Origin of the sequence: Streptomyces sp. NPDC059499, assembly GCF_042749285.1 — a bacterium.
Classification (GTDB): domain Bacteria; phylum Actinomycetota; class Actinomycetes; order Streptomycetales; family Streptomycetaceae; genus Streptomyces.
Window position 1 is genome coordinate 167,223 of record NZ_JBHYTT010000002.1, and the last position, 102,285, is coordinate 269,507.

The following is a 102,285-nucleotide window of genomic DNA, read 5'->3' on the forward strand; positions in this document are numbered from 1 at the left end:
CCGAAAGAGCCGCACGGCGGCTCGGCAGCCACAACCGGACAGTGTCCGACTCACCCTTATTTGAACCTAAAAGTAAAGAAGTGCAGCCAGGGCTTCCGCTACTCCCGGTCCTGGAGTACAAAGGACTCAACGGCCCGCGAGACCAAGGACATCCGAGAGGATGACCTTCGAACGCAGAGTTTGGCCCCACGGACCGCGCATGAAAGCCGAGCACCCACGCGACGTCGACCCGTCGATTACGGGCCAGCCGCACCAGGTGACGGGCAAAGTACCCGACCTGATGGGCATATATCGAGGACGCTTGGTACCTGGGCGGACATGCCAGCGGCGGTACCGGAATCGGTACCGCCGCAACCCTTTTCCGACGCCGCACCAAGCGCGTCCGCCGACCACCGACGCCCTAAGCAGCGCCTCGCTGCAGCGCTTCGCACACCGCCGTCGACTCCCTGGTGCCCAGCTCCACCGAGCGCCCGCAGTGCGCGATCCAGGCCGCCATACCCTCCGGCTTCCCGGAGAGATAGCCCTCGAAGCCCGCGACGTACGCCGCCCGCCCCTGCTCCGCGTGGCCCACTTCGGCGGGGCAGATCGACTTCGGGTCGAGACCACTCCCGATCAGCACGATCCGTTCAGCGGTGCGGGCCACCAAGCCGTTGTGCGAGCCGAAGGGGCGCAGCGCCAGCAGTTCACCGTGCACGATCGACGCCGTCACCAGCGCAGGCGCCTCGCTCCCGGCAATGATCAGCTGGGACAGCCCCTCCAGACGCCCGGCGACTTCATCGGCGTCCGGAACAGGCGCTTCGATGAGCGGCTCGTCCACCGGCTCACCCGGCAGCCGAGGGCGCCCGACGGCATCGTCACGAGTCGCCCCGCCGGCCGCGACCAGGTGCAGCCGCGCCAGGACCCGCAGGGGGGACTGCCGCCAGATGGAGAGCAACTGGCCCGCCTCCGCGGTCAGCCTCAAGGCGGCCCCGATCGTGCGCGCCTCGTCCTCGCCGCTGAAGTCCGTACGCCGACGCACCTCCTCCAGGTTCCAGTCGGCACCCGAGAGCGCAGCCGAGCCACGCGCACCCCGCAGGGCCGCCTCCGCGGTGACCTCATTACTGCGGCGCCGCATGACACGGTGGCCGTACACCCTGTCGACGGACTTGCGTACGGAGTCCACAGCATCGGCGACGCCCGGCAGGGCGCCCAGGGCGGCGAGCGGGTCTGAGGCAGTCGTACTCATAAGTAGCGAGGCTACGCGCCCCCCGCACGGATCCCTCCCCGGAGTGGCCTTCTTCACGAACTTTGACTGCAGTGCGCAACAAGACCGCTACCCTAGGTGAACATGAAGATCGCTTTCGTGGGGAAGGGCGGCAGCGGCAAGACCACGCTGTCCTCGCTCTTCATCCGCCACCTCGCTGCCAATGAAGCTCACGTCGTCGCGGTGGACGCCGACATCAACCAGCATCTCGGGGCCGCGCTCGGCCTGGACGAGACGGAAGCCGCCGCCCTGCCCGCCATGGGGGCGCAGCTGCCTCTCATCAAGGACTATCTGCGCGGCAGCAACCCGCGCATCGCGTCTGCCGAGACGATGATCAAAACGACGCCGCCGGGCGAGGGATCACGGCTGCTGCGGGTCCGCGAGGACAACCCCGTCTACGAAGCCTGCGCACGGACGGTGAGGCTCGACGACGGGGACATCCGGCTGATGGCCACCGGCCCGTTCACCGAGTCCGACCTCGGGGTGGCTTGCTACCACTCCAAGGTCGGAGCGGTCGAGCTGTGCCTCAACCATCTGGTCGACGGTCCGGACGAATACGTAGTGGTCGACATGACGGCGGGGTCCGACTCGTTCGCGTCCGGGATGTTCACGCGCTTCGATATGACATTCCTGGTGGCCGAGCCGACCCGGAAGGGGGTCTCCGTGTATCGCCAGTACAAGGAGTACGCGCGGGACTTCGGCGTCGCCCTGAAGGTCGTCGGCAACAAGGTGCAGGGCGAGGACGATCTCGAGTTCCTGCGTGCGGAGGTCGGCGACGACCTGCTGGTCGGCATCGGCCAGTCCAACTGGGTACGGACCATGGAAAAGGGCCGGCCTGCACCGTTCGATCTGCTGGAGGCCGACAACCGGATGGCCCTGCAGGCCCTGCAGAACGCCGCGGAGGACTCGTACGAGCAGCGCGACTGGGAGCGCTACACCCGCCAGATGGTGCACTTCCACCTGAAGAACGCGGAGAGCTGGGGCAACGAGAAGACGGGTGCCGACCTGGCTGCCCAGGTCGACCCCGCCTTCGTACTGACCGAACGCTTCACGGACGTGGGCGCCGCCCAGCCGGCCTGACCTGGCCGGCCCACGAACCCCGGACCCGGTCGGCGGCCCGCGATCCGCCGACGGGTGGGTCGACCGGCAGGTCATGCTCCGGACGAGAGTCCCTACTCCGCGCTTCCGTCGGTGCCCTTGTCTGCCGACCGGTCAGCAGGCCCGGCCGGTACGGGGCTGCCGGCGTCCTTCCTCGGAGCGACCCCTCCGAGGAAGGACGCCCATCCCTGCTTGGGCTCCTCGCCGACCTTCAGCGTTCCGAGCCTGGACAACGTCGCCGGGTCCTGCGCGTCCAGCCAGTCGGCAAGCTGACGGAAGGAGACACACCGCACGTCCTGCTGGGTGCAGACGGTCTTGATCGTCTCCTCGATGGCACGCATATAGGTGCCACCGTTCCAGGACTCGAAGTGATTGCCGATGATCAGAGGCGCCCGGTTGCCGTTGTACGAGCGAGCGAAGGCCTGAAGCAGACCGTCTCGCATCTGGTTTCCCCAGTACGCGTGCTGGTTCGGGTCCCCCTGCGTCGTGCCGGACTGGTTGAACATGAAGTTGTAGTCCATCGAGAGGGTCTCGAAGGCGCGGCCGGGAACCGGCACGAGCTGGAGGGGGAGATCCCAGAGGCCGTCCTTCTTCGCGGGCCAGACCTGGTTGCCGACGCCGCTCGAGTCATAGCGGAATCCCATCGTGCGGGCCGCTGCGACCATGTTCTTCTGCCCTTCGAGGCAGGGTGTGCGCGCGCCGACAAGTTCCTTGTCGTAGTCGAAGGGCAACGGGGCTTCGGTCTTGAGCAGCGGGGCGTTGGTCTTCCAGTTCTTGACGAAGGACTTCGCCTGGCTGATCTCGCTCTTCCACTCCTCCACCGACCAGGTGCCCACACCACCGTCCGGGCCGCAGAAGTGCCCGTTGAAGTGGGTGCCGATCTCGTTGCCGTCGAGCCAGGCGGCACGCAGTTCGTCCAGCGTGGCGCGGATGCCCTCGGTGTCGTTGAAGCCGATGTCGGAGCGGCCGACCGAGTGTTGCGGAGGGTCGTAGAGGGCCTTCTTCTCCTCCGGCAGCAGATACACGCCGCTGAGGAAGTACGTCATCTTCGCGTCGTACTTCTTCGCGACGCTGCGGAAGTGCGAGAAGAGCTTCTGGCTGTCCTCCCCCGCGCCGTCCCAGGAGAACACCACGAACTGCGGAGGCTTCTGGCCTGCCTTCAGTGGCTTCGCCACGGGGAGTTTCGGCTGAGCTCCGGTATAGGCCGTCGAGCCGTCACCGATGACCTTGACCGCACCCTTGGGCGCTGCCGCCGGCGAGTGCTCCTCCGCGTCGGCGGCTGACTTCTTCCCGGTGCCGGAACCGGCACCACCGGCTCCGGTACCCGAGCAGCCCGCCAGGCCGGCGATCAATGCAGTGGCTACGGCGCCCAGGGCGATCCGCTTCGTGGCGGCCATCATTCCGTCCACCCTCTTCCTTGCAGAAGTTGTGCGTTGAAGTGCCACACGGCGCCGTCAACGTCGCACGCAGCTCTGCGGGAATCAGTACGACAAGCCGGATGAAAAGCTGCTTATTCACTTGATCGAGTGACTCAATGGGCTATGTGATCGAAAGCATGGACACAATTCTTTACTCTCCATTACGATCCGTTTACTGAGAGTTGAGAAATCCCGCCGCTGCACGCCGTGACCCACGGCCGCGTCATCACTTTCCGCGACCGCGCTGCCCCGGAGGAGACGGGAACATGTCTGCCTGCGTCCCCACCCGCAACGACCACCCATCCCGCAGTTCGCGCCCGCCCCGAGACTCGGGGATCAAGCGAACTCACAGCCCCCCACCACCGCCGCGAGGACGTCGTTTCCGCATCTCGGGCGCCAACCTGTCCGCCTCGATCACTGTCTTCCTGATCGCCGTCCCCATGTCGCTCGGCCTCGCCGTCGCCATGGACGCCCCCCTTGAGGCCGGACTGGTCTCCGCGGCCATCGGCGGCATCGTCGCCGGACTGCTCGGCGGCGCTCCCCTCCAGGTCAGCGGCCCGTCCGCCGGGCTGACCGTGGTCACAGCCGAGCTGATCCAGATCTACGGCTGGCGAACCACCTGCGCGATCACCATCGGCGCAGGACTCCTCCAAATCCTGCTGGGCTCCCTGAGAGCCGCCCGCAGCGCGCTGGCCGTCAGCCCCGCCATCGTCCACGGCACCCTCGCCGGCATCGGTGTGGCCATCGCGCTCGCCCAGCTGCACATCGTGCTCGGCAGCACACCGCAGAGCTCCGTCCTCGACAACGCCCTGGCGTTGCCTGCCCAGTTGACGCATCTCAGCCCGGCCGCACCCTTCATCGGCGGACTGACCATCGCTCTGCTCGTCCTGTGGCCGCGACTACCAGGTCGCGTCGGGCTCATGGTGGGCAGGATTCCGGCAGCACTCGCCGCCGTCGCGATCGCGACGGCCGTGGCCGCTGTGGCCACACCCGGAATCGCCCGGGTCGACCTGCCGTCCTGGAGCTCGCACGCACTGCCTGAACTGCCGCAGGGGTCTGCCGCCGCCCTGGCCACCGCAGTCCTCACGGTCATGCTGGTCGCCAGCCTGGAATCCCTGCTCTCCGCGGTCGCCGTGGACAAACTGGCGGCCGACCGGGCAGCCGCCCCGCCCAAGGACGGCACGACACCGGCCTCGCCCGTGAAGCGCTCCGATCTCGACCGCGAGCTGCGCGCCCAGGGCATCGCCAACACGCTGGCGGGAATGTTCGGCGGGCTCCCGGTGTCCGGGGGTGCAGTGCGCAGTTCGGCGAATGTACGGGCGGGGGCGACGGGGCGATCCGCCACGGTGCTGCACGGCTTCTGGGTGCTGCTCGCCGCCGTGCTGCTGGTCGCAGCTCTCGAATGGATCCCGCTGGCCGCCCTCGCCGCCCTGGTGATGGTGGTCGGCATCCAGATGGTCAGCTTCGCTCACATCCGCAACGTTCATAAGCACCGCGAATTCCCGGTGTACGGAGCCACGATCACCGGGGTGATCCTGGCCGGCGTCCTCAAGGGCGTGGCGATCGGAATCGCCGTGGCCGTGGTCATCGCCCTGCACCGGCTGGCCCGCACCAGGATCACGGTGTCGGAGCAGGAGGGCAGGTATCTGGTGACCGTCCGGGGGCAGCTGACCTTCCTGGCCGTTCCCAGGCTCAGCCGGACGCTCGGGCGGCTCCCTCAAGGGGCTGACGCGATCGTCGAGTTGGACGGCTTCTTCATGGACCATGCGGCCTACGAGACGATCCAGGAGTGGCGTACCAGTCAGATCGCGCTGGGCGGCCGGATCGTCTTCACCGGGCGGTCCGGGGGCAGGATCGGGGAGCCTGCGTCGGCGGCCCATTCCTGCTGCCGCCCGTGGACCCCGTGGCGCAACCATCACTGCCACGACCGGTCCGAGCACGCCATCGAGAGCGCGGCCTCCACAGCGTCGCCCTCCACGGCGACGGCTTCCACCTCGACCCCCGCCTCGACTGCCCACACGACCGACCGGCGCGGTGCCCATTGGCTGCTCAGGGGCCTCAGCTCCTTTCAGCGCACCACTGCCCCACTGGTTCGCGAAGAGCTGGCCCGGCTGGCCGCCGAGGGCCAACGGCCCTCCCAGCTGTTCATCACCTGCGCCGATTCCCGCCTGGTGACCAGCATGATCACATCAAGCGGTCCAGGGGACCTCTTCACCGTGAGGAACGTCGGAAATCTTGTCCCGCTGCCGGACACGGAGGGCGAGAGCAGCGACGACTCCGTGGCTGCCGCGATCGAGTACGCGGTGGATGTGCTGAAGGTCGAGTCGATCACCATCTGCGGTCACTCCGGGTGCGGCGCCATGCAGGCTCTCCTCGGGGGCGCGCCGGATGCTCCCAGGACACCCCTGTGGCGTTGGTTGCGGCACGGCCTGCCGAGCCTCGATCGCATGAAGTCCCGCCACCACACCTGGGCACGTATCTCCGGTCGGCTTCCCGCCGATGCGGTGGAGCAGCTCTGCCTGACCAATGTGGTCCAGCAGTTGGATCACCTGCGGGCCCATGATTCGGTGGCGCGCCGACTCGCCGCGGGCACCTTGCAGCTTCACGGCATGTATTTTCACGTCGGCGAGGCGCAGGCGTACTTGCTGACCGAGGGAGAAAGTTCCGGCACCGGCCCGGACGAGGTCTTCGCCCGCGTCGCACCCGGCCCGGAACACGGAACGGAGCCCAGCTGGGACCCCAGCCGGGGCTCCGGCCCTGAGCTCACCGCTGAACTCGCCCCTGAGTCCACCCCTCAACCCTGCGGTGCTCCTGTTCGAACTGCCCACGCAGTGCCCGGCACAGCGGTCGACGCCTGAACCGCACGTGTCCCAGGTCCGTGAGACCTTGTGGTCCCGCTTCCACAGTGCGTAAACCCACCTGTGGAAGCGGGGCGCGTGCCCCCATACACGAAACACAGGTCTAAACCAATTCCCGGCAGACACTTGTCACCCGGCCTGCGGCCTGATGAGCTGTCCCTCGGGACACAACGGACACCCTGGGAATGGGAGATGTCGTGAGCAACGAAAGCCTGGCCAATCTGCTCAAGGAGGAGCGGCGGTTCGAACCGCCTGCCGATCTGGCCGCGAACGCCAACGTGACAGTGGAGGCGTACGAGCAGGCCGATGCGGACCGGCTGGGCTTCTGGGCCGAGCAGGCCCGTCGCCTGACCTGGGCCACCGAGCCGACCGAAACGCTCGACTGGAGCAACCCGCCCTTCGCGAAGTGGTTCGCGGACGGCAAGCTCAACGTCGCGTACAACTGCGTGGACCGTCACGTCGAAGCAGGGAACGGCGACCGGGTCGCCATCCACTTCGAGGGCGAGCCCGGAGACACACGTGCGATCACCTACGCGGAGCTGAAGGACGAGGTCTCCCGCGCCGCCAACGCTCTCACCGAACTCGGTGTCGGCAAGGGCGACCGGGTCGCCGTCTATCTGCCGATGATCCCCGAGGCAGCCGTCGCGATGCTGGCCTGCGCCCGCATCGGCGCCGCCCACTCGGTCGTCTTCGGCGGCTTCTCCGCCGACGCCATCGCCGCCCGCATCCAGGACGCGGACGCCAAGGTCGTCATCACCGCCGACGGCGGCTACCGCCGCGGAAAGCCGACCGCGCTCAAGCCGGCCGTGGACGACGCCGTCTCCCGTTTCGACAGCGTCGAGCACGTCCTCGTGGTCCGCCGCACCGGGCAGGACACCGCCTGGACCGAGGGCCGGGACGTCTGGTGGCACGAGATCACCGGCCGGCAGTCCGTCGAGCACACCCCCGAGGCCTTCGAGGCGGAGCACCCGCTCTTCATCCTCTACACCTCGGGCACGACGGGTAAGCCGAAGGGCATCCTGCACACCTCGGGCGGGTACCTCACGCAGACGGCGTACACGCACCACGCGGTCTTCGACCTCAAGCCCGAGACGGATGTGTACTGGTGCACCGCCGACATCGGCTGGGTCACCGGACACTCGTACATCGTCTACGGCCCGCTGGCCAACGGCGCGACCCAGGTCATGTACGAGGGCACCCCCGACACCCCGCACCAGGGGCGCTTCTGGGAGATCGTCCAGAAGTACGGCGTCACGATCCTCTACACCGCGCCGACCGCGATCCGTACGTTCATGAAGTGGGGGGACGACATCCCCGCCAAGTTCGACCTGTCGTCGCTGCGTGTCCTCGGTTCGGTCGGTGAGCCGATCAACCCCGAGGCGTGGATGTGGTACCGCAAGCACATCGGTGCCGACGCCTGTCCGATCGTGGACACCTGGTGGCAGACGGAGACCGGCGCGATGATGGTCTCGCCGCTCCCCGGGGTCACGGCGACCAAGCCCGGCTCGGCACAGCGCGCGCTGCCCGGCATCTCGGCCACCGTCGTCGACGACGAGGCCCGCGAGGTACCGGACGGCGGGGGCGGCTACCTCGTCCTGACCGAGCCGTGGCCGTCGATGCTCCGCACCATCTGGGGCGACGACCAGCGCTTCATCGACACCTACTGGTCGCGCTTCGAGGGCAAGTACTTCGCGGGCGACGGTGCCAAGAAGGACGACGACGGCGACGTCTGGCTGCTCGGCCGCGTCGACGACGTGATGCTCGTGTCCGGGCACAACATCTCGACCACCGAGGTCGAGTCGGCACTCGTTTCGCACCCGTCGGTCGCCGAGGCGGCCGTGGTCGGTGCCAATGACGAGACGACCGGTCAGGCCATCGTCGCGTTCGTGATCCTGCGAGGTACGGCCACCGCTTCCGAGGAGCTCGTCGCCGAGCTGCGCAACCACGTCGGCACCACGCTCGGCCCGATCGCCAAGCCCAAGCGGGTCCTGCCGGTCGCCGAGCTGCCGAAGACCCGCTCCGGCAAGATCATGCGGCGTCTCCTGCGAGACGTCGCCGAGAACCGTGAGCTGGGCGATGTCACCACGCTCACCGACTCCTCGGTGATGGACCTCATCCAGACGCAGCTGCCGACGGCGTCCGCGGAGGACTGAGCCGGTCCAGTTCCTTTCGTACGGCTCCGAGGGGCATCCGGCAACGCGCCGGGTGCCCCTTCGCGGTCCAGGGCCGAAGTTGCGCTTCGATGGACGCCGATGGGCGACGAGCACCGGATACGTCCATCGGCGCCCCAGGTACAGTGACGACCGCGGCCTCCTCGTCGATGGAGCAGGTCGACAACCTCATATCAAATCTTCACAGGGGCGCCGGGAAGTCTGGTCGGCACGTGCATCTGCCATGCCATCGCTGCCGTACCCGACCCGGAGGTCTTCCCTCGTGGCCGCGCCTGTACCCCCGTCACCCCGCCGCACACTGCTCGGCCGCCTCTCCCTGCCCGAGAGGAACTACGTCGCCGAGGCCCTGAGGACCGAGACGGTCGGCGGCGTCATCCTGCTGGTCGCCGCCGTCAGCGCGCTGATCTGGGCGAACACCCTGGGTTCCAGCTACGCGGCCGTCAGCGACTTCCACTTCGGCCCCGAATCGCTGGGGCTCGATCTCTCCGTGTCCCACTGGGCGGCCGACGGACTCCTCGCCGTCTTCTTCTTCGTCGCAGGCGTGGAACTCAAGCGCGAACTGGTCGCGGGTGAACTGCGCGACCCCCGGGCAGCGGCTCTGCCCGTCGCCGCCGCGCTGTGCGGCATGGCCGTTCCCGCCGTCGTCTACACCTTGGCCGCGGTGTTCGGGAGAGGCTCCACGGCCGGCTGGGCGGTGCCCACCGCCACCGACATCGCGTTCGCACTGGCGGTGCTCGCGGTCATCGGCACCACCCTGCCGGCGGCTCTGCGCGCGTTCCTGCTCACGCTCGCCGTGGTCGACGACCTGTTCGCGATCCTGATCATCGCGATCTTCTTCACCGAGAACATCGACTTCCTCGCCCTCGCGGGAGCCTTCGCCGGTCTGGCCGTCTTCTACGTCCTCCAGCGCGTGGAGGTCCGGGGCTGGTACGTCTACCTGCCGCTCGCCCTGGTGATCTGGGGGCTGATGTACAACAGCGGCATCCACGCCACGATCGCCGGTGTCGCCATGGGCCTCATGCTCCGCTGCACCAAGCGCGAAGGCGAGTCTCAGTCCCCCGGCGAACACATCGAGCACTTGGTGCGCCCCCTTTCCGCCGGGTTCGCCGTGCCGGTGTTCGCACTGTTCTCGGCCGGTGTCACCCTCAAGGGCGATGCCCTGGCAGGTGTGTTCACCCGGCCCGAAACGCTCGGCGTGGTCCTCGGTCTCGTCGTCGGCAAGACGATCGGCATCTTCGGCGGCACCTGGATCGTCGCCCGCTTCACCAAGGCGGAGCTGAACAAGGACCTGGCCTGGGCGGATGTGCTCGCCCTCGCCGCGCTCGCCGGGATCGGCTTCACCGTCTCGCTGCTCATCGGGGAGCTCGCCTTCGCAGGCGACGAGGACATGATCAACGAGGTCAAGGCCGCGGTCCTCCTCGGTTCCCTCATTGCCGCCGTACTCTCCGGTGTACTGCTGAAAGTCCGGGTACGCAGATACAGGGCCCTGTACGAGGCTGAGGAGCTCGACGAGGACCAATCGGGAGTGCCCGACATCTACGAGCAGGAGAACCCCGAGTACCACCTGCGGATGGCGGCGATCCACGAGAGGAAGGCCGCCGAGCACCGCCGCCTTGCCGAACAGGCGGGGGCAACGAGCAGCAAGCCGGACAGTCCGGCATGATCTGACATCGGATGTACTGAAGAGGAGAGGGAGTCAGGGATGAGCGACCCCGGCAACTACGCGGGCAGTGCCGACCGTAGTCTCGGACAGCTGTTCGCTTCGGCGACGGCTGAGATGTCCGCGCTGGTGCACGACGAGATCGCCCTGGCCAAGGCCGAGGTACGCGAGGACGTCAAGCGCGGCGTGATCGGCAGCGTGGCATTCATTGTCACCGGCGTGCTGATCCTGTTCGCGATCCCCGTGCTCAGCTTCGCGGCGGCCTACGGGATCCACAATCTGGGGCTCGGGCTCGCCTGGTCGTTCCTGATCGTGGGCGGCGCGTTCATTCTGCTGGGGATCCTGCTCGCCCTCTTCGGCCTCGCCAAGTTCAAGAAGGTCAAGCCGCCGGAGAAGTCCATCGCCTCGGCCAAGCAGACCGCGGCGGTCCTGCAGGGCGTCAAGCCGCACCCCCGCCCCGGCGCACCCGTGGGTGCGATCGGCCGGGCGCAGGGCAGCACGCTCGCGGACAAGGCCATCGAGAACGTCCCGGTCCAGGACAAGGCGGCTTCTGTGGCACGCTCGTCGACATGACCGACCCCGATTTCAGCGCATCCGGCCCGTACGGCCCAGTGGGGCCGTTGGGACCGGCTGCCGGTTCCGGCGGTCCCGTACGTCTCGACGGTCCCTGGACCCACCGCGATGTCGCGGCCAACGGTGCACGCTTCCATATCGCCGAGCTCGGCGACGGGCCGCTCGTGCTGCTGCTGCACGGCTTCCCGCAGTTCTGGTGGACATGGCGCCATCAGTTGACAGCGCTCGCCGACGCCGGTTTCCGCGCGGTCGCGATGGACCTGCGCGGGGTGGGCGGCAGCGACCGTACGCCCCGGGGCTACGACCCGGCCAATCTGGCGCTCGACGTCACCGGTGTGATCCGCTCGCTCGGCGAGCCGGACGCGGCGCTGGTCGGACATGACATGGGCGGCTATCTCGCCTGGACGGCCGCGGTGATGCGGCCCAAGCTCGTACGACGTCTCGTGGTGTCGTCGATGCCGCATCCGCGCCGGTGGCGGTCCTCGATGCTCTCCGACTTCGCGCAGTCCAAGGCCGGCTCGCACATCTGGGGTTTCCAGCGGCCATGGGTGCCGGAGCGTCAGCTCGTCGCGGACGAGGCGGCGTTGGTCGCACGGCTGATCCGCGACTGGTCCGGGCCGCGGACCCCGGGCTTCCCCGACGACAAGACGGTGGACGTCTACCGCCGCGCCATGTGCATCCCTTCGACGGCTCACTGCGCGATCGAGCCCTACCGCTGGATGGTGCGTTCACTGGCTCGTCCCGACGGCGTCCAGTTCAACCGGCGGATGAAGCGCCCGGTGCGCGTACCGACGCTGCACCTGCACGGTTCACTCGATCCGGCGATCCGCACACGGAGCTCCGCGGGGTCCGGCGAGTACGTCGAAGCGCCGTACCGTTGGCGACTTTTCGACGGTCTGGGGCACTTCCCCCACGAGGAGGATCCGGTCGCGTTCTCGACCGAACTCATCAACTGGCTCAAGGATCCCGAGCCCGACCGGTAGCCGACGGGCACACGTGTCCGACGAACAGCCAATTGCCTGCCGCATAAGCCAATTGGCTGACTCCCACGCGATTACCGACCTTGGGTCACGGGCAGACGTCGGGGTATGGGCTGGACGCGCGACTTCAGTGACGCAGCACGCAACCGCCGCTCGACCGCTCCTGCTGGTCCGAGCACTCATGAGGGGGGCGGCTCTCCGAGCCGGGTGCATGATGTGAGTGATTTCCATGATCTCCGGCTGGGTATTCCGCGCATTCTGCACCGCCGGGCCCGTTGGGTCTCGGCGCGGCTGCGGCATCCCCGCGGATGACACAGCAGTCGTCCGACGCACCACGGCGTAGACGCCGGGCGGGCTGTGCCTGACGGCGTACCCGGCGCGCCTGCCTCGCGGACGCGCCGGGTGTCACGTCACTTCCTGGTCAGAGCGCGCAGCCCTGACTGTCGACCTGCTGATTGGCAGCCTTGCCGAGCTCGATGTCCTCGCGGATCTCGTCGGCCGTCAGCGCGTAGCCCGTGTCCGGGTCGTCGAGCGACTTGGCGAACACCACTCCGTAGACCTTGCCGTCCGGAGTGAGCAGCGGGCCGCCGGAGTTGCCCTGACGCACGGTCGCGAACAGGGAGTACACATCGCGCCGCACGGTGCCCCGGTGGTAGATGTCCGGACCGTCGGCGTCGATGCGGCCCCGGATACGGGCGGACCGTACGTCGTAGGCGCCGTTCTCCGGGAAGCCGGCGACGATGGCGTCGTCGCCGCTCTCCGCGTCGCTCCGGGTGTCGGTGAAGCGCAGCGGCTCCGCGGCGAGGTCCGGGACGTCCAGTACGGCGATGTCGCGCTGCCAGTCGTAGAGAACGACCTTCGCGTCGTACAGCCGGCCTTCGCCGCCGATCTGCACGGTCGGCTCGTCCACGCCTCCGACCACATGGGCGTTGGTCATCACGCGGCGGTTCGAGAAGACGAACCCGGTGCCCTCCAGGACCTTGCCGCAGCCCGGCGCCGTACCGACGACCTTGACGATGGACTTCTTGGCGCGGGCGGCGACGGGGCTGCCCGCAAGCGCCGGGTCCGGGGCCTTGACCTCGGTGATCGGTTCATTGGCGAAGGGACTGAAGACCTGCGGGAAGCCGTTCTGGGCCAGGACCGAGGAGAAGTCCGTGAACCAGTTGGAGGCCTCGTCGGGCATCACCCGGGAGACTCCGAGCAGGACCGAGGAACTGCGGACCTCCTTGCCCAGGGTCGGCAGTGACGTGCCCGCAAGTGCGGAGCCGATCAGCCAGGCGACCAGCAGCATGGCCACCACGTTGACCAGCGAGCCGCCCGTGGCGTCCAGGGCGCGCGCGGGCGACCACGTGATGTACCGGCGGAGTCTGTTGCCGAGGTGGGTGGTGAACGCCTGTCCGACGGAGGCACACACGATCACGATCACGACCGCGACGATGGCAGCTGTGGAGGAGACTTCCGATCCGTCGGTCACCTGGTCCCAGATGACCGGCAGCAGGTAGACGGCGACGAGACCGCCGCCCAGAAAGCCGATCACGGACAGAATGCCGACGACGAAACCCTGGCGGTATCCGATGACCGCGAACCACACGGCGCCGACCAGCAGCAGGATGTCCAGCACATTCACCGTCTATAGCCTCGCAGATTCGTCACCTGGCCCGTCCGGTTCGACGGGGTCCGGGCCAGGCCCGGAACAGCGCAGCACGGGAGTCAGCCTGTCATGCGCGCCAGTCGAGCGGCACCTGCTTGGCCCTGTCCCAGGGGCGTTCCCACCCCGCGTAGTGCAGAATCCGGTCGATCACACCGGCGGTGAACCCCCAGACCAGGGCGGATTCGACCAGAAATGCCGGACCCCGGTGGCCGCTCGGGTGGACGGCGGTGGCCCGGTTGGCCGGATCCGTGAGATCCGCCACGGGGACGGTGAAGACGCGGGCGGTCTCCGCCGGGTCGACCACGCCGACGGGGCTCGGCGTCCGCCACCAGCCGAGGACGGGCGTGACCACGAAGCTGCTCACCGGGATGTAGAGGCGGGGCAGGACACCGAAGATCTGGACACCGCTCGGATCGAGGCCCGTCTCCTCCTCGGCTTCCCTCAGCGCCGCCCTGAGCGGGCCGGTGGTCGCCTGGTCGCCGTCCTCCGGGTCGAGGGAGCCCCCGGGGAAGGACGGCTGGCCTGCATGGGAGCGCAAGGATCCGGAGCGCTCCATCAGGAGCAGCTCGGGGCCGCGCTCGCCCTCCCCGAAGAGGATCAGGACGGCCGACTGGCGGCCGGCTCCGCTCTCGGGCGGCAGGAACCGGCTGAGCTGCTGGGCCTGGACGCTCCGCGCCGCACCGGCAACGGGGTCCAGCCACCCGGGCAGCCCTTCAGTGGTGACAGTGACCGCGCTGTCGTGGGGCGCACCTGTCTGCGACGCGTCCGTCCGCGTCGTGGCCGCCTGTGTCGTGGCCGCGTTCCGTGCGGCCCGTGTGCTCTGTGCGTGCGTCATGGGCACCCCCGTCGTTGCAACGCCTGTCGTCGGCCATTTCGTTCCGCGTGCGGCCGGGGCACCCCCGCGGGGACGGTGGCCGTCACCCGGCTCCCAGAGGTGGCGCGGGCATGCCCGGGTAGTCCGGGGGCGGGCTGAGGCGCTGGCCGGGATATCCGCCCATCTCGTACTTGAGGAGCTTCCTGGCCTTCTCCGGGTCGGTCTCGCCCTCACCGTACGAGGGACAGAGCGGAGCGATCGGACAGGCGCCGCAGGCGGGCTTGCGGGAGTGGCAGATGCGGCGGCCGTGGAAGACCACGCGGTGCGAGAGCATCGTCCACTCGCTCTTCGGGAAGATCGCCGCGATCTCCGCCTCGACCTTCTCCGGGTCCTCCTGCTCCGTCCACTTCCAGCGGCGGACCAGTCGGCCGAAGTGGGTGTCGACCGTGATGCCCGGTACCCCGAAGGCGTTGCCGAGGACGACGTTGGCCGTCTTGCGGCCGACTCCGGGCAGTTTCACGAGATCGGCGAGGCGGCCGGGGACCTCACCGCCGAAGTCGTCCCTGAGGGCCGCCGACAGGCCGATCAGGGACCGCGTCTTGGCCCGGAAGAAGCCGGTCGGTCGGATGATCTCCTCGAGCTTCTCGGGTACGGCCGCAGCCATGTCCTCGGGCGTCGGGTAAGCGGCGAAGAGCGCGGGAGTCGTCTGGTTGACCCTCAGGTCGGTGGTCTGGGCGGAGAGCACCGTGGCCACCAGGAGCTCGAATGGGTTGCGGAAATCCAGCTCGGGATGGGCGTACGGATAGACCTCGGCCAGTTCGCGGTTGATCCTGCGGGCACGGCGGACCATCGCGAGGTGCGATTCCGGTTTCGCCGTCCTCTTCGCTGCCGACGACGCCCCGGTCGGGCGTTTTGCGGCATTGTTCCGACCCCGTACGGGCTGTTCGCCCACAGCGGAATTCTTGTCCTCCGACACCCCATCAGCCCCCTTGGCCTGCACTCTCACCGGCTTTCCGGACACCCGGCCAGCCTAGAGCCAGGCACCGACATCCGCCCCGGTCACCGGCCATCCACGCCCAATCGGCCCCCTGCCGTAGGGTCCGGCACGCCCGTGCGTCAAACTGGTTTGTGATTGATCGCACTGTTTTACCGTCCGGCATCATGGGGACCACGGTTCCCTGAACAGGCCGACAAGGAGAGAACTCGTGGACGACGTTCTGCGGCGCGCCCCGCTTTTCGCGGCGCTCGATGATGAGCAGGCCGCGGAGCTCCGCGCCTCGATGAGTGAGGTGACCCTCGCGCGCGGTGACGCGCTGTTCCACGAGGGCGACCCGGGCGACCGCCTGTACGTGGTCACCGAGGGCAAGGTGAAGCTCCACCGCACCTCCCCCGACGGACGCGAGAACATGCTGGCCGTCCTCGGTCCGGGCGAGCTGATCGGAGAGCTGTCGCTCTTCGACCCGGGCCCGCGCACCGCCACCGCGACCGCGCTCACCGAGGTCAAGCTCCTCGGCCTCGGCCACGGCGACCTGCAGCCCTGGCTGAACGCGCGCCCCGAGGTGGCCACCGCGCTGCTGCGCGCCGTCGCCCGCAGGCTGCGCAAGACCAACGACCAGATGTCCGACCTGGTCTTCTCCGATGTGCCGGGCCGTGTCGCCCGTGCGCTCCTCGACCTGTCGCGCCGCTTCGGCGTCCAGTCGGAGGAGGGCATTCACGTCGTGCACGACCTGACCCAGGAAGAGCTGGCCCAGCTGGTCGGTGCCTCCCGCGAGACGGTCAACAAGGCACTCGCGGACTTCGCGGGCCGTGGCTGGCTGCGCCTCGAGGCACGTGCCGTGATCCTGCTGGACGTGGAGCGGCTGGCGAAGCGTTCGCGCTGATCGCCGACGCCCACCGGGTACGAAACCGCCGAGAGGCCCCACCGTCCGGTGGGGCCTCTCGCGTGTCCGGGCAGGGCCCGATCACTCGATCAGTCCGTGTTCGCCCAGGTACTCCAGCTGGGCCCGTACCGACAGCTCCGCAGCGGGCCACAGGGAACGGTCCACGTCCGCGTACACCGCCGCCACCACCTCCGCCGGTGACCGGTGACCGGCTTCCACGGCCGTCTCCACCTGGGCCAGCCGGTGGGCGCGGTGGGCGAGGTAGAACTCGACCGCCCCCTGGGCGTCCTCCAGCACCGGACCATGCCCGGGGAGCACCGTGTGCACCCCGTCGTCGACCGTCAGCGAGCGCAGTCTCCGCAGCGTGTCGAGGTAGTCGCCGAGCCGGCCGTCCGGGTGCGCGACGACCGTCGTGCCGCGCCCGAGAATCGTGTCGCCCGTCAGCACCGCACGGTCGGCGGGCAGGTGGAAGGAGAGCGAGTCCGCGGTGTGCCCCGGGGTGGGCACGACCCGGAGTTCGAGCCCGCCGGTGGTGATCACGTCGCCCGCCGTCAGCCCCTCGTCGCCCAGGCGCAGCGCCGCGTCCAGGGCGCGCACCTTGGTACGGGTGAGCTCGGCGAAGCGTGCCGCACCCTCGGCGTGGTCGGGATGGCCGTGCGTGAGCAGCGTGAGGCCGACGCGCCGCCCGGACTTCTCCGCCGTGTCGATGACGGCCCGCAGATGTCGCTCGTCGAGGGGACCCGGGTCGATGACGACCGCGAGATCGGAATCCGGCTCCGCGACGATCCAGGTGTTGGTTCCGTCCAGAGTCATCGCCGACGCGTTGGGCGCGAGGACGTTGACCGTACGGGTGGTGGCGGGGCCGGAGAGGACACCTCCGCGGGGCTGTCCGGGCAGCGCTGCCGCGTCGCTCATGCGGAATCGCCTCCGGCGTCGCCGGTCGGGATGAGTTTGGTGAACTCCTCGTGCCCCGGCCAGCTCAGCACCAACGCGTCACCCTCCATACGGGCCTGTGCGAGCACAGGAGTCAGGTCCTGGGAATCCGCCGCCTTCAGCGCCTCCGCGGCCGTCCCGTACGGCCTCAGCGCCCGCAGCGTGGCCACGGTCGGCGGCATCATCAGCAGGTCACCCTTGTCGTAGCCGTCGGCGGCCTCGCCCGGACGGATCCACACCGTCCGGTCGGCCTCGGTGGACGCGTTCCGGGTGCGCTGGCCCTCCGGGAGCGCGGCCACGAAGAACCAGGTGTCGTACCGGCGCGGTTCGAACTCCGGAGTGATCCAGCGCGCCCACGCGCCCAACAGGTCGGAGCGAAGGACCAGGCCCCGCCGGTCGAGGAAGGCGGCGAACGACAGCTCACGGGCCACCAGTGCCTCGCGGTCGGCCTCCCAGTCGGCACCCGTGGTGTCGCTCACGACGGTGTCGGCGGTGGGTCCTGCCAGCAGGACGCCCGCCTCCTCGTACGTCTCGCGGACCGCCGCACAGACGACGGCCTGCGCCTCGGTGACCGTCTCCACGCCCAGCCGTTCGGCCCAGTGCTCCAGGGGCGGACCCGCCCATCCCACGAGGTGATCGTCGTCGCGCGGGTCGACCCCGCCACCCGGATAGGCGTACGCACCCCCGGCAAAGGCCATGGACGTGCGTCGGCGCAGCATGTGGACGTCCGGACCGGTGGTGTCCGCCCCGGGCGGGCCGTCCCGCAGCAGCATCACGGTGGCCGCACGCCTGGGGTCCACGGCCGTCAGGTCGCCGCTGGCGAGGGCCCTGATCCGTGCGGGCCATTCCGGTGGGTACCACTGACCATTGGGCATGGCCGGAGGCTATCCGGAACCGCGCCGATGTTCGAGGGCTCCCCGGCTCCGTGACTGCCCCTTACACGCAGCATCCCGCCCGGTCACAGGGACCGGGCGGGATGACAGGGACGTCGAGGGTGCGGCTCAGGCCTCGACGAGCTCGACCTGGACCTCGATCTCCACCGGTGCGTCCAGGGGCAGTACGGCGACGCCCACGGCGCTCCGCGCATGCACGCCCTTGTCGCCCAGGACCGCGCCCAACAGCTCACTCGCGCCGTTGACCACGCCAGGCTGCCCGGTGAAGTCGCTGGCCGAGGCGACGAAGCCCACGACCTTCACCACCCGGGCGATCCGGTCCAGGTCCCCGGCGACGGACTTCACGGCCGCGAGGGCGTTGAGCGCACAGGTCTTCGCCAGCTCCTTGGCCTCGTCCGGCGTCACCTCGGCGCCGACCTTGCCCGTCACCGCGAGCTTGCCGTCCACCATCGGCAGCTGTCCGGAGGTGTACACGTACACCCCGGACTGCACGGCCGGCTGGTACGAGGCCAGCGGCGGGACGACGCCCGGGAGCGTCAGGCCGAGCTCGGCGAGCTTCGCCTCGACGGCGCCCGCCACTACGGCTTCTCCCGCTTCAGGTACGCCACGAGCTGCTCGGGGTTGTTCGGGCCGGGAACGACCTGGACCAGCTCCCAGCCGTCCTCGCCCCAGGTGTCCAGAATCTGCTTGGTCGCGTGCACGAGAAGGGGCACGGTCGCGTATTCCCACTTGGTCATGAGCCGACTGTAATGCCTGGCACAGGCGGCCTCGTGCGTAGCCTGCCTGCCGACTGGTTAGGCTCGAAGACGTGAGCAGGTTCCAGGTCGTCAGCGGCAAGGGCGGGACCGGTAAGACCACGGTCGCCGCCGCACTCGCGCTCGCCCTCGCGACCGAGGGCAGGCGCACCCTCCTCGTCGAGGTCGAGGGCAGACAGGGCATCGCCCAGCTCTTCGAGTCCGAAGCCCTTCCGTACGAGGAACGCAAGATCGCCGTGGCGCCCGGCGGCGGGGAGGTCCATGCGCTGGCGATCGACGCCGAACGCGCCCTGCTGGACTACCTCCAGATGTTCTACAAGCTGGGCGGTGCCGGCCGGGCACTGAAGAAGCTCGGCGCGATCGACTTCGCCACCACCATCGCGCCCGGCGTCCGGGACGTCCTGCTGACCGGTAAGGCCTGTGAGGCCGTGCGCCGCAAGGACAAGCAGGGCCGGTACATCTACGACTACGTGATCATGGACGCGCCGCCCACGGGCCGCATCACCCGCTTCCTCAACGTGAACGACGAGGTGGCGGGGCTGGCGCGCATCGGTCCGATACACAATCAGGCGCAGGCCGTGATGCGGGTCCTGAAGTCTCCCGAGACCGCGGTCCACCTGGTGACGCTCCTGGAGGAGATGCCGGTCCAGGAGACCGCGGACGGCATCGCTGAGCTCCGGGCAGCCGAGCTGCCCGTGGGGCGGGTCGTGGTGAACATGGTGCGCCCCCATCTGCTGGACGAGGACGCGTTGCGTACGGCGTCGGGGGGCCGCCGCAAGGAGATCGCGAAGACGCTGACCAGGGCGGGCGTGACGGGTTCCGCCGGGCTCGTACGGCCACTGGTCGCACAGGCCGCCGAGCACGCCCAGCGGGTGGGCCTGGAGCGCGAACAGCGCGCGGTGCTTGCCGGGCTGGGGCTCCCCACCGCCGAACTGCCACTGATGGGCGAAGGGGTGAGCCTCTCCGCGCTGTACGAGCTGGCGGCGGAGTTCCGCAAACAGGGTGTGGGCGACGATTCGGTGGACGCTGCGGGGCAGGGGCCCGCAAGGGGCGCGCGGCGCCCCGGACAAGGGGTGGGTTCATGACGCTTGGCACGGACATCGCACCGGGGCTGGACACCGACGCGCTCCTGGACGACCCGGGGATCCGGATCGTCGTGTGCTGCGGCTCGGGCGGCGTCGGCAAGACGACGACCGCCGCGGCGCTCGGTGTACGGGCGGCCGAGCGCGGACGCAAGGTCGTCGTCCTCACCATCGACCCGGCCCGCCGGCTCGCCCAGTCCATGGGCATCGACCAGCTCGACAACATCCCGCGCCGGGTCGAGGACATCGGCGGCGACGGCGAACTGCACGCCATGATGCTCGACATGAAGCGCACCTTCGACGAGACCGTCGAGGCGCACACGGACGCCGAGCGAGCCCGCGCAATCCTGGAGAACCCCTTCTACCAGTCCCTGTCGGCCGGTTTCGCGGGCACGCAGGAGTACATGGCGATGGAGAAGCTCGGGCAGCTGAGGGCGCGCGACGAGTGGGACCTGATCGTCGTCGACACCCCGCCGTCCCGCTCCGCGCTGGACTTCCTGGACGCGCCGAAACGTCTCGGCTCGTTCCTGGACGGAAAGTTCATCCGGCTGCTGATCGCCCCCGCGAAGATCGGCGGACGGGCCGGGATGAAGTTCCTCAATGTCGGCATGTCGATGATGACGGGGACGCTCGGCAAGCTGCTCGGCGGACAGTTCCTCCGGGACGTACAGACCTTCGTCGCGGCGATGGACTCCATGTTCGGCGGATTCCGTACCCGAGCCGATGCCACGTACAAACTGCTCCAGGCTCCCGGCACGGCGTTCCTCGTCGTGGCGACGCCGGAGCGGGACGCGCTGCGCGAGGCCGCGTACTTCGTGGAACGGCTGGCCGCGGAGGAGATGCCACTGGCCGGTCTGGTGCTCAACCGGGTGCACGGCAGCGAGGCCGCGCGGCTCTCCGCGGAGCGGGCACTGGCCGCCGCGGAAAATCTTGATGGCGTCGGCATTGTGGATCAGACGGCCGGGAAGGCTGGCCTTTGTGACCCGGCGGACCCGGCGGCTGTCACCTCTCCCGAAGCCTCCGAGTCACCGCTCTCCCCCGGGCGGAACGAGCCCACGTCGCACGACCAGGAACCCCACGACCAAAAGCCGCAGGAGCCGCACGACCCGAAGCCGCACGCCCAGTCCGAGGAGCCCGAGCACACGGAGGAGGACGACGCCTCCCTCGCCGACACCGTTTCCGTCGAGCAGCTGACCGCAGGTCTGCTGCGGCTGCATGCTGAGCGGATGCAGGTCGTCGCGCGCGAACAGCACACACGCGACCACTTCACCGCGCTGCACCCCGAGGTCCCGATGGCCGAGGTGGCCGCGCTGCCTGGTGACGTGCACGACCTCTCAGGCCTTCGGACCATCGGGGAACGGCTCGCGGCCGGTTCCGTTCCCGCTCCGGCCGGAGCTGCGTAGGACCGCCGCCGGGCTCCCCTCACGGGGCCCCCGCGCACGGATCTACCCGACGGCTGCGTACGTCTCGTGCAGTTCGTCGTCCTCCAGGCCGACCGCCGCGGGCAGCAAGCCCGTGGACCGCTCGTACTCACTGCGTGCGGTCTCCAGCAGACGACGCCAGGACGTGACTGTGGGCCGTCGGCGCAGCAGTGCGCGGCGCTCCCGCTCCGTCATTCCGCCCCATACGCCGAATTCGACGCGATTATCCAGCGCATCAGCCAGGCACTCGGTCCGCACCGGGCAACCGGTGCACACCGCCTTGGCCCTGTTCTGCGCTGCCCCTTGTACGAACAGTTCATCCGGATCGGTAGTGCGGCAGGCTGCCTGCGCACTCCAGTCGGTTACCCAGCCCATGCCGGCGCCGTCCTCTCCCGAATCGAGGCTCCCCCACGGCGGTAGCGGCATATTCACCGCTGCCAGTTGAGGACGTTACGGAAGCAGGCGACAGCACAACACCCCCTTCGGGCCCAATCTTGAATGGCCCGAACGGACTATGCGTACGCGGCAGATCACCCAGGGGAGTGAGGTGAGGACATGCGGGACTATCACTGAAGAACTAGGACAGTAAGCCCAAATCGCAACGGACATTCGGTGACACACGAGGCGAATTCGGGAACGCCTCGGCATGTGGCTGGGTTGCGCTGGGCCGTGCAGGGGGGTTGCTGCAAAACCGGACTGCTGTGACAGTTGAGAGCAGCTTAGGCCAAGGCCTGTATGCGTGTCCGGCAAATGAGAACGTAGACAGCGCACGTTGCTGTGCCGTCAGGTCCGCGGGATGAGCCCTCCGAACACGGCGCGGCCGTGGAGCCGCTGGTGCCACTCATTGGCGTGGGGACGAAGGCCTTCGCTTCCTCTCCCGTAACCGGCCGGGCTGTCGAACGGAGCTGCCGGTCGCGTCTGCCGATCTCCTCCTCGCTCGCGTCCCGGCCGGGCAGCGGGCCGTCGGTGACGAACGCACGCACTTCGGGTCTCATGGGCGAAGGATCGGTTGCTCCCCTCGCGAAGGGCAAGGCGTCTTCGCTGGTCAGGCAGCTACCGTCACCTCACGCGACGCCGGGACCGGGCCGGCGTCGGACTTCCGTCCACAAGCCACGTGCCGGCCACCACCCCTGCCGCGCACCCGTCCACGTCGAAGCCCCGGCTTGCGGCCACGCACGGATGTCACGGTCTGGTACTCGAACGCTCCGAGGACCCCCCGCCCCTGCGGAACGCCGCCCACTTCGGATTAGGCTGCCCTCATGCCAAAGAAGCGCTCAGGCGGGGGTCTCACCACGACCCAGCAGGCCGCCAAGTTCCTCGGTGTCGCCGCGCTGTCCGGAGCTGTGCTGGCGGGCATCGCTCTGCCGGCCGCCGGAGCGCTGGGCCTCGCAGCCAAGGGGACGGTCGAGGGATTCGACGAGATCCCCTCCAACCTCAAGACTCCGCCGCTGAGCCAGCGGACCACGATCCTGGACAGCGAGGGCGGTCTCATCGCGACCGACTACTCCCGCGACCGGACCGTCGTCCCGCTCAAGGACATCTCCCCGTACATGCAGGACGCGATCATCGCGATCGAGGACTCGCGCTTCTACGAGCACGGGGCCGTCGACCTCAAGGGCATCCTGCGTGCGATGAACCGCAACGTGCAGTCCGGCGGTGCCGCGCAGGGCGCCTCGACCCTCACCCAGCAGTACGTGAAGAACGTCTTCGTCGAGGAGGCGGGCGACGACCCGGAGAAGGTCGCGCAGGCCACCCAGCAGACCCTGGGCCGCAAGGTCCGTGAGCTGAAGTACGCGATCCAGGTCGAGGAAGAGCTCGGCAAGAAGAAGATCCTGGAGAACTACCTCAACATCACCTTCTTCGGGCAGCAGGCCTACGGCGTCGAGGCCGCCTCCCAGCGGTACTTCTCCAAGCACGCGAAGGACCTGAAGGTGGAGGAGGCCGCGCTGCTCGCCGGCCTCGTCCAGTCACCGACCCGGTACGACCCGGTCAACGACACCGAGGAAGCGACCAAGCGTCGCAACATCGTGCTGCAGCGCATGGCGGCCGTCGGGGACATCTCGCAGGACGAAGCCGACAAGGCCATCGCCAACCCGATCAAGCTGAACGTCAGCGAGCCGAAGAACGGCTGCATCACAGCCGTCGCCGGTTCCGGCTTCTTCTGCAACTACGTGCGCCAGGTCGTCCTCAACGACCCGGCCTTCGGGAAGACCGACGAGGAGCGGGCCAAGCTCTGGAACCTCGGTGGCCTGACGGTCAAGACGACACTCGACCCGAAGGCGCAGCGGGCCGCCAACGAGGCGGCGACCTCGAAGGTGAACAAGGACGACAAGGTCGCCGCCTCGGTGGTGCAGGTCCAGCCCGGCAGCGGCAAGATCCTCTCGATGGCCCAGTCGCGCCCGTACGGCCTGGACCTGAAGAAGCACCAGACGATGCTCAACCTCGGCGTCAGCAACAAGATGGGCGGCAGCACCTACGGCTTCCAGGTCGGTTCGACCTTCAAGCCGATCACCGCCGCCGCGGCTCTGGAGAAGGGCATCAGCCCCGCTCAGAGCTTCTCCACCGGCTGGAAGCTCTCGCTGCCGCAGGACTCGTACCGCACCTGCTCGGGTGCCCCGGCCGGCGGCGGCAACTGGGACCTGCAGAACGAGATGGAGTCCGAGAAGGGCTCCTGGGACATGACAGGTGCGCTCGGCAAGTCCATCAACACCTACTTCGCCCTGCTGGAGCAGAAGGCCGGTCTGTGCGAGACCGTCGAGATGGCGAAGAAGGTCGGCTACGAGCGGGGCGACGGCAAGGAGATCGAGGAGCACGCCTCGATCACCCTCGGCGGCGAGGTGAGCACCCCGCTGTCGATGGCCTCCGTGTACGCCACGTTCGCCAACCGGGGCACGTACTGCTCACCGATCGCCATCGAGGCGATCATCGACCCCGACGGCAAGAAGATCGACGTACCGAAGTCCGAGTGCTCCCGGGCGATGAGTGAGCCGACGGCGGACACCATCAGCCAGATGCTCAAAGGCGTGGTCGAGGACGGCACCGGCACGCTGGCCGGTCTCACCGACCGCGACAACGCCGGCAAGACGGGTACGACCAACGACCGCCTGGACGCCTGGTTCGTCGGCTACACCCCGAACCTCTCGACCGCGGTGTGGGTCGGCGACGACATCGGCGAGAAGACCACCAAGATGTACAACATCACCATCGGTGGTCAGTACTACGACAAGGTCTGCGGCGGCTGTCTTCCCGGTCCCATCTGGAAGATCGCGATGACCGGCGCGCTGAGCGCGTCGGAGACCCCGTCCTTCAACCCGATCTCGGTGCCGCGTGCCAAGCCGAAGGAGGACAAGGACAAGGACAGGGACAAGGGCCGGGACCGCGAGGACGGCGACGACAGGCCGGGAACCGACGACCCGATCGGCGGCGTCACCTTCCCGCCGGGCATCATCGGCGGAAACGACGGTGGCCCGCGCGGCGGCGGCAACGGTCCCTGACCCTTCAGGGCGGGCACAGACATGAAGGAGGGCGCTCCCCGGTCCGGGGGCGCCCTCCTTCGTCACTCCGTACGCCTCGTCGGCTCTCAGCCGGCGAGGAGCTTCTTCACCGTGGCAGCGACCCGGCCGCCCTCGGCGAGCCCCGTCACCTTCGGGTTCACGATCTTCATGACGGCACCCATCGCGCGCGGCCCCTCGGCGCCGGCAGCCTTCGCCTCCTCGACCGCGGCGGCGACGATGCCCGTCAGCTCCTCGTCCGTGAGCTGCTTGGGGAGGTACGCGTCGAGCAGCTCGCCCTCCGCCTTCTCCCGCTCGGCCGACTCGGTCCGGCCGCCCTGCGCGAAGGCCTCGGCCGCCTCACGGCGCTTCTTCGCCTCCTTGGCGATCACCTTCTGCACCTCGTCGTCGGAGAGCTCGCGCGACGTCTTGCCGCTGACCTCTTCCTTGGTGATCGCGGTGAGGGTGAGCCGGAGGGTGGACGAGGTGAGCTCGTCACGCGCCTTCATGGCCGTGGTGAGGTCTTCCTTGAGCTTGGACTTGAGCGTGGTCATGCGGCGATTGTGACAGGTACGGGGCACCTGCCGCCCGCCGGTTTTCCTCTCGCCGCACCGTGTCTGCGACGATGGGCGCATGCGCGCACGCTACGGAGTACCCCTGAAAGTCACGGCAGTCGGCGCAGCGGTCGGTGCCGCCGGCCTCGTGTACGCCGCCGGATTCGAGGCCCGCTCGTTCCGCCTGCGACGGATCGCGATCCCCGTACTCCCGCAAGGGGCACGGCCGTTGCGCGTACTCCAGGTCTCCGACATCCACATGGTGAGCGGTCAGCGCAAGAAGCGCGCCTGGCTGCAGTCGCTGGCCGGCCTGCGCCCGGACTTCGTGGTGAACACCGGCGACAACCTCTCCGATCCCGAGGCGGTGCCCGAGCTGCTCGACGCACTCGGTCCGCTGATGGAGTTCCCCGGGGTGTACGTCTTCGGCTCGAACGACTACTACGGCCCCAAGCTCCGTAACCCCGCCCTCTATCTCCTGGAGAAGATGCAGGGCAAGCACGGCCTCAACGGAAACGCCCCGGCGGTGGGCGTTGTCCACAACCCGTGGGAGCCGATGCGGGACGCCTTCGACGCGGCGGGCTGGCTCAACCTGTCCAACACCCGCGGCCACCTCAAGCTGGACGGCCTCGAGCTCGGGTTCACCGGCCTGGACGACCCGCACATCAAGCGGGACCGCTACGCCGAGGTCTCCGGCGGCCCAGCAACGGGCGCCGACCTGTCGATCGGCGTGGTCCACGCCCCATACCTGCGCTCCCTGGACGCCTTCACCACGGACGGCTACCCCCTGATCCTGGCGGGCCACACCCATGGGGGCCAGCTCTGCATCCCCTTCTACGGCGCCCTCGTCACGAACTGCGACCTGGACACGGACCGGGTGAAGGGCCTCTCCAGCCACACGGTCGGCGACAGGCGCGCCTATCTCCACGTATCGGCCGGCTGCGGCACGAACCGCTACACCCCGGTCCGCTTCGCCTGCCCGCCGGAAGCGACCCTGCTGACACTGACGCCTCGCGACTGAGTGTGACCGGACGATCACGGCGCCCTCGCGCCGACCGAGACAAAACCGGATTTCGCCTCCGGGCACCGGTGGGCTAAAGTAATCGATGTCGCCGGGCAACCGGTGGGCATCGGGGTGTAGCGCAGCTTGGCAGCGCGCTTCGTTCGGGACGAAGAGGTCGTGGGTTCAAATCCCGCCACCCCGACAGCTGAAACACCAGGTGAGGCGCCTAGGAGCATTCCTAGGCGCCTCACCTGTTTCGCGTGCGTGACCATCCGCGTGGCTACGGTTACGGATCAGCCGACTGTCCGTGGCTACTGCTGCTCCGGTCCGGATCCGATTCCAGGGAACCTCCTCGGTGACACCGGTCCGGTGATCCATTCGCGGTCGACTTCGCACACGGCCTGAGGGACGACGACGTTCCTCAGCCGCCGCTCTATCCCACCGTCCAGAGGGCACGGGGGCACAGGCCTCGAACGCCGCAGGTCAGCGCACATCCGCGTACGGGGCCTCCGAAATGGAGCCCTCCGTTCGCGTGACCGCGCCCCAGAGATAGCCTGCTCGCCCGCTTGATGCCTCTGGAGGCCCTGTGCACGACGTCGTCTCTTTCGCGCTGGGCCCTCTGCACCTGTATTGCCTCTTGGTGTTCGTGTGGGAACTGGATCGTCAGACCCGTGGACGGAACCCGAGGAAGCCGTGGATCTTCTCCGCTGTCGTGGCGATCGCTCTTGCCGAACTGCTCGACAGCTGACTCCTCACCGCACGGCAACGGTCCCGCACTTGGGCGTGACAACGTGCCGGCTGCGACGAAAGTGGGCTGGTGCCGTCTCGCCGCAACTCGGTGGCGGACCGAGCGGTGCGTCCGGCAGGATCTCGCGCATGGTCTCGGTATTGCAGAACGTGGCGATCGACTGTGCGGATGCCTATGCGCTGGCGCGGTTCTGGAGTGAGGCGCTCGGTCGTCCGCTGCATCAGGATGACAAGCCGGGCTCCCGGGAGACCGAGGTGATGCTGCCCGAGGGCCCGCTGCTGCATTTCAACCAGGTGCCGGAACCGAAGACGATCAAGAACAGGTTCCACCTGTGCCTGCGTCCGGAGACCACGCGCGAGGAAGAGGTCGAGCGGCTGTTGAAGCTCGGGGCCACCCTCGTCGACGATCGCCGGGAACCCGACGGCGCCGGCTGGGCTGTCCTCGCGGACCCCGAGGGCAACGAGTTCTGTGTTCTCCGCAGCGAGGCCGACCGCGCAGCGATGCCTTCCTGACGCTCCCGCACACAACGGCCGGATGTTCCGCAGCAGTTGGTCGCAGTCATCCGTTGACCGCAGCGACGAGGACGGTCGCTTCGTGGCGTGCTCCTGGACCGCCCTCACTGCGGGGCGGCGCCGGGAGGTCGCGGGACGACGCACCCGGGGTCATGTGGCGTTCCTCACAGCGAAAGCGCACGCAGTGAAAGCAACTGCACCCTTTCGTCTTTTCTGTCTGTCCCTGTGGTACGGCGACGGCCGGAACGGGTGAGGAAATCGTGAGGGGTGATCGTTGTCCCGGCCATACGATCACCTCAAGTCGCGTCTGCGTGTCCCATTCCGCTGCGACCCCTTCTTTCTTTTTCGGACCCCGAAGGGCTCTTGTGAAGATTCGCCGGATTCTTGCCACAGCCGTTGCCGCCGCAGTGACCACACCTGCCCTCCTGCTGTCGGTCACCCCCGCATTCGCCGCCGATAAGCCGGCTGCGCAGACGCAGGAGAAGCCGTCCATCGCGGAGCTGGAGAAGGCCGCGGAAGCAGCACAGGCGGTGTACGACGCCGCCGTACTGGCCGAGAGCGCCGCCACGGAGGCTCTGGAAGCGACCATCTCCGACACGTTTCCCCTGACCGTGGCCGCCAAGGCCGCCGAGCAGGCGGCGGCGGAGGCCGCCACCGCGAAGACCGCCGCCGACCAGGCGGTCGTCGACGCCAAGGCGGCCGTCGACGCCCTTCCGGAGACGGCCACCGAGGAGGAGAAGACCGCTGCGGCGACGACTCTCACCGAGGCAGAGGCCACGGCAGCGGCAGCCGGTGTGGCCAAGGCCGCCGCCGACGCCGAGGTCGTGGAGGCCGTGGACGCGCGCGACGACGCGCGGGTCGCCGCGGTCCGGGCGCTCGACACGGCGCAGAAGGCGACCAAGCAGGCGCTCGCCGACAAGAAGGCCGCCGACAAGGCGCTGGCCGACGCGAAGGAAGAGGAGGGCGAGGAGGGCGAGGACTGCGTCCCCGAGGCCAAACTCACCACGGTCGTCACCGGTCTGCCGTCCACCGTCGTCGCCGGCACGAAGGTCAACTTCAAGCTCCGGGTGACCAACGGCACCAAGAAGACGATGGACGAGGTGCTGCCCTTCGCCTACGTCCACGCGACCGACGAGAGCGGCCTCAACGACATCGACGACCTGGTGCACCTGCAGTGGTCGTCCGCCTCCTCCTCGAAGTGGGAGACCGTCGACAACGAGCACTACATGGACGCCATCAGCCCGCTGAAGGCCGGCGCCCACGCCGACGTGAAGATGCGCCTCACGATCGACGCCTCGGCCCCCGCGGGCAACGGTGTCACCTTCGTCGCCGGTGACTACTTCAACGACAACGGCACCTGCGGCGGGACCCCGGACCTCGAGGGCTACGAGTTCCTGATCGCCGCCGCCGGAACCAAGCCCGGCAAGGTCGACGGCGCCAAGCCCACGGCCACCCCGGACCTCACGCCGCAGACCGGCACGTCGGCCAGTCCCGTGAACGGCAGCCTCGCCGCCACGGGTTCGTCCTCCGCGACGTCGCAGCTCGCCCTCGCGAGCGGCGCGGCCCTGGCGATCGGCGCGGGCGCGGTGTTCGTCGCACGCCGCCGCAAGGCCGGCTCCCACGCCTGACGCATGAGCCGGGGTGCCGACCAGGAACCCCGGCCCGCACGTTGACCGCGCAACGGGCCCGACACCGGACGGTGTCGGGCCCGTTGTCGTCACACGGGGGTTCGGCGCGCGGGACGAAGGGCCCGCAACAGGCAGCACGGGCCTTCTTCGCGGCCCGCGTGCCACGTACGAGAATGGCTCCGTGGAACCAACCGGTCCGATCATCGTCGCCCTGGATTTCGACAGTCGCCGAGCTGCTGAAGCGGTCGTCGACCGGCTCGGTGACGAATGCCGCTTCTACAAGGTCGGGCTGGAGTTGCTCACGGCGGCGGGCCCCGACCTCGTCAGGCACCTTGTCGCACAGGGCCATGAGGTGTTCCTGGACCTGAAGCTCTTCGAGATCCCGAACTCCGTTGCCGGAGCGGTCCGTGCCGCAGGCGCGTTGGGCGCGTCGATGGTGACGGTCCACAGCATGGGCGGCACCGGCATCATGGCCGCCGCGGTGGCCGCGGCCCGTGAGTTTCCACGCCTGCGTGTCCTGGCCCTGACCGTCGTCACCAGCATGACCGGCACGGACCTCGCCGACATCGGAATCGGCAACTCTGCCGAGGAGCAGGTGCTGCGCCTGGCGGGGCTGGCGGAGAAGGCCGGATGCCATGGCGTGATCGCATCGCCGCAGGAGACCGCGCCGTTGCGCGGCCTGCTGGGCCCCGACTCCCTGATCGTCACTCCAGGAGTCACGCTGCCCGGCGAGTCCCGGGCCGAGCACGCCCGCCCCGGTACACCGCGTACCGCCATCGCCGCAGGCGCCTCGTACATCGTCGTGGGGCGGTCGGTCACACGAGCGGAAGACCCCGTGACAGCGCTCCGGAGGTTCCGCTCGGACGCGGGGCTATAACCCACGCACCGGCATTCCAGGCGCCGTTCGGGAGGCCGTACCCGGACCGTCACGAGGCACACTGGCCGACATGCCTCTCTCGCTGCACCACATCGTCATCGACGCCCACGACCTGCCCGCCCTGGCCCGGTTCTGGGCCGAGGTGCTGGGCTGGCGCATCCTGTCCGAGCGGGAGCGGGAGGTCGTGATCGGGCCGGACGAGTCCGCCCCGGTGGGCATCTGCTTCATGCCGGTGACGGACCGAAAGGTCGTCAAGAACCGTCTGCACCTTGATCTGACCAGCGGTGCGAAGGACCGGGAGGCGGAGATCGAACGCGTGCTGGCACTCGGCGCCCGCAGGGCGGACGTCGGGCAGAGCGGCGACGAGTCGTGGACCGTACTGGCGGATCCGGAGGGGAACGAGTTCTGCGTTGTCCGGCCGAAGGAGACCCTCATCGGCTAGCCCGTACGAGGCGGTGCTTATTGCACAGGAGGAGCTCTGGTGGGCCGCGCGACAGCGGGCCTTGCGGACAGCATCTGACCTAATGCCGTCCTACGGTCGTGCCATGACACAGACGCAGAAGATTCTTGTCACCGGCGCCACCGGAACCGTCGGCCGCCAGGTCGTCGCCGAGCTGGTCTCCCGCGGCCACACGGTTCGCGCCCTCACCCGGGATGCGTCGAAAGCCGCCTTCCCGGCGGGCGTCGAGGTCGTCCAGGGCGATCTGACCGACCCCGGCAGTCTGATCCCGGCCCTGGACGGCGTCACCGGCCTCCACCTGATCACCTTCGGCGCCCACTTCGTTCCGCTGGAGACGGGCCCGCGGATCATGGAGCTGGCGCGCGCGGCCGGAGTGCGCCGGGTCACCGTGCTGCACGGTGGCGGATCGTCGTCGCTGGAGGACGCCGTGCGTGCCGACGACGGTGTCGACTGGACCGTGCTCATGCCGGTCGAGTTCATGGCCAACGCCCTGGAGTGGGCGGGCGGGATCGCGGCCTCGGGCGAGGTTCGCGAGCCGTTCGTGTCCCGGCTCAGCGCCATGGTCCACGAGGGCGACATCGGCTCCGTCGCCGCGGTCGCGCTCACGGAGGAGGGGCACGGGGGCCGGGAGTACGTGCTCACCGGCCCCGAGCTGCTGACCGTCGGCGACAAGGTGGCGACGATCGCCGCCGCCCGCGGCAGGGAGATCGCCCTGGTCGAGCTGACCGAGGAGGAGGCGGTGGCGCAATGGCGGGCGGCGGGCCACCCGGAGGGGATCATCGGCTTCCTGCTCGAGGCGTACGGGAACACCCCGGAGGTGGGCCGTACGGTCGTCGACACGGTCGAGAAGGTCACCGGACAGCCGGCCCGCACGTTCACCCGATGGGCTGCGGAGCACGTGGACGCCTTCACGGCGCAGCCCCTCGCGTCGTAACCCGGCGCCCCCTGGAACGCCGCGCGACGACCGGGCGCCGGGACATCGCGCAACTGCGCCGCCCGGCGCGAACGCGGGCGGCGCAGTGACGTGTGTACGGTCCGGGCGGCGGCGCGGCATCCTCGGCGTGCCGCCGTCGGGGTGAGCTGCGTCAGGCAGCCGCGGCGGCGGTCTGCTCGGTGACCTGGCGGATGACCTCGGTCAGCGAGGTGACGACCTCGGCGTCATCGGCCGGGTGGATCTCGGCGAAGCGGGTCACGGAGCCGGGGATGGACAGCTTGGCGTCCTCGAGGACGGCGCCGCCCGCGATGCCGACTGCCTTGCGGACATCGTCCTGGGCCCAGACGCCGCCGAACTGGCCGAAGGCGGTACCGACCACGGCGGCCGGCTTACCGGTCAGGGCGCCCGCACCGTACGGGCGCGACAGCCAGTCGATCGCGTTCTTCAGCACGGCCGGCATGGTGCCGTTGTACTCCGGCGAGAACAGCAGGAAGGCGTCGGCCCGGCCGGCTGCCTCACGCAGTCGGGCGGCAGCGGCGGGGACGCTGCCCTCGACGTCGATGTCCTCGTTGTAGAAGGGCACCTCGGCGAGGCCCTCGAAAAGCTCGATGTCGGTGCCGGTGGGCGCGTGCTTGGCGGCGGCCTCGGCGAGCTGGCGGTTGTGGGAGCCGGCGCGGAGGCTGCCGACGAGGGCGAGGATGCGTACAGACATGGGGAACTCCTGGGAGACGGAGACTGCGGAAGCAAGCGGACCACGGTCCGTTTAAAGTTGTACCACCTAAACGGACCGCGGTCCACTTTTTCTTCCCTGGCGTTACGCTGAAGACATGAACGGTCCCGTCCCTCCGCCCTCCAGGCCGTCCGAACCCGGCGAGGAGCGGACACATCTCCCGCTCGCGCCGGCCGGTGAGCCGCCGGAGCAGCTGCGGGCGGACGCGGCGCGCAACCGCACGCGTCTGCTGGACGCCGCCTCCCGCCTGCTGACCGGGTGCGGCGCGGCGAACCTCACCATGGAATCGGTGGCCAACGCCGCGGGCGTGGGCAAGGGCACCGTCTTCCGGCGCTTCGGCGACCGCACCGGCCTCCTCCTCGCGCTCCTCGACCACCGCGAGGGGCTGCTCCAGGCCGCCTTCCTCTCAGGACCGCCGCCCATGGGCCCGGGCGCCCCCGCAGCGGAGCGGCTGCACGCCTTCGGCCCCGCCGTCATGCGCCACGAACGAGGTCACCACGAGCTGATCCTGGCCTCCCGCACCGATCCGCTGCGTGCCTACGCCGTCCCGGCCAACCGCCTGCGGCTGAGCCACGTCACCATGCTGCTGCGCCAGTTGGACGTGGTCGGCAACCCGGAGCTCCTCGCGCACACCCTGCTGGGATCGGTCGACACCGCCCTCGTCCACTACCTGACCCGCGAACGCGGCATCGCGCTCGACCAGTTGGAGCAGGCCTGGCACGACCTCGTCGACCGCCTCGTGCAGGCACCGCCGCAGCCCTAGGAGCCACCCTCGCCGCGTGCCTGGATCAGGGCGTGCGTACCGCTGGTGCGCCAGGCCCGGCCCGATGCGTCGAGGGCACTCAGCGTCTGCGGCTCCAGCCCGACGACGACGTCGGACTTCAACGTGCGCAGCGCGGCCACGGGCCCGGGGAAGTACGCCGTACGCTCCGCGAAGGGCGTCGTCGGGTCCCACAGCCGGTCACCCACGAGGCGCCGGTAGTTGAGGTCGCCCTTCAGGATCGTGAGCGCGCCGGCCCCCCATTCCTTCCGCAGGTCCTCGGGCGCCATCTCGTACGGCAGTGGCGCGCAGAAGAACGCATGGGCGCGCACCTCCAGGCGCCCCTCCCCCATCGCCTCCCAGAGACGCCGGCCGATCCCGCCCGCGGCACCGGTTGCCCGGACGAGGCGGCGCAGGGAATCGATGACGTCGGCGGTCGTCGCGTCGGAGACGTAGTACGGGCCGGGCTTCACGTGCAGCACGGCACGCTCCGCATGACCTTGCGTCAGCAGGTGGTCGATCAGGATCAGATCGGGGATCAGCTCCCGGCCGGCATTGTCCGCCACCACGGAGACAGTCGCCGGGGCCCCCACGGGGAGCAGCGCCCACAACAGGGCACTGTCGTCGGCCACCAGCCCGGGGTCCGCGTCTCCCAGCGGTTCGTCCGCCGCCACCCGGAAGCCGAGATCGGCGCGATTGCCCCAGAGCGAGGCGTGCAGCAGAGCCGTCGCCCGCTCGTCGGCCGGAGCGTCGGCGAGCCGGTCCAGGGAACGGAGCTCGTCGTCGACCGTGCTGCCTTTCAGTTCCGCCAGCTTGAAGGGAGCGAAGGGGTCGATGCCCTGCCACGGCCCTTCGTCGAAGTACTCGACGGCCGCGAGGAGCCTGCGGTAGAAGTAGCTCTCGGCCCAGAGGAACGGGGCGTCGAACCACGGCCGTCCGAAGTGCTCACGCCCCCAGTCCTGCCAGGTTCCGTGGTCCGGTGCCGCGGCGTCGAGGGGTTCCACGGCTCCGTGCGTGATCTCCTCCAGCAGCGCGTCGAACGCACGGTGCTGCCGGGGACCGTACGGAAACGCCTCACGCACCTGCTGGATCAGCGCCGGATGGCGATCGGCCAGCACGCTCCGGGCGAACGAACCGGGCTCGTTGCCGAGGATCACCGGTGCACCGGCGCCTCCTGCCGTCTCTGAAAACGCTCGCGCATCGCCCATGCGCCCCAGTCTGCCGGGTCACGAGGTCGAGGCGATCAGCCACGCCTGTGCGGCAGCGCGCGGGAAGGGGTCCCGGCGGCAACTGCGCCACCGGCCCGTGAGCCCCATCGCCCCCTGTGCGTACGCTGCTTGACGGAACGCGCCGGGCGTCTCCACCCCGGCACCCGGGCCCACCGAACGCATCCGGGATGCGGCACATGGGCACCGCGGGGGCTGGCTACGATATGTCTCGGCTCAGATGACTTACCCCAGAAAGGGAACCTGCACCCATGCCGGCCGAGACATTCGAGTTCCAGGTAGAAGCGCGTCAGCTCCTGCAGATGATGATCCATTCGATCTACTCGAACAAGGACGTATTTCTGCGGGAGCTCATCTCCAATTCCTCGGACGCACTCGACAAGCTGCGCCTCGAAACTCTTCGTGACGACACACTCGAGGCGGACTCCTCCGACCTCCATATCGCCGTCGAGTCAGATAAGGAGCAGCGCACGCTGACTGTGCGCGACAACGGAATCGGAATGTCGCACGACGAGGTCGTGCAGCTGATCGGAACGATCGCGAACTCCGGAACGGCGAAATTCCTGCAGGAGTTGAAGGAGGCCAAGGACTCCGCCGCGTCCGAGGAACTCATCGGGCAGTTCGGTGTCGGTTTCTATTCGAGTTTCATGGTGGCCGACGAGGTCACGCTCCTCACCCGGCGCGCCGGTGAGAGCCAGGGCACGCGCTGGACGTCCAGCGGTGAGGGCACATACACCGTCGAGTCCGTCGACGACGCCCCGCAGGGCACCGCGGTCACCCTGCGGCTCAAGCCCGAGGACACCGAGGACCAGCTCTTCGACTACACGTCGCCCTGGAAGCTCAGGGAGATCGTCAAGCGGTACTCGGACTTCATCACCTGGCCCATCCGTATGGCCGCCGCGACGGCGGGTGAGGACGGAGCGGCGCCCGAGATCGAGACGGTCAACTCGATGAAAGCGCTGTGGGCACGGTCGAAGAACTCCGTGACCGATGAGGAGTACAGCGAGCTGTACAAGCACATCAGCCACGACTGGACCGACCCGCTCGAGACCATCCGCATGCAGGCGGAGGGCACATTCGAATATCAGGCCCTGCTTTTCCTGCCCTCCCACGCACCGCAGGACCTGTACATGCAGGGGCACAAGCGCGGGGTTCAGCTCTACGTCAAGCGCGTGTTCATCATGGACGACTGCGAAGCGCTCATGCCGACGTATCTCCGCTTCGTGAAGGGCGTTGTCGACGCGCAGGACCTGTCACTCAATGTGTCGCGTGAAATTCTTCAGCAGGACCGCCAGATCGAGCTGATGCGCCGCCGGCTGGTCAAGAAGGTGCTCTCGACGGTGAAGGACATGATGTCCGCCGCCCCGGAGAAGTACGGGACGCTCTGGAAGGAATTCGGCCGGGTTCTCAAGGAAGGCCTGCTCCAGGACTTCGAGAACCAGGACACGATCCTGGAGATCTCCTCGTTCGCCTCGACCCAGGACGAGGAGGGACTGACCACACTGCGCTCGTACGTGGAGCGCATGAAGGAGGGTCAGGAGCAGATCTTCTACATGACGGGCGAATCACGCGCGGCCATGGAGAGCTCGCCCCATATGGAGGCCTTCCGCGCCAAGGGCTTCGAGGTCCTCCTCCTGACGGATCCGGTCGACGAGGTCTGGGTCGAGTCCGTGCCCGCGTTCGACGGCAAGCAGCTGCAGTCGATCGCGAAGGGCGAGGTCGACCTCGACACCGACGAGGAGAAGAAGCAGGTCGAGGCCGAGCGCGAGAAGCAGCAGCAGGACTACGCCGGCCTGCTGACCTGGATGACCGAACAGCTGGGCGAGAACGTGAAGGAGGTCCGGCTCTCCTCGCGGCTCACCGTCTCACCGGCCTGCATCGTCTCGGACTCGCACGATGCCACCCCGGCCCTGGAGAACATGTATCGCGCCATGGGCCAGGAGGTGCCGCACATCAAGCGGATCCTCGAGCTCAATCCCTCTCACCCGCTGATCAGCGGTCTGAAGAAGGCGCACGCCGAACAGGGGGACGGCGCGGAGGCCGGTACGGAGCTGGCCGAGGCGGCCGAGCTCGTCCACGGGCTCGCCCTCCTGTCGGACGGTGGCGAACTGAGCGATCCCTCGCGCTTCAGCAGGCTGATGGCGGACCGGCTGGAACGCACGCTGTAGACAGACCCGCACGCACGAACCGCGGCCGCCAGGTGCTCCTGGCGGCCGCGGTCGCGTTCGGGGCGAATGAGCCTTCCGCGCCGGAGGAGCGACCGCAGCCGCATTCGGGGGGACGGCGGCCGCGTCCGGGGGACGGCAGGCGGCGTATTCGGGGGACGGCAGGCGTGTTCGGGGAGGGGCGCGAGCGTGTTCGGGGAGGGACGCAGGCGTGCTCGGGGAGACGCCAGGCACGTCCGGCGTAGCGGCCGTCGCGTTCGGCTGACGCCAGTTGTGAAGGCGGATTCTCCCGGCGTACGGGCGCCGCGCGGCCGCGAACCACACGGGTCGCGGTGACGCAGAGAGGTCACGGGAGTGGCGCGGATGATCCACAACTTCACCCATTTGAGGTCCAGTTGAAGGTTTATCTACGCGCGGAGCATCGACTCCCGAACGATCATTCGGGCATATCAGACGACTTCCTGCAGCGCCATTACCGGCGGGTACCGGGAGCTGCTACAAACATGCTCGCCCCACGAACTCCCCACCCATCCCCCACACTTCGAAGGGCTGGCAGTCATGTCAGTACGCACCTTCTGGGCCTCCGCATCCACCCTCGCCATCGCCGCCGTGGCCGCACTCGGCATGGCACAGCCGGCATCCGCCGCCGGCGACAACTACGTAGCTCTCGGTGACTCCTACTCCTCAGGTGTCGGTGCCGGGAGCTACACCTCGGAAAGTGGTGGCTGCATGCGCAGCACCAACGCCTACCCGTCCCTCTGGGCGGCCGCGAACGCTCCGTCGTCGTTCAAGTTCGTCGCCTGCTCGGGTGCGACGACGGGCTCTGTCTCCAGCGGTCAGCTGAGCGCGCTGAGTTCATCGACCACGCTGGTCAGCGTCACAGCCGGCGGCAACGATGTCGGGTTCGCGGACGTCATGCAGACCTGTGTGCTGCAGAGCGAGGCAACGTGTGTGAGCCGCGTGAACACGGCGGTCTCTCAGATGGAGAACTCGCTGCCGGGGAGCCTCAACTCGCTCTACGGGAACATCCGCTCGAGGGCACCGCAGGCGCACGTGGTCGTGCTCGGGTACCCGCGCTTCTACAAGCTCTCCGGCAGCTGCATCGCCGGGCTCACCGAGACGGAGCGCGGGGCGATCAACAACGCGTCCAACGTCCTGAACGGAGTGCTCGCCAAACGGGCCGCGGACGCCGGGTTCACCTTCTCCAGTGTGGTGGACGAGTTCACGGGACACGAGCTCTGCTCGGGTGACGCCTGGATCCACAGCGTGTCGATTCCGATCTCCAACTCCTACCACCCCAAGGCGATCGGGCAGTCGAACGGGTATCTGCCCGCCTTCCGCTCTGTGGCGTAACGCGCGTAGAAACCTCACGCGGGCGGCGGCACCACCGGGTTCTTCCATTCCGGTGGTGCCGCCGCGTTGTCCGCACCCCGCGGCGGTTCAGTACCTCTCCACGAGGTGCTCCCGGCCTGTCGGCGGCTCGTAGGACTCGGGCCAGAAGTCCGTGACCGCGGTGATCCGCCCTTGGGCGTCGAACGTGAAGAAGTGAATGGCGTGCATCTGGTCGGAGCCCTCCGTGACCAGCGTCCGGGCGGCTGCCTGCAGCCCCTCCCCGTCAGCCACGATTCGCTCGATCCGGACGTGCCAGTCCCCCGGGTAGTCCCGGTTGAACGCGACGAACCGCTCCTTGCCGTGGATCAGCTCACGACTCTGCGGCAGGTCGTAGACCACGTCGTCGGCGAGCGTCGCGGCGAAGGCGTCCCAGTCGCGGGCGTCGGCCGCGGCCCAGTACGCCTCCACCGCGCGCCGCACCTCGGCCGTGCCGACAGCCCTGCCGGAGCTGCTTCCGACCCCGTCCGCCGCGCCCGTCATGTCAGTCGTGCCAGCCGTGTCAGTCATGGGTACGAGTGTGGCCCCCGCCACTGACAACCGGCCGGAAGTCCGGCCCGGTCAGCCGCTGACCGGGCGCGATGCCTTGACCGAGTACATCATCGGGATGCGCGGACGGTCCGCCGCGAATCGGTAGTAGCCGTCCGCGTGCCGCTTCAAGGCCGGATAGCGCGCGAAGAGCGAGGCGTCGTGCTCGTGCAGGAAGTCGATCCGCAGCCCGGCCGCCGCCAGGGCCGAAACCACCTCGCCGACCGGGTGCTGCCATTCGACGCTGCGGTTGTGGACGGTCTCGGCGTCGAAGTCGGCGTAGGTGCCCGGCGTCTCGTCGACCCAGGGATCACGGCTGAAGTAGTCGTACGTGATGGTCGAGCCGGTCTCGTCGTCGAGGCAGTCGGTCAGCGGATGGAACTCGGCGAGGTAGAGAAATCCGCCCGGCGCGACCAGCGAGGCGGCGATCTCCGCCCAGCGGTTCACGTCCGGAAGCCAGTTCAGCGCGCCGAGCCCGGTGTAGACGATGTCGTACGAGGAGTCGGGCACGGCCTGCGCCGCGTCGTACACGTCGGCGGCCACGAACGCCGCTCGCTCCGGCGGCAGCCCCAGCGAACGGGCAAGCCCGCGGGCCTTCTCGACGGCGGGTTCGGAGAAGTCGAGGCCGACGACGTGCGCGGCACCGTGGCGGGCCCAGGACAGGGTGTCGAGACCGATGTGGCACTGCAGATGCAGCAGCGTCCGGCCGGTGACATCTCCGACCTCGGCGAGCTCGAAGTCGCGCAGGGCGTCCTTGCCCGCACGGAAGGCATCGAGGTCGTAGTAGTCGCTGGCGGCGTGAATCGCCACGCGTTCGTCCCAGCGCGCACGGTTCGCATCGTGCCAGTCGTCAGGCGTCGGTGCATACATGCCGGGAAAGTTACCCACAGGCTGGGGGTGCGCGCGAACAGTTATCCACAGGCCGACCGGCTCCGCAGCCGAATCGGGTTGGATGGGGTCATGAGCGAGACACAGAACGACGCGTCCGTACCTGAGTGGGAGCAGCGCTTCCGTGCTGCCCGTGTGTCCCTGCCCGACTGGGCGGAGGACGCTCCCGACCGCTCGCTCTTCGTCTCCAACGCGACCGGCACGTACGAGCTGTACGCATGGGACCGGACGAACGGGGAGCAGCGCCAGGTCACGGACCGGCCCAACGGGACGACCGACGGCGTGCTGACGCCGGACGGCGAGGCGGTCTGGTGGTTCTCCGACACCGACGGCGACGAGTTCGGCGTGTGGATGCGGCAGCCCTTCGGCGGCGGTGCGGACGAGCCGGCGGCACCCGGCCTGGAGCCTTCCTACCCGGCCGGTCTCGCGATCGGGCGGGACGGGACAGCGGTGGTCGGCCGGTCCACGGACGAGGACGGCACGACCGTTCACCTCGTGCGTCCGGGGTCCGAGCCGACTGTCATCTACCGGCACCGGGAGTCCGCCGGGGTCGGAGACCTGTCGCACGACGGCAGCCTGATCGCCCTCGAGCACACCGAGCACGGGGACGCGATGCACTCCGCACTGCGGGTCGTGCGGCCGGACGGTTCGACAGTCGCCGAGCTGGACGACACCGAGGGCGGCACGAAGGAGCTCGGCCTGTCGGTGCTGGGCTTCGCCCCCGTGGCCGGTGACACCCGGCTTCTCGTCGGGCATCAGCGCCGTGGCCGCTGGGAGCCGATGATCTGGGATCCGGTGGCCGGGACGGAGACGGATCTGCCGGTCGATCTGCCCGGCGATGTGGGTGCCGAGTGGTATCCGGACGGATCCGCGCTGCTGATCGAGCACGACTTCGAGGCGCGCAGCGAGCTGTGGAGGTACGAGCCGGGCGCGAAGGGACCGGTGCGCGTCGACACCCCCGCCGGTACGGTGTCGGGCGCCACGGCCCGCCCCGACGGCACGGTGGAGTACCTGTGGTCGTCGGCCGCGCAGCCGCCCGTCGTACGGGCCACGACGGGCGCGGTCGTCCTCGATCCGCCCGGCGCGAAGGCTCCGGCTTCCGTGCCCGTGCAGGACGCGTGGGTGGACGGTCCCGGGGGCCGCATCCATGCCCTGGTGCAGAAACCCGCCACGGGTGACGGGCCGTTCCCCACAGTCTTCGAGATACACGGCGGGCCCACCTGGCACGACAGCGACGCGTTCGCGTCCGGTCCGGCCGCCTGGGTGGACCACGGTTTCGCCGTCGTCCGGGTCAACTACCGCGGGTCGACCGGGTACGGGCGCGCCTGGACGGACGCGCTCAAGCACCGGGTCGGGCTGATCGAGCTGGAGGACATCGCGGCGGTCCGGGACTGGGCGGTGAAGTCGGGGCTCTCGGACCCGGCGCGGCTGGTGCTCGCCGGCGGCTCGTGGGGCGGCTATCTGACCCTGCTCGGGCTCGGCACGCAGCCGGACTCCTGGGCGCTGGGGCTGGCGGCGGTCCCGGTCGCCGACTACGTCACCGCGTACCACGACGAGATGGAGGCCCTGAAGGCGATGGACCGCACTCTGCTGGGCGGGACACCCGAGGAGGTGCCGGAGCGGTTCGAGGCCTCGTCCCCACTGACGTACGTGGATGCCGTGCGTGCCCCGGTCTACATCTCGGCGGGGGTCAACGACCCGCGGTGCCCCATTCGCCAGGTGGAGAACTACGTGGACCGCCTCGCCGCACGCGGCGCCGTCCACGAGGTGTACCGGTACGACGCGGGGCACGGCTCGCTCGTCGTGGAGGAGCGGATCAAGCAGGTCCGGCTGGAGCTCGACTTCGCGCTGAGGCATCTGGGGCTGCCGGCCGGAACGGAAAGCTGAAGCGACAGGAGAGACAGGAGAGACAGGCAACGCAGGCAGGCCACGCAGACGGTCAACACAGAAGGTCAACTCGGACGGGCCGCCAGGGCGGGCCACTGAGACGGCCGACTGGGCAGCCCTGCAGGGGTAAGGCGCGAATAAATGGGGCACCCCGCTCCGGGCGCCCGGAGCGGGGAACCGTACCGTGGAGGGGTGTACCGGTTCCTGCTGACCCCGCGATGGTGGGGGATCAACCTCTTCGTCGTGCTGGCCATCCCGTTCTGCGTGTTCATGGGCACCTGGCAGCTCGGCCGCTTCGAGGACCGCGTGCAGTCGCACGAGGAGGCCGAGAAGCAGCCCGATCCGGGCACCCGGACCGCGAAGCCGCTCGCCGAGCTGCTGCCCGTGGACCAGGAGACCTCCGGTCGGCCCGCCGTCACGACCGGGACGTACGCCGACCAGTTCCTGGTCCCCGGGCGCAAGCTCGACGACCGTGACGGCTTCTACGTGCTGAATCTGCTGCGTACCGACAGCGGCAAGGCCCTCCCGGTCGTACGCGGCTGGCTCCCCGGCACCGCGGGTCGCGCGGACGTGCCCGCGGCTCCGGCCGGTGAGGTCACCGTGACCGGCGATCTGCAGGCCTCCGAGAACACCGGCAGCGACGGTGTCAGCACCAGGGGCGGGCTCCCCGAGGGCCAGCTCGGCATGATCAGCGCCGCGTCCCTGGTGAACCTCGTCCCGTACGACGTGTACGACGCCTGGGTGACCCTGACCGAGCCCGAGGAGGGTGGGTCGGGCGGTTCGATGAAGCCCGTGCCCGCCGTGGCTGCTCAGGGCAGCGGGCTCGACCTGAAGGCCTTCCAGAACCTCGGCTACACCGGTGAGTGGTTCGTCTTCGGCGGCTTCGTCCTGTTCATGTGGTTCAGGCTGGTGCGCCGCGAGGCGGAGGCCGCGCGCGACGTGGAGCTGGGACTCGCGGCCGACGCCGACTGAGAGTACGGGTGCAGGAGGTACGCGAGAGGCCCGCCGGTTCCTGTCCGGCGGGCCTCTCGACGTACGTGCCGTCGCTCCGTCGTGCGGGCTACGAGGCGTTCAGTACGCCTGTGCGGTAGATCGTGCCCGCGCAGGCGTTCGAGATCGTGGTCTCTGCCGTCGGCGCTCCCACCTCCGGGGTGTGCGTCACCGCGACACTGCCGTCCGCCGGGCCGTCGTCCGCACTGCCGAACTGCGCTGCCATGTCCGCCGTCGTCCCCGCTCCGGCGGCGCCACCGCCTCCGTCGCCCTCGGTGGGCGTCGGGCTGGGCGAACCGCCGGTGCTCGGGCAGCTCTCCGTCGGCACCCAGGCGAACTGCACCTCGTACGCCATCATCGGCTTCAGCAGCACCGTGCCCGGCTCCAGCGACGGATCGGGCAGCCCGGCCGCCGGGTCGTTCGCCGCGTGCTGCACGACCGCGATCTTCTGCGGGTCGGCGGCACCCGCCGCCTGGAAGCCGACCGTGCCGTTGCTGGTCACGGAACAGCCCTCGTCGGACGCGTTGGCGATCCTGAAGGTGCCGTACACCTTGCCGTCCGCGTCCGCTTCGCCCGACTGGGCGGAGACGACTTGGAGCTGGCTGGGTTCGCAGGCCGGCAGGGCCGCCGCGTCGGAATGCGGCAGGTCGTCGATGCCCGTCCCGCTGCCCGCGGTGTCCGAGCCCTCGTCCTGCGACGGCGCCGTGGAATTGCCGGACTCTCCGTCGCTGCCCTCGATCTGCTGATCGGCGGGGTCGGCGTTCTGATCGCTGTCGGACCCGGCACCGGAATCGTCGCCGTTGCCGCCCTGGGTCTGCTCGCCATGACCGGCGATCGCCGTATTGGCACTGTTCGAGCCGTCCGAATTCGCCACATGGACGAATGCGGGCACCGCCGTACCGATCAGCAGCGCCGCAGCCGCCGCACCCACCACGGCCTGACGCCGCTTGGCGCGCCTGGCGGGCACCGCTTTGTGCAGATGGGCGAGCACGCCGTCCGGGGGTTCGAGGCTCCGGACCGCGCCGTGGAGCATGCTGCGCAGTGCGACCTCGTCCAAGTCCGAACCGCCGCGGCCGCTCCCGAAGAGCTCGGTCAGCGTGCCGCCCCCGCCGGACGCACCGGCATCGGCCGCGTCGGCCTTTTCGGCCCCGTCCGAGGTGCTGGCCCCGTCCGAGGTGCCGGCCCCGTCCGTGGCGCCGGCCCCGTCCGAGGTGGCGTCCCTGCCGGGCCTGGGGGTGGTATCGGCTGCGTCCGAGGCGTCGGCCCCGTCCTTCGTGCCGGTCCCGCCGGAGGCTTCGACGCCCTCGCCCGCGACCACGTTCTTTCCCTGCGTCCCCTGGCCGCTGTGCTCCGGCTCGGTGTTCGGGGTCTTCTCCGGCCCGTGGTTCACAATTCCGTTTCCAGTCCGGTCATCGTCGTGCCTGTGCTCGGGTCCGCTCATGCCTGCGCCTCCATCACGACGCGCAGTGCCGCAATTCCCCGGGAGCCGTACGCCTTCACCGAACCGAGCGATATACCCAGCGTCTCCGCGACCTGGGCCTCCGTCATGTCCGAGAAGTAGCGCAGCACCAGCACCTCGCGCTGGCGGCGCTGCAGCCCCTTCATCGCCTTGATCAGCGCATCGCGCTCCAGCTGGTCGTAAGCCCCCTCCTCGGCGCTCGCCATGTCCGGCATCGGCTTCGACAGCAGCTTCAGCCCGAGGATGCGGCGGCGCAGCGCGGACCGGGAGAGGTTGACCACCGTCTGCCGGAGGTACGCGAGCGTCTTCTCCGGATCACGCACCCGGTTGCGCGCCGAGTGCACGCGGATGAACGCCTCCTGCACCACGTCCTCGCAGGACGCGGTGTCGTCCAGAAGGAGGGCCGCGAGGCCCAGCAGCGAGCGGTAGTGGGCGCGATAGGTCTCGGTGAGATGGTCGACCGTGGTTCCTGCCGCCACGGTCTCGTCAGCGCCCTCGCGCTGCGAAGGCAGCGCGGTGGGTCGCGCAGCGGGCATGGGCGCAATCACCGGCATACCGCCGGCTGCGCGGGGCCGCCGGAACGGACGCACCGAAGCGCCACGCAACGGGCCCACCACTGTGATGTCGAGAACCTCTGCCACGCCAGTTGGACACGCTTCCCCCCGTCAGGGTTGTACGCCAACGGCACCGCGTTCGATGCTGTGCGACATGCCCTCATTCGTACCTGCTCTTCCCCAAATGCCCCAAGAACGCATCCAGCCACGCAAGAAGTGACGGCATAGACGCGTCGCATCCGGCTAGCGGTTGCAGGGGGCCAGGAGATCATCGTCGGATATGGCAATGCCCCAGCTCAAGAGGTTCAGACCAGCAAGTTGCTCACAGGGCGTACACAGATCCTACAAAACGGGTTGGCTCAGAGCCGAGGGAATTCCTTGGCCACGGCTTCGGCGATCTGCGCCACGTTGAGAGCCGCACCTTTGCGGAGGTTGTCTCCGCAGAGGAACATCTCGACGGCCCGCGGATCGTCCATCGACTGCCGCACCCGCCCCACCCAGGTCGGGTCGGTGCCCACTACATCGGACGGCGTGGGGAAGTCACCGGCCGCCGGGCTGTCGAAGAGCACCACTCCGGGCGCGGTCGCCAGGATCTCGTGCGCCCGGTCCACCGCCACCTCGTTCTCGAAGCGCGCGTGGACGGACATGGAGTGCGTCGCGATGACGGGGACGTACACGCACGTCGCCGTGACCTTCAGTTCCGGCAGGCCCAGGACCTTGCGGCACTCCCGGCGGATCGCGAGCTCCTCGGACGACCAGCCGCTCCCGGCGTCGGTGCCCGCCCACGGCACCACGTTCAGCGCGACCGGCGCCGCGAAGGGGCTCTTCTCCCCGTCGCCCAGCGCCCGCCGTACGTCGCCGGGACGGGTGCCCAGCTCGGTACCGGCCACCAGCGACAGCTGCTCGCGGAGCGCGGCGACGCCGTCGCGGCCGGCGCCGCTCACCGCCTGGTAGGACGAGACGATCAGCTCCCGCAGCCCGAACTCGGCATGCAGCGCGCCGACCGCGACGATCAGCGACAGCGTCGTGCAGTTCGGGGACGCGATGATGCCGCGCGGCCTCAGCCGTGCGGCATGCGGGTTGATCTCGGGGACGACCATGGGCACGTCGTCGTCCAGGCGGAACGCCGCCGAGTCGTCGATGACCACGGCACCCTTCGACGCGGCGATCGGGCCCCACTGTGCGGACACCTCGTCCGGCACGAGGAACAGGGCCACGTCCACCCCGTCGAACACGTCCTCGCCGAGCGCGAGGACCTCCGTCTCCTCACCGCGTACGACCAGCTTGCGGCCGGCCGAACGCGGAGAGGCGATCAGCTTCACCTCGCCCCAGACATCCGCGTGCTCGGAGAGGATCTGGAGCATGACGCCACCGATCGCCCCGGTCGCGCCTACGACCGCGAGCGAAGGGCGGCGCTGCGTCATCGGCCGGTGCCCCCGTACACGACAGCCTCGTCGGAGTCGCTGTCGAGGCCGAAGGCGGTGTGCACGGCGCGCACGGCCTCGTTGACGTCGTCGACCCGGGTGACCACCGAGATGCGGATCTCGGACGTCGAGATCAGCTCGATGTTCACGCCGACGTCGGACAGCGCCTCGAAGAACAGCGCGGTGACACCCGGGTTGGTCTTCATGCCGGCGCCGACCAGGGAGATCTTGGCGATCTGGTCGTCGTAGCGCAGCGACTCGAAGCCGATGCCCGCCCGGCTGCGCTCCAGGGCGTCGATGGCCTTGCGGCCCTCCGCCTTGGGCAGCGTGAAAGTGATGTCGGTCAGACCGGTCGACGCGGCGGAGACGTTCTGGACGACCATGTCCATGTTGATCTCGGCGTCCGCGATCGCACGGAAGATCGCCGCCGCCTCGCCGGGCTTGTCCGGCACGCCGACGACCGTGACCTTGGCCTCGGAGACGTCGTGGGCGACTCCGGAGATGATGGCGTGCTCCACCTGCTGGTCCCCTTGCGGCTCGTTGCTGACCCAGGTGCCGCGCAGTCCGGAGAAGGACGAGCGCACGTGGATCGGGATGTTGTAACGGCGTGCGTACTCGACGCAGCGGTGCAGCAGCACCTTGGAGCCGGACGCGGCCAGCTCCAGCATGTCCTCGAAGGAGATCCAGTCGATCTTCTGGGCCTTCTTCACGACCCGCGGGTCGGCGGTGAAGACACCGTCCACATCGGTGTAGATCTCACAGACCTCGGCGTCCAGCGCTGCGGCCAGCGCGACAGCGGTGGTGTCGGACCCGCCGCGGCCGAGGGTGGTGATGTTCTTGCCTTCCTGGCTCACACCCTGGAACCCGGCGACGATGGCGATGTTGCCCTCGTCGATCGAGGTCCTGATGCGGCCCGGCGTGACATCGATGATGCGCGCTTTGTTGTGGACCGAGTCGGTGATGACGCCGGCCTGGCTGCCCGTGAACGACTGGGCCTCGTGGCCCAGGTTTTTGATCGCCATCGCCAGCAGGGCCATGGAGATCCGCTCTCCGGCGGTCAGCAGCATGTCGAACTCACGCCCGGCAGGCATCGGGGATACCTGCTCGGCGAGATCGATCAACTCGTCCGTCGTGTCGCCCATCGCGGACACCACGACAACCACCTGGTTGCCGTTCTTCTTGGCATCGACGACTCGCTTGGCGACGCGCTTGATGCCCTCGGCATCGGCTACGGAGGAGCCTCCGTACTTCTGCACGACAAGGCCCACGTGCGCTCCTCGCTCAATAATGTTGCGGTCGGCTCAGTTTAACGAGCAGTCCGGAAACGACCCGCTCTTACCAGATGGTGAGATGTCCCGCCCACCAGATGGTCCGGCGTGTCGCTCCGAACTGCTCGTATCCGTCTGCTGCCCACTGCCCTGCACGGCACGCCTGTTTGTGTCCCAGGCCACAGGAGTGGCCCGGTGTCACTTGACCGGCCGCAGCCCCAGCGGTCCCGCGATCTCCTCCGCCATCACACGGCCCGCCTCCTCGGCCAGGTCGTCCTCGCCCGGGTCCTGGTCCGTGTCCAGGCCGTCGAGCTCCTGGAGGGGCTGGTTCAGCCGGATGTGGGCGATCAGGGACTGGAGGGCGCGCAGGGTCGCCGACGCGGTGGAACCCCAGTTCGAGAAGTACGAGAACTGCCACCACCACATGGCCTCGGCCGTGCGGTCCGCCTCGTAGTGGGCCAGCCCGTGACCGAGGTCCGTGACCAGGTCGGCCAGGTCGTCGGAGATGCGGTGCGGCACGGGCGACTTACGGGGCTCGTACGGGTCGAAGACCTCGGAGTAGATGTCGATCGGTTCCAGGAGGGCCGCGAAGCGCTCGCGCAGGCCGTCGGCGTCCGGCTCGGGGCCGAGATCCGGCTCGTAGCGCTCGTCCGGGAGGATGTCCTCGTACGCGCCGAGCCTGCCGCCCGCCAGCAGGAGCTGGGAGACCTGGAGGAGCAGGACGGGGACGGCCTCCTCCGGCTCCTCGGCCTTGGACACCTCGGTGACCGCGACGATGAACGTCTTGATCTGGTCCGCGATCTGGACGGCGAAGTCGTCCGGGTCCTGCGTGACGGAGTTCAGCGTGGCGTCAGACATCGAGGAGACCTCCCGTGGGCACGGTCGCGAACGGTGGGTAGAACATAACGTCGCCGTACGTAAAACCGCCGTCAGACATCGAGCAGCCGCCTCCCCTCGAACGCGCGGCCGAGGGTGACCTCGTCCGCGTACTCCAGGTCGCCGCCCACCGGCAGGCCGCTGGCCAGCCGTGTCACCCGCAGGCCCATCGGCTTGACCATCCGCGCCAGGTACGTCGCGGTGGCCTCGCCCTCCAGGTTGGGGTCCGTCGCCAGGATCAGCTCCGTGATGGAGCCGTCCGCGAGCCGGGCCAGCAGCTCCCTGATGCGCAGATCGTCGGGGCCGACGCCCTCGATCGGGCTGATCGCGCCTCCGAGGACGTGATAGCGGCCCCGGAACTCACGGGTCCGCTCGATCGCGACGACGTCCTTGGGCTCCTCGACCACGCAGATGACCGTACGGTCGCGGCGCGCGTCCCGGCAGATCCCGCACTGCTCCTGCTGGGCGACGTTGCCGCAGACCTCGCAGAAGCGGACCTTGTCCTTGACCTCGAGGAGGGCATGGGCGAGACGGCGTACGTCGGTGGGCTCCGCCTGCAGGATGTGGAAGGCGATCCGCTGCGCGCTCTTGGGGCCGACGCCGGGCAGCCTGCCCAGTTCGTCGATGAGCTCCTGAACCACGCCTTCGTACAACGGAAAAGCCTTTCCCTATTCGTGCTCGTACCGTAGCCCGTACGCCCGGGTAGCCACAGGCCCCGCGTGAAGGTCAGAAGGGGAGACCGGGCATGCCGCCCAGGCCCTGCGCCAGCGGGCCCAGCTTCTGCTGCTGGAGCTGCTGGGCGTTCTCGTTCGCCGCCTGCACCGCGGCCACCACCAGGTCGGCGAGTGTCTCCGTGTCCTCCGGGTCCACCGCCTTGGGGTCGATCACCAGGGCGCGGAGCTCGCCGGACCCGGTCACGGTGGCCTTCACCAGACCGCCGCCCGCCTGCCCCTCGACCTCGGTCCTCGCCAGCTCCTCCTGGGCCTCCGCAAGATCCTGCTGCATCTTCTGGGCCTGCTGGAGCAGCTGCTGCATATTGGGCTGGCCACCACCGGGAATCACTGTCACTCCTGGCATGTCGACGACGAATTGTTTCGGTACGCCGAGCCTACGTGCTCCCCGGACGCAGCGCCCCACCCGCCGGGGACCAACTCTTTCGAGTGAGTTCCGGAAATGGCCTGCCGCACTCCTATACCTGACCAGAGGCCGTGTGCACGCGGGAATCCCGCGATTTCGACCCCATGCCCCACCATTCGGCGGTAGGAAGGGCATGCGTACCCGTACGCACACGCACATCACAGGTAACGCAGAGTTACACGAGCGGCGCCCCCGTCATATGCCGGAGACCGCCCCGACCGTGTCCGGAACCGTGCCGATCCGCGTAGTCATGCGCCGATACGTGCCGAACGCAGAGTGCAGAGGAGTGCCCCGGTGAGTCAGCCGGAGATGCAGCCCGAGGGGCCGCACCGCAAGGAGTCCGGCGGATCCGGTGCAGATACCGGAACTGATCCGTCCGGTTCGCGCTACGGTGCGGGTTCCGGGGACCTGACCGGCCGCGCCTTCCCCCTCGGCGACTGGGGCGAACCCGCGGAACGGCTCGACGAGCTCTACCGCTGGGTCGAGGCGGGCGCCCTGGACACCGCCGACTGGTACCTGCGCGACCGGATCCGCAAGCGGCGCGCCGCCAGGCTCCTGCGGTTCGGCACGGCGGCCGGGGTGGTCGCGGGCGCCGCCCTCCCGCTGCTCGACCTGACCGGGGAGCTGACCGGGTCGGCCGGCTGGGGCTATCTGTCGCTGCTGCTGGGCGCCGCGTGCATGGCGTGCGACCGGTACTTCGGACTGACCTCGGGATGGATAAGGAACCTCGCGACGGCACAGGCCGTGCAGCGGCGTCTGCAGGTGCTCCAGTTCGACTGGGCCTCGGAGTGCGTACGGGAGATGCTCGGGCCCACCGAGGGAACGGCCAGTGAGGCCGCGGAGCGGTGCCTGGGCGTCCTGCGACGGTTCTCGGAGGACGTCACCGAGCTGGTGCGCATGGAGACCGCGGACTGGATGGTGGAGTTCCGGGCGGGGCCCGCGCCCATGGGGATGCAGTCGCTCGTCTCGGGCGGGGCGGGCCCGCGACCCGAGCAGGGGGCGCCGCCGGGGCGCCTCACCATGCCCTCGGTGACCCGGCCGAACATGCCGCGCCAGCGACCGCCCGAGCCGCCCCGCTGAGCCGTGCCCGCTCGGCGGCCGGACGGCCACACCCACGCCCGTCGGGCCGTCGGAGCCGCTCCGCCGGATGTCCGGAGCGGCTCCGGGGGGCCGGCGGAGCGGCGCACGGTCAGCCGATCAGTCCCGTCAGCCGGTCAGCCGGTCAGCCGGTCAGCCGGTCAGCCGGTCAGCCGGTCAGCTGAAGATGACCGGTCAGCTGAAGATGATCATCGAGCCCTGCGCGAGGCTGCGGGTCGCCGCCGCGTGCAGCCCCAGCCAGACGTGCCGCTCGCGCGCGAACGGACTCTCGTCGTACGGAATCGGGCCGGCCGGCTCCTCCAGCGAGGTCGGACCGGCGGGCGGGAGCGGTGCGGCCGGCGGATTCGCCGGGTCGATGCCGATGGACGGGCCGACGAACTCCAGTTCCCTCAGCAGCCCGTGCGAGGAGCCCAGCGGGCCACCGCCCTCCAGCAGCTGGTCGTCGGAGAGCGGAGCGGGGAAGTCGACCGGGACGTACGCCCCGGCGTGGTCGTAGTGCCAGACCAGGTGCGACTGCTGTGCGCTCTGCTCGAACATCTCCAGCAACTGCTCGTAGTCCCCGCCCAGTTCATCGACGGGGGTGACGGCGAGCCCGCTCAGCTGGAGCAGATACGCGCGCCGCAGGAAGTGGAGTGCGTCGTAGTCGAAGCCCGCTACCGGGGCGACGTCCCCCGTGAGGCCGGGCATGTAGGCGTAGACGGGAACGGGGGGAAGCCCCGCCTCGGTCAGCGCCTTGTCGTAGATGGCGATCTCTTCGGCGAACGGATTGTCGGGGCTGTGGCACAGCACATCGACGAGGGGGACCAGCCACAGGTCACAGGCCACGAAGTCTCGCTCTCCAACGGGTTCTTGCGATGGTCGGAACAGCGTAATGCGGCCGGAACCCCGCGCACAGTGCCCGGGTCAGCCCCGGTCCGGGTGCGGGGGGTCGTCCGCGGCCAGCCGGTCCGCCCACTTCAGCCCGTGCGCGTAGTAGCCGTCGAGGATCGCGCGTACTTCGTCGCCGTCCGCGGCGATGATCGCCTCCACCAGCACCTGGTGGCCGTTCCACAACCAGTCCCGCACATCGGTGTCGCCCCGCAGGTACGGGACGGCGAAGACCCACGCCTGCACGCGCAGCCGGTGCAGGAAGTCGGTGATGTACGTGTTCCCGACGACCGTGCCCAGCTCCCGCCAGAACCGCAGGTCGTATCCGATGAGGATGTCGAGGTCGCCGCAGCGCGCCGCCCGTGCGGCCTCCTCGGCCCGGCGGCGTACGGGGACGAGGGCGTCACGGTGGGCGCCCAGGACCTCGGGCGCCGAGCCCGTACCGTCGAAGATCTTCCGGAACACCCCGTCTATGACGAGGGCGCGCGCCTCCACCATCGAGCGGTAGTCGGCGACGGTGAACCGGCGCACCCGGAAGCCCCGGTGCTGATCGGATTCGAGCAGCCCCTGCGCGGCGAGGTCGAAGAGCGCCTCGCGGACGGGCGTCGCGGACACTCCGTACTGCTCGGCGATCTGCTTGACGGTGAACTCGAGCCCCGGCTGGAGACGCCCCGCAAGCACCTCGTCACGCAGCGCGTCGGTGATCTGCTGCCGCAGCGTACTGCGGGTGACACCTCCGCTCGCACGCATGGCGCCCCCTCCCGGTTCTCGACTCCGGTCACCTTAAGCCAGGCCCCGTGCCCGGATCCGGGCACGGGGCGGCGTCCCGTCAGGTGTCTCCTACATGTGTGCCCGGCCGGGTGGGGGCGTCCCCGGCCGCGCGCGCACCCGGTCAGACAGTGTGCTCGTCGGCGACCGCGAGGGCGGCGTCCAGGGCGGCGAGGCCTTCCTTCGCCTCGGCCTCGGTGACGTTGCAGGCCGGAACCGCGTGGGTGCGGTTCATGTTGATGAAGGGCCACAGGCCGTTCTTCTTGCAGGCCGCGCCGAAGGCGGCCATGGGGGCGTTGGCCTCGCCGGTCGCGTTGTACGGAACCAGCGGTTCGCGTGTCTCCTTGTCGCGGACCAGTTCCAGCGCCCAGAAGGCGCCGAGACCACGGACCTCGCCGACCGACGGGTGGCGTTCGGCGAGCTCGCGCAGACCGGGGCCGAGGACGTGCTCACCGAGGTGCGCGGCGTTCTCGATGACCTTCTCGTCCTCCATGACCCTGATCGTCGCGACGGCCGCAGCACAGGCCAGGGGGTGACCGGAGTAGGTGAGCCCGCCGGGGTAGGGCCGCGTCTCGAAGGTGGCGGCGATCTCGGCGCTGATCGCGACGCCACCGAGCGGTACGTAACCGGAGTTGACGCCCTTCGCGAACGTCATCAGGTCCGGCACGACGTCGTAGTGGTCGGCTGCGAACCACTTGCCGGTGCGCCCGAAGCCGGCCATCACCTCGTCGAGGACGAAGACGATCCCGTACCGGTCGCAGATCTCACGGACGCCCGCGAGGTAGCCGGGCGGCGGCGTCATGATGCCCGCCGTGCCGGGGATGGTCTCCAGGATGACCGCGGCGACGGTCGACGGACCCTCGAAGGCGAGGGTGTCCTCCAGGTGCTGCAGCGCGCGGGCGCACTCCTCGGCCTCGGTCTGCGCGTAGAAGGGCGAGCGGTAGAGGAACGGCGCCCAGAAGCGGACGACACCTGCCGAGCCGTTGTCGGACGCCCAGCGGCGCGGGTCGCCGGTGAGGTTGATCGCGGTGGAGGTGGCGCCGTGGTACGAGCGGTAGGCGGAGAGCACCTTCGTACGGCCGGTGTGCAGCCGGGCCATGCGGACGGCGTTCTCGACGGCCTCGGCGCCACCGTTGGTGAAGAAGATCTTGTCCAGGTCGCCGGGGGTGCGCTCGGCGATGAGGCGTGCGGCCTCGGAGCGCGACTCGACGGCGAACGCGGGGGCGAAGGTGGTGAGTTTGCCCGCCTGCTCCTGGATCGCGGCGACGACGGCGGGGTGCTGGTAGCCGATGTTGGTGAAGACGAGGCCGCTGGTGAAGTCCAGGTAGCGGTTTCCGTCGTAGTCCCAGAAGTACGCCCCCTCGGCGCCGGCGACGGCGAGCGGGTCGATCAGACCCTGGGCGGACCAGGAGTGGAAGACGTGCGCGCGGTCGGCGGCCTTCACGGCCGCACCGGCGGCGGAGTCGACGTACGGGGCGCGAGAGGCATGAGGGGTCATACAGCGAGGGTAGGTCGGCGCAGGGGCGGTGCTCCATGACCACTGTGTATGGCGTGGAGCGCGCGGCTCGGCAGGATGTCGGGTCCTCACCCGAACCTCGGGGCCGGACTGCGAACCCGGACCGCGAAACCGGGACGGTGAAACCGGCCCCCGAGACCGGAGCCGGGCTCCAACAATTGACAACATGCTGTCATCGTGACAGTCTTCTGTCATAAGAGTTCCACGAGGGTCCCACACCCCCTTTCGGAGGTCACCATGACCAGCACGAGCGTCCACCTCGCCGTCTACGACACCCTCGCCGACTGGGAGCCGGGTTTCGCCACGGCCCACCTCACCCAGAACGGCCACACCGTGCGCACCGTCGGAGCCACCACCGACCCGGTCACCACCATGGGCGGCATGCGCGTCCTGCCCGACCTCGCGCTCGACGACCTGCGCCCCGAGGACAGCACCCTGCTCATCCTCGGCGGCGCCTCCCTCTGGGACATCGGCGACAGCCTCGCCCCCTTCGCGCGCACGGCCCGCGCCTTCCTGGACGCGGGGGTTCCCGTCGCGGCGATCTGCGGGGCGACGGCGGGGCTGGCCCGCGAGGGTCTGCTCGACGACCGGGCCCACACGAGTGCCATCTCCTTCTACCTGGCGGCGACCGGGTACGCGGGCGGCCCGCACTACGTCGACTCCGACGCGGTGACGGATGCCGGCGACGCCTCGCGCGGCGCGCTCGTCACGGCCGGGCCGACCGAGCCCGTGGCCTTCGCCCGCGAGATCTTCGGTCTGCTCGGGGTGTACGAGCCGAAGAAACTGGACGCCTGGTACCGGCTGTTCCACGACTCCGACGCGAGCGCGTACGAGGTGCTCCAGGGATGAGCGGCGAGAACCAGGACCGGTTCAGCCGGACGGCCATCGGGGTGTTCAGGCTCAACGGGCAGTTCCTGTCCGTGGCGGAGGAACTGGCGAAGCCGGCCGGACTCACAGCGGCGTGGTGGCAGGTCCTCGGTGCGGTGCTCGGCGAGCCGCTCCCGGTGTCGGGGATCGCCCGGTCGATGGGGATCACCCGGCAGAGCGTGCAGCGGATCGCGGATCTGCTGGTGGCCAGGGGCCTCGCGGAGTACGTGCCGAATCCGGCCCACCGGCGGGCCAAGCTCGTCCGGCCCACCGAGGAGGGGCGCGCGGCGGTGAGCCGGATCGACCCCGCTCACGCGGAGTTCGCCGGGCGGCTGGCCGCGGAGTTGGGCGAGGAGGAGTTCGCTCAGACCGTACGGGTGCTGGAGCGGCTGTCGGAGGCGTTGGCGGCGGTGGATTCCGGGTCGGTGACACCCCTGGCGGAGGGCTGAGGCCGTAACGGGTGCTGGGCAAGGGGGTGGGGGGCGCGGCTATCCTCAAGCACGGTCTGTCATGACCGCACGGGGGAGGAAGCGCACCATGGAGAAGCTGGGCTCCGGCGATCCGCAACGCATCGGCGCCTACCGGCTGCTGGGACGCCTCGGCGCCGGCGGCATGGGACAGGTGTACCTGGCCCGCTCCGAGCGGGGCCGTACCGTCGCCATCAAGCTGGTCCGGCCCGACCTCGCCGCGGTGCAGCAGTTCCGCGACCGCTTCCGGCAGGAGGTGCTGGCCGGCCGCCGGGTCGGCGGCGCCTGGACCGCGCCGGTCCTCGACGCCGACATCGACGCGCCGGTGCCCTGGGTCGCCACCGGTTACGTCGCCGGCCCGTCGCTCCAGCGCACCGTCTCCGGTGTGCCGGGCGCCCCGGTGGCCGCGTCGGGGGCGTACGGTCCGCTCCCCGCGCGTACCGTCCGCATCCTGGGCGCCGGGCTCGCGAGCGCTCTCCAGGACATCCACCGAGCCGGGCTGATCCACCGCGACCTGAAGCCCTCCAACGTCCTGGTGACGATCGACGGTCCGCGGGTCATCGACTTCGGCATCGCCCGGGCGCTGGACACCGTCACCGACGGCGGCCTGACCCGCACGGGCGCGCTCATCGGCTCCCCCGGCTTCATGGCGCCCGAGCAGGTGCGGGGCGAGCGCGTGACCGCGGCGTGCGACGTGTTCTGCCTCGGATCCGTACTCGCGTACGCGTCCACCGGCCGGCTCCCGTTCGGCGTGGCGGACAGCGGTGTCCACGCCCTGATGTTCCGGATCGCGCAGGAGGACCCGGACCTCACCGGAGTCCCCGCGGACCTGGTCGAGCTCATCCGGGACTGCCTGGCCAAGGACCCGGCGGCGCGGCCCTCCACCGACAGCGTCCTGGAGCGGCTGGGCGGCCCCGAGACCGGGGAACCGTGGCTGCCCGGCGCCCTGATCGCCCAACTCGGCAGGCACGCGGTGGAACTGCTCGATTCCGAGGACCCGGAAGAGGGCCCCGCACCGTCCCCCGGCGGTCCGGTGCCTCCGGTACCCCCGGCCACCCCGCCCGCGCCCCAACTGCCGCCCGGTCAAGCGCCCCAGCGGCCGCCCGGCCAGGTACAGGCGCCTCAGCCGGCACCCGGCCGGACAGCCCAACTGCCGCCCGCCCAGGTGCAGGCACCCCGGCCGGCACCCGGTCAGACCCCCCAACTCCCGCCCAGCCAACCCGTGCACACACAGCCCACCATGGTCGGCCCGCCCGCACCGCCGCCGCCGGCGCAGACACCCCTGCCCCCGGCCTACGGCTACCCGCAGCAGCAGCCCGCCCCGGGGTACGGCCATCCGCAGCCGCCCGCCCAGGCGTACGGACCCGTTCCCACGTACGGCGCGACTCCCCCGTACGGCCCGCCCCACTACCTCGCGCCCACTGCCGCCCCCGAACCGGAGCGCCGCCGCTCCGCGGGTTCCACCGTGCTGCTGGTCGCGGTCGCCCTGCTCGTCGCGGTCGGAGTGGGCTGGTCGGTGTACGCGTTCATGAAGGACGGCGGCGGGCACACCACGAGCTCACCGGACCCCGGTCCCGAGCCCACCTCGTCCCGGTCCGCCTCCCCGTCGCCCTCGGCGCCGGACCCCAGCCCCTCGGCGGACGAGAAGAGCGGCGAGGGCGCCGTCCCCACCGGCTACCTGGGCACCTGGTCGGGCACCATCGACAGCGCCTCGGGACAGTCCACCCGTCAACTCGTCATCCAGCAGGGCGAGGTGGGCGACACCGTGCTGTCCCTCACCGCCGAGGGGCCGCTCGACACCGGGGGCTCGTACCGCTGCGTCTTCCAGGCGCCCCTCCGGAGCGAGCCCTCCTCCGGCTCCCCGGTCAGCATCGGTCCGTCCACGGTCACGGTCGGCGAGCCGATGGCGTCGTGCACCCCGGGCAAGCCCACCGTCCTGACGCTTCTCCCCGACGGCACCCTGCGCCGCGAGATCACGGACACCGGCGAGAGCCTGACGTACACGAGGACGGGCTGATCACGGGCCGGACCCGGCACCTGTCCGGCCCGGCTCACCCGCCGTCAGGTCCACGGCCCTGCAAGCCAGCCACAGGTCGTAGCGCGCGCTCGGGGTCTGGAGCAGCGAGCGGCCGATCACTTCCTCGAGCCGGGTCAGACGCTTGCGTGCCCCGGGTACGGAGATGCCCAGCTCCGCCGCGGTGGGGCCCAGCCGGGCCTCGCACCGCAGCCAGGTCCGCAGGGTCTCCTCGGCCGTGGGACCGGCCGGGTCGAGGAGGCGCAGCTGCTGGGACGCCCAGTCCTGGATGCCGGGGCCGCGCAGGATCTCGTCGAGGTTCCCGGCCGCCCCGTCAGGACGCTCACCCGGGCGGCCGGGCCGGACGATCGCGGGGGTCGCCCTGATGCTGAGCGCCAGATCGAGAGCCGCCTGGTCCGTGACCCGGTTCAGGTCGAGGCCGAGCAGCTCGCCGATCAGCTTGAGCCGGGCGGCGAGGGTGTTGCGGTGGATCTTCAGGTGCTGGGTGGCGTGCGAGGAGAACGCCAGCCAGGAAGCGAGGGTCGCCGCCAGTTCCTGGCTCCCCGGGTCCTGCGAACGGCGCGGCAGGTAGGCGAGCAGCGGCGCGAGCAGCGCGTCGGCCCACTGCGCCCCCGTGCTGCCCACGACCAGGGCGGGTTCCGGCGAGGAGCCGAACCGGGCGTGCCGGCCGGGGAGTCCGCGGGCCACGGCCAGGGCGTGGAAGGCCTGCCGGTAGCCCGTCGCCGTGTCGGACAGCCGGACTTGCTGGCTGACGCCCACGACGCAGTCGCCCACCAGCTCGGCGACGGTCCGGTCCGGTGCGGCACCGTCCTTGGGAGTCCCGCTCTCCGGTGCCGCGTCCGCTTCCGGGAGCGCCGGCATGACGAGGATCAGATGACGCGCGTACACGGGGCACCGGACGATCCACGTCCTGCCGCCGGAGGCGTCGGCGCAGACACGCGCCACTTCGTCGCGCTGTCCCCCCGAACACTCGACGACACAGACCCGCACGGGGTCGGGGAGCTTCGGCCGCAGTGCCCCTGCCACCTGGTGGGCGATGGACAGTTGCCCGGTCATGAGCAGGTGCAGGACCGCCTCGCGGCCCCGGGACTCCGCGAGGTCGACCCGGCGCCGCCTGCGTTCGAGGGTCTCCGCCGCCCAGGCCAGCGTCAGGGGCATCAGCGCGTCGGCGAGCAGCACGGACAGCCCGTCGGGCAGCGGCCGGGGGGCGGCGACGGCGAGAACCGGGGGGCGGTCCCCCGGCTGTCCGTCGAGGGGGAGCACCAGCACGGTGTACCGGTCCGCGTCGAGCGAATAGGCGTGCGCGTCGCGGGACTTCAGTTCCTGGGCGGCCTCCGCGGCAAGGGTAGCGGCCTCCTGGCCGGGCTCCCCGGAGGTCCCGGCCGCGGCCCGGAGCACCGTGCCGTCACCGTCGAGCAGTCCGGCCCAGCCCTCGGCGCGGTGCGCCAGCCAGCGCAGCAGTTCCGCCGATCCGCCTGTCCGGGCGAGCCTGTACATCCGCAGGACGTCGTCGGCCCGTTCCCACCCGCGCACACGTCCCCCGCTCGTACCCGAAAACCGGAGTGCAGAGTACCGGTTCGGCTGTGCGGACTGATACCCCCGCGAGACCCTCACCATGCGAATTGAAGCTCCCGGTCCACCGCCCCGCCCGCCTAGAGTCCGAGAGGTGTTCCGGGACGTCCGGGGGACGTCGGGGGACGTCATGGCGTCCCGGATCCGGGGGACGCCGGCAGGCGTTGGCGGCAGCGGCCCACGGGGGTGGTCGCTGTCGTCGTCCACCGGTGATTGTCAGTGGCGGCGCCTACCGTGTTTCTCGACCGTGTCGTACACCGGACGAGAGGCCCCTGCCATGGAGTTCAGCATCGAGCGCGGCGCACTGGCCGATGCCGTGGCCTGGGCGGCCCGGGTGCTGCCGACGCGGTCACCCGTGCCCGTTCTGGGCGGCCTGCTTCTCGAGGTGTCCGACGGCCGACTGAGTGTCTGCGGGCTGGACTTCGAGGCCTCCGCGCGCATCGAGGTGGAGGCCCGGACCGTACGGACCGGGAAGGTGCTGGTCATGGGCCGACGGCTGCTCGACATCTGCAAGGTCCTCCCCGACGGACCCGTGGAGTGCGCGGTGGAGGGCTCGCGGTTCACCGTGACCGGGGACGGCGCCCGGTTCGGGCTCTCGCTGCTGCCGCTCGACGACTATCCCGCGCTGCCGCCGCTGCCCGAGGTCCGCGGCGCGGTGGACGCCGCCGCGTTCGCCGCGGCCGTCGCCCAGGTGACGGTGGCCGCGGGACGGGACGACACCCTGCCGACGCTCACCGGGATCCGGCTCGGGCTCGACGGCTCCACGATGACCCTGGCGGCCACCGACCGGTACCGCTTCGCGGTGCGCACCCTGCCCTGGAAGGCGACGGCGCCCGATGTCGCCGCCGATGTCGTGGTGTCGGCCCGCAGACTGACCGAGATCGCCCGGTCGATGGGCCGGTCGGGCCTGGTCAGCGTCGCCGTGGACGCGGGGTCGGTCGGCTTCGAGCACGCCGGGATGCGTACGACGGTGCGCCTGCTGGACGGCCGGCTGCCGCGCCACGACAAGCTGTTCGCGCTGGCGGACCCCGCGACAGCGGTGACGGACCGCATCAGGCTGGTGGAGGCGGTGAAGCGCGTCTCCGTCGTGGCGGACGGCGGCAGCCCGCTGCAGATGACCTTTTCGGCAGCGGACGGTTCGGTGCTGCTGCAGGCGGGTTACGAGGACGACGTGGCCTCGCAGCGGCTGCCGGCCACGCTGGAGGGCGCCGGGGAGATGGCGGTCGCCTTCAACCCCGCGTACCTCCTGGACGCCTTGTCCTCCTTGGAGGAGCCGACGGTCCGGTTGAGCCTGATGGGGCCCGGCCAGCGCGCGTTGATCACGGGCTGCGAGGACACGCGGTATCACCAGCACCTGCTGATGTCCGTGAAGCCTGCGTTGCTCTGACTCCGCCCGACCCTTATGCGGGCAGTGTCGCGGTCTCGCCCACGGCGGCGAGCAGCCAGATGGGGAACTCCGGGTCGGCCTGCCCCACGGTCAGGCCCAGCCACCGGCCGCGCCGCCGCTCACCGTCCTGCCCGTCCTGCCCGCCCTCCGGCTCCCCCTGCAGATGGCGCCAGACCTGCATGCTGCCCGCCAGGTTGCAGAGCTGCCCCATGGGCTCCGGAGCCGGACCGCCCATGTCCAGATACGGCCACAGGTCAACGGTCTCCGGCTCGCCCCACCGCTCCGTCAACGCGGTTGCCACAGCGCTGAATTCGGCTTCGATCTCCTGCTCGGCCGGTTCGACGAGCTCGGGGGAACGGTCGTCCCAGAAGTCCTGGCTCGCCGTCAGGATCAGAAGGTGGTGCCCGGGGCCGCTGCTGCGTACGCCGCTGTCCTCGCTCTCCTCCCCCGCGGGGAAGGGCAGGGCGAGGACGCTGTCGATCAGGGCGAGCCGGGCCCCGGTGCTCGCGGGCGGTGTACTGCTGTCCGTTGTCATGGTGCGTGATCCTGCCAACCGGCCGCCCCGGAAACCGAATCGGGGGGCGCACCCGGCCGTGGCCGGGCACGCCCCCCGTCCGGGTGGGGGCAACGGACGTCAGCAGCTCAGGTTGCCGCCGGGGGTCGTGCCGAGGATCTGGACGAACGCCTGGTACTTGTTGATGCGGCTCTGGACCTGGGCGGGGTTGCCGCCGTTGCACTCGATGCTGCCGTTGATCGAGCGGATCGTCTCGCCGAATCCGCGGCCGTTGACGATGGCGTTGTGGGGCGTCATGGTGCCGGGGCCGCTCTGGGTGTTCCAGTACCAGAGACCGGTCTTCCAGGCGATGGAGGCGTTCTGCTCCACCTGCCACGGGTTGCCGAGCAGGTCGATGCCGAGCGCGTCACCGGCTGCCTTGTAGTTGAAGTTCCAGCTGAGCTGGATCGGGCCGCGGCCGTAGTAGGCGGCCTGACCCGCGGGGCAGCCGTAGGACTGGCTGGTGTCGCAGTAGTGCGGGTAGTTCGCCGTGTTCTGCTCCACGATGTGGACCAGTCCGCCGGTCTCGTGGCTGACGTTGGCGAGGAACGCCGCCGCCTCCTGCTTCTTCACGGTGTCGCTGCCGGTGTTGGCGAAGCCCGGGTAGGCGCTCAGCGCCGCCGTCAGGCCGCTGTAGGTGTAGAAGGAGTTCCGGCCCGGGAACATCTGGTTGAACTGGGCCTCGCTGACGACGAATCCGGAGGGGTTCGGACCGCCCGGGTCCGTACCGCCGCCGCAGCTGCCCTGGTCGGCCCAGACGTCGACGGTGCCGGGCCGCTCGTTCTGGGTCCACCACTTCGCCAGCCAGTTGTGCCCGTTGTACGAGGCCGTTCCGCCGCCCCAGTAGACGGACGAGGAGTTCCAGGCCGGGGCGCACGTAGCAGCGGAGGCAGTGGCGGCGGGGAGAAAGACGAGGGCCGCGACGACCGCGCACAGCGCGGTCAGCAGGCTCATGACACGTTTGATCACGTGATCACTCCTTCGGCGCGGCGCGGCGATGAGCGTGCGCCGCCATGGGGGTGACCGACACTCAACCGCCGATGGTCTGGACCTGTCAAGGTCTAGACCAGGATTGGAACCTTCGTGAACAGCACGGCCAACTGCCCGGGAATTCCTGACGGTTGAACACGAGGCGAACTTCACGGGAAGGAATCCGGCCACCCGCCCACCGCCCTGGCCGGGGCCGTACGGTGACGCGAACCGGCACACCGCACCCATGAGGGAGCGCAGGCAACCATGGTGTGGTTCGACCCCGAGAACGTCATCGCCGTCCTCACCGCCGCCGTGGGCGTGGCGACCTCCGCGGGCGTGCTCTGGTACGAGCGCCGTGTACCGCGCCGCAAGCGCATCGGCTACCGCGTCCAGATGGACACCCCGATAGGCAGCGATGTCAGCCAGGGACGGGCCAACGTACGGCTCGGGCTCTTCAGCGAGACCCCGGACATGGCCGACGCCACCCTCGTACTGCTCCGCGTCGAGAACGACGGCTCGCAGTCGATCGCCGACGACGACTACACGGGGCGCGGCGAGCAGCTCCACGGCCTCACGGCGGAGTTCACCGGCCGTACCGTCCGAGGTGTCGCCGTGACGCACTCCCCGGGTGCCGACCACCTCATGGACCACTTCACGCCGGCTGCCGGGCTGCGGCACACCGGGTCCCTCATCCGGCTGCCTCGCGTCCCGCTCAACCGCAACGAGCACTTCAAGCTCCTGGTCCTGCTCACCGGCTCGCACGTGGGCAGCCCGATCAGGGTCACCGGCGGCATCCGGGACGGCGAGGTGACCCCGAACCAGGCACTCCGGCCGGACGAGAAGCCCCCCGTCTTCAGCCGCTCCGCCCGGATCATCACGGTGGCCCTGACGGTCTGCGTCGTCACGCTCGCCTCGATCATCCTCGTACGGAACGCCCCGCCGCCGCCGATCGAGTGCGTCCCGGGCCATCTGACGGTCACCGGCTCCACGGCGTTCGGTCCGGTTCTGGAGGCGGTGGAGGAGCAGCTCGAGTCGAAGTGCGACGGCGTCCGCATCGAGGTGAAGGCGCGCGGCAGCGCCGAGGGCCTGCGCAGGCTCGCCGGCGAGGCGAAGTCCCGGCCCGACGACACGGTCGTCGCCTTCTCCGACGGCGTGAAGCCCGCGGCGTACACGGAGCTGAGCGAGACCCCCGTCGGCGTCTCGCTCTTCCACCTCGTCGTCAACGACCACGTCCGGGTGCGGAACCTGAGCCTCGACACCGTCCGGAGGATCTACCGCGGCGAGATCACCAACTGGAACGAGGCGGGCGGACCCGATCTGACGATCAAGCTGATCAGCAGGGACGCCGACTCCGGCACGCGCGAGGTGTTCGGGCGCCGGGTGCTCGGGGGCGGCGAACCCGCCTTCTCCTCCCGCGACTGCGCCACCAAGGACGACCCGTCGGTCCCCTACATCCGCTGCGAGCTCAACGGCACCCAGGAGGTCCTGGACCAGGTCGCCTCGGTCGAGGGCGCGATCGGCTACAGCGAACTGCGCAGGGGCGAGGACCTGAAGGGGCTGCACCAGCTGGCCATCGACGGGACCACCCCGTCCATCGACGACATCGACACCTCCACGTACCCGTTCCGCGAGATCGAGTACGCCTACACCTACGGCCGCCCGCCCGCCGGCTCGCCCGCCGCGGGCTTCCTCGACTATCTGAGCCGCGGCGGCGGCCAGGGGATCATGCTCAACCACGGCCATCTGCCGTGCGCCATGCCCAAGGGGATGCGGGTGTGCGCCGAAGGCTGAACCCTCCGTACCCGGGCGGGAACGCGTGACGGCGGCCGCTCCTGCCGAGGCAGGGACGGCCGCCGTCACGGCGACTCCTGGACGACTCCTACAGGAAGGAGTTGATCTCGATCGTCTCGGTGCGGCCGGGGCCGACACCGATCGCGGAGATCGGAGCGCCGGACATCTCCTCCAGCGCCTTCACGTAGTCCCGTGCGTTCTTCGGCAGGTCCTCGAAGGTCTTGGCCTTCGTGATGTCCTCGGACCAGCCAGGCAGCATCTCGTAGATCGGCTTCGCGTGGTGGAAGTCGCTCTGGTTGTACGGGAGCTCCTCGACGCGCTTGCCGTCGATCTCGTACGCCACGCACACCGGGATCTGCTCCCAGCCGGTCAGCACGTCCAGCTTGGTGAGGAAGAAGTCCGTGAGGCCGTTGACCCGGGTCGCGTACCGCGCGATCGGGGCGTCGAACCAGCCGCAGCGGCGGTCACGGCCGGTGGTGACACCGCGTTCGCCGCCGATACGGCGCAGTGCCTCGCCGTCCTCGTCGAGAAGTTCGGTCGGGAAGGGTCCGGCACCGACGCGCGTGGTGTACGCCTTGAGGATGCCGATGACCCGGCTGATCTTCGTCGGGCCCACGCCGGAACCGGTGCAGGCACCGCCCGCGGTCGGGTTCGACGAGGTGACGAAGGGATACGTGCCGTGGTCGACGTCCAGCAGAGTGCCCTGGCCGCCCTCGAAGAGGACGACCTTGCCCTCGTCGATGGCGTTGTTCAGGATCAGCGTCGTGTCGGCGACGTACGGCTTGATCTGCTCCGCGTAGGTGAGCAGCTCCTCCACGATCTTGCTGGATTCGATCGCGCGCCGGTTGTAGAGCTTGGCGAGGATCTGGTTCTTGAAGTCGAGAGCGGCTTCGACCTTCTGGACGAGGATCGACTCGTCGTAGAGGTCCTGGACCCGGATGCCGACGCGGTTGATCTTGTCCGCGTACGTGGGTCCGATTCCGCGACCGGTGGTACCGATCTTGCGGGAGCCGAGGAAGCGTTCCGTCACCTTGTCGACCGTGGTGTGATACGAGGTGATCAAATGAGCATTGCCGCTGATCAGAAGCTTGGACGTGTCGACGCCTCGCTCGTTCAGACCGCTCAGCTCGGAGAGCAGGACCGCCGGGTCGATCACGACACCGTTACCGATCACCGGCGTACAGCTCGGCGACAGGATTCCGGAGGGGAGGAGATGCAGTGCGTACTTCTGGTCGCCAACGACGACCGTGTGGCCGGCATTGTTGCCGCCTTGGTAGCGCACCACATAGTCCACGGATCCACCGAGGAGGTCGGTGGCCTTCCCCTTGCCCTCGTCACCCCACTGAGCACCGAGCAGCACAAGTGCGGGCACAGGCGTACACCCCTTCCGGGCGGGGCATGTCCAAGGTCAGGGGGCGTACGTAAAGGTCGTACCTGCCGCACGACGATGTGCGGCAAAGCCTGAGCCGTCGAACCGGGTGCCCCGGAATAGACGAAGCCCCTGGCGCAATAGCGCAAGGGGCTCTTGCACCAAGATGCTACCCGAGGAAGGACCGAGGTGTCGGCTGCAGAGCCCCCCGGCGACGGCGACCACCAGCTACTGGTACTCATCGACCCCCTTGCCCGCCGGTTCGACGGCGAGTCCGTGCGTATCGCGAAGGACGTGCTGAGCGCGGGTTCGCACGCCAAGATGTGCCTCCCGGACAGTCCGGAGGAGTTCGCCCGGGCCTTGTCCCGGCGGGGCGGACGGCGGCCCGTGGTCGTCGGCGACGACCACACGCTGCTGCGCGCCGTGGCCCAGCTCCACCGGGAACGGGAGCTGGCCGAAAGTGCGCTCTCCCTGATCCCGGTCGGCGCGCCGCACACGTTGGAACTCGCCCATGCGCTCGGCGTGCCCCGGGGCGCCGTGGCCGCTGCCCGCGCGGCGCTCGAGGGGGCGGCCCGTCGGCTGGACCTCCTGGTCGACGACAGCGACGGCGTCGTGCTGGGCGATCTGCGCATTCCCGCGCTGGGCCCGGCGCCGGGCCCGGAGGCTCCCCACACGGGCGTCACGGCGGTCTGGGACACCTGCCGGAGCCTGATGGCGGCCCTGGTCCGCCCGGCCCCGCCCTCGTCCCCACCGCGCGCCCACCGGCTGCGCGTGGAGGCGGACGGGGTCCTGCTGAACGATCTGGACCGGCCGGTCGAGGGCGTCTCGGTGACCACGCAGGGCGACGGGGGCCTCGCGGACGTGGTGATCCACACGACGTCCGGCGAAACGGTCACGGTGGAGGCCAAGGCGGTCACGGTCTCCGGCCCGGACTTCCGCTACCGCGCGGACATACAGGTCGCGGGCCCGGTCCGGACCCGGACGTGGACGGTGCGGGCGGGGGCGTGGGGGCTGATACTTCCGCCGGCGACGGACCCGGGCAGATGACGTGACGGGCGCAGGGGCTGCCGGACACCGGTCCGGTGGCCCCGCCGGTCCGACGGCGCGCTGACCGCCGCACGGCTGTGCGCCGACCGCCGGGAGCCGTCAGCCGTACTCAGTTCCCGCCCGCCGCCCCGCGGCTCTCTCGCCACCGCTCCATCACACCGGCCAGCTCCGACTGCATGAACTCGAAGAACTCCGCGGTCTCGGCGATCCGCGCACCGGCCGGCGTGTCCTCGCCCAGGGAGCGTGCGCCTTCCCTGAGCGTGCGCTCCCAGCGCGTCAGGACCTGGTCGCGGCTGGCGAAGGTGGAGTACCAGATCTCGTTGTGCAGCCGGTAGCGGTCTCGGCGCGATCCCGGGTCGCGCTCCCGGCCGACCATGCTGACCTGCGTGAGGTAGCTGATCGCGCCCGAGACCGCGGCCGGACTGATCTGCAGCTGCTCGCCGAGCTCGGCCGAGGTCATGGAGGCGTCGTCGTCCGCGAGGAGCGCCGCGAAGACCCGTGAGGCCATCCGCTGCATGCCCGCTTCCGTCATCTCGGCCGCGAAGCGCTCGACGAACCGCGCCACGGCCTCCTCGTCACGCTCGGCGCCTTCCCCTGCCCGGCTGGTCATCGCTCTGTCGCCTCCCCTGCCCCGATCATGACCTCAACTTTATACGCTTCCTTAACTTCACAACTTTGTGAAGCTCACGTACTTTCAGAATCATGACGAAGGCAATCACCGTCGCCGGACTGCACAAGTCGTTCGGGCGGACACACGCGCTGGACGGCCTCGACCTGGACGTCGAAACAGGCGAGGTCCACGGCTTCCTCGGCCCCAACGGCGCCGGAAAGTCCACCACCGTCCGGGTCCTGCTCGGGCTCCTGCGCGCCGACTCGGGCGCGGCACAACTGCTCGGCAAGGACCCGTGGGACGACGCCGTCGAACTGCACCGGCGCCTGGCCTACGTGCCCGGCGACGTCGAGCTGTGGCCCGACCTCACCGGCGGCGAGGCCATCGACCTGCTCTCACGGTTGCGCGGCACGAGCAACACGCAGCGCCGTGACGAGCTCATCGAGCGTTTCGACCTCGACCCCACGAAGAAGGGCCGGGCCTACTCCAAGGGCAACCGGCAGAAGGTCGCGATCGTCGCCGCGCTCGCATCCGACGCGGAGCTGCTGCTGCTCGACGAACCGACCGCCGGACTCGACCCCCTGATGGAGGTGGTCTTCCAGGACGTGATCCTGCAGGCGAGGACCGCGGGAAAGACGGTGCTGCTCTCCAGCCACATCCTGGCCCAGGTCGAGAAACTGGCAGACCGCGTCAGCATCATCCGGCTCGGCAGGATCGTGCAGTCCGGGTCGCTGAGCGAGATGCGCCATCTGACACGTACGACGATCGAGGCCGAGACCGCACGCCCGGCCACCGGGCTCGACACCCTGCCCGGCGTGCACGGGGTACAGGTCCTCACCGAAGGCGGGGGCGCCGTCCGGGTGCGGTTCGACGTGGACGGCGGCCACCTCGACGACACGGTCCGCCGGCTCGCCGAGTTCGGCGTCCGCAGCTTGACCAGCCACCCGCCGACCCTGGAGGAACTCATGCTGCGCCACTACGGCGACGAGCTCTCCGTGGGCGGCCACCCGCACGGAGACGGCCGATGACCGCCACGACCACGAGCCCGGCACCCTCGGCCGACCGCTCCCTCGCGAGCGGTGGTGGCACCCTGGCCGGAACCCGCACCCTGATCCGGTTCAACCTGCGCAGGGACCGCGTCCGGCTCCCCGTGTGGATCCTCGCCCTGTTCGTCACAACGGCCGCCACGGCGGACAAGTACAGGACGCTGTACGCCGATCCGGCCGACCGCGCCTCCGTCGTCACCACCATGGAGAGCCCGGCCGGGCTCGCCATGACAGGGCCCCGGCACTACCTCGACGACTACACCTTCGGCTCGATGACGGGCCACCAGATGCTCGGCTTCACGGCCGTCCTGGTGGGCCTGATGAGCATCCTGATCGTCACCCGGCACACCCGCAACGAGGAGGAGACGAACCGGGCCGAGCTGGTCCGCTCCACCGTCGTCGGACGGCACGCGCACCTGGCCGCCGCCCTGTCCGTCGCGGTGCTCGCCAACCTCGCGCTCGCCCTGCTGCTGGCCCTCGGCCTCGGCTCGATGGGCATCGACTCCATCGACGTCGGCGGCTCGCTGCTCTACGGGTCCGCCCACGCGGCCGTGGGCATCGTCTTCGCCGCCGTCGCGGCGGTCACCGCCCAGATCACCGCACACACCCGGGGCGCCTCCGGCATGGCCATGGCCACCATCGGCCTCGCCTACGTCCTGCGGGCCGCCGGCGACTCCGGCGGCAGCGACGCACTGTCCTGGCTGTCCCCGATCGGCTGGGTGCAGCGCACCTACGTCTACGTGGACAACCGCTGGTGGCCGCTGCTGCTCTGCCTCTCACTGGCCGTGCTGTCGGCGGGAGCGGGGTTCGTCCTGTCCACCCGGCGGGACGTGGGAGCCGGACTGCGTGCCGCACGGCTCGGCAGCCCGGTCGCGTCCCCGTTCCTGACCCGGCCGCTGGGCTTCGCCCTTCGGCTGCACCGTTCCACGCTGGCCGGCTTCGGCGCCGGCGTGTTCCTGATGGGCGCGATGTACGGGTCGATCCTCGGCAGCGCGGACGACATGCTGAAGAACATCGACCAGCTCCACGAGGCGCTGGAGGACATCGGCGGCACGACCATGGCCGAGTCGTTCGCGTCGATGGTCATGGTCGTCCTCGCCGTCGTCACCGCCGTGTACGTGGTGATGGCCGCCCTGCGGCCGAGGTCCGAGGAGAACGCGGGCCGGGTGGAGCCGCTCCTCGCGACCGGCCTGTCCCGTACCCGCTGGGCGGGCAGCCACCTCGTCGTCGCACTGGCCGGCGGCACGCTCCTGCTCCTGCTGGCCGGGCTCGGCATCGGTGTCGCGGGTGCGGCGTCGGCCGGGGACCCCGGACTGTTCCCGAAGCTGGTGGGAGCCTCGCTGGCGTACGCGCCGGCGCTCTGGGTCACCGTCGGAGTCGCGGCCGTCCTCTTCGGTTGGCTGCCCCGGGCGGCATCGGCGGCCTGGGCCGTACCGGTGTACGCGTTCGTCGTCGGCTACCTGGGCAAGCTGCTGCGGTTCCCGCCCTGGCTGAACAACCTGTCGCCCTTCGGGCACGTACCCCAGCTGCCGGCCGCGGAGATGAGGTGGACGCCGATGGCGGTGCTCACGCTGATCGCTGCCGCCCTGCTGTGGCTGGGACTGGAGGGCTTCCGCCGACGGGACCTGGAGACCAAGTAGCGGGACGGGGGCCCGGCTGCCCGGGCCCCCGTCCTCAGATCTCCACCAGTAGCTCCCGCAGCCCCCGGATCACGTACCCCGGCTTCCACTCCGGTTCCGCCGACAGCCGCATACCGGGCGCCCTGCGCAGCAACTCACCGAACGAAGACGCCAGTTCGAGGCGGGCCAGCGGTGCGCCCAGGCAGTAGTGGATGCCCGCCCCGAACGCGATGTGCGGGTTGTCCTCCCGGGACAGGTCCAGCGTCCCGGCCTCGGTGAAGCGTTCCGGATCCCTGTTCGCCGAGCCGAAGAGCAGCGCGACCTGCGAGCCGCGCGGGATGACGGTGCCGTCGATCTCGATGTCGTCCAGGACCCAGCGCGCGAACATGGGCACCGGGGTGTCGTACCGCAGGAGTTCCTCCACCGCGGTCGGCAGCAGACTGTGGTCGCCGCGCAGGGAAGCCAGCTTCTCGGGGTGCTGGAAGAGCGTCCACCAGCCGTTCGCGGTGGCGTTGACCGTCGCCTCGTGGCCCGCGTTGAGCAGCAGCACGCAGGTGGAGATGATCTCCTGCTCGGTCAGCCGCTCGTCCTGGTCATGGGCGGTGATGAGCGCGGTGATCAGGTCCGTACCGGGGTCCCCGCGCCGCTCGTCGATCAGCGCGCGCAGATACGCGGAGAACTCGACGGACGCCTGAACGGCGGCCCGTGCCCTGTCCTCCGGCGGGTTCAGCTCGAACATCCCGCAGATCGCCGCCGACCAGGGGCGCAGCAGCCCCCGGTCGGACTCCGGGATGCCGAGCATCTCGGCGATGACCGCCACGGGCAGCGGCTCGGCCACCGCGGTGAGCAGATCACCGCCGCCCGCCGCGGTGAACTCCTCGACGAGCCCGGCGGCCATCCGCTCCACTGCCGGGGCGAGCATCTCGACCGTGCGGGGCGTGAAGGCCTTGGCGACCAGCCGTCTGATCCGGGTGTGGTCGGGGGCCTCCAGATCGAGGATCCCCTGCCCGTTGAGCGTGTGGAAGGGCTCGTGGGCGGCGGGCGGGGCGTCGAGGCCGAACTCGTCGTGGGTGAAGCGGTGCAGATACGTCCGGCCGAGGCGCCGGTCGCGCAGCAGCCCCGACACATCGGAGTAGTGCGGGATCAGCCACTGCCGGGTCGGCTCGAAGTAGTGCGCCCGGCCGGTGGCGCGCAGCGCGGCGTAGGCGGGGTACGGATCGGCGACGAACGCCGGCGACCAGGGGTCGAAGGACACATGCATGAGACCGACGCTATCCGGGTGTGACCAGCCTCGCCTCGTACGCGAACACGGCCGCCTGGGTCCTGTCCCTGAGCCCCAGCTTCACCAGGATGCGGCTCACATGCGTCTTGATCGTGGACTCGGCCACCACCAGGTGCGAGGCGATCTCCAGATTCGACAGCCCCTGGGCGATCAGGACGAGCACCTCGGTCTCGCGTTCGGTGAGGTCGCCGATCCTGGCCATGGCGGGCGGCCGGGGCGCTTCGGCGAGCTTCGAGAACTCCTTGATGAGCCGCCTGGTCACGGTCGGCGCGAGCAGTGCCTCGCCCGACGCCACCACCCGTACCCCGTCGGCGAGCTGGCGGGCGGAGGCGTCCTTGAGCAGGAATCCCGAGGCCCCGGCGCGCAGGGCCTGGTACACGTACTCGTCCAGGTCGAACGTGGTCAGGACGAGCACCTTGGCGTCCGCGTCGGCGGCGACGATCTCGCGGGTGGCCTCGATGCCGTTGAGCTCCGGCATCCGGATGTCCATCAGCACCACGTCGGGGCGCAGGGCCGCGACCTGCGACACGGCCTGCCGTCCGTCGACGGCCTCGCCGACGACCTCGATACCGGGCATCGCGTTGAGCAGCACGGAGAAGCCCTCGCGGACCATCATCTGGTCGTCGACGATCAGCACCCGGATGGTGGAGTCGTTCACGCGTCCCCACCCTCCCCGGCAACTGTCCGTTCGGCCGCCACGGGCAGGAACACGGCGACCTCGTAGCCGCCGTCCCCCGTGGCCTCGGCCGTCATCTCGCCGTTCAGCATCGCGACCCGCTCCCGCATCCCCGTGATCCCGTGCCCGGCCCCGGGCGACGGCTTGACCAGCCCCGTCGCGGGCCCGTTGACGATCCGCAGCCCCAGCCCGCCGAGCACGTACCCGATCTCCACCTTGGCCGTGGCGCCGGGGGCGTGGCGGAGGGTGTTGCTCAGGGCCTCCTGGATGATCCGGTACGCCGACAGTTCGACGCCCGGCGGAAGCTCGCGCACCGCGCCGGTGACCGTCTTCTCCGTCTCCAGGCCCGCTTCCCGCACATTGGCCAGCAGCCGGTCGGTCTCGGCCAGGGTGGGCTGGGGGGCGTCCGGCGCCTCGTAGTCGTCGGCCCGTACGACACCCAGGACGCGGCGCAGCTCGGTGAGCGCGGCGACCGCGTTCTCCCGGATCGTGACGAAGGCCTGCTCCAGCTCGGGCGGCGGGTTCTCCACACGGTAGGGGGCGGCCTCGGCCTGGATCGCGACGACGGACATGTGGTGGGCGACGACGTCGTGCAGTTCACGGGCGATGGTGGTGCGCTCCTCCAGGAGCGTGCGCCGGTCGCGCTCCACGGCGGTGACGGTGCGCTGCACGGTCACCTCGCGCTCGGCGTCACGGCGTACCTGCACCACGGTGACGAGGAGCAGGGCGAAGGCGGAGGTGACGGCCATGGGCCCGGTGGTGGGCGTGTAACCGTTTCCGAAGTTCTCCAGGAAGGACCCGGCGACCAGGGTGATCAGCCACATCCACGCGGCCGTACGCGGCCGGGTCCTCGCCGCGACGACGATCAGCACACCCAGGTGGCAGGCGAAGGCGTTCGGCCCCCACGGCCAGTCCCCGTGACCGACGACGGCCACCAGCGGGGTGGTCGCGAGCGACACCCAGAACGCGAGAACGGGGCGGACCAGCGTCATCATCAGGGCGGCGGACGGCACCACACCTGCGATGAGCGTCGCTATCCCGAACACGGAGTAGGTGTTCGCCTCGAACACTCCGGCCAGCATCGAGATCAGCGCGACCACGCCGACCACCGCGTGCGGCGTCCAGACCGCCCGTTTCCGGATCGCCCCGGGCAGCCTCCTGATCACCGGACCGCCGGTACCCAGCGGGCCCAGCGGACGGTAGTCGAAAACGTCGTGGAAGAGGTCCTGCCGCAGGCCGTCTATCGCCCCTGCGGCCAGCCGGAGCTCGGGGCTTCTGGTCTTCGTCTCGGTCACGCTCCCCAAGGTAGGCGCCACCGCGGCCGGGGTCGTCAGCAGTGATGCGGATCCTGGGCCGTCCATCGCAAGTACTACCAGGCCAGCTGGGCGATCTCCTCCGCCACCACCGCGCACGCGTCGGCCGACGGGTCGATCAGCGGAAAGTGCCCGACCGCGTCCAGAAGCGTCAGCCCGACCATCTCCCCCGCCTTCGCCGCGGCGTCCACGAACGCCTCCGTGACCGCCTGCGGCACGGTGAGGTCGTCGACGCCCTGGACGACGGCCGTCGCGATCCCGGTCGGGAGCAGCTCGGCCGGGTCGGCGTGCAACCTGCGCTCCTCGAAGTCCGCTTCCTTGCCGAGGAGTTGGCGCACGGCGCCGGAACAGACGTCAAGCTCGACGGCGCTCGTGAAGTCACCGATCGGCGCCAGCGCGACCACTCCGCGCAGCGGCGGCGGCGCGGGCAGCCGCCACGGCGAACCGAGCGGAAGCACGTGCCGGGCGGCGGCCCACAGGGCCAGTTGTCCGCCCGCCGAGTGCCCGGTGACCACGGTCCGCCGTATGTCGGCCTGCGGCAGCTCCCGGGCGGCGAGCACCGGCAGGGCGTCCATCGCGGCGGCCACGTCGTCGAACGTCTCGGGCCAGCGCCCCGCGACCGGACCCGCCCCGCCCTGCTGCGGGATCTCGCTGCCGCGCCGGTACTCGACGCTGGCGACGGCGAACCCGCGCCGGGCCAGGAAGTCCGCGAACGGCGACACATGGTGCCGGTCGTACGGGGCGCGCCAGGCCCCTCCGTGCAGGACGACCACGAGCGGAGCCCCGGTCCGGCCGTCGCGCGGAGCGAAGAAGTCGATCACCTGGTCGGGATGGCTTCCATAGGCCACGGACCGATCGGGGGCGACCACCGGATGCGCGAACGCCGACTCGGTCTCGGCGGCGTCACGATCACGCGCGGCAGAATCCGACATGCTGCTCCAACCGTCCTACGCATATGCCCAACTGGACTGACCTGCGGGGACGGTATCAGTACGGCGGGCCGCCTTCGGACCGGCGGCAGACCCGTGCGGGCCCGGTCCTCGAGGACCGGGCCCGTACGGAACGCGAGGCCCTAGGCGGCCAGTACCTCCGCCAGGATCCGCGCGGCGCGCTCGGCGTCCGCGAAGCCGACGTACAGCGGGGTGAAACCGAACCGCAGCACGTCCGGGCGGCGCAGGTCGCCGACCACGCCGCGTTCGATGAGCGCGCGCATCACCGGTTCGGTGTCGTCCGCGTTCTCGCACCGCAGCGAGACCTGACTCCCGCGCTCGGAGTGGGAGACCGGGGTGACCGGGACGACCCGGCCCTCGGGGACGTACGCGGCGACGCACTCCAGGAAGAAGTCCGTCAGGGCGAGGGACTTGGCCCGTACGGCCTCGACCGTGACGCCCTCCCACACGTCCAGCGCCGCTTCGAGCGCCAGCATCGAGAGGATGTCCGGGGTACCGACCCGGCCCCGTACGGAACCGTCCGCCGGGGTGTACTCGGGGGTCATCCCGAAGGGGTCGGCGTGCGAGGTCCAGCCGGGCAGGGGCGAGTCGAAGGCCGCCTGGTGGCGTTCGGCGACGTACAGGTAGGCGGGCGAACCGGGGCCGCCGTTCAGGTACTTGTACGTGCAGCCGATGGCCAGGTCCACCCCGTGCGCGTCGAGGCCGACGGGCAGGGCGCCCGCGCTGTGGCACAGGTCCCAGACCGCGAGGGCGCCCGCCGCGTGGACGGCGGCGGTGAGGCCCGGCAGGTCGTGGAGCCTGCCCGTGCGGTAGTCGACGTGGTTGAGCAGGACGACCGCCGTACGGGGGCCGAGTGCGGCCGGCACGTCGGCCGGGGAGACCGGGACGATGCGGTGGCCCGTCATCCGGGCCGCGGACTCGGCGATGTACCCGTCCGTCGGGAACGTCGTCGCGTCGACCAGGATCTCGTCGCGGCCGTCGGCGGCCAGACGGCTCGCTGCGACCACGGCCTTGAAGACGTTCACGCTGGTGGAGTCGCCCACCACGATCTGCCCGGCGGCGGCACCGACCAGCGGGGCGATCCGGTCGCCGATCCGCTCGGGCGCGGTCCACCAGCCGCTCTCGTCCCAGGAGCGGATGCGCAGGGAGCCCCACTCCCGGGTGATGACGTCCTGCATGCGTGCGGCGACGTGGCGGGGCAGCGCGCCCAGCGAGTTCCCGTCGAGGTAGACGGTGTCGTCGAGGGCGAACAGCTCGCGGCGGCCGACGAGCTCGTCGGCGGCGTCGAGCGCCTGTGCGCGCTCGTAGAGGTCAGACATGGCTGCGCGCCGTCCACAGCTCGGGGAAGACGTTCTTCGTGGCCCGCTTCTCCAGCCAGGCGACCCCGGCCGACCCTCCGGTGCCGGTCTTCGAACCCATCGCACGCCGGGTGGCGACCAGGTGGTCGTTGCGCCAGCGCCACACCAGCTCGCCGACGTCGGTCAGCACCTCGCCGAGCCGCACGAGCTCGTCGTTCTGGTCGGGACGTGCGTAGATCTCCGCCCAGATCGCCTCGACCACGGGGGACGGCTCGTACTTCTGCGACAGGTCCCGGTCGAGCACCGACTGCGGCACCGCGTGACCGCGCCGGGCGAGCAGGGCGAGCGTCTCGTCGTACAGGCCCGGCTCGTGGAGCGCCTTCTCCAGCTCGGCGTGGACACGGGGAGCGCCCCGGTGCGGCACGAGCATGGACGCGGACTTGTCGCCCAGCAGGAACTCCATCCGCCGGTACATCGCCGACTGGAAACCGGAGCCCTCGCCGAGGGAGCCCCGGTAGGAGTTGAACTGGGCGGGGGTGAGGCCTGCCAGCGGCTTCCAGGAGGCGTTCAGCGCCTCGAGCTCCCGGAGCGAGCGCTTCAGCGCGTCGCGTGCGACGGGTATGCGGTCCTCGCGCAGGGCACGGGTCGCGGTCTCCCACTCATGGACGATGACCGTGAACCACAGCTCCATGACCTGGGTGGTGACCAGGAAGACCATCTCGCCGGGATCGTCCGAGCGAAGGTGCTGGAGGTGGGTCAGGACATCCGCCTGGACATAGTCCTCGTACGGAGTCGTTCCCGCGAAGTCCAGGTGCGGGGTGTCCGCACCGGTGGCTTCGGGGTCGGGGTTGATCGTCGACATTTCTGTCTCCTCGACACGAGCTTCCGGGTAGCGGTCCGCCCCTTCCTCTGAGGTGGTGGAGCTCCGGTCCCCTGCTCGCATCCTAAACCGGAGCAGCACGGGACGCGTCGGGCCCCGCAGGCGAGGGTGCTGCCTGCGGGGCCCTACGGGTGCGGAGGGGGCTCAGCCCAGGGTGTCGGCTGCGGTCTGCGAGGAGTCGCGGAGGAACGACGAGCAGCGCTCGTACTCCTCCTGCTCGCCGATCGACTGCGCGGCGCGCGCGAGGGCGTGCAGGGCGCGCAGGAAGCCGCGGTTCGGCTCGTGCTCGAACGGGACGGGGCCGTGGCCCTTCCAGCCCGCCCGGCGCAGTGCGTCGAGACCACGGTGGTAGCCGGTACGGGCGTACGCGTACGACTCGATGACCCGGCCGCCCTCGTACGCCTCGTCGGCGAGCTGGGCCCAGGCCAGCGAGGACGTCGGGTACTTCGCCGCGACATCGGCGGGTGCGGCGCCGCCGGCGAGGAGCTCGCGCGGCTCCGGGTCGTCGGGCAGGTGGGTCGGGGCGGGGCCCCCGAGCAGGTTCTCGTGGATGGACATGGTTCAAGTGTGCCTGGCTCCGACCGCATCGTGGACACCCGGGCGACTACGTTCCGCCCGTCCGTCCCCCGGTCTGCCGTTCCGGCTCCAGGGGCGGGGCCGTGACCCCGCAGTGCATCGTGCATTCGGGCCGGCATTCGCGTGCCGCCTCCGGGGTCGTCCGCACCAGCGACCAGGCGATCACCGACCCCGCGACGAGCAGCCCGGCGCAGATCGGCATCGCCCGGCGGAAGGTCGCGGCGAACTCCCCGGCGTCGCGGTACGCCTCGGGGCCCATCCCGGCGAGCAGCGGCAGCGCGGCGACGGCGAGCAGTCCGGCCGCCCGCGCCGCCGCGTTGTTGATCCCGCTGGCGAGCCCGGCCCTACCCGTGTCGACGGCGGCCAGGACGGTCGCGGTGAGCGGCGCCACCAGGACGACCATGCCGATGCCCAGCACCAGGACGGCCGGCAGGACGTCCTGGACGTACGAGGAGAGCGAGGCGCCCGGGCCGACCCGCAGCATCAGCAGCATCCCGGCCGCCGCCAGCAGGGGGCCGACCGTGAGCGGGATCCGTGGCCCGATGCGCCGGCCGAGGTCACCGGCGGACGCGGAGAAGAGCAGCATGAGCACGGTGGTCGGCAGGAGCGCCGTGCCCGCGCCGAGCGCCGAGTAGCCGGCGACGACCTGGAGCTGGATCGCGGAGAGGAAGAAGAAGCCGCCGAGAGCCGCGTACACACAGAACGTCACGATGTTGACGGCGGTGAACTGCCGGGACGCGAAGATCGACGGCGGCACCATGGGGTCGGCCCGGTTGCGTTCCACCTGGACGAACGCCACCCCGAGCAGCACCCCGCCGATCGCCGCACCGACGACCGTTGCGGACGCGCCCTGCACCGGAACCTCGATCAGCGCGTAGGTGACCAGAGCGAGTGCCAGGGCCGCGAGCGCGGCTCCGAGCACGTCGAAACGGCCGTGGGCCGCAGGGTCCCGGGACTCCGGCACGTGGCGCAGGGCGACGGGCAGGCAGACGGCGGCGAGCGGGAGGTTGAGCAGGAACACCCAGCGCCAGCCGGGCCCGTCCACGAGCCAGCCCCCGACGAACGGCCCGACCGCGGCACCGACCCCGCCGAGCCCCGACCACAGCCCCACGGCGCGGGCGCGGTCGTCGGGATGGAAACTCGCCTGGATGAGCGCCAGCGAACCGGGGGTGAGCAGGGCGCCTCCGACGCCCTGGAGGGCTCGCGACGCGATCAGGACGGCCGCGTTCGGCGCCAGACCGCAGAGCAGTGAGGCCACGGCGAACCAGACGACGCCGATCACGAAGACCCGCCGCCTGCCGAACCTGTCCCCGAGCGCACCGCCGAGCAGGATCAGCCCGGCCAGCGTGAGCATGTAGGCGTTGACGGTCCACTGGAGGGCGGCGAGGTCGGTGTCGAGGTCCTCGCCGATCCGGGGAAGGGCGACGTTGATGACCGTGGAGTCGAGCAGGGCCATGCTCGACCCGAGGACGGTCGTCAGGACGATCCACCGCCCCGCGGGCGAGGCAACCCGGATTGCGCCGTCGGCCGCGTCTGTCATACGAGCAGCATCGCCCGCCGGACGCTCGGGAGCACCTCCAAGCCCGTGCGGCGAGTCTTCTAGCGGACCGCCCCCACAGCCCGCACCAGCGCCGCCACCCCGGCCTCCACCTTGCTCCGGGGGCACCCCGCGTTCAGCCGGAGGAACCCGGGCGCCCCGTACACCGAGCCCGGCATGATCGCGACCTTCTCCCGCTCGATCAGCGCACGCTGCAGCGCCTCGTCGTCCACACCCAGTGGTCGCAGATCGATCCAGGCCAGATAGCCCGCCTGGGGCGGCTCCCACCCGAGCTCGGGGAACGCCCCGTCCAGCCGCTCCGCGATCAGCGCGAGATTCCCGGCGACGTACTCCCGTACCTCGTCCAGCCACGCCCCGCCCTCCCGGTACGCGGCGATGTGTGCCGTCAGAGACAGCACGGCCGGTGAGGCGAGCCCCTCCGCCGTCTCCATGCGCCGCAGGTACTCCGTCCGGTCCGCCGGATCGCCGATGATCCCGTACGAACCCGTCAGCGCCGGAAAGTTGAACGACTTCGACGCCGAGCTGATCACCGCCCAGCGCCCGTCACCGGCCACCCGTGTCCACGGCACGTGCACGTATCCGTCGTGCACGAAGTCCGCGTGGATCTCGTCGCTGATCACCGCGACACCGTGGCGCCGGGCGAGCGCCGCCGTCTCCCGCAGCTCGGCCTCCGTCCACACCCGCCCCGTCGGGTTGTGCGGGGAGCACAGCACGAGCACCTTCGCGTCGGCCCGCTCCAGCTCACGCTCGAGCGCCTCGGTGTCCCCCACCGGCACCCCCCGCAGCTCCCGTCCGAGCCCGGTGACCGCCTTCCTGAAGCCGTCGTACGTGGGGGTGTGGACGACCACGCCGTCCCCCTCACCCGTCCACATCTGGAGCAGCTGGGAGAGCTGGCTGAGCACGGACGGCCCGTAGACGAGCCGGCCGGTGTCGAGCTCCGTGCCGTACCGGGTCGCGTACCAGTGCGCGATCGCCGACCGGAAGTCGTCCTGCTGCCAGGTCGTGTAGCCGAGCACCCCGTGGTCGAGCCGGGCGCGCAGCGCGACCAGCACCTCGGGCGCGGTCTCGAAGTCCATGTCGGAGATCGTGAACGGCAACAGCCCGTCCACCCCGAACCGGTCGGCGACCCCGTCCCACTGGACGCACCAGGTGCCCCGGCGGTCGATGACGGTGTCGAAGTCGTAGCGCGCAGGCGTACTCACAGCGGATTCCTCATGGTTCGGTTCGGACACGGAACGGGCCCGGCACCCCAGGAAAGGGGGGCCGGGCCCGGTGCGTCCGTGACGTACTTACTTCAGCTTGGTGCCCGTGGAACGCAGGTCGGCACAGGCCTGCGTGACGCGCACGGCCATGCCCGCCTCGGCGGACTTGCCCCAGCTGCGCGGGTCGTAGACCTTCTTGTTGCCGACCTCGCCGTCGACCTTCAGCACACCGTCGTAGTTGCGGAACATGTGGTCCACGATCGGGCGGGTGAAGGCGTACTGGGTGTCGGTGTCGAGGTTCATCTTCACGACGCCGTTCTCCAGCGCGGTGGCGATCTCCTCGGCCGTGGAGCCGGAGCCGCCGTGGAAGACGAAGTCGAACGGCTGGCTGCCCGCGGCCTTGCCGTACTTGGCGCCGACGCCCTCCTGGAGGTCCTTGAGGAGCTCGGGACGCAGGACGACGTTGCCCGGCTTGTAGACGCCGTGGACGTTGCCGAAGGACGCTGCCAGCAGGTAGCGGCCCTTCTCGCCCAGACCGAGCGCCTCGGCGGTGCGCAGCGCGTCGTCGACGGTCGTGTACAGCTCGTCGTTGATCTCGTGCGTGACGCCGTCCTCCTCGCCACCGGTCGGGGTGATCTCGACCTCAAGGATGATCTTGGCGGCGGCGGCCTTGGCGAGCAGCTCCTGGCCGATGGCCAGGTTGTCGGCGAGGGTCTCGGCCGAACCGTCCCACATGTGGGACTGGAACAGCGGGTTCAGACCCTTGGCGACGCGCTCCGCGGAGACCTCGATCAGCGGACGGACGTACGTGTCCAGCTTGTCCTTGGGGCAGTGGTCGGTGTGCAGGGCGACCGTGATGTCGTACTTGGCGGCGACGATGTGCGCGAACTCGGCCAGGGCTACGGCGCCCGTCACCATGTCCTTGTTGTGCTGGCCGCCCAGGAATTCAGCCCCACCGGTGGAGATCTGGACGATGCCGTCGCTCTCCGCCTCCGCGAAGCCGCGCAGCGCAGCGTGCAGGGTCTGGGTCGACGTCACATTGATGGCCGGGTAGGCGAACTTGCCTGCCTTCGCCCGGTCGAGCATCTCGGCGTAGACCTCGGGGGTTGCGATGGGCATCTGTCCGCTCCTTGGGATGTGCGGGTGTGCAGTGCTGGTCCCTGACCTGGGGGCGACGTCATCGTCGCCCCCATCTTTCCAGACTCTCGCCCCGGCTCCACCCTGCCCGTGGCCGGAGCATCTTTACGGGCGTACGCGAAGGGCGGCCGGTTTCACGTGAAACCGGCCGCCCTTCAGGAAACGTGCAGGTCAGGCCAGGTCGAGGTCCGCGACCCCGTAGGCGTTGACGTACGGCAGACCGGCCTCCGCGATCGCCGGAGCGGCACCCCGCTCCACGATCACGGCAACGGCGACGACCTCACCGCCGGCCTCGCGCACCGCCTCGACCGCGGTCAGCGGGGAACCACCGGTGGTCGAGGTGTCCTCGACGACGAGGCAGCGGCGGCCCTTGACGTCCGTGCCCTCGATACGGCGCTGCATCCCGTGCGCCTTCTGCGCCTTGCGGACGACGAACGCGTCGAGGCTCTTCCCGCGCGCCGCGGAGGCGTGCAGCATCGAGGTGGCCACCGGGTCGGCGCCCAGCGTCAGACCGCCGACGCAGTCGTAGTCCAGTTCGGCGGTGGCATCGAGCATCACCTGGCCGACCAGCGGCGCGGCCTTGCCGTCCAGCGTGATCCGGCGCAGGTCGATGTACCAGTCGGCTTCCAGACCCGAGGAAAGGGTCACTTTGCCGTGCACCACGGCCTTGTCCTTGATCTGCTGGAGCAGCTCAGCGCGTACGTCAGTCATGCCCACGAGGGTAAGCGCTGGCGTGACCGCGCCGCGGCCACGTCTCAGAGCCGCACCCAGCTCCAGGTCGTCACGATCTCGAGCGGGTCGATCGGGGTGACCAGCCGGGGCGTGGTGTTCAGCCCGTTCGGCGGGCCCGACTGCGGCTCCACGCACACGGCCTCGGGCTGCTCGTCGTAGATCACCACCCACTCGTCCCGGCTCTTCACCGTCAGCTCCAGCTGTTCGGGCCAGGTGAGCTTCACATCGACGCCCTCGGGCATCCCGAAACAGTCGTCCCAGGGGCCAGGGAGGGGGTTGATCCGGCGGCCGGTCGGCAGGTGGTTGTCGCCGCGCTCCTCCTGCCAGGCGGCGTCGAAGTCGATCCGCACGTCCTGGCCGCCGGTGTTGCGGAGGAACCAGGGGTGCCAGCCCGCCTGTGCCGGGAAGGAGTTCCCGTAGGTCTCGACACCCATGCGGAGCGTCAGGGCGTCCTCGCTCAGTTCGAAGGACTGCGTGACCCGGCCCTCGTACGGCCACGGGTCGGCCAGGTCGTAGAAGAAGGCCGCCTCCGCCTCGTCCTGCCGGGCGGGCTGCCAGTCGGTGTCGCGGCCGGTGCCGTGCATCGCGTGCGGCGGGGAGTCCACCGGCAGCCGGTGCAGTTCGCCGCCGTTGCGGAACAGGCCGTTCTCGGTGCGGCCGCACCACGGCACCATCGGGAAGCAGCCGTACCGCTCGCCCTGGCGCAGCAGTTCGGTGCCACCGATCCGCAGGCTGCGGATCCGGCAGCCATGGACGGGGTCAACGGTCAACTCGGCGTCGCCGGCGGTCAGCCGGACGTCCTTCGCAGCTCTGCTCACCCCAGAACACTACTGGCGCTGCCAGGGCCTGTCCCGCCGTCCCCGGTGGATCGGCGCGCGGCGTGGGACGCCGCGCATCGCGCGGCCCGAGCACCGGGACAGCGGTTACCTCCGGCGCCGCAGAGCCCGGCCCACGACCACGGCGGAGGCGATCGCGAGAACGGCCGCGGGAGCGATCCAGCGCAGCGTGACGCCGGCAGTCATGTCGTCCTGCGAGGGCACGGGGGCGTACCGGCCGCGCGGCGGAGCGTGGTCGACCTCCTCCGTACTCCGGCCGATCATGGTGCGCCGGGCGTGTGCGGCCTCGGCAGGCGGACCGTCCGGCACGGTGAACTCCAGCTCCGCCGCGGGATCGAGCGAGGGCGGCGGCACGGGGGCGTCGAAGACCGAGCCCTTGTCGCGCACCTCGCCGGAGGCCGAAGGCTCGGACGGCTCGGAATCGGAGTCGGAGTCGGAGTCGGAATCGGAATCGGACGAAGCAAAGGCAGAAGCCTCGGCGGCAGAAGACTCGGGCTGCGACGGCTCGGGCTGCGACACCTCGTCCTGGCCGGTCCCGGTCGCAGCTCCGGGAGCGGTCTCCTGCGCATCCCGGGCGGCCAGGGACTCCGTCACCAACTGCTGCGTGAAGCGGTCCAGCAGCCGCTGCACCGCGGCGAGCGCCGCCGCCTCCTCCAGCTCCACGATGCGGCCCTCGCCGCTCGCCGACCCGCCGAAGGCGACCGTCGTGCCGCCGTCGGTCCGGGTGAGTCCGACGGTCAGGGACAGCTTCGCCGAGCCCCCGCCCCGGGCCTCGACGCCCTCCCCGGACACGAGGAAGGTGTCGTCGCCCCGGCCGGTGATCGTCAGCGCTCCCCGGTAGGTGATCGTGTGACCGTCGATCCGGATCTTCAGCCGGCCGGTCAGGGGCCCCGCCGACACATCGGCGTCCTGCTGGAGGCCGGGGACACAGCGCGCCACACGGGCGGGGTCACCCAGCGTCCGACGAAGGGACGCGACCGGAACCGGAACGAACACCTCATGCTCCATACCGACCGAGCCTACTCAGCCGGGGCCGTCCCGTCAGCGCTTCCGCACCCCGTTCACCGTGAGGTCCGCAGCGTCCCCACCACGCTCACGGTTCCTCCCAGTAGCGCGGATGCACCAGCGTCGACGCGCTCGCGCCCTTCAGCCGCACCTGCTCCGCCGAGCGCTCGGCCGCCAGCAGCTCCCGTTCCCCCAAGGAGCGCAGCCCCGGCACCCGGCCGTCGAGGCCGAGGGGGCCCACCGCACGCGGAGCGGCGAGCACGAACCCCCAGTCGTGCGGCGCCTGCGACCCGCCCGTGGGCCGGTCCGGACCCGCGGCGAGACCGGTGCGCCTGCCCTCGATGCGGTACGGGCGGGTCGCCAGGCCGCCCGCCCTCATCGACGCCTCCACCGTCCAGAACGTCTCCGGCCTGCTGCCCAGCGGCCCCGCGTGCACCACCAGGCGGCCGCCCGGCTCCAGGGCTTCCTCGACCAGGCCGTAGAACTCCGCCGAGTAGAGCTTCGTACTGGCCGTGATCCCCGGGTCGGGCAGATCCGAGATCACCACGTCGTAGCGGTCACCCGTGGCCCGCAGCCAGTTGAACGCGTCCCCGGCGGCCGCTGTCAGCCTGGGATCCCGGTACGCGTGCCCGTTCAGCCCGGAAAGCGCAGGGTCCGTACGGGCCAACCGGGTGACGGCCGGGTCGAGCTCGACCACCACGACGGATTCGACGTCCCGATAGCGCAGCACCTCGCGGGCCGCCAGCCCGTCGCCCCCGCCGAGGATCAGCACCCGCTCGTGCCTGCCCCTCATCACCGGGTGCACCAGTGCCTCGTGGTAGCGGTACTCGTCGCGCGAGCTGACCCTCAGCCGGCCGTCCAGATAGAGGTCGAGCGAGCCCCGCCCCGCTCCGGTGAGGACGACCTCCTGCACCTCGGTCCGCACGGCGACCCGCACCTCGTCCCCGTACACCGCGCTCCGCGCCGCCCTCTCGAAGTCGTCGACCAGGACCGTGGCCGTGGCCAGCACCGTGATCACCACGGCGTTGGCGGCGATCAGCAGCCAGCGCTCGCGGGTGCCGAGGTCCCGCCGGAACACCCACAGCACCAGCGCACCGCCCGCCGCCGCGTTGACGGAGCCGGTGAACAGCGCCCCGGTGAGCTGGCCCATCATCGGCAGCAGCAGGAACGGAAACGCGAGCCCGCCGACGAGCGCGCCCACGTAGTCGGCGGCGAAGAGATCGGCGACGGCCCCGCCCGCGTCCTGCCGGTCGACCCGCTGGATCAGCGTCATCAGCAGCGGGATCTCCGCTCCGATCAGGATCCCGATCGCCATCGAGAACCCCACGAGCGCGTAGCGCGACTCCCCGAGCCAGGCGAACGACGCGTACAGCACCAGGGCCGACGATCCGCCGACCAGCGCGAGGGCGGCTTCGATCAGGCCGAACCCGACGGCGGCGCGGCTGCGTAAACGTTTCGCGAGAAGCGAGCCGATGCCCATCGCGAACACCATCACGGACAGCACGACGGAGGCCTGGGTGACTGAGTCACCGATCAAGTAGGAGGCCAGCGCGACCAGTTCGAGCTCGTACACCAGTCCGCAAGCGGCACAGATGAACACCACGGCCAGCACGAGGAAGCGGCCGGTCCTCGGCCGTACGGGAAGCCTCGCCGCACCCCCTCGCAGCGACACCTGCTGGTCGATCATGAGGCGAACGCTACGTTACGGCGACGTCGCCGCTTGTCACCCACAAGGGTGCAAGTGAGGCACTCCGTAAGCACGTCGAATGCGCCCCGCACCTGCGCGGACCGGTACCGCTCCCGGCTGCGGCCCCGCACGGACCGGCGCCACGCCCGCTCACAGCGCCGGCACGGGCATCCGCACCCCCACCCGGGTCCGGGTCACCACCAACTGCCCCTCCTGCGGATACGCGTGCCAGGTGCGCCACCCCACCTGACCCTCCGAGTGCTGCGCCAGCATGGCCGTGAAGGCGTACGGGCTGCCGGGAAACGTCCCCGCGAGGCCGTGCGGATGGTCGGTCACCAGCGCGAGCAGCTCCTGTGCGCGCCCCGCGAACGAGCCCTCCGAGAGAGTCTCCACGCGCGCCGCGAACTCGTACTCCCACTCGCCCATCCGCTTGGCGACGCCGAGCGGCAGGGGCGTGCTACTGCCCGGAATACAGGCAACGGTCTCGGAACAGGTGCCGCGCTCCTCCTCCAGGAGGACCTGGTGGGAGGCGCCGAGCAGTCTCATCTGCAGCTTGGCACAGGGCAGTTGAAGGTCGAGGACGGCGAGGGCCGGCAGTGGCTCGCGCCCCAGCGCCCAGGCCAGATCGGCGGCACGGGTATCGGAATAGGCGGTCTGGAGGGTCGTGAGCATGGGTCGGCTCCGCAAAACACACATGGACACACGGACAGGAGGTGCCCCCGGTGCGTCGCACCTAGGGGAAGGGGAACGCCTGAACCGGCCCGTTCAGGGTCCGACGGCTGAATGTTCCCTACAGCGAGGGAATCATGAAGTACGCCACACTCACAGCGTTTTTACCCAACTTGACGTGGTTTCCATCCCCTCGGGGGCAGCACGGTTCATCTGTTCCAGAAAAGCCCAACGAAAAGGAGCCCGGCGGGAGTTCACCCACCGGGCGCCTCACGGACACGGCGTCCGCCCCCGGTCGGGCCGACCGGGTCAGCTGCCCCCGCCGCCGCATCCTCCCCCGCCACCGCACGACGAGCCGCTGCTGCACGAAGAGCTGCTGCCGCCACCGCCGCACGAGTGACCGCCGCCGCTGTCACCGGCCCACCAGCCCGACGCCCCGCCCCCGCCGGCGGATCCACGCCGTGCCCGGCGCCCGGCACGTCCCACCGGCGCCTTCCTCCTGCCGGCCGCCCTCATCAGGAACGCGACCGCACCCCCCATGATCACGAGAACAACCACGATGAAGATGAAGTGCTCCACCGACCTCACATCCTTCTGTCCCCCGAAGCGAGGTCCCCGCTTCTTACGTGACAGGGGGATTCCCACGCCCCATCGCGGCCAAAGCAGACTTGAGCAACTCCAGAGCTTCGGCACAGGATGGCGCCCATGACACAGGGACGACCGCTGCTCAACCGCCGCCTCGCCGACTTCGGCACGACGATCTTCGCGGAGATGTCCGCGCTGGCCCTACGGACCGGATCGATCAATCTCGGCCAGGGCTTCCCCGACACCGACGGCCCCGAGGAGATCCGTGAGGCCGCGGTCCGGGCGCTGCGCGCCGGCCACGGCAACCAGTACCCGCCGGGTCCCGGCGTCCCCGAGCTGCGCTCCGCGATCACGGAGCACCAGCAGCGGCGCTACGGACTGGCGTACGACCCCGACACCGAGGTGCTCGTCACGGCGGGCGCCACCGAGGCCATCGCCGCCACCCTGCTGGCCCTCCTGGAGCCCGGCGACGAGGTCATCGCCCTGGAGCCGTACTACGACTCGTACGCGGCCTGCATCGCCATGGCGGGCGGTACCCGCGTCCCCGTCACGCTCCACCCCCACGAGGGCGCCTACCGGCTCGACCTCGACGAACTCCGCGCCGCCGTCACCCCCCGCACCCGGCTGATCCTTCTCAACACCCCGCACAACCCCACCGGCACGGTCCTGACGCGCGAGGAGCTGGCCGCCGTCGCCGGGCTCGCGTGCGAGCGCGACCTCCTCGTCGTGACGGACGAGGTCTACGAGCACCTGGTCTTCGAGGGCGAGCACATCCCGCTCGCCTCCTTCCCCGGCATGCGCGAGCGCACGGTCACGATCAGCAGCGCGGGGAAGACGTTCTCGTTCACCGGCTGGAAGGTCGGCTGGATCACGGCGAGCCCCGCCCTGGTCACCGCGGTCCGGTCCGCCAAACAGTTCCTGACGTACGTGTCGGCCGGGCCCTTCCAGTACGCGGTCGCCGAGGCACTGCGCCTGCCCGACAGCTACTTCGACGGGCTGCGCGCGGACCTGCGCGCCAAGCGCGACCTGCTGAGCAGCGGCCTCGCCGAGGCCGGCTTCGAGGTCTACGAACCTGCCGGAACGTACTTCGTCACCACCGACATCCGGCCGCTCGGCGGGGGGCAGGACGGCTTCGCGTTCTGCCGGGCGCTGCCGGAGCGGTGCGGAGTCGTCGCCATCCCCAACGCGGTGTTCTACGACCACCGCGACCAGGGAGCGCCCTTCGTGCGCTTCGCCTTCTGCAAGCGCACGGAGGTACTCACGGAAGCGGTCACCCGGCTGAAGAGCCTCGGCACGGGCTGATCCCCCGGACGGGGAGAGCACGCACGGGGAGAGCCCGGACATGAGGAAGCCCGGCCCGGCGGCGTGGTCGCGATGACCGCCGCCCCCGGCCGGGCTGTCCCACCGGCGCCGGATCAGGCCTCCGGGGACTCCTCGTCCGCGGTCTTCTCCTCGGCGGGCTCCAGGCCGAGGCGCTCCACGAGCCACTTGTCGAACTCGATGGAGGCCCGCACCCAGCTGACCGTCGAGGAGACGAAGTGCTCCAGGCTGACGCCGGTGCCGATGAGCATCTGCGCCTCACCGATCAGCCGCACGGAGGCGGCGGCGCCCTCCTCGCCCTCGTGGGCGTGCGTGTAGACCTTGGGCCACAGGGTGCGGCGGTTCCAGTCGTCGATCGCGTCGAGGAGCACGGGACGCTGGTCGACGGGGTGGGGGCGGTCGTAGAACGTACGGACCGAGAAGACCTGCTGCTCCTCCTCGCCGCGGAACATGAAGTACGTGCGGAACTCTTCCCACGGCGCTGCGAGGTCGCCCTCGTCATCGACGACGTACTTCAGCTCCATCTGCTCGAGAAGCTGCTTGACGAGGTCCTGGTCAGGGACGACGGGCCCCTCGGGTCCTGACGCCTGCGGCTCGGGCTGGCCCCCGAAGTTGGGAATCGAGGACGGGTCGATAGACATCGCTGGGTACTCCTGTGGATCGCTCGTGGGTTTTCCTGCCATCGACCCTAGCCGCGATCGGCGGCCAGTAGTCCTACGCCCTCAGGGGAATCGTCCCTGCGCCGGTCCCCCGGGCCCGCGACCAGGCGAAGGCAACCAGGATCGCGCACAGAGTCCCGAGAAGTCCCGCCCCTCCGATCGTGTCCGAGGACGATCCGGACAGCTCGGCCGCCAGACCGCCCGCCGCGACGCCGATCCCCTGCATGGCGGTCAGCCCCGACCTGGCGAGCCCCAGTACCTGGCCACGCTGGCCGGCCGGGGTGAGCAGGACGAAAGTGGCTCCGGCGGTGATCTGGTAGGCCGAGCACACACCCGACGCCATCAGCAGCAGGACAGCGACCGCGACACCGGGGCCCGTCCAGTACAGGAGCAGCGGCAGATTCGCGCCGACCGCCAGTGGGCCGAGCAGCTTGCGGCGCCACTCGTCCCCGACGCTCGCCCGCCCGAGCAGGGCCGCGCCCAGCACCATTCCCGCCGGATGCGCGGCGAGCAGGAGCCCCACGGAGGCGCCGCCCCCGCCGGCCTCGTCCGCGAACGGGGCGGCCAGTCCCTCCGGCAGCACGATGAACCCCGCCAGCCACCCCAGGGCGACCAGCGCCCGCAGCCTGGGGTCCGCCCAGATCAGCGCCGCCCCACTCCTGACCTGCATGTGCAGTCTCTTCTGACGCACGTCGTCGCTCGCGATCGGCCGTGCCTTCACACCGAACCTGATCAGGGACGCGGAGAGCAGGAACGAGGCCGCGTTCAGCCCCAGGGAGAGGTGGCTGCCCAGCCACACGACGAGCACACCGCCACCGGCGAAGCCGACCAGCTGCCCGGCCTGGTGGGTGATCAGCATGACCCGCTGGCCACGCTCGTACCTCCGCTCGCCGAGCACGGTCGGCAGCAGAGCGCCCTGGGCGGCGCCGAAGGGCGCCTCGGCCAGCTGCGCCAGCACCAGCAGCCCGGCCAGCAGGGGCAGCGGCGTTCCCGGCAGGGCCATCAGCCCGACCAGGGCGGCGCGCACCAGGTCGCAGCCGACCATGACGGTCCGCCGGGGGAAGCGGTCGGCGAGGCCGGACAGCAGGACCCCGGACAGCAGGGCGGGCAGGGTGGTCAGGGCGTACGTCGCCGCGGTCCAGCCGGCCGACTCGGTTCGTTCGAAGACCAGCAGCGACAACGCCACCCGCGCCAGCTGGTCACCGAGGACCGACTGAGCATAAGCCGCCCAAAGAGTGCGAAATTCGCTGAGGCGAATTAGATTGTCACTTTTGCAATCCTTCGACTCCGGGCTTATCTCATCAGGTATGCGCTCCGTCATGCGCGTACCTTACCGGCTGCCGAATTCCACATATACCCCCTCCAGCAGATCATGAAAGGTGGTCCAAAGTGTCCTGTTATTGAGCGGAAACCGGTCTGTTGCCTGGCCGTTGACCGTAGTGCGATCGGGATACGGATATGCGCCGACCTCGCCCGGAGAACAGCCGGGGGCAGTACGCCGCGCCTGCCATCCGGCCACGGAATGGAAATTTTCGGCTCGATTTAGTGGGCAACCGCCGGTACGCCCCGACTTACTTCTCGGACGCACGACCAGGGCACTTCATCAATCAAGGGTGTCGGATGCACGCATCAATGCAAACGACGCCGCACACGAACGTGCCCCCGGCCCGGACGCAGGGTCCGCGGGCCGGGGGCACGACGAGTGGTCTACCTGGCCTTCTCCGGGGGAACGGCCCCCACGAGCAGCCCGTCCCCGTCCCCGGCCCGGTCCACCCGCACGGTGTCCCCGTCCTTGACCTCGCCCGCGAGGATCTCCTTCGCGAGCCGGTCGCCGATCGCCGTCTGGATCAGCCGGCGCAGCGGCCGGGCTCCGTACGCCGGGTCGTTGCCCTCCTCGGCCAGCCAGGCCAGGGCGTCCGGGGTCACGTCGAGGGTGATCCGGCGGTCGGCCAGCCGGCCCGCGAGGCGGCCCACCTGGAGACCCGCGATATGGGCGAGTTCGTCACCGGACAGGGCGGAGAAGACCACCAGGTCGTCGAGCCGGTTGAGGAACTCCGGCTTGAAGGACGCCCGTACGACATCCATGACCTGCTGCTTCTTCACATCCGGCTTGGTCAGGGGGTCGACCAGGAACTGACTGCCGAGGTTCGACGTGAGGATCAGGATGGTGTTGCGGAAGTCCACCGTCCTGCCCTGTCCGTCGGTGAGCCGGCCGTCGTCGAGCACCTGCAGCAGGATGTCGAAGACCTCGGGGTGGGCCTTCTCCACCTCGTCGAGCAGGACGACGCTGTACGGGCGGCGGCGGACGGCCTCCGTGAGCTGGCCGCCCTCCTCGTAGCCGACGTAGCCGGGCGGGGCGCCGACGAGCCGGGCGACGCTGTGCTTCTCGCCGTACTCGCTCATGTCGATGCGGATCATGGCCCGTTCGTCGTCGAACAGGAAGTCCGCGAGTGCCTTGGCCAGCTCGGTCTTGCCGACCCCGGTCGGGCCGAGGAAGAGGAACGAGCCGGTGGGCCGGTCGGGGTCGGCGATCCCGGCGCGGGTGCGGCGTACCGCGTCCGCCACGGAGCGCACGGCCTCGGTCTGGCCGATGAGCCGGCGGCCCAGCTCGTCCTCCATGCGCAGGAGCTTCTGGGTCTCGCCCTCCAGGAGGCGTCCGGCCGGGATGCCCGTCCACGCTCCGACGACGTCCGCGATGTCGTCCGGTCCGACCTCCTCCTTGACCATCGTGTCCTGGGAGGCCTCCTGCTCGGCCTCGGCCGCTTCGGCCAGCTCGCGCTCCAGGCCGGGGATCTCCCCGTACAGCAGCTTGGACGCGGTGTCGAAGTCGCCGTCGCGCTGGGCGCGTTCGGCCTGGCCGCGCAGTTCGTCCAGGCGCTCCTTCAGCTCACCGACGCGGTTGAGCCCCTGCTTCTCCTTCTCCCAGCGGGCGGTCAGGCCCCGCAGCTCCTCCTCCTTGTCGGCGAGGTCGCGGCGGAGCTTCTCCAGGCGCTGCTTGGAGCCCGCGTCGGTCTCGTTCTTGAGGGCGAGCTCCTCCATGTGCAGCCGGTCGACGGCCCGCTGGAGCTCGTCGATCTCCAGGGGGGAGGAGTCGATCTCCATACGGAGCCGGGAGGCGGCCTCGTCGACGAGGTCGATGGCCTTGTCGGGGAGGAAGCGGGAGGTGATGTAGCGGTCGGAGAGGGTCGCGGCGGCGACCAGCGAGGAGTCCGCGATCTGCACCTTGTGGTGCGCCTCGTACCTGCCCTTGAGGCCGCGCAGGATCGCGATCGTGTCCTCGACGGACGGCTCGGCGACCAGGACCTGCTGGAAGCGGCGCTCCAGGGCGGGGTCCTTCTCGATGCGCTCGCGGTACTCGTCCAGCGTGGTGGCGCCGACCATGCGGAGCTCACCCCGGGCGAGCATCGGCTTGAGCATGTTGCCCGCGTCCATCGAGGAGTCGCCGCCGGCGCCCGCGCCGACGACGGTGTGCAGCTCGTCGATGAAGGTGATGATCTGGCCGTCGCTCTCCTTGATCTCCGAGAGGACGGTCTTGAGGCGTTCCTCGAACTCACCGCGGTACTTCGCACCCGCGACCATCGCGCCGAGGTCGAGGGAGACGAGCCGCTTGTTCTTCAGCGATTCGGGGACGTCCCCCTTGATGATCCGCTGGGCGAGCCCTTCGACGACGGCGGTCTTGCCGACGCCGGGCTCCCCGATGAGCACGGGGTTGTTCTTCGTGCGGCGGGACAGCACCTGGACGACGCGGCGGATCTCCTGGTCACGTCCGATGACGGGGTCGAGCTTGCCCTCGCGCGCGGCGGCCGTGAAGTCGGTGCCGAACTTCTCCAGGGCCTTGTACTGGCCCTCCGGGTCGGGTGTGGTCACCCGGCGCCCTCCCCTGCTCTTCTCGAATGCGTCCAGCAGCTTCTTCGCACTGGCTCCCTGCTGAGTGAGGATCTCACCGGCCCGGCCGCCCTCGGCGGCGATACCGATCAGCAGGTGCTCGGTGGAGAGGTAGTCGTCGCCGAGTTCCTTCGCCCTCCGTGCGGCGTCGGAGATGACGGCGAGCAGCTCACGGTTGGGCTGGGGCGGGGCGACGGTGGATCCGGTGACGCTAGGCAGCGCGCCGAGAAGCCGCTCCGTCCCGGCACGCACAGCCACCTGGTCGGCGTCGACCGCGGCCAGCAGGTCGGTGATGTTCGCGTTGTCCTCGCCCGCGAGCAGTGCGAGCAGCAGATGCCCCGGGGTGAGGTCGGGGTGCCCGTCCTTGACGGCCCTGCTGGTGGCCGCGTTGAGGGCGTCCCGGCTCCTGTTGGTCAGCTCGGCGTCCACGGGCGTCGTCTCCTCCTTGTGCTGGTGCTTCTCGGCTTCACCGAAGTATGACTCGAACAACGGGTACAAAGTTGAGTCTATTCCACTCAAGCCTGACCGGGTGCGGGTGTCGGGGCCGTTCTCTCTAGGCTGACCCCATGCCTGACGTTCGCAACCTCGGCCCCGAGTACCTCGCCTTCTGGCGGGAGCGCCATGTGTGCACCCTGACGACGCTCCGCCCGGACGGCACCCCCCATGTGGTGCCGGTCGGCGTGACGTACGACCCGGAGACACGGCTGGCACGTGTCATCACCAGCGGGAACAGCCGGAAGGTCGCCCACGTCCTGGCAGCGGGTCCACAGGGCGCGCGGGTCGCGGTCTGCCAGATGCAGGGACGCCGCTGGGCGACCCTGGAAGGCCTCGCGACGGTCCGCACGGAGTCCGGGCAGGTGGAGGACGCGGTACGCCGTTACGCGGAGCGGTACGAGCGCACTCCGGCGCACAACCCGGAACGGGTCGTCATCGAGATCGCCGTGGACCGGGCGCTCGGCAGGGGCTGAGAAAGTCCACCCGGGCAGCACAACGGCGCCATCGTGTTCAGGTCACGATGGCGCCGTTGTGTGGGGGAAGCGCCTGAACGACATGGAACGACGGGGGAATCGTTCAGGCACTGCGGGGGGTGGCGGAGATGGCTTCTTGTTCGAACAGCTCGTGGTCCCGCTGATCGAGATTGACGAAAATCATGCCGTACCTCACGGCACAGCGAACCGGTTGCGGCGCTCCGCGGGGCCGGCGCAGACAGCGATAGGCGCGGACGTCGTCGTCCGTTTCCATCACCACGACGATCGGCTCTCCGAACAGGGTGACCATCAACGAATCGCCACGGCCGGTGAGCGCCGTGAGCAGATCGATGAAGTGCCACCCTGACCGATAGGCCGTGGCCATCTCCCGCCGGAAGGTGCGGTCGTCCGGTGGGGTGGTCATGCGCCGGTAAGGGCCGGAGCGGACCAGGCGATGTCACCCGGCGCAGGAGCTGCCTCGGCACCCCAGGCGATGTCACCCGGTGCGGGCGCGGCCTTGATGCCCCAGGCGATGTCACCTGGTACCGACGCTGCCGGAGCGCCCCAGGCGATGTCTCCCGGTGCGGGCGCGGCCTCGGCACCCCAGGCGATGTCACCCGATGCCGCGACGGCCTCCCCGCCCCATGCGATGTCGCCCCCGCCCGCCAGTCCAATGCCCAAGGCTGCAACGAACGAGGCGGCAAGCGCCGAGCGAAGCATTCGCTTATACATAGTCGGCTTCGTCCTCACTTGTGGATTCTTCTCCCCCGCACTTAAGACGATGTCTCACCCAGGCACTCGAACACCACTGAGTCGATGCATCATGTTCCTGCATGTTCAGGAACCTGGGGGGTGGAGATATGACCACAAGCTACACAAAGCCGACACATCCTCACGGGATCACCGAACTGTGCGAAGAAGGAGGGCGCCTTTACGCCAGCGCATTGCGCTCCGGGCGCATCGCCCGCGCCGAGGTGGCAGCCGCCCCGTGCCTGATCGACTTCGCCCTACTGCACCCCGATCCCGACGACGCGGACTGGCTCCGGCCGGTACCCCCGTCCGCCGCACTGGCCAAACACCTGCACCCGCTCGAACGCGAGATCCTGGAACGCCGCCGGCGCTCCGTCCTGCTCACCGAGTCCTTCGAGCCCTACATGGACATCAGCGCCCAGGACCCGCCGACCACCCACGCGATCACGGTCCTTGAAGGCGCCAACCGGATCAACGCGGCACTGGACCTCGCCACGGCCGAGTGCCGGACGGAGGTCCTGACCGTCCAGCCGGGAGGCGGCCGGAGCGAGGACCGCCTCATCGAGGCCCTGGAACGGGGCCTGTCCGTCGTGGACCGCGGCGTACGCATCCGCACGCTCTACCAGCACACCGTGCGGCACAGCCCCAGCACACTGGCGTACGCCGAACGCATTGCGGACGAGAACGTGGAAATCCGCACGCTCGAGGAACTCATCGAGCGCCTGATCATCTTCGACCGCACGGTCGCCTTCATCCCGGCCACGGACGACCGTCAAGTCGCCCTGGAACTGCGGCACACGGGACTGGTCGAGTACCTCGCCAAGGTCTTCGAACAACTCTGGACCCGAGCCGCCCCCCTGCTGGAGGAAGTCAAGTACAACCCGACGACCCTCGGCATCAGCGGAGTTCAGCATGCGATAGCCCAACTCCTCGTCGAGGGACACGTCGACGACTCGATCGCGCGCCGTCTCGGCATGAATGTCCGCACGTGCCGCGCACATGTGGCCAAACTGAACGCCGCGCTCGGCAGCAACAGTCGTGCCCAACTCGGCTATCTGATCGCACAGTCAGGGATCCTGGATCAGGAGTGACCGCTTCTGGCGCACCACGATTCCCCCGGATCCAGGCTTCCGCCACCGTCATCTTGTTGCAGTGCAAAAAAATGAGGGCCCCCAAATCGACGCGGAAAAGGCAAACCCGACCCATTCGCACGGGAATCGCGAACTGTGCGACCCGGCGATACGCCTGTACGAGGAAGCGCTGCGCGCGGGACGTCTCCCCCGCGCCGACCTGGACTCCGCTCCGTGCCTGCTGGAGATGGCCCTCGTCCAGCCCGACCCGGACGACGACGCGTGGCTCCGTCCCGTCCCGCCGTCCGCCGCCCTGGCCCACCTGCTGCAGCCCATCACCAGGGAGATAGACGAGCGGATACGCCTGACCTCCGCACTGTCAGGGGCACTCGCGCCGCTGATGGCCGTCGCCGACGAGGACCCCAACCACGCGATCACCGTGCTCGAAGGACGGTCGCTGATCGTCTCCGTGCTCCGGGAGGCCTCCACCCATGCCAAGGAGGAGGTCCTGACGGCGCAGCCGGGGGCCAACAGGCTCACGCACAACATGCGGCAGGGGCTGGAGAACGCCCGCTCCGCGATCGCCTCGGGAGCCCGTCTGAGGCACCTGTACCAGCACCCCGCGCGCTACAGCCCCGGGCTCAAGGACTACGTGGCGGAAATACCGTCCGACCGCCTCCAGGTACGGACCGTCGAGCAGAGCGTCGAACGGCTCATCATCTTCGACCGCGCCGTGGCCTACATCCCCGCCACTCCCACGCGGGAGACGGCACTGGAGATCCGCCATCCCGCTCTCGTCGCCTATCTCACCCAGGTCTACGAGGTCCTCTGGGCGCAGGCCACCCCCCTCACCCAGCAGCTCCCGGCAACGGTCCCCGGCACCCCCGTCACCGCCGTGCAGCAGAGCATCGCCCGCCTGCTGGCCGAGGGCCACGTCGACGACGTGGTCGCCCGCAAGCTGGGCATCAGCGTCCGCACCTGCCGCTCCCACATCTCCAAGCTCATGCAGACGCTCAACGCCCACAGCCGGACCCACCTGGGGACGCTGATCGTCCGGTCCGGCATCGCCGAGGCCGGCACCGGGACAGCACAGAGGCCCGCCCCCGGGGTCATGAACGGGTCATGACGCCCCGGGGGCGGGCCTCCGCAGCCGGTCCTCAGTCCTTCGGCCTCTTGGGCCGCCAGACGACCAGCGCGCTGGTCTGCTGCACGTCCTGGTACGGCACCAGGTCGCGCCGGTACGAGGCGTGCACCTGTGCCTCGCGCTGCTGCATGGCCACCGCCGCACCGTCCACCGCCGCGGAGAGCTCGGCGACGCGCTGCTGGAGCGCGGCGACCTGGTTCTCCAGCTCGATGATGCGCTTGATGCCCGCCAGGTTGATGCCCTCGTCCTGCGACAACTGCTGCACCGTGCGCAGCAGTTCGATGTCGCGGGCCGAGTAGCGCCTGCCGCGTCCGGCCGTACGGTCCGGCGAGACCAGGCCGAGGCGGTCGTACTGGCGCAGCGTCTGCGGATGCAGGCCCGAGAGCTGGGCCGCGATCGAGATCACGTACACCGGTGATTCATCGGTCAGCTGGTACGGATTGCGTCGACGGCCGTCCATCTCAAGCTCCCTTCGCAGCCTGGAACAGCTCCGCCCGCGGGTCCTCCCCCGCGGTCGCCTTCCGGTAGGCCTCCAGCGCTTCCTGAGCCTCCGCGCCGAGATCCTTGGGCACGGACACCTCGACGGTGACCAAGAGGTCGCCACGGGTGCCGTCCTTGCGCACGGCTCCCTTGCCGCGGGCCCGCATCGTACGCCCGTTGGGGGTGCCGGCCGGGAGCTTCAGGGTGACCGGAGGTCCGCCGAGCGTGGGGACCTTCACCTCGCCGCCGAGTGCCGCCTCCGCGAAGGTGACGGGCACGGTGACGGTCAGGTTGTCGCCCTTGCGGCCGAAGACCGGGTGGGCGTCGACATGGACGACGACGTAGAGGTCGCCGGCCGGGCCGCCGCGCTCGCCCGGGCTGCCCTTGCCGCGCAGCCGGATCCGCTGGCCGTCCAGCACGCCCGCCGGGATCCGCACCTGCATGGTGCGGGCCGACTTCGCCCGGCCGCTGCCCTTGCAGACCTCGCAGGGGTCCTGGGCGATGAGGCCCCGGCCCTTGCAGTCCACACAGGGATCGGTGAGCGAGAATCCGCCGCCGCTGCCGCGTGACACCTGACCGGTGCCGACGCAGGTCGGACAGACCCTCGGGGTGCCGTTCCGGTCGCCCGTGCCCGAACACGCCTTGCAGGGCGCCTGGCTGGACATCCGCAAGGGGACCGTGGCCCCGTCGACGGCCTCGGTGAAGCTGAGCGTGACCTCGGACTCGATGTCCTGGCCGCGGCGCGGCTGGACACGGGTGCCCGCACCGCCCCGGTTGAACAGTCCGCCGAAGACGTCGCCCAGACCGCCGCCGCCACCGCCGAACCCGCCGGCACCGCCGCCCTGGCCCGGGCCCGGGGCACCCCCGAAGAGATCGCCCAGGTCGAAATTGAAGTTGCCGCCCGCACCGCCGGGACCCGCCCGGAAGCCTCCGTTGCCGAAGAGGGCGCGCGCCTCGTCGTACTCCTTGCGCTTCTTGGGGTCACCGAGGACGTCGTTCGCCTCGGAGATCTCCTTGAAGCGTTCCTCCGCCTTGGAGTCGCCCTTGTTGGCGTCCGGGTGGAACTCGCGGGCGAGTTTCCGGTACGCCTTCTTGACCTCGGCGTCGGTGGCGTCCTTGGGGACGCCGAGAACCTTGTAGTAGTCCTTCTCGACGAAGTCCTTCGTGCTCATCGACGTCCCTCCTTCCGGACGATCGGCCGTGCGGCCGGCCCTGTGGCCGGCCGCACGCCCCGTCGGTGTTCACCGCAGTGGTCGGACTGGACGTCAGACCTCTTCGGTTCCACCGCTCTCCTCGTCGTCTGCCTTCTCTTCCTTCGCCGCCGCGGGCGTGGCGCCCGGCTGCGGCTCTGCCACGGCCACCCGCGCGGGGCGGATGGTGCGCTCCCCGATGCGGTACCCCGGCTGCAGGATCGCCACGCAGGTCGTCTCGGTGACGTCCGGCGCGTACGAGTGCATCAGGGCCTCGTGGATCGTCGGGTCGAAGGGCTCGCCCTCCTTGCCGAACTGGTGCAGGCCCAGCTTCGCGACGACCGTCTCCAGCGATTCGGCCACCGACTTGAAGCCGCCGACCAGCTCGCCGTGCTCCCGTGCGCGGCCGACGTCGTCCAGCACGGGCAGGAGCTCGGACAGAAGGCCCGCGACTGCGACCTCCTTGACCTGCACCCTGTCCCGCTCGACCCGCCGGCGGTAGTTCTGGTACTCGGCCTGGAGCCGCTGGAGGTCGGCCGTGCGCTCACTGAGCGCGGTACGGACCTGGTCCAGCTGCGCCGTCAGGGCCGCTGTCTGCTGTACGTCCCCGGCCGGGGCCGCCGCCTCCTCGGAGGAGGGGGTGGCGGCCTTCGGCTCGACGTCGTCGGAGTTGGCGCCGGAGGGGACGTCGGGCTTCTCGTCGAAGCCCGGAGTCTCCTCGGTCACGCCGCACCGCCCTTGTTGTCCTTCTCGTCGTCCACGATCTCGGCGTCGACGACATCGTCGTCGGCCTTGGCGCTGTCGTCACCCGGGGTGTCGGCGCCGGGCGTCGCACCTTCGGACTGGGCGTTGGCGTACATCGCCTGGCCCAGCTTCTGGGAGACGGCCGCGACCTTCTCGGTGGCGGTACGGATCTCGGCGGTGTCCTCGCCCTTGAGCTTCTCCTTCAGCTCGGTGAGCGCGGTCTCCACCTCCGTCTTCACGTCACCGGGGACCTTGTCCTCGTTGTCCTTGAGGAACTTCTCCGTCTGGTAGACGAGCTGCTCGCCCTGGTTGCGCGACTCGGCGGCCTCGCGACGACGGTGGTCCTCGTCCGCGTACTGCTCGGCCTCTTCGCGCATCCGGTTGACCTCGTCCTTCGGCAGCGAGGAGCCACCGGTGACGGTCATCTTCTGCTCCTTGCCGGTGCCGAGGTCCTTGGCGGCGACGTGCATGATGCCGTTCGCGTCGATGTCGAACGCGACCTCGATCTGCGGGACGCCACGCGGGGCCGGCGGCAGGCCGGTCAGCTCGAACATTCCGAGCTTCTTGTTGTACGCCGCGATCTCGCGCTCGCCCTGGTAGACCTGGATCTGCACGGACGGCTGGTTGTCCTCGGCCGTCGTGAAGATCTCGGAACGCTTGGTCGGGATCGTGGTGTTGCGCTCGATGAGCTTGGTCATGATCCCTCCCTTGGTCTCGATACCGAGGGACAGCGGGGTCACGTCGAGGAGCAGGACGTCCTTGACCTCACCCTTGAGGACACCGGCCTGGAGCGAGGCGCCGATGGCGACGACCTCGTCCGGGTTCACACCCTTGTTGGCGTCCTGGCCGCCCGTGAGCTCCTTGACGAGCTCGGCGACGGCCGGCATACGGGTCGAGCCACCGACGAGAACGACGTGGTCGATCTCGGAGAGCTGGATGCCCGCGTCCTTGATGACGTTCTGGAACGGGTTCTTGCAGCGGTCCAGGAGGTCGGCGGTGAGCTGCTGGAACTGCGAGCGCGTGAGCTTCTCGTCCAGGTGCAGCGGGCCCTCGGCCGACGCGGTGATGTAGGGCAGGTTGATCGTGGTCTCGGTCGAGGACGAGAGCTCGATCTTCGCCTTCTCCGCGGCCTCGCGGAGACGCTGGAGAGCCATCTTGTCCTTGGACAGGTCCACGCCGTGACCGTTGGCGAACTGCTTCACCAGGTAGTCGACGACACGCTGGTCCCAGTCGTCACCACCGAGGTGGTTGTCACCGTTGGTGGCCTTCACCTCGACGACGCCGTCGCCGATCTCCAGGAGGGACACGTCGAAGGTGCCGCCACCGAGGTCGAAGACGAGAATCGTCTGGTCGTCCTTGTCGAGCCCGTACGCCAGCGCGGCGGCCGTCGGCTCGTTGACGATACGCAGGACGTTCAGGCCCGCGATCTCGCCGGCCTCCTTCGTCGCCTGGCGCTCGGAGTCGTTGAAGTACGCCGGGACGGTGATGACAGCGTCTGCCACCTTCTCGCCCAGGTACGCCTCGGCGTCACGCTTGAGCTTCTGCAGGATGAAGGCGCTCATCTGCTGCGGGTTGAAGCCCTTGCCGTCGATCTCGATCTTCCAGTCAGTGCCCATGTGGCGCTTGACGGAACGGATCGTCCTGTCGACGTTCGTGACTGCCTGGCGCTTGGCGACCTCGCCGACGAGCACCTCGCCGTTCTTCGCGAAGGCGACGACGGACGGCGTGGTCCTGGCGCCTTCGGCGTTGGTGATGACGGTGGGCTCGCCGCCTTCGAGAACGCTGACGACGGAGTTAGTCGTGCCCAGGTCGATGCCGACCGCACGTGCCATTTCGATTCCTCCAACTGACTACTTGAGTGGATCTGACTCAAGGATGCATGACACCCGCCCCGGAGTCAAAGGACCTGAGTCACCTGGACTCAACTAAGGTGCTCAGACCCATCCCCACCTGGGATTTTTATCTGATGCATACAGGAACGCAGCACCCACGCCACGCGCGACACCCCGCACTCTTGCCACGCCGAGCACCTCCGCCCCACCATCGCATCGTGGGATCGTTCTGTCACAAAATGCAGCGAGACGGTCATAACGGCACGTCACGGATTCCGGGCAGGTGCGATGCAGAACGCGAAGCGGACCGCGGTACGAAGGACGACGCATCCCGCCACAGCCGCGGCGGCACGGGCGGCGGCCCGCGCTGCCCGGTTCACGGCAGCACAGCTGGCAGCCATGACCGCCAAGCGGAGCCTGGACCTGCTGCTCGGCTCGGCCCTGCTGGCCCTGGCTTCCCCCGCCCTCGCCCTGGGCGCCCTCGCCCTCGCGCTCCGGCCGGGCCGCCGGCCCGGAGGCGTGCTGAGCCGCGACATCCGGACCGGCCTCGGCGGCCGGCCCTTCGAACTGCGCTCCCTGCGCACCCGCCGGTTCCGCCTCGACCTGCTGTCCCGGCTGCCCCACGTCGTACGCGGGGAACTCTCCCTGGTCGGTCCGGCACCCCTCGCACCCGGCGACCCGGCGGCCGCAGGGCCGGGGGGCCGCGACTGGCGGCAGGAGCTGCGACCGGGCCTGACCGGCCTGGCACAGGTGCGCGCCCGCTCCGGAATGCCCTGGGACGAACCCGCCCTCCTGGACGCGCACTACGCCGAGCATCATGGGACAGGACTCGACCTGGCCATCCTGGCTCAGACCGCACGCATCCAGCTGCGCACCGGACTCCACGGGCTCGCCCGGCGGAGGAAGGCTCACCTGAGCGACACAAATCACCGCCTGCCCCGCTACAGCACGGTGGAATAAGTGGATAGTGTCAGCACAGAATCATTAAGTTACCGCTTAGTATCCTACCCTCGCAGGCCCGAGGAGCCCCCAAAATGCAACTCGCCGCGATCATCGTGTCGCTGGTCATCACGGTGGTGGCCGTCGCACTCTTCGGCCGCGCCATCGCGCAGATCTACCGCTATGTGCGACTCGGTCAGCCGGTGCCCGCGGGCACCCGCACGGGTGATCCCACGCAGCGCACCATCACGCTGGTCAAGGAATTCCTCGGCCACACCCGTATGAACCGCTGGGGCATCGTCGGCTTCGCGCACTGGTTCGTGGCGGTGGGCTTCTTCTCGCTGCTGCTCACGATCGTCAACGCCTTCGGCCAGCTCTTCCAGGCCGACTGGCTGATCCCGATCATCGGCGACTGGCTGCCGTACGAGATCTTCACCGAGTTCCTCGGTCTGATGACGGTCCTCGGCATCGTGACCCTGATCGTGATCCGCCAGCTGAGCAGGCCGGGCAACGCGGGCCGCAAGTCCCGCTTCGCGGGCTCGAAGACCGGCCAGGCGTACTTCGTCGAGGCCGTCATCCTCATCGTCGGCCTCTGCATCATGACGCTGCGCGGCCTGGAGGGTGCCCAGCACCACGTGACCAGCTGGGAGCCCGGCTTCTTCGCCTCGTACCCGCTGGTCGCCGCCTTCGACGGGCTGAGCATCGGCACGCTGCAGTACATCACCTACGCCGTCGCGGCACTCAAGATCGTCACGTCCTTCACCTGGATGATCACGGTCTCGCTCAACACCAACATGGGTGTCGCCTGGCACCGCTTCCTCGGCTTCCCGAACATCTGGTTCAAGCGGAACGCCGACGGCGCGGTCGCGCTCGGCGCGCTCCTGCCGATGACCTCGGGCGGCAAGGAGATCGACTTCGAGGACCCGGGCGAGGACGACGTCTTCGGTGTCTCCCAGGTCGAGCAGTTCTCCTGGAAGGGCATCCTCGACTTCTCCACGTGCACCGAGTGCGGTCGCTGCCAGTCGCAGTGCCCCGCCTGGAACACGGGCAAGCCGCTCTCCCCGAAGCTCCTGATCATGTCTCTGCGCGACCACGCGCACGCCAAGGCCCCGTACCTGCTGGCCGGCGGCGGCAAGGACATGGAGGGCAACGAGAAGGCCACCGAGGAGCAGCTCAAGGACGTTCCCGCGGCCGCACTCGCCGAGGCCGAGCGCCCCCTCATCGGCACCGCCGAGGAGAACGGCGTCATCGACCCGGACGTGCTCTGGTCCTGCACCACCTGCGGTGCGTGCGTGGAGCAGTGCCCGGTCGACATCGAGCACATCGACCACATCGTCGACATGCGCCGCTACCAGGTGATGATCGAGTCCGCGTTCCCGTCCGAGGCGGGCACGATGCTCAAGAACCTGGAGAAGAAGGGCAACCCCTGGGGGCTCGCCAAGAAGCAGCGCGTCGAGTGGACCAAGGAGGTCGACTTCGAGGTCCCCATCGTCGGCAAGGACGTCGAGGACCTCAGCGAGATCGACTACCTGTACTGGGTCGGCTGCGCGGGCGCCCTGGAGGACCGGGCCAAGAAGACGACGAAGGCCTTCGCGGAGCTCCTCCACATCGCGGGCGTCAAGTTCGCGATCATGGGCGGCGACGAGAAGTGCACCGGTGACTCGGCCCGCCGTCTCGGCAACGAGCCGCTGTTCCAGCAGCTCGGCCAGGAGAACGTCGCGATGCTGAACATGGCGTTCGGCGAGGACGACGAGGACGACTCGACCAAGAAGGCGAAGTCGGCGAAGAAGATCGTCGCGACCTGCCCGCACTGCTTCAACACCATCGCGAACGAGTACCCGCAGCTCGGCGGCGAGTACGAGGTCATCCACCACACGCAGCTGCTCCAGCACCTGGTGGACGAGGGCAAGCTGATCCCGGTGACGCCGGTCGAGGGTCTGATCACGTACCACGACCCCTGCTACCTGGGCCGTCACAACAAGATCTACACGCCCCCGCGCGAGATCATCGCGAAGGTCCCGGGTCTGCGGAACGAGGAGATGCACCGCCACAAGGAGCGCGGCTTCTGCTGCGGCGCCGGTGGTGCCCGGATGTGGATGGAGGAGCGGATCGGCAAGCGCATCAACAACGAGCGCGTCGACGAAGCCCTCTCCCTCAACCCGGACATCGTCTCCACGGCCTGCCCGTTCTGCCTCGTCATGCTGACCGACTCGGTCAACGGCAAGAAGAACGACGGCACGGCGAAGGAGTCGATCCAGGTGGTCGACGTCTCGCAGCTCCTCCTGGAGTCGGTGAAGACCCCCGCCGACCCGGCGGACGACACGGAGCCGGCGGACCAGCCGGAACCCGAGCCGGTGAAGTAACAGACGCTGTCGCGCGGCGGAAGCGGCCGGACCTGCCTCGGGGGCAGGACCGGCCG

At 69.9% G+C, this 102,285-nt stretch carries 91 protein-coding genes and 1 tRNA gene; 38 read left to right on the plus strand and 54 right to left on the minus strand.

Translation table 11 applies throughout. The features are described from left to right. Positions 1–400 precede the first annotated feature (400 nt). Positions 401–1,225 (minus strand): oxidoreductase, encoded by an 825-nt coding sequence (locus ACFW9O_RS06090; RefSeq protein WP_384605637.1) that lies wholly within the window; start codon positions 1,223–1,225, stop codon positions 401–403. 102 nt (positions 1,226–1,327) lie between these two features. On the opposite strand from ACFW9O_RS06090, the gene ACFW9O_RS06095 reads away from it, so the two are divergent. After that, positions 1,328–2,323 carry an ATP-binding protein gene (locus ACFW9O_RS06095; RefSeq protein WP_351165655.1) on the plus strand — a complete coding sequence of 332 codons (996 nt, stop codon included), beginning with the start codon at positions 1,328–1,330 and terminating at the stop codon, positions 2,321–2,323. A 92-nt stretch (positions 2,324–2,415) separates the two neighbouring features. On the opposite strand, the gene ACFW9O_RS06100 is transcribed toward ACFW9O_RS06095, so the two are convergent. Further along, entirely contained in the window at positions 2,416–3,741 is a 1,326-nt protein-coding gene (locus ACFW9O_RS06100; RefSeq protein ID WP_384605640.1) for a hypothetical protein, read from the minus strand. Between the two features lie 284 nt (positions 3,742–4,025). On the opposite strand from ACFW9O_RS06100, the gene ACFW9O_RS06105 reads away from it, so the two are divergent. The 6 genes from ACFW9O_RS06105 to ACFW9O_RS06130 all read left to right on the plus strand — a co-directional run bounded on the left by ACFW9O_RS06105 (position 4,026) and on the right by ACFW9O_RS06130 (position 12,313). After that, positions 4,026–6,617 (plus strand): SulP family inorganic anion transporter, encoded by a 2,592-nt coding sequence (locus tag ACFW9O_RS06105; protein ID WP_384605643.1) that lies wholly within the window; start codon positions 4,026–4,028, stop codon positions 6,615–6,617. Positions 6,618–6,802: 185 nt separating this feature from the next. Next, complete coding sequence (gene acs, locus ACFW9O_RS06110; RefSeq protein ID WP_384605645.1) at positions 6,803–8,770, plus strand: acetate--CoA ligase; 1,968 nt, start codon at positions 6,803–6,805, stop codon at positions 8,768–8,770. Positions 8,771–9,011: 241 nt separating this feature from the next. Beyond that, positions 9,012–10,451, plus strand: a complete 1,440-nt coding sequence (nhaA, locus tag ACFW9O_RS06115) for a Na+/H+ antiporter NhaA (RefSeq protein ID WP_384605648.1) — start codon at positions 9,012–9,014, stop codon at positions 10,449–10,451. 39 nt (positions 10,452–10,490) lie between these two features. Continuing rightward, a complete protein-coding gene (locus ACFW9O_RS06120; RefSeq protein WP_384605651.1) occupies positions 10,491–11,021 on the plus strand; it encodes a phage holin family protein in 531 nt (176 codons plus the stop codon). Further along, positions 11,018–12,004, plus strand: a complete 987-nt coding sequence (locus ACFW9O_RS06125) for an alpha/beta hydrolase (protein WP_351165642.1) — start codon at positions 11,018–11,020, stop codon at positions 12,002–12,004. Before ACFW9O_RS06120 ends, ACFW9O_RS06125 begins: the two co-directional genes overlap by 4 nt. A gap of 105 nt (positions 12,005–12,109) precedes the next feature. Then, positions 12,110–12,313 carry a hypothetical protein gene (locus tag ACFW9O_RS06130; RefSeq protein WP_351165640.1) on the plus strand — a complete coding sequence of 68 codons (204 nt, stop codon included), beginning with the start codon at positions 12,110–12,112 and terminating at the stop codon, positions 12,311–12,313. Between the two features lie 109 nt (positions 12,314–12,422). On the opposite strand, the gene ACFW9O_RS06135 is transcribed toward ACFW9O_RS06130, so the two are convergent. The 3 genes from ACFW9O_RS06135 to nth form a co-directional block, all read right to left on the minus strand. Further along, a complete protein-coding gene (locus ACFW9O_RS06135; protein WP_384605655.1) occupies positions 12,423–13,628 on the minus strand; it encodes a MarP family serine protease in 1,206 nt (401 codons plus the stop codon). Between the two features lie 91 nt (positions 13,629–13,719). Further along, positions 13,720–14,487, minus strand: coding sequence for a CoA pyrophosphatase (locus ACFW9O_RS06140; protein WP_351165636.1), 768 nt, complete (start codon positions 14,485–14,487; stop codon positions 13,720–13,722). An 82-nt stretch (positions 14,488–14,569) separates the two neighbouring features. Next, positions 14,570–15,418 (minus strand): endonuclease III, encoded by an 849-nt coding sequence (nth, locus tag ACFW9O_RS06145; protein WP_384605659.1) that lies wholly within the window; start codon positions 15,416–15,418, stop codon positions 14,570–14,572. A 253-nt stretch (positions 15,419–15,671) separates the two neighbouring features. Here nth and ACFW9O_RS06150 point away from each other — a divergent pair, with 253 nt between their 5' ends. Further along, complete coding sequence (locus tag ACFW9O_RS06150) at positions 15,672–16,346, plus strand: Crp/Fnr family transcriptional regulator (protein ID WP_014046869.1); 675 nt, start codon at positions 15,672–15,674, stop codon at positions 16,344–16,346. An 81-nt stretch (positions 16,347–16,427) separates the two neighbouring features. Here the strand turns inward: ACFW9O_RS06150 and ACFW9O_RS06155 are convergent, their stop codons facing one another. The 4 genes from ACFW9O_RS06155 to ACFW9O_RS06170 all read right to left on the minus strand — a co-directional run bounded on the left by ACFW9O_RS06155 (position 16,428) and on the right by ACFW9O_RS06170 (position 18,909). Continuing rightward, a complete protein-coding gene (locus ACFW9O_RS06155; RefSeq protein WP_351165632.1) occupies positions 16,428–17,261 on the minus strand; it encodes an MBL fold metallo-hydrolase in 834 nt (277 codons plus the stop codon). Beyond that, the gene (locus tag ACFW9O_RS06160; protein WP_384605663.1) at positions 17,258–18,154 is read right to left on the minus strand and encodes an NUDIX hydrolase; all 897 of its coding nucleotides are present in this window, start codon (positions 18,152–18,154) and stop codon (positions 17,258–17,260) included. The genes ACFW9O_RS06155 and ACFW9O_RS06160 overlap by 4 nt, the downstream gene beginning before the upstream one ends. A 126-nt stretch (positions 18,155–18,280) precedes the next feature. Then, positions 18,281–18,751: a RidA family protein gene (locus ACFW9O_RS06165; RefSeq protein ID WP_329209624.1), complete on the minus strand. Its 471-nt coding sequence runs from the start codon at positions 18,749–18,751 to the stop codon at positions 18,281–18,283. Beyond that, positions 18,751–18,909: a DUF4177 domain-containing protein gene (locus ACFW9O_RS06170; RefSeq protein ID WP_019992579.1), complete on the minus strand. Its 159-nt coding sequence runs from the start codon at positions 18,907–18,909 to the stop codon at positions 18,751–18,753. Before ACFW9O_RS06170 ends, ACFW9O_RS06165 begins: the two co-directional genes overlap by 1 nt. 71 nt (positions 18,910–18,980) lie before the next feature. Between ACFW9O_RS06170 and ACFW9O_RS06175 the strand changes: the two genes are divergently transcribed. Both ACFW9O_RS06175 and ACFW9O_RS06180 read left to right on the plus strand, forming a co-directional pair. After that, positions 18,981–20,012, plus strand: a complete 1,032-nt coding sequence (locus tag ACFW9O_RS06175) for an ArsA family ATPase (RefSeq protein WP_384605667.1) — start codon at positions 18,981–18,983, stop codon at positions 20,010–20,012. Continuing rightward, positions 20,009–21,412, plus strand: coding sequence for an ArsA family ATPase (locus ACFW9O_RS06180; RefSeq protein WP_384605670.1), 1,404 nt, complete (start codon positions 20,009–20,011; stop codon positions 21,410–21,412). Before ACFW9O_RS06175 ends, ACFW9O_RS06180 begins: the two co-directional genes overlap by 4 nt. A 42-nt stretch (positions 21,413–21,454) precedes the next feature. Here the strand turns inward: ACFW9O_RS06180 and ACFW9O_RS06185 are convergent, their stop codons facing one another. Next, positions 21,455–21,805, minus strand: coding sequence for a WhiB family transcriptional regulator (locus ACFW9O_RS06185; RefSeq protein ID WP_329209618.1), 351 nt, complete (start codon positions 21,803–21,805; stop codon positions 21,455–21,457). Positions 21,806–22,689: 884 nt separating this feature from the next. Between ACFW9O_RS06185 and ACFW9O_RS06190 the strand changes: the two genes are divergently transcribed. Continuing rightward, positions 22,690–24,924, plus strand: a complete 2,235-nt coding sequence (locus ACFW9O_RS06190) for a transglycosylase domain-containing protein (RefSeq protein ID WP_384605673.1) — start codon at positions 22,690–22,692, stop codon at positions 24,922–24,924. Between the two features lie 86 nt (positions 24,925–25,010). Here ACFW9O_RS06190 and ACFW9O_RS06195 read toward each other — a convergent pair whose 3' ends face one another. Then, the gene (locus tag ACFW9O_RS06195; RefSeq protein ID WP_351165615.1) at positions 25,011–25,475 is read right to left on the minus strand and encodes a GatB/YqeY domain-containing protein; all 465 of its coding nucleotides are present in this window, start codon (positions 25,473–25,475) and stop codon (positions 25,011–25,013) included. A gap of 79 nt (positions 25,476–25,554) precedes the next feature. On the opposite strand from ACFW9O_RS06195, the gene ACFW9O_RS06200 reads away from it, so the two are divergent. From ACFW9O_RS06200 to ACFW9O_RS06230, 7 genes are all read left to right on the plus strand, one after another. Continuing rightward, complete coding sequence (locus tag ACFW9O_RS06200; protein WP_351165613.1) at positions 25,555–26,493, plus strand: metallophosphoesterase; 939 nt, start codon at positions 25,555–25,557, stop codon at positions 26,491–26,493. A gap of 110 nt (positions 26,494–26,603) precedes the next feature. Further along, positions 26,604–26,677, plus strand: a tRNA-Pro gene (locus ACFW9O_RS06205). Between the two features lie 674 nt (positions 26,678–27,351). Continuing rightward, the gene (locus ACFW9O_RS06210; RefSeq protein ID WP_384605681.1) at positions 27,352–27,735 is read left to right on the plus strand and encodes a VOC family protein; all 384 of its coding nucleotides are present in this window, start codon (positions 27,352–27,354) and stop codon (positions 27,733–27,735) included. Between the two features lie 365 nt (positions 27,736–28,100). Further along, positions 28,101–29,363: an LAETG motif-containing sortase-dependent surface protein gene (locus ACFW9O_RS06215; RefSeq protein ID WP_384605684.1), complete on the plus strand. Its 1,263-nt coding sequence runs from the start codon at positions 28,101–28,103 to the stop codon at positions 29,361–29,363. Positions 29,364–29,544: 181 nt separating this feature from the next. Next, entirely contained in the window at positions 29,545–30,240 is a 696-nt protein-coding gene (pyrF, locus tag ACFW9O_RS06220; RefSeq protein ID WP_384605687.1) for an orotidine-5'-phosphate decarboxylase, read from the plus strand. A gap of 70 nt (positions 30,241–30,310) precedes the next feature. Next, on the plus strand, positions 30,311–30,682 hold the full coding sequence (locus ACFW9O_RS06225; RefSeq protein WP_351165599.1) for a VOC family protein: 372 nt from the start codon (positions 30,311–30,313) through the stop codon (positions 30,680–30,682). Between the two features lie 103 nt (positions 30,683–30,785). After that, the gene (locus ACFW9O_RS06230; protein WP_384605690.1) at positions 30,786–31,634 is read left to right on the plus strand and encodes an NAD(P)H-binding protein; all 849 of its coding nucleotides are present in this window, start codon (positions 30,786–30,788) and stop codon (positions 31,632–31,634) included. A 151-nt stretch (positions 31,635–31,785) separates the two neighbouring features. Here ACFW9O_RS06230 and ACFW9O_RS06235 read toward each other — a convergent pair whose 3' ends face one another. Next, positions 31,786–32,346 (minus strand): NAD(P)H-dependent oxidoreductase, encoded by a 561-nt coding sequence (locus tag ACFW9O_RS06235; RefSeq protein WP_384605693.1) that lies wholly within the window; start codon positions 32,344–32,346, stop codon positions 31,786–31,788. Positions 32,347–32,461: 115 nt separating this feature from the next. Here ACFW9O_RS06235 and ACFW9O_RS06240 point away from each other — a divergent pair, with 115 nt between their 5' ends. Next, positions 32,462–33,127: a TetR/AcrR family transcriptional regulator gene (locus ACFW9O_RS06240; protein WP_384605696.1), complete on the plus strand. Its 666-nt coding sequence runs from the start codon at positions 32,462–32,464 to the stop codon at positions 33,125–33,127. Here ACFW9O_RS06240 and ACFW9O_RS06245 read toward each other — a convergent pair. Continuing rightward, complete coding sequence (locus tag ACFW9O_RS06245; RefSeq protein ID WP_384605699.1) at positions 33,124–34,332, minus strand: damage-control phosphatase ARMT1 family protein; 1,209 nt, start codon at positions 34,330–34,332, stop codon at positions 33,124–33,126. The genes ACFW9O_RS06240 and ACFW9O_RS06245 overlap by 4 nt on opposite strands. A gap of 269 nt (positions 34,333–34,601) precedes the next feature. On the opposite strand from ACFW9O_RS06245, the gene htpG reads away from it, so the two are divergent. Further along, complete coding sequence (gene htpG / locus ACFW9O_RS06250) at positions 34,602–36,518, plus strand: molecular chaperone HtpG (protein WP_384605701.1); 1,917 nt, start codon at positions 34,602–34,604, stop codon at positions 36,516–36,518. A gap of 555 nt (positions 36,519–37,073) precedes the next feature. Then, positions 37,074–37,868, plus strand: coding sequence for an SGNH/GDSL hydrolase family protein (locus ACFW9O_RS06255; RefSeq protein ID WP_384605704.1), 795 nt, complete (start codon positions 37,074–37,076; stop codon positions 37,866–37,868). An 87-nt stretch (positions 37,869–37,955) separates the two neighbouring features. Here the strand turns inward: ACFW9O_RS06255 and ACFW9O_RS06260 are convergent, their stop codons facing one another. Continuing rightward, positions 37,956–38,414, minus strand: coding sequence for a nuclear transport factor 2 family protein (locus ACFW9O_RS06260; protein WP_384605708.1), 459 nt, complete (start codon positions 38,412–38,414; stop codon positions 37,956–37,958). Positions 38,415–38,465: 51 nt separating this feature from the next. Next, positions 38,466–39,302 carry a class I SAM-dependent methyltransferase gene (locus ACFW9O_RS06265; RefSeq protein ID WP_384605711.1) on the minus strand — a complete coding sequence of 279 codons (837 nt, stop codon included), beginning with the start codon at positions 39,300–39,302 and terminating at the stop codon, positions 38,466–38,468. Positions 39,303–39,392: 90 nt separating this feature from the next. On the opposite strand from ACFW9O_RS06265, the gene ACFW9O_RS06270 reads away from it, so the two are divergent. Further along, positions 39,393–41,207, plus strand: a complete 1,815-nt coding sequence (locus ACFW9O_RS06270) for a prolyl oligopeptidase family serine peptidase (protein ID WP_384605713.1) — start codon at positions 39,393–39,395, stop codon at positions 41,205–41,207. A 192-nt stretch (positions 41,208–41,399) separates the two neighbouring features. Continuing rightward, complete coding sequence (locus ACFW9O_RS06275) at positions 41,400–42,179, plus strand: SURF1 family protein (protein WP_384605716.1); 780 nt, start codon at positions 41,400–41,402, stop codon at positions 42,177–42,179. Between the two features lie 88 nt (positions 42,180–42,267). On the opposite strand, the gene ACFW9O_RS06280 is transcribed toward ACFW9O_RS06275, so the two are convergent. The 7 genes from ACFW9O_RS06280 to ACFW9O_RS06310 all read right to left on the minus strand — a co-directional run bounded on the left by ACFW9O_RS06280 (position 42,268) and on the right by ACFW9O_RS06310 (position 48,840). Further along, the gene (locus ACFW9O_RS06280; protein WP_384605718.1) at positions 42,268–43,638 is read right to left on the minus strand and encodes a hypothetical protein; all 1,371 of its coding nucleotides are present in this window, start codon (positions 43,636–43,638) and stop codon (positions 42,268–42,270) included. Further along, positions 43,635–44,210, minus strand: a complete 576-nt coding sequence (locus ACFW9O_RS06285) for a SigE family RNA polymerase sigma factor (RefSeq protein ID WP_329215230.1) — start codon at positions 44,208–44,210, stop codon at positions 43,635–43,637. The genes ACFW9O_RS06280 and ACFW9O_RS06285 overlap by 4 nt, the downstream gene beginning before the upstream one ends. Before the next feature lie 359 nt (positions 44,211–44,569). Next, positions 44,570–45,634, minus strand: a complete 1,065-nt coding sequence (locus ACFW9O_RS06290) for an aspartate-semialdehyde dehydrogenase (RefSeq protein WP_351173916.1) — start codon at positions 45,632–45,634, stop codon at positions 44,570–44,572. Then, entirely contained in the window at positions 45,631–46,902 is a 1,272-nt protein-coding gene (locus tag ACFW9O_RS06295; protein ID WP_351173913.1) for an aspartate kinase, read from the minus strand. The genes ACFW9O_RS06290 and ACFW9O_RS06295 overlap by 4 nt, the downstream gene beginning before the upstream one ends. Before the next feature lie 198 nt (positions 46,903–47,100). Next, positions 47,101–47,760: a DUF5063 domain-containing protein gene (locus ACFW9O_RS06300; RefSeq protein WP_351173910.1), complete on the minus strand. Its 660-nt coding sequence runs from the start codon at positions 47,758–47,760 to the stop codon at positions 47,101–47,103. 71 nt (positions 47,761–47,831) lie between these two features. Further along, complete coding sequence (gene recR / locus ACFW9O_RS06305) at positions 47,832–48,431, minus strand: recombination mediator RecR (protein ID WP_358969837.1); 600 nt, start codon at positions 48,429–48,431, stop codon at positions 47,832–47,834. A 73-nt stretch (positions 48,432–48,504) separates the two neighbouring features. Next, complete coding sequence (locus tag ACFW9O_RS06310; protein ID WP_277329769.1) at positions 48,505–48,840, minus strand: YbaB/EbfC family nucleoid-associated protein; 336 nt, start codon at positions 48,838–48,840, stop codon at positions 48,505–48,507. Between the two features lie 369 nt (positions 48,841–49,209). Here ACFW9O_RS06310 and ACFW9O_RS06315 point away from each other — a divergent pair, with 369 nt between their 5' ends. Further along, the gene (locus ACFW9O_RS06315) at positions 49,210–49,995 is read left to right on the plus strand and encodes an SLATT domain-containing protein (RefSeq protein WP_351173904.1); all 786 of its coding nucleotides are present in this window, start codon (positions 49,210–49,212) and stop codon (positions 49,993–49,995) included. A gap of 192 nt (positions 49,996–50,187) precedes the next feature. On the opposite strand, the gene ACFW9O_RS06320 is transcribed toward ACFW9O_RS06315, so the two are convergent. From ACFW9O_RS06320 to ACFW9O_RS06330, 3 genes are all read right to left on the minus strand, one after another. Next, positions 50,188–50,838: a hypothetical protein gene (locus ACFW9O_RS06320; protein WP_351173901.1), complete on the minus strand. Its 651-nt coding sequence runs from the start codon at positions 50,836–50,838 to the stop codon at positions 50,188–50,190. Between the two features lie 78 nt (positions 50,839–50,916). Continuing rightward, positions 50,917–51,630 carry a GntR family transcriptional regulator gene (locus ACFW9O_RS06325; protein WP_384605726.1) on the minus strand — a complete coding sequence of 238 codons (714 nt, stop codon included), beginning with the start codon at positions 51,628–51,630 and terminating at the stop codon, positions 50,917–50,919. 142 nt (positions 51,631–51,772) lie between these two features. Further along, positions 51,773–53,146, minus strand: coding sequence for an aspartate aminotransferase family protein (locus ACFW9O_RS06330; RefSeq protein WP_351173895.1), 1,374 nt, complete (start codon positions 53,144–53,146; stop codon positions 51,773–51,775). A gap of 255 nt (positions 53,147–53,401) precedes the next feature. Here ACFW9O_RS06330 and ACFW9O_RS06335 point away from each other — a divergent pair, with 255 nt between their 5' ends. From ACFW9O_RS06335 to ACFW9O_RS06345, 3 genes are all read left to right on the plus strand, one after another. After that, complete coding sequence (locus tag ACFW9O_RS06335; protein WP_384605728.1) at positions 53,402–54,013, plus strand: DJ-1/PfpI family protein; 612 nt, start codon at positions 53,402–53,404, stop codon at positions 54,011–54,013. Then, positions 54,010–54,480, plus strand: a complete 471-nt coding sequence (locus ACFW9O_RS06340; protein WP_384605731.1) for a MarR family winged helix-turn-helix transcriptional regulator — start codon at positions 54,010–54,012, stop codon at positions 54,478–54,480. Before ACFW9O_RS06335 ends, ACFW9O_RS06340 begins: the two co-directional genes overlap by 4 nt. A gap of 88 nt (positions 54,481–54,568) precedes the next feature. Continuing rightward, a complete protein-coding gene (locus tag ACFW9O_RS06345; RefSeq protein ID WP_384605734.1) occupies positions 54,569–56,515 on the plus strand; it encodes a protein kinase in 1,947 nt (648 codons plus the stop codon). Here the strand turns inward: ACFW9O_RS06345 and ACFW9O_RS06350 are convergent, their stop codons facing one another. After that, positions 56,516–58,030, minus strand: coding sequence for a helix-turn-helix domain-containing protein (locus tag ACFW9O_RS06350; RefSeq protein WP_384606614.1), 1,515 nt, complete (start codon positions 58,028–58,030; stop codon positions 56,516–56,518). 352 nt (positions 58,031–58,382) lie between these two features. Here ACFW9O_RS06350 and dnaN point away from each other — a divergent pair, with 352 nt between their 5' ends. Further along, on the plus strand, positions 58,383–59,492 hold the full coding sequence (gene dnaN / locus ACFW9O_RS06355; protein ID WP_384605736.1) for a DNA polymerase III subunit beta: 1,110 nt from the start codon (positions 58,383–58,385) through the stop codon (positions 59,490–59,492). 13 nt (positions 59,493–59,505) lie between these two features. On the opposite strand, the gene ACFW9O_RS06360 is transcribed toward dnaN, so the two are convergent. Together ACFW9O_RS06360 and ACFW9O_RS06365 are read right to left on the minus strand one after the other, a co-directional pair. After that, a complete protein-coding gene (locus ACFW9O_RS06360; protein WP_384605739.1) occupies positions 59,506–60,027 on the minus strand; it encodes a hypothetical protein in 522 nt (173 codons plus the stop codon). 99 nt (positions 60,028–60,126) lie between these two features. Beyond that, positions 60,127–61,014, minus strand: coding sequence for a glycoside hydrolase family 19 protein (locus tag ACFW9O_RS06365; protein WP_384605742.1), 888 nt, complete (start codon positions 61,012–61,014; stop codon positions 60,127–60,129). Positions 61,015–61,281: 267 nt separating this feature from the next. Between ACFW9O_RS06365 and ACFW9O_RS06370 the strand changes: the two genes are divergently transcribed. After that, positions 61,282–62,808, plus strand: coding sequence for a PstS family phosphate ABC transporter substrate-binding protein (locus tag ACFW9O_RS06370; protein ID WP_384605745.1), 1,527 nt, complete (start codon positions 61,282–61,284; stop codon positions 62,806–62,808). Between the two features lie 88 nt (positions 62,809–62,896). On the opposite strand, the gene ACFW9O_RS06375 is transcribed toward ACFW9O_RS06370, so the two are convergent. Further along, positions 62,897–64,180, minus strand: a complete 1,284-nt coding sequence (locus ACFW9O_RS06375) for an adenylosuccinate synthase (protein ID WP_384605747.1) — start codon at positions 64,178–64,180, stop codon at positions 62,897–62,899. 186 nt (positions 64,181–64,366) lie between these two features. Here ACFW9O_RS06375 and ACFW9O_RS06380 point away from each other — a divergent pair, with 186 nt between their 5' ends. Beyond that, positions 64,367–65,224 carry a diacylglycerol kinase gene (locus ACFW9O_RS06380; protein ID WP_384605749.1) on the plus strand — a complete coding sequence of 286 codons (858 nt, stop codon included), beginning with the start codon at positions 64,367–64,369 and terminating at the stop codon, positions 65,222–65,224. Positions 65,225–65,333: 109 nt separating this feature from the next. Here the strand turns inward: ACFW9O_RS06380 and ACFW9O_RS06385 are convergent, their stop codons facing one another. Beyond that, a complete protein-coding gene (locus ACFW9O_RS06385) occupies positions 65,334–65,834 on the minus strand; it encodes a GbsR/MarR family transcriptional regulator (RefSeq protein WP_384605752.1) in 501 nt (166 codons plus the stop codon). 92 nt (positions 65,835–65,926) lie between these two features. Here ACFW9O_RS06385 and ACFW9O_RS06390 point away from each other — a divergent pair, with 92 nt between their 5' ends. Then, positions 65,927–66,862, plus strand: a complete 936-nt coding sequence (locus ACFW9O_RS06390) for an ABC transporter ATP-binding protein (protein WP_384605755.1) — start codon at positions 65,927–65,929, stop codon at positions 66,860–66,862. Continuing rightward, entirely contained in the window at positions 66,859–68,520 is a 1,662-nt protein-coding gene (locus ACFW9O_RS06395) for an ABC transporter permease (protein WP_384605758.1), read from the plus strand. The genes ACFW9O_RS06390 and ACFW9O_RS06395 overlap by 4 nt, the downstream gene beginning before the upstream one ends. 34 nt (positions 68,521–68,554) lie before the next feature. On the opposite strand, the gene ACFW9O_RS06400 is transcribed toward ACFW9O_RS06395, so the two are convergent. The 15 genes from ACFW9O_RS06400 to ACFW9O_RS06470 all read right to left on the minus strand — a co-directional run bounded on the left by ACFW9O_RS06400 (position 68,555) and on the right by ACFW9O_RS06470 (position 84,303). Then, the gene (locus tag ACFW9O_RS06400; protein ID WP_384605759.1) at positions 68,555–69,760 is read right to left on the minus strand and encodes a cytochrome P450; all 1,206 of its coding nucleotides are present in this window, start codon (positions 69,758–69,760) and stop codon (positions 68,555–68,557) included. A 10-nt stretch (positions 69,761–69,770) separates the two neighbouring features. Further along, positions 69,771–70,439, minus strand: a complete 669-nt coding sequence (locus ACFW9O_RS06405) for a response regulator transcription factor (protein ID WP_329209540.1) — start codon at positions 70,437–70,439, stop codon at positions 69,771–69,773. Next, positions 70,436–71,752, minus strand: a complete 1,317-nt coding sequence (locus tag ACFW9O_RS06410; protein ID WP_384605763.1) for a sensor histidine kinase — start codon at positions 71,750–71,752, stop codon at positions 70,436–70,438. Before ACFW9O_RS06410 ends, ACFW9O_RS06405 begins: the two co-directional genes overlap by 4 nt. A 74-nt stretch (positions 71,753–71,826) precedes the next feature. Next, positions 71,827–72,702 carry an alpha/beta hydrolase gene (locus ACFW9O_RS06415; protein WP_351173850.1) on the minus strand — a complete coding sequence of 292 codons (876 nt, stop codon included), beginning with the start codon at positions 72,700–72,702 and terminating at the stop codon, positions 71,827–71,829. A gap of 140 nt (positions 72,703–72,842) precedes the next feature. Continuing rightward, positions 72,843–74,039 (minus strand): kynureninase, encoded by a 1,197-nt coding sequence (kynU, locus tag ACFW9O_RS06420; RefSeq protein WP_384605766.1) that lies wholly within the window; start codon positions 74,037–74,039, stop codon positions 72,843–72,845. Next, complete coding sequence (locus ACFW9O_RS06425) at positions 74,032–74,880, minus strand: tryptophan 2,3-dioxygenase family protein (protein ID WP_351181560.1); 849 nt, start codon at positions 74,878–74,880, stop codon at positions 74,032–74,034. The genes kynU and ACFW9O_RS06425 overlap by 8 nt, the downstream gene beginning before the upstream one ends. Positions 74,881–75,042: 162 nt before the next feature. Then, complete coding sequence (locus ACFW9O_RS06430; RefSeq protein ID WP_329209531.1) at positions 75,043–75,456, minus strand: DUF3151 domain-containing protein; 414 nt, start codon at positions 75,454–75,456, stop codon at positions 75,043–75,045. Between the two features lie 46 nt (positions 75,457–75,502). Beyond that, positions 75,503–77,014 carry an MFS transporter gene (locus ACFW9O_RS06435; RefSeq protein WP_384605770.1) on the minus strand — a complete coding sequence of 504 codons (1,512 nt, stop codon included), beginning with the start codon at positions 77,012–77,014 and terminating at the stop codon, positions 75,503–75,505. Positions 77,015–77,073: 59 nt separating this feature from the next. Next, a complete protein-coding gene (locus tag ACFW9O_RS06440; RefSeq protein ID WP_384605772.1) occupies positions 77,074–78,234 on the minus strand; it encodes a MalY/PatB family protein in 1,161 nt (386 codons plus the stop codon). Positions 78,235–78,321: 87 nt separating this feature from the next. Next, a complete protein-coding gene (fbaA, locus tag ACFW9O_RS06445; protein WP_351181550.1) occupies positions 78,322–79,353 on the minus strand; it encodes a class II fructose-bisphosphate aldolase in 1,032 nt (343 codons plus the stop codon). 189 nt (positions 79,354–79,542) lie between these two features. Further along, complete coding sequence (pyrE, locus tag ACFW9O_RS06450; protein ID WP_329209525.1) at positions 79,543–80,082, minus strand: orotate phosphoribosyltransferase; 540 nt, start codon at positions 80,080–80,082, stop codon at positions 79,543–79,545. A gap of 44 nt (positions 80,083–80,126) precedes the next feature. Further along, on the minus strand, positions 80,127–80,921 hold the full coding sequence (locus ACFW9O_RS06455; protein WP_384605775.1) for an aldose 1-epimerase: 795 nt from the start codon (positions 80,919–80,921) through the stop codon (positions 80,127–80,129). A 105-nt stretch (positions 80,922–81,026) separates the two neighbouring features. Continuing rightward, on the minus strand, positions 81,027–81,947 hold the full coding sequence (locus tag ACFW9O_RS06460) for an SRPBCC domain-containing protein (protein WP_384605778.1): 921 nt from the start codon (positions 81,945–81,947) through the stop codon (positions 81,027–81,029). Positions 81,948–82,032: 85 nt separating this feature from the next. Continuing rightward, the gene (locus ACFW9O_RS06465; RefSeq protein WP_384605781.1) at positions 82,033–83,631 is read right to left on the minus strand and encodes a polyamine aminopropyltransferase; all 1,599 of its coding nucleotides are present in this window, start codon (positions 83,629–83,631) and stop codon (positions 82,033–82,035) included. Positions 83,632–83,781: 150 nt separating this feature from the next. Continuing rightward, positions 83,782–84,303: a DUF2617 family protein gene (locus ACFW9O_RS06470; protein WP_384605784.1), complete on the minus strand. Its 522-nt coding sequence runs from the start codon at positions 84,301–84,303 to the stop codon at positions 83,782–83,784. 702 nt (positions 84,304–85,005) lie between these two features. On the opposite strand from ACFW9O_RS06470, the gene ACFW9O_RS06475 reads away from it, so the two are divergent. Then, positions 85,006–86,187, plus strand: coding sequence for a pyridoxal phosphate-dependent aminotransferase (locus ACFW9O_RS06475; protein WP_384605787.1), 1,182 nt, complete (start codon positions 85,006–85,008; stop codon positions 86,185–86,187). Positions 86,188–86,300: 113 nt separating this feature from the next. On the opposite strand, the gene ACFW9O_RS06480 is transcribed toward ACFW9O_RS06475, so the two are convergent. The 3 genes from ACFW9O_RS06480 to clpB form a co-directional block, all read right to left on the minus strand. Then, complete coding sequence (locus tag ACFW9O_RS06480; protein WP_351179596.1) at positions 86,301–86,846, minus strand: YbjN domain-containing protein; 546 nt, start codon at positions 86,844–86,846, stop codon at positions 86,301–86,303. 73 nt (positions 86,847–86,919) lie between these two features. Next, positions 86,920–88,185 carry an MFS transporter gene (locus ACFW9O_RS06485; protein ID WP_384605790.1) on the minus strand — a complete coding sequence of 422 codons (1,266 nt, stop codon included), beginning with the start codon at positions 88,183–88,185 and terminating at the stop codon, positions 86,920–86,922. 386 nt (positions 88,186–88,571) lie between these two features. Then, positions 88,572–91,178: an ATP-dependent chaperone ClpB gene (gene clpB, locus ACFW9O_RS06490; protein WP_384606616.1), complete on the minus strand. Its 2,607-nt coding sequence runs from the start codon at positions 91,176–91,178 to the stop codon at positions 88,572–88,574. 137 nt (positions 91,179–91,315) lie between these two features. On the opposite strand from clpB, the gene ACFW9O_RS06495 reads away from it, so the two are divergent. Then, positions 91,316–91,717, plus strand: a complete 402-nt coding sequence (locus tag ACFW9O_RS06495) for a pyridoxamine 5'-phosphate oxidase family protein (protein ID WP_384605793.1) — start codon at positions 91,316–91,318, stop codon at positions 91,715–91,717. Between the two features lie 103 nt (positions 91,718–91,820). On the opposite strand, the gene ACFW9O_RS06500 is transcribed toward ACFW9O_RS06495, so the two are convergent. Further along, the gene (locus ACFW9O_RS06500) at positions 91,821–92,141 is read right to left on the minus strand and encodes a (2Fe-2S)-binding protein (RefSeq protein ID WP_329209504.1); all 321 of its coding nucleotides are present in this window, start codon (positions 92,139–92,141) and stop codon (positions 91,821–91,823) included. After that, positions 92,138–92,398 (minus strand): 5'-nucleotidase, encoded by a 261-nt coding sequence (locus ACFW9O_RS06505; protein ID WP_351179605.1) that lies wholly within the window; start codon positions 92,396–92,398, stop codon positions 92,138–92,140. Before ACFW9O_RS06505 ends, ACFW9O_RS06500 begins: the two co-directional genes overlap by 4 nt. A gap of 152 nt (positions 92,399–92,550) precedes the next feature. On the opposite strand from ACFW9O_RS06505, the gene ACFW9O_RS06510 reads away from it, so the two are divergent. Both ACFW9O_RS06510 and ACFW9O_RS06515 read left to right on the plus strand, forming a co-directional pair. Next, on the plus strand, positions 92,551–93,558 hold the full coding sequence (locus ACFW9O_RS06510; protein ID WP_351179608.1) for a helix-turn-helix transcriptional regulator: 1,008 nt from the start codon (positions 92,551–92,553) through the stop codon (positions 93,556–93,558). Positions 93,559–93,619: 61 nt separating this feature from the next. Further along, entirely contained in the window at positions 93,620–94,663 is a 1,044-nt protein-coding gene (locus tag ACFW9O_RS06515) for a LuxR C-terminal-related transcriptional regulator (protein ID WP_384605798.1), read from the plus strand. A gap of 31 nt (positions 94,664–94,694) precedes the next feature. Here the strand turns inward: ACFW9O_RS06515 and ACFW9O_RS06520 are convergent, their stop codons facing one another. The 4 genes from ACFW9O_RS06520 to dnaK form a co-directional block, all read right to left on the minus strand. After that, complete coding sequence (locus ACFW9O_RS06520; protein WP_014155378.1) at positions 94,695–95,141, minus strand: heat shock protein transcriptional repressor HspR; 447 nt, start codon at positions 95,139–95,141, stop codon at positions 94,695–94,697. Between the two features lies 1 nt (position 95,142). Next, positions 95,143–96,333: a molecular chaperone DnaJ gene (gene dnaJ / locus ACFW9O_RS06525; protein WP_384605802.1), complete on the minus strand. Its 1,191-nt coding sequence runs from the start codon at positions 96,331–96,333 to the stop codon at positions 95,143–95,145. A gap of 93 nt (positions 96,334–96,426) precedes the next feature. Further along, positions 96,427–97,077: a nucleotide exchange factor GrpE gene (gene grpE, locus ACFW9O_RS06530; protein WP_351181812.1), complete on the minus strand. Its 651-nt coding sequence runs from the start codon at positions 97,075–97,077 to the stop codon at positions 96,427–96,429. Further along, positions 97,074–98,927 (minus strand): molecular chaperone DnaK, encoded by a 1,854-nt coding sequence (gene dnaK, locus ACFW9O_RS06535; protein ID WP_351181809.1) that lies wholly within the window; start codon positions 98,925–98,927, stop codon positions 97,074–97,076. The genes grpE and dnaK overlap by 4 nt, the downstream gene beginning before the upstream one ends. 288 nt (positions 98,928–99,215) lie before the next feature. Here dnaK and ACFW9O_RS06540 point away from each other — a divergent pair, with 288 nt between their 5' ends. Together ACFW9O_RS06540 and ACFW9O_RS06545 are read left to right on the plus strand one after the other, a co-directional pair. Then, entirely contained in the window at positions 99,216–99,887 is a 672-nt protein-coding gene (locus tag ACFW9O_RS06540; RefSeq protein ID WP_384605807.1) for a sugar transferase, read from the plus strand. A 74-nt stretch (positions 99,888–99,961) separates the two neighbouring features. Beyond that, a complete protein-coding gene (locus tag ACFW9O_RS06545) occupies positions 99,962–102,229 on the plus strand; it encodes a (Fe-S)-binding protein (protein WP_384605810.1) in 2,268 nt (755 codons plus the stop codon). The last annotated feature ends 56 nt before the right edge of the window (positions 102,230–102,285 follow it).

Excerpts from the sequence above, each read along its gene's own strand:
- ACFW9O_RS06090 (WP_384605637.1), bottom strand. The coding sequence starts at position 1,225 with ATGAGTACGACTGCCTCAGACCCGCTCGCCGCCCTGGGCGCCCTGCCG.
- ACFW9O_RS06095 (WP_351165655.1), top strand. The coding sequence starts at position 1,328 with ATGAAGATCGCTTTCGTGGGGAAGGGCGGCAGCGGCAAGACCACGCTG.
- ACFW9O_RS06100 (WP_384605640.1), bottom strand. The coding sequence starts at position 3,741 with ATGATGGCCGCCACGAAGCGGATCGCCCTGGGCGCCGTAGCCACTGCA.
- ACFW9O_RS06105 (WP_384605643.1), top strand. The coding sequence starts at position 4,026 with ATGTCTGCCTGCGTCCCCACCCGCAACGACCACCCATCCCGCAGTTCG.
- acs (WP_384605645.1), top strand. The coding sequence starts at position 6,803 with ATGGGAGATGTCGTGAGCAACGAAAGCCTGGCCAATCTGCTCAAGGAG.
- nhaA (WP_384605648.1), top strand. The coding sequence starts at position 9,012 with ATGCCATCGCTGCCGTACCCGACCCGGAGGTCTTCCCTCGTGGCCGCG.
- ACFW9O_RS06120 (WP_384605651.1), top strand. The coding sequence starts at position 10,491 with ATGAGCGACCCCGGCAACTACGCGGGCAGTGCCGACCGTAGTCTCGGA.
- ACFW9O_RS06125 (WP_351165642.1), top strand. The coding sequence starts at position 11,018 with ATGACCGACCCCGATTTCAGCGCATCCGGCCCGTACGGCCCAGTGGGG.
- ACFW9O_RS06130 (WP_351165640.1), top strand. The coding sequence starts at position 12,110 with ATGGGCTGGACGCGCGACTTCAGTGACGCAGCACGCAACCGCCGCTCG.
- ACFW9O_RS06140 (WP_351165636.1), bottom strand. The coding sequence starts at position 14,487 with ATGACGCACGCACAGAGCACACGGGCCGCACGGAACGCGGCCACGACA.
- ACFW9O_RS06155 (WP_351165632.1), bottom strand. The coding sequence starts at position 17,261 with ATGAGCGACGCGGCAGCGCTGCCCGGACAGCCCCGCGGAGGTGTCCTC.
- ACFW9O_RS06160 (WP_384605663.1), bottom strand. The coding sequence starts at position 18,154 with ATGCCCAATGGTCAGTGGTACCCACCGGAATGGCCCGCACGGATCAGG.
- ACFW9O_RS06170 (WP_019992579.1), bottom strand. The coding sequence starts at position 18,909 with ATGACCAAGTGGGAATACGCGACCGTGCCCCTTCTCGTGCACGCGACC.
- ACFW9O_RS06180 (WP_384605670.1), top strand. The coding sequence starts at position 20,009 with ATGACGCTTGGCACGGACATCGCACCGGGGCTGGACACCGACGCGCTC.
- ACFW9O_RS06185 (WP_329209618.1), bottom strand. The coding sequence starts at position 21,805 with ATGGGCTGGGTAACCGACTGGAGTGCGCAGGCAGCCTGCCGCACTACC.
- ACFW9O_RS06190 (WP_384605673.1), top strand. The coding sequence starts at position 22,690 with ATGCCAAAGAAGCGCTCAGGCGGGGGTCTCACCACGACCCAGCAGGCC.
- ACFW9O_RS06195 (WP_351165615.1), bottom strand. The coding sequence starts at position 25,475 with ATGACCACGCTCAAGTCCAAGCTCAAGGAAGACCTCACCACGGCCATG.
- ACFW9O_RS06200 (WP_351165613.1), top strand. The coding sequence starts at position 25,555 with ATGCGCGCACGCTACGGAGTACCCCTGAAAGTCACGGCAGTCGGCGCA.
- ACFW9O_RS06210 (WP_384605681.1), top strand. The coding sequence starts at position 27,352 with ATGGTCTCGGTATTGCAGAACGTGGCGATCGACTGTGCGGATGCCTAT.
- ACFW9O_RS06225 (WP_351165599.1), top strand. The coding sequence starts at position 30,311 with ATGCCTCTCTCGCTGCACCACATCGTCATCGACGCCCACGACCTGCCC.
- ACFW9O_RS06230 (WP_384605690.1), top strand. The coding sequence starts at position 30,786 with ATGACACAGACGCAGAAGATTCTTGTCACCGGCGCCACCGGAACCGTC.
- ACFW9O_RS06235 (WP_384605693.1), bottom strand. The coding sequence starts at position 32,346 with ATGTCTGTACGCATCCTCGCCCTCGTCGGCAGCCTCCGCGCCGGCTCC.
- ACFW9O_RS06240 (WP_384605696.1), top strand. The coding sequence starts at position 32,462 with ATGAACGGTCCCGTCCCTCCGCCCTCCAGGCCGTCCGAACCCGGCGAG.
- ACFW9O_RS06245 (WP_384605699.1), bottom strand. The coding sequence starts at position 34,332 with ATGGGCGATGCGCGAGCGTTTTCAGAGACGGCAGGAGGCGCCGGTGCA.
- htpG (WP_384605701.1), top strand. The coding sequence starts at position 34,602 with ATGCCGGCCGAGACATTCGAGTTCCAGGTAGAAGCGCGTCAGCTCCTG.
- ACFW9O_RS06255 (WP_384605704.1), top strand. The coding sequence starts at position 37,074 with ATGTCAGTACGCACCTTCTGGGCCTCCGCATCCACCCTCGCCATCGCC.
- ACFW9O_RS06260 (WP_384605708.1), bottom strand. The coding sequence starts at position 38,414 with ATGACTGACACGGCTGGCACGACTGACATGACGGGCGCGGCGGACGGG.
- ACFW9O_RS06265 (WP_384605711.1), bottom strand. The coding sequence starts at position 39,302 with ATGTATGCACCGACGCCTGACGACTGGCACGATGCGAACCGTGCGCGC.
- ACFW9O_RS06270 (WP_384605713.1), top strand. The coding sequence starts at position 39,393 with ATGAGCGAGACACAGAACGACGCGTCCGTACCTGAGTGGGAGCAGCGC.
- ACFW9O_RS06280 (WP_384605718.1), bottom strand. The coding sequence starts at position 43,638 with ATGAGCGGACCCGAGCACAGGCACGACGATGACCGGACTGGAAACGGA.
- ACFW9O_RS06285 (WP_329215230.1), bottom strand. The coding sequence starts at position 44,210 with ATGCCGGTGATTGCGCCCATGCCCGCTGCGCGACCCACCGCGCTGCCT.
- ACFW9O_RS06290 (WP_351173916.1), bottom strand. The coding sequence starts at position 45,634 with ATGACGCAGCGCCGCCCTTCGCTCGCGGTCGTAGGCGCGACCGGGGCG.
- ACFW9O_RS06300 (WP_351173910.1), bottom strand. The coding sequence starts at position 47,760 with ATGTCTGACGCCACGCTGAACTCCGTCACGCAGGACCCGGACGACTTC.
- ACFW9O_RS06325 (WP_384605726.1), bottom strand. The coding sequence starts at position 51,630 with ATGCGTGCGAGCGGAGGTGTCACCCGCAGTACGCTGCGGCAGCAGATC.
- ACFW9O_RS06330 (WP_351173895.1), bottom strand. The coding sequence starts at position 53,146 with ATGACCCCTCATGCCTCTCGCGCCCCGTACGTCGACTCCGCCGCCGGT.
- ACFW9O_RS06335 (WP_384605728.1), top strand. The coding sequence starts at position 53,402 with ATGACCAGCACGAGCGTCCACCTCGCCGTCTACGACACCCTCGCCGAC.
- ACFW9O_RS06340 (WP_384605731.1), top strand. The coding sequence starts at position 54,010 with ATGAGCGGCGAGAACCAGGACCGGTTCAGCCGGACGGCCATCGGGGTG.
- ACFW9O_RS06345 (WP_384605734.1), top strand. The coding sequence starts at position 54,569 with ATGGAGAAGCTGGGCTCCGGCGATCCGCAACGCATCGGCGCCTACCGG.
- ACFW9O_RS06350 (WP_384606614.1), bottom strand. The coding sequence starts at position 58,030 with ATGTACAGGCTCGCCCGGACAGGCGGATCGGCGGAACTGCTGCGCTGG.
- dnaN (WP_384605736.1), top strand. The coding sequence starts at position 58,383 with ATGGAGTTCAGCATCGAGCGCGGCGCACTGGCCGATGCCGTGGCCTGG.
- ACFW9O_RS06360 (WP_384605739.1), bottom strand. The coding sequence starts at position 60,027 with ATGACAACGGACAGCAGTACACCGCCCGCGAGCACCGGGGCCCGGCTC.
- ACFW9O_RS06370 (WP_384605745.1), top strand. The coding sequence starts at position 61,282 with ATGGTGTGGTTCGACCCCGAGAACGTCATCGCCGTCCTCACCGCCGCC.
- ACFW9O_RS06385 (WP_384605752.1), bottom strand. The coding sequence starts at position 65,834 with ATGACCAGCCGGGCAGGGGAAGGCGCCGAGCGTGACGAGGAGGCCGTG.
- ACFW9O_RS06390 (WP_384605755.1), top strand. The coding sequence starts at position 65,927 with ATGACGAAGGCAATCACCGTCGCCGGACTGCACAAGTCGTTCGGGCGG.
- ACFW9O_RS06395 (WP_384605758.1), top strand. The coding sequence starts at position 66,859 with ATGACCGCCACGACCACGAGCCCGGCACCCTCGGCCGACCGCTCCCTC.
- ACFW9O_RS06400 (WP_384605759.1), bottom strand. The coding sequence starts at position 69,760 with ATGCATGTGTCCTTCGACCCCTGGTCGCCGGCGTTCGTCGCCGATCCG.
- ACFW9O_RS06415 (WP_351173850.1), bottom strand. The coding sequence starts at position 72,702 with ATGTCGGATTCTGCCGCGCGTGATCGTGACGCCGCCGAGACCGAGTCG.
- kynU (WP_384605766.1), bottom strand. The coding sequence starts at position 74,039 with ATGTCTGACCTCTACGAGCGCGCACAGGCGCTCGACGCCGCCGACGAG.
- ACFW9O_RS06425 (WP_351181560.1), bottom strand. The coding sequence starts at position 74,880 with ATGTCGACGATCAACCCCGACCCCGAAGCCACCGGTGCGGACACCCCG.
- ACFW9O_RS06430 (WP_329209531.1), bottom strand. The coding sequence starts at position 75,456 with ATGTCCATCCACGAGAACCTGCTCGGGGGCCCCGCCCCGACCCACCTG.
- ACFW9O_RS06435 (WP_384605770.1), bottom strand. The coding sequence starts at position 77,014 with ATGACAGACGCGGCCGACGGCGCAATCCGGGTTGCCTCGCCCGCGGGG.
- fbaA (WP_351181550.1), bottom strand. The coding sequence starts at position 79,353 with ATGCCCATCGCAACCCCCGAGGTCTACGCCGAGATGCTCGACCGGGCG.
- pyrE (WP_329209525.1), bottom strand. The coding sequence starts at position 80,082 with ATGACTGACGTACGCGCTGAGCTGCTCCAGCAGATCAAGGACAAGGCC.
- ACFW9O_RS06460 (WP_384605778.1), bottom strand. The coding sequence starts at position 81,947 with ATGGAGCATGAGGTGTTCGTTCCGGTTCCGGTCGCGTCCCTTCGTCGG.
- ACFW9O_RS06465 (WP_384605781.1), bottom strand. The coding sequence starts at position 83,631 with ATGATCGACCAGCAGGTGTCGCTGCGAGGGGGTGCGGCGAGGCTTCCC.
- ACFW9O_RS06470 (WP_384605784.1), bottom strand. The coding sequence starts at position 84,303 with ATGCTCACGACCCTCCAGACCGCCTATTCCGATACCCGTGCCGCCGAT.
- ACFW9O_RS06475 (WP_384605787.1), top strand. The coding sequence starts at position 85,006 with ATGACACAGGGACGACCGCTGCTCAACCGCCGCCTCGCCGACTTCGGC.
- ACFW9O_RS06480 (WP_351179596.1), bottom strand. The coding sequence starts at position 86,846 with ATGTCTATCGACCCGTCCTCGATTCCCAACTTCGGGGGCCAGCCCGAG.
- ACFW9O_RS06485 (WP_384605790.1), bottom strand. The coding sequence starts at position 88,185 with ATGACGGAGCGCATACCTGATGAGATAAGCCCGGAGTCGAAGGATTGC.
- ACFW9O_RS06495 (WP_384605793.1), top strand. The coding sequence starts at position 91,316 with ATGCCTGACGTTCGCAACCTCGGCCCCGAGTACCTCGCCTTCTGGCGG.
- ACFW9O_RS06500 (WP_329209504.1), bottom strand. The coding sequence starts at position 92,141 with ATGACCACCCCACCGGACGACCGCACCTTCCGGCGGGAGATGGCCACG.
- ACFW9O_RS06510 (WP_351179608.1), top strand. The coding sequence starts at position 92,551 with ATGTTCAGGAACCTGGGGGGTGGAGATATGACCACAAGCTACACAAAG.
- ACFW9O_RS06520 (WP_014155378.1), bottom strand. The coding sequence starts at position 95,141 with ATGGACGGCCGTCGACGCAATCCGTACCAGCTGACCGATGAATCACCG.
- dnaJ (WP_384605802.1), bottom strand. The coding sequence starts at position 96,333 with ATGAGCACGAAGGACTTCGTCGAGAAGGACTACTACAAGGTTCTCGGC.
- dnaK (WP_351181809.1), bottom strand. The coding sequence starts at position 98,927 with ATGGCACGTGCGGTCGGCATCGACCTGGGCACGACTAACTCCGTCGTC.
- ACFW9O_RS06540 (WP_384605807.1), top strand. The coding sequence starts at position 99,216 with ATGCAGAACGCGAAGCGGACCGCGGTACGAAGGACGACGCATCCCGCC.
- ACFW9O_RS06545 (WP_384605810.1), top strand. The coding sequence starts at position 99,962 with ATGCAACTCGCCGCGATCATCGTGTCGCTGGTCATCACGGTGGTGGCC.